Below are 115,343 nucleotides of genomic sequence, written 5' to 3' on the forward strand. Positions count from 1 at the left end.
TTGACGAGAGCAAGCTCCCATCAAGTCCGCTCGACTTGCATGTATTAGGCACGCCGCCAGCGTTCGTCCTGAGCCAGGATCAAACTCTCCATAAAAGAAAATTTGATAAAGCTCAAATTTTTGCTGGCATCAATTTTGATGTCCAAAATTTTTGTTTCCCTAACTTAATAGAAGAAACGATATTCATTAACGTTTTGTTGTTCAGTTTTCAAGGTTCATTTTGTTACATAACCGCGTTATCTAGCGGCGACTTTTCTATAATACACTGATTTATTCATGAAAGTCAACACTATTTCATAGATTTTTTATGAGGCTCTATTTTTCATTTTTAAAATTAGCTAATAAAAGGGGTAGATTCATGGTTCGCAAACTTTTGGCAACAGTGGTTTTAGTGGTGATTGTAACATTATTTGTTTATCCACAGAGAGATTCAATTATTTCTGTTTTTCGCATGACAGATGAACCACTAATAATTTCAAAAGGTAATTATGGACAATCTTTAATCGTTGAAATTTCTTTTTCCCACGAAGGACTGGAGGAATGGCTACAATCGTTAAAACAGCCTTATCCATTATTAATGTTAGACGCAGATTGGATTGCCCGTTCTCCTAAAATAGTAGAACAAATAAAAAAACAGAATATGCCCACTGGTCTTTTAGGAAAAAATGGTGCAGAAAACAGCTACAGTATCGAAGAATTCAACAGAGATTTAAAAATTTATGAGAAACATTTTAATAACAAGCCTCTTTGGTTTATGACTTCAGATTATGAATTTGAAACAAACCTTCAACAAACTGTTTTCGACGAAGAAATAAATTTACTGTCCCCTTCCATGATTTACTCGAAAGATAATTATCAAAAAACAGATGGTGCGATTCTTTCCCTAAAATTACATGAGAAAAGCAAACCTAACTTTGAAGAATATGCAAAGTTGGTTGAAACAGAGAAATTTGTTTCTATAGAAGAAAATGTATTTGGCTACACAATTAAAACAAAAAAAATTCCGGAATAAATAAAACAAAAGAGAAAAAGGCTAAACCATTTCACCTGGTTCCAGCCTTTTTTATTTATGCATTTGCATTTCTTGATTTGTTTTTTTGCTCCAGTTTACGTTCTTTTCTGCGTTCTTCCAATTTTTTTCGGTCTGCATCCGATTTTGAATTATATTTCGGCAATAATAATAATTGATATGCATTAACCGCAATTAATGGGAACAATAATAAAGCAACGTATGTATCGATATTACCCTGGCGTCCCATTAAGGCAATAATCCATTCAAGCGATGTTATCACGATCATGAAGAAAATTGCTGGAACCAAAACATGTTTCTTTCCAGTTAATTGAACTTTTTTTATAGCTGTAGCAATAGCCGCGGAAACCAAAAACACCAGCAAACCGATGTAAAATAACCAGTCTCTTGCTCCATGGGCACTTGGGGCAAAACGAAACACAACTAGATCTACAAGAAGGATTACCACTAGAAGCATTTGTACCCAATTCCATAAAGTCAACGTTCTGAAAATACCCACACCTACTTGGTGCAATGTTAAATAGGCAAAAAATCCGGCTTGAGCAATAACACTCATTGTACAACCCAACAATATCATCCAACCGAAGGCAGCAAAGAATTCACCCAATTGGCCGGCAGCTAAATAAGGTTGGAAGAAATTCCAGCGTACAAAAATTCCGGCTATCCCTGTTACGGCACCGCCAATTAGCATACACATTAAGAAAAATTTTACCCAATTTCGTATTGTCACGACTTAACGTCCTCCATTTTTATTACTTTTATCCACATTAACGCGAAAAACCCACATATAAGATAGATACATTTAACGTACATGGGTATTCAAAGGCTTTGCAACAGCCTAAATTTCTGATTACTTAAAGCTTCGTTAACAATGGATTTTTTAACGCTACTTACATTCCTTAGTGAAGGATATACACTAAATTATTACACTTTACTCCCCTAAAACCGCAACAAATTAAAGTTTCATTTTATATTTTAACAATGCAATCTTAAAAAAGCTATCGAAGTCACAAACTGATACATATTATGTACAGGGATTGTGAACAATAAATGAAAGAGGGAGCCTTTAAGAAAGGACTGAGAAAATTGTTTAATCGACTACTTTGCCTTTTATTCGTCGTTCTTATACTTGCGAGCTGTGCCGAGCCGGCCAATCAACCACTTTCCTATGATGAAGTGAAAAAAATGATGATGGACTCCATTCAAACGGAAGATGGAAAAAAGGCAATTCGTCAATTGCTCCAAGATCCGAGTTTCCGGGACCTCATTGTTCTTGAACACGAGGAAGTACAGACAGCTATTAACACTACGTTATTATCTGAGGAATCCAAGGAATTTTGGAAAAAACAATTTGACGATCCATCATTCCAGGAAAATATGGCAAAAAGCATGAAAGAGCAGCAAAAGGAAATTATGAAAGAATTAATAAAGGATTCATCCTATCAAGAAGATTTAATCGCATTTTTCGGACAGGCTGAGATGCAAAAAGAGCTTGAATCAGTATTAAAAAGTGCACCTCTCCGCAAACAAATGGAAGAAGTTGTAACACAGACGATTGAAAGTCCACTTTTACAGACAAAGTGGCAGCAGCTTATTAAAGAAAGCGGCGAAGGTACATCCGGCGGGAAGTCTGAGGAATCCGGCGGTGGCTCAGGTGGCGAAGGAGAAGGTGGCGGCGGCGGTTCTGAAGAAGAATCGGGCGGAGCCGGCGGCGGTTCATAACTAATAAAACGGATTATACCTTAAAGGTATAATCCGTTTACGCTTTATTTTGAAAGCTTATCGATGATTTTTTGCGCTGCTTCCAAATAAATTTTTCCAGTCGGATGGTCCTCTTCATATACGGACGGCGCAAAATCTTCATTTGTCCAATCTGGTTGTCCTAATGGGATTTGGCCTAATAATTCCGTACGTAGTTCATCTGCAAGCTTCGGACCGCCGCCTTGTCCAAATACGTATTCGCGGTCTCCTGATTTCGATTCGTACCATGCCATATTTTCAATGACACCAAGAATATCATGGTTTGTTTGTAATGCCATCGCTCCAGCACGAGCTGCAACAAAAGCAGCGGTTGGATGAGGCGTTGTAACAATGATCTCTTTTGACGAAGGCAGCATTTGATGAATATCTAGAGCGACGTCCCCTGTTCCTGGTGGCAGGTCTAATAGTAAGTAATCAATCTCTCCCCATTCTACATCGCGGAAGAATTGGTCCAGTACTTTTCCAAGCATTGGTCCACGCCATACAATAGGTGCGTTATTTTCCACAAAGAAGCCCATGGAAATCACTTTCACCCCTTTACGTTCAACAGGGTAAATTCGGTCTTCCTTCACAACAGGCATATCTTGAATTCCCATCATATCAGGTACACTAAATCCATAAATATCCGCATCGATCAACCCAACTTTTTTGCCAAGTCGTGCTAATGCAACAGCCAAGTTTACAGATACCGTTGATTTCCCAACGCCTCCTTTACCTGAAGCAATAGCCAGGAATTGCACAGTGGATAATGGAGACAGTAAATCATGGACTTCCGATTCAGTTGCTTTGCCTCGGAATTGCTCTAAGCTTTCAGGAGAGAGCTCCTCGAAACGAATCCCTACAGTGCTTGCCCCCGCTTCTTTCAGTGCGTCTACAATTTTCATTTGCAGCTGCATTTGTTCTGGTGTATTCGTTTTTGCAATCGCTACTTTCACACTGACATGATTTTTTTCTTCTTTAATGGATACGTTTATGATGCCATTTGTTTCAGCAAACGTTCTATGTAAAAAAGGATCTTGTAGTTGGCCTAAGACTTCACGGACCTGTTGTTCGTTTATCACTTGAAACACTCCCCTATTTTCTTGTTTCTGTTGTTAGTATAGCATAGTGTAATTCTACTACTTATTTGGATTGCACTCCACTATAACTACTCGCCAAGCAATCGCTTAGTAAAGGAGATGTTATCGGTAAAATATCCATCGATGTTTAATTCTTTCATTTTTTCTTGCTGTTCTTCCATCGTCTCTAAGTCATTGAAAAATACATGCACTTCTTTCCCTTGACTATGCAATGCATTAATAATTTTTACGTTTGCATCCGTAGATTCCATTCCAATAACAGGGAAGTCGACTTCTAATGCTTTTTCTAGATCGAATTCACCCTTTTTAAATAAGAGAGTCAGTCGTAAATCCGGTGCTAGAGTCTCCATTTTTTCCAAACTTCTTTCTGAGAAGGATTGAATAGCAACTTGCTCTTTGTTCAGTAAATGATAATCTGCCAATAATTTAACAAGTACTTCTTCCATGACTGTTTCGCCGTACACCAACCTGGTTTCAATATAATATTTCTGTTTGCTGCCAAAGGTTTGAAAAACTTCGGCCAAGGTCGGGATTTCCTCCATCGTAATTTCCCCGTTATATTGACCTAGAGTAAAATTCGATTTAATCTCCCTGATCGTTAAATCGCTCACTCTCCCTGTTCCGTTCGTGGTACGGTCAATTGTCTCATCATGCATAACAATCAACACATTATCCTTTGTCATACGCAAGTCCAATTCAAGGGCATCCACATTCTGCTTGCTGGCGATTTTGTATGATGTTATCGTACTTTCATTAAATTGATCAATTGCACCACGGTGGGCAAATATTTTTGGAGTTGCTACAATCCCTGGTTCTGCTACTGGCTTACTCTTTTCGAGAAATCCAAATACCCCAAGGAGTAACACGATTAAAATACCAAATAACATTATCTTCCTTTTCTTGAACATCGTGATTTACACTCCCTTTTCATTTCTTTTATTCTATGTATGGATTGTCTGGAATTTACTAGCCTATTAATATTATTTTACAGATAAAAGAAAGAGAATAAAACAGGGGTGCCCCGCTTTATTCTCTACTCTAATTGTTCCGCACTATATAAAATGTATTATTCCCCGCGGGCAGCATTGGCTTTTTCAATTGCCGCATTGAACTGGTCTACAGCAGTAGAATAGGCTTCATCTACATTTCCACCGTTATAAACAGATTCAAGTGCAGTTTCCATAATTTTACGTCCCTCTGGAAGCATATCCATTAATGCACCTTGAGTCGCAAAAGATGATTTTGTATCTTGTAATTGGTCAACTGTTACTTGTAATTGTGGTTTCTCTGCATACGCATCTTTTACAACCTGCTCATCATAGGCAGCAGGGTTGATTGCAAAATAACCTGTTCCAACATGCCACTGCGCTTGTACTTCAGGAGTTTGCAGGTATTTCATGAATTCCCAAGCTGCTTTTTGCTCTTCTTCAGGTTTACCATCAACCATCCAAAGGCTAGCTCCACCGATTACAACACCTTGACGTTCTTTCGCTTCTGGATGTGGCAAGTAGGCAATCCCTACTTCAAATGGAGCGTTGTCGATAACGTCTCTTGAACTAGCGGAAGATTGTAGGAACATCGCAACATCACCTGCCAAGAATCCTGCAACCATGTTATCGCCATTTGTACCATAGTTTGCAAATGTACCATCATCCACCATTTGTTTTACCCAATTGAAGATTGATTTTCCTTCTTCTTCAGTCCAACCAATTTCAGTTGGCGTATCCGAACGGCCATTATCATTATTCAATAATAGAGCTCCTTGGTTAGCTAAAAGCTGTTCCCATAACCATCCATAAGCTTGTAATGCAAAACCTTTCATTTCCGGATTAGCCTCGGCAATTGCTTTATTTGCTTCGATAATCTCTTCAAATGTTTCTGGTGCAGCTTCCGGATCAAGGCCAGCTGCTTCAAATGCATCTTTATTGTAATACATGACAGGTGTTGATGAGTTAAACGGCATTGAATAGAACGTACCATCTAATGAATAGTAATTTGTAATATTTTCTTCCAATCCACTCATATCATAGCCATCTGAATCGATTAACTCTTGGATTGGAAGGATTTGTCCACTGTTAATCATTGCTCTTGTTCCAATTTCGAACGTTTGGATCATTGTAGGTGCACTATCGCTCCCTGCAACCGCATTGAATTTTGTTAAAGATTCGTCATAAGTACCTTGATATTCTGCATTTACCTGAATTTCATCTTGTGAGCTATTGTATGATTCAACAATCGAGTTTAACGCTTCCTGACCTGCACCACCCATGGAGTGCCAGAATGTTACGACTTGTTTTTCTTTTGATTCATTATTTTCTGTTGTTTCGGTTTCACTACCAGAATTCGTTTCTGCTTCTACTTCTGTTTCTGATGAACTTTCGCCTGAACTACACGCTGCTAAGATGACAACGAGTAACACCATTAAAGATGTTAGTAAAAAATTTTTTTTCATTTCCCTACTCCTTCTAAGTTCATTTGATTATCTATATATTTATCCTTTTGAAGATCAAAAGGAATAAACCAAGTTCAAGTGCTTCTCTTGAGTGAAAACCAGCTGATTCCGGCTTACTTTATTGCCCCTTCGGTTAAACCCTTCTGTAATTGTTTTTGGCCCAGGAACAATAAAATCAATGTTGGAATAATGACGATAATGGCACCGGACATAATAACACCCCAGTCATTTAATTGTTCCTGGGTCTGTAATTGTTTTAATCCGATTTGCACTGTTCTGACTGTGTCATTTGTTGTTGAAAGCAATGGCCATAGATACATGTTCCACGAAGTCAGGAACCCATAGGCACCCAGTGTAACCAAACTTGTTTTGGCAACCGGCAGGACCACTTTCAAATAAAATTTAAAGTCACCCATTCCAACAATCTGGCTGGCTTCCCTTAACTCCCTTGGTATTTGCTTGAAATTTTGTCGAAGCAGGAATGTCCCAAAAGCAGTTGCAAAGAATGGAACAGTTAAACCCGGATATTGATCAATCCAATTCAAATCCCGGATAATATGGAAATTTGGGATAATCGATGCCTCAAAGGGAACCATCATTGTTGCTATAAATAGAAAGAACAGGATATCTCTCCCCTTGAATTCCAGGAACACAAAGGCATATGCAGCTAGACTGGATAAAACCAACTGCCCGATTGTAATAACAACCGAAACGACTAAACTATTAAATAAATATTTTAATAACGGGAATTGCTCGAAAGCTTTGAGATAATTATCAAATGATAGAGACTGCGGCAAGCTTCCCGTCATAATATCTTTGTTATCCATAAAGCTCATGACAAATGCCATCAATGCCGGAGCAAACACGACAAATGCCGAGATGGTAAGTAAAGAATAAAATACGATTTTTTTGCTGATTGGCATGGTCATTGATAATGAACCTTCCTTTCACCAAGTTTAAATTGGATAATCGTCATAATCAGAATGATGATGAATAGGACAATTGCCTGTGCACTTGCTGTACCAAACTGATAGTTCGTAAATGCTTCACGATAAATCGAATAAACAATTAGGTTCGTGGAATTTTGCGGGCCGCCTTGGGTTAGGATATCGATCTGCCCGAATGTTTGAAAAGCATTAATGATGGTTACTGTAATTACGAAAAACAATGTAGGAGAAATCATCGGAATCGTGATTCTTCTTAACTTGTAAAAATAACCCGCACCATCAATATCCGCACTTTCATATAAATAGGAATCTATTGATTGCAAGCCACCCAGCAATACCAGGAAAGTGAAGCCTAAATTCATCCAAATCGTCGTTACTGCAACAGCAATTAAAGCCCATTTGGGATCTGTCAGCCAACCAATCGACTCAACTCCAAGAAATCCCAGGATTTGATTTATAAAGCCGATGGATGGGTGGAACATATATAACCAAAAAACTGAAGCAGCTGCTACCGAAATTCCCATTGTTGATGAAAAAATTGTCCTAAAAAAGCCAATGCCCTTTAGCTTTTCATTTGCCAACACCGCTAATAATAGAGCAATGATAATTGTTGTCGGCACGGTGTAAAGAACAAATAAGAACGTTGACTTCATACTTTGATGAAAAATAGGCGAAGCGAACATATCAATATAATTTTGCAATCCGACAAAAACTGTTGTTTCACCTCGTGCATTTGTTAAGAAGAAGCTTAAGTACATCGTTTTGAACAAGGGATAGAATAGAAAAGCTCCAAATAACACGATGGATGGTAAAAGGAACAGCATTCCCTTTGTAAAGCTCATCACTTTTTGTTTCTTTTTCACATTCTCGAAATTGATCTCATTGAAATCCGTGGACGACGCAGGAACTGGATTACTCATGCTCATCTTTTCACAACCTCTTGTTTATGAGTGAATGTTGCTTCTTGGATTAGGTCTCCTGTCTCCTCATCAAAGAAACACATATTTTCTACAGATATATGTACGGGCACCCTATCCCCTACTTGAACCAACCATTGCCCCAGCCATTTTGCAGTCCATAATTCAGTCCCAACTTCAAAGGAAACCAATGTTTCGTTTCCTAAATGCTCAACATTAACGATCTCGACATTTTGAACCTGTTGATCTTCGTCCCCGTAAGGCATATGCTCGGCACGAATACCAATGACTAAATTTAGGTTTTCCAAGCTCTCAAGATTTACAAATTGTTCAAGTGGAATCGTCAGTTCGTTTTCAATAATAAGTTTTGAGTCTTGTAAAACCGCTTTTCCTAAATTCATTTTCGGGGAGCCGATAAAAGTAGCAACAAATAAATTAGACGGCTTATTATAAAGGTCAATTGGTTCACCGACTTGTTGGATGATTCCATCATTCAACACCATGATGCGGTCTCCCATTGTCATTGCTTCCACTTGGTCGTGTGTAACATACACCATAGTCAACCCTAAACGTTTCTGAAGGCGGCGGATTTCAATTCGCATATTTGCGCGAAGTTTAGCATCCAAATTGGATAAAGGCTCGTCCATCAAGCATAGCGGCGCTTCACTTACGACCGCCCGAGCCAGGGCCACCCGCTGTCTTTGCCCTCCAGACAGCTCTCTCGGCTTACGTTTTAGCAGCTCACTTAAACCCATCATCTGCGCAGTTTCTTCTAATCTCTTTTGTTGTATTTGTTTATCTGCTTTTTTGGCATTAAGGCCAAATAATATATTTTGTTCAACAGTTAAATGTGGATATAAGGCATAGTTTTGAAAGACCATCGATAAATTCCGATCCTTTGGAGGCAAATGATTCACAATCTTTTCACTTATCTTCAGTGTCCCGCCAGAAATTTCCTCAAGCCCTGCAATCATACGCAGCAAAGTACTTTTCCCCGAACCGGAAGGACCTACTAGAACGAAAAATTCACCCTTTTCTATTTGTAAATCTATTCCGTTTAACACGTTACTTTGCTTGTTGTATGACTTTGAAATGTCCATCATTTCGATGTATCCCATACACAAACCTCCTTCATAGAACTATATCTATTCAACCATATCCATCTGCCCAAAACGATGGGTTTGGTAACTTTTTACACTTATTATTGTTTAGTCAATAAAATTTACATTGAACCCGTTTTTTGTTAATAAAATTAAAAAACCATCCACATTTTAATGTGAATGGTTCAACATCTTTTGAAGCGATTTGATTAAATAAATACAATTTCCAAACGCATTATTATGTACTGTTCTTTGCAGATTGATGGTGGCAATTTGCACCTTCTTCATACATAACAATCGTGTTTCTTACTTAAACTCCAGATTTACATAACTCTCGATTCCACTAACAATTGCATCTGCCATCTTTTGTTGATATTCTTCACTTGATAATAATTCGCGTTCCTCATTATTGCTTAAGAAACCTGTTTCAACCAATACTGCCGGCACTTCCGCTTTCTTTAATAGGTACACTTGTTTGATAGCTAATGCTTCTCGCTCTGTATTCTGCAACGATTCTTTTATTGTTGATTGAATAGATTTTGCCAAAAGCTCGCTATTGGGATGTCCATCTTTGTGGTAGAAGACTTGTGCACCCCTCCACTTTTCTTCCGGTATAGCGTTGGCATGAACTGTTACGAAAATATCCGGTTCATTTTTTTGTACAAGGTTTGAGCGTAAAAAGATATCCTCCTTTTTCCGCTCCCTTAGTGTAGAAAATTCCTCACTAGGAGCGTGCTCTTCCAATACATCGCCATCTGTTGAACGAGTCATCACAACTGTTGCCCCTAAACGCTTTAATTGTTTTTCAACCTTTTGTGCAACAGCAAGAGTAACATCTTTTTCAATTACCTCACCGGATGAAGCGCCCCCATCCACCCCACCATGGCCAGCATCGACAACAATCTTAACGCCACCCAATGGTTCAGGCAAAAAGAAACTTCGATCGGATGCGCTTGTCTCATAAACAACAAGACCTAAACAACCTAACAGAATTACACCTAGAGCAATCCATCTTTTCAAACCATGACACCACCTTTTGCAACCTTTTGCACTACTATACGCAAAAATTGGGACGAGTATGCGTGAACTTCCTTACTTCCAAAAAGTGTTTCAAGTATAAAGAAATGAAAAAAGGACACGCTAAACAACTTATGTTCGGCATGTCCCAAATATTTACTTATTGAGCGATTATTTGAGGGTAATTTAGAATTTTCACCTACTGCTGCACTTGTAATTGATGCTGCAAAGAAGCGTATAAACCCTTTTGCTCCATTAAACCATCATGATTACCTTGCTCTAAAATTGCACCATCTTTGATGACAAGAATTTGATCAGCATTTTCGATTGTTTTTAAACGATGTGCAATAACAAAACTTGTACGCCCTTGCATCAAGTTATTTAATCCTTTTTGGATGTGTACTTCCGTCATCGTATCAACACTCGAAGTCGCTTCGTCCAGAATAAGAATATCCGGATCTTCCAAAATTGCCCGAGCAATCGCAATTAGCTGGCGTTGACCCTGGCTTAGATTCATTCCTCCCGAAACAAGCATCGTATCATAGCCTTGGGGCAGGTACTTTATAAAGTTATGGGCATAAGCTGTTTCCGCGGCACGCTCAACCTCTTCATCAGTCGCATCCAGCTTTCCATAACGGATATTTTCCCGGACACTCCCCGAGAACAAATACGTATCTTGCAGGACCACACCGATATGATTCCGAAGATTGGCCATTTTGTAACGCTTGATATCCTGGCCATCTATTAAGATTTCACCGCTTGCTGCATCATAGAATCGGTTAAGCAGCTGAATAATCGTTGTTTTCCCGGAACCAGTAGGACCTACAAATGCGATTGTTTCCCCAGCTTTTGCCCGGAATGATAATTTACGAAGCACTGGTTTATTCGGTTGGTAAGCAAATTCAACATTTCGGAACTCGACATCCCCTTCATAACGATTTTTCGTAATCGCCTCCGGAACATCTGCTGACTCATTTTGTTCATCCAGTATTTCAAATACGCGTTCTGCACCGGCAATTGCCGATTGGAAAGTATTGAAAAGATTCGATAATTGGTTGATCGGACGGAAAAATTGTCTTGTGTAGGTAACAAAGGAGGCAATAACCCCCACACTTACACCAAAGTTTACTATCACAAGCAACGCACCAACACCTATGACCAACCCAATCCCCAGGTTATTAATAAAATTATTGATTGGTCCGAGGAATCCCGATGTAATATCGGCTTTTAATGCGGATGCCCGCAGTTTTTCGTTGGCTTCTTTAAATTGAGCAACAGTCTGTTCTTCTTTTCCGAATAATGTGGTGATATGGGAATTAGAAATCGTCTCTTCTATAAATCCATTTAAATTACCCAAATCCCTTTGTCTTTGCGAAAAGTTTTTGCTGCTGCGTTTAATAATTTGCTTCGTAGACCAAATAATAATCGGAATCACGAGTAAAGTGACAACTGCTAAAACCCAATTTAAATAAAACATCGCAATTCCTGTTCCCACAACGGATAATACTGTTGAAACAATTTGAATAATGCTTTGAGATAATGCAGCATTCAGATTCTCGATATCATTTGTCATACGACTCATTAGGTCGCCCTGCTGCCGCTTGTCGTAAATGGCAATCGGCAGGGATTGAAACTTTTCAAACAATTGCTGCCGGAGCTCCCGGATTGTTTTTTGCGAAACTCGAATCATCATAAAGGTTTGCAGCCAAGTAAAGATGGCAGAGACGATATAGATACCGGCTAGTACCAGGATCATTCGAATGGCTCCTTCAATATTGAACCTCAAAATATAGTCATCAATAATGCGTCCAATCAATAATGGACCTAATAAACTTAACAACGTTGAAACAACGACAAAGAAAATAGAGCTCATGATCCCAACTCTTTGATTTTTTAAATAGGACCATATTCTTTTTAATGTTGCTTTTTGATCCTTTGCTTTTTCTGCAGGACCATTAAATCTTGGTCCTGGATGTCTGCCAATCGGAGGAGGTCCAGCTGGTCTTCCTTGTGGTTTATTCATTTAAAGTCCCCCCTCTTACCAACTGGGTCGACACAATTTCCTGATACGGTTTATTGTTTTCAAGCAGTTCTTTGTGCGTTCCTTGTCCAACCACCACGCCGTCATCCAATACCAGGATTTTGTCTGCATGACGTATTGAGGAAATTTTGGAAGAGACAATAAACTTTGTACTATCCTCGAAGTTTTCTTCAATCGCTTGTTGGATTCTTTTCTCCGAAATACTATCTACAGCAGATGTTGTATCATCCAGGATTAAAATAGCTGGTTTCCGGATAAAGGCACGCGCCATAGCGAGTCGTTGCTTTTGACCACCTGATAAATTTGTAGCACCCTGGGTAACCATATATTGTTCACGGAGTTCCAGTTTTTCTACAAACTCCAAGGCACAGGAGCATTCTAATGCTTCGATTAATTCTTCCAAGGATGCTTCTTCGTTGCCGTATTTTACATTCTCTTCGATCGTTCTAGAAAAAAGGGTTGCTTTTTGGGGTGTAAAACCGATTGCCCCACGGAGAGTTTGCAGATCATAGTCTTTTATTGGGCGACCATCTATCTTAATACTTCCTTGATCGGCATCAAACATACGGGGGATTAGTTTGACGATGGAAGACTTCCCACTCCCTGTCATCCCAATAATGCCGATTGTCTCCCCAGGTTCTGCTTTAAAAGAGATATTCTTTAACACCGGTTCGTTGTTTTTGTTATAGGCAAAACTAACACGGTCAAACTCAACACTACCTTTGATTGGGGTAGTCACTGGATGTTCCGCGCTGATTATTTCAGATTGTTCTCCAAGCACTGCTGCAATTCGGTTGGCACTTGGTACTGCACGGGCAATTTGCATCAGAACAGCAGAAGAACTCATAAGTCCACCCATAATCATCATTAGATAGTTTATGAACGCTAATATAACCCCTACTTCGATTGTGCTATTTTCCACTTTAATGGCACCCAGCCAAAGGGCTGCAATAATCCCCATATTCACCACAAAGGCAGTTAGCGGCATCAAGATACCGATGATTTGATCCGCTTGTATATTGCGCTTCATCAAGGTTTCATTTACGGTTGTAAATTGCTGAATTTGATGGCTTTTACGGTTATAAGCCTTAATAACACGAATACCGGCCAAATTTTCCTGCACTTTAGTGTTTACGGCATCAACGGCTTCTTGGACTTTTAAAAATAGATTTCCCGATAGCTTTGTAAAGAAGATAATAGAGAGCGCTAAAATGGGCACCACGACCAATAGAATCGGGAACAGTTCTCTGGCCGTCAGAAAAACAATAAGTATTGCCCCGATAAAAGTAAAAGGGCCACGGACAAATATCTTCAATAACATAGTCAGCGCTCTTTGCAACATCTCCACATCACTCGTAATGTTGGTGATGAGTTTCCCAAGCGTAAAATGATCTTTGTTGCTATTTGAAAAGTAAGTAATTGTTTCATATAAATCTTGGCGAATATCTGCAGCAAAATTAATAGCCGTCTTTGATGCATAAATGGAACAGCCGGCCCCACCTATCAATCCTATGACCGCGCATAAAATCATCAGTCCAAACATTTGCATGACATAAGGTGTATCCTTTTTTGCAATTCCATTGTCGATAATATGCTGCATAATTGTCGGTTGGACTAAATCCATTGCAACTTCCAGCACCATCATTAAAGGGGCAATGATGGCAAAGGGCATATAAGGCTTTAGGTATTTTTTCAAGGATAATACTGCTTGCATGAAGTACCTTCTTTCTCTTTCACTTCGACACTAGACTAAAATAAAATTAATCAGTGATTTTTTTATTTTCGTCCCCAGCTAGGGAGATCTCCTCCAACTCAAAGGCGGCCTTAAAATCATTCATAATCGATTCCGTTGCTTTTAGCTCACCTGCAATCACTTGTTGAATCGACTGCAATTCATGCGACTCTAGTTGTTGCTTTAAAGTATCTCTCTTTACAATCAACTTTTCATAGAAAGCCAGTGCTCTTCCACGTCTAAAGGTTTTGGCGCCTTGATGCCCTCTTCCGCCACGTCGGTCGCATCGTTCACCATGATTTTCTCGTTTTATTTCAGGGTTAAGACCTTTCATTTCATTTTCCATTGAAAATATCACCTCTCGTATACGATTGTATACAAAGGTATACACCTTTACAATAATTATTTTTTTAAATTTGCAGTGAAAAACCTTACTTACCAAAAACGTTTTGACATACAATTTAGGTAAAATTCTCTATAATAGAATTATCAAATAAACTTTAAAAGAGGGTTGTCCATGAAATTACGAGTTTCTGCAGTTCAATACCATCTTCACACTATCGAATCATTTGACGAATTTGCCCACCAAAGTGAGCACTATATCAGGGCCGCGATGGAGTTTGAGACGGAGTTTATATTATTCCCCGAGTTTTTTACAACTCAATTACTTTCCATTAAAGGGGAAAATGGGGCATCACTAACGATCAATGATCTCCCATCATTTACTGAACAGTACCTTGAATTATTCACGCAGCTTGCTAAAAAGTACAATATCCATATTATTGCTGGAACACATGTAGTAAATGTGGATGGAAAGCTGCGAAATACTGCCCATTTATTCTATCCGGATGGGCGAATCGCCTCCCAGGCAAAGCTCCATATTACGCCGACAGAAGTTCACGAATGGAACATGTCTGCTGGAGAAGGCTTAGAGGTGTTTGAAACAGAAAAAGGCACGATTGCGATTTTAACTTGTTATGATATCGAATTCCCTGAAATTGTCCGTATGGCAAAAGCCAAGGGAGCAGATGTGATTTTCTGTCCTTCTTGTACGGATGATCGTCACGGTTTCCATCGTGTCCGTTACACAAGCCACGCCCGGGCAATCGAAAACCAGGTTTATGTAGTTTTAACAGGTACAGTTGGGGCATTGCCAACCGTAGATTTTATGCGTGCAAACTTTGGTCAGGCTGCCATCATTACACCAAACGATGTACCATTCCCTCCAAAAGGCCTTTTAGCCGAAGGAGAACTAAACAACGATATGTTAGTGACAGCTGATCTTGATATTGAATTACTTGAAAAAGTGCGTGAAAAAGGTTCGGTTACTACATGGAGAGATCGACGGACGGATCTTTATACGGATTGGGAATAGAAGTCGCCTGCCTGCTTCCCACAGGAAATATTTGCTGAAAGCGTGGTGAATCGCTTGTATCGAAGTGAACAATTACTATTCGATAGTGGAAAACCCGTTCGTGTCATTGTGCGCAATTATACGAAAGAAGATTTTGATGAATTAATCGATATTCAGACGGAATGTTTTCCGCCCCCTTTCCCTTCAGATTTATGGTGGAATAGAGAGCAGTTAATGAGTCATGTCACTTTATTTCCCCAAGGGGCTCTATGTGTTGAAATTGACGGGAGGGTTGTAAGTTCATTAACGGGCGTTTGTACTTATTTTGATCCCGCTCATCCTAATCACACATGGGAAGAAGCCACGGATAGTGGATATATTAAAAATCATGATGCAAATGGCAATACACTATATATCGTGGATATTAGTGTTCGACCATCTTTTCGCTCCTTAGGGCTTGGTAAAATCATGATGCAGGCAATGTACCATGTTGTGGTTGAACTGAAATTGGAACGCCTTCTTGGCGGCGGAAGAATGCCTGGTTATCACAAGCAGGCAGAAAACATACCTGCCGAGGAATATGTAAATAAAGTGGTTCTTGGAGAATTATACGACCCCGTCATCACATTTTTGTTGAAATGCGGACGTTTACCAATTGCCGTTGTAGAAAATTATTTGGAGGATGAAGAATCATTAAATTACGGAGTTTTAATGGAATGGAAGAATCCATTTAAAATTTCATAACTATTTTGCAGAGGCTGTCAGTGCATCTTTTTACTAACGGTCTCTGTATTTTTTATATGCGGCAATATTATTTCCCGGGTTACTGTAAATGAGCAGATAAACATCTTCTAACTATTCCTTAAATAGCCCAAGTTCATAGTAAAAACCTCTCTCCACCAATATGGAGAGAGATCCATTATTTATTGTCTTTTATTTAAATTCTCTTGCGCCATTCTGACAAGCTCTTTTACCATGCTGCCGCCAAGTCTTCCTCCGACTTTCCCCGCTTCTTCAGAAGTGAGCTTCCCATTATAGCCCTCTTTTAATGGCACGCCTACTTCTTGGGCAATTTCAAATTTGGCTTGTTCCGGATCCGTTGTTCCAGCAACTTTCGCTTTTAATTGATCCAATCCTTGGCGAGCTTCAGGTACTAATATTTTATTTCTATTTCTTCTTGCCATAATTATTCCCCTCCTTTTGTATATATGATTTCCCAAAAGAAGCTTAAACATGTTCAAACATTTGATGAACCCAATTTATTAATGAAGATTCTCCTACTACCCCATAGGAAATAATATACATTTTTACTTGAAATTTGATAAGAAGAAGGAATACAAAATTTGTATGTTGAATTTATATAAACACGGAAGAAGTTACTTATTGGTATCTTCCTAATTTAATAAAAGGAGCGGATGAAAAATGATTGATAAACCGTTACAAGTCAGATTAATTCCTTACACTATTGAGTCGATTGTAGAAAACACAAGCGAAACACCAAGAGGGGTAGATTTAATTCAAGCACCTTCGATTTGGGAAGATAGTAATCAAGGTGAAGGCATTGTAATTGCAGTAATTGATACTGGTATCGAAACAGATCATCCCGACCTCCAAGATCAAATTATTGATGGAAAAAACTTCACTTCCGATTATGAGGGTGATCCAAATATTTTTGAGGATAATAATGGACATGGTACCCATGTATCAGGAACGGTTGCCGCTAGTTTAAATAATGAAGGCGTTGTTGGAGTAGCTCCCAAAGCTAAAATCCTGAGTTTAAAAGCATTAACTGGAGAAGGATCCGGAAATTATGAGTGGATCATCAATGCCATTAATTATGCAGTAGAGTGGCGTGGACCCGAGCAGGAACGAGTACGTGTCATTTCAATGTCACTTGGCGGTCCTGTAGATGTTCCAGAAATGCATAAAGCTATTCAAAACGCAGTTAGCCAAGATATTTCCGTTGTTGTCGCAGCCGGAAACGAAGGGGATAATAGTGAAGACACATTTGAGTATTCTTATCCCGGAAAATACAATGAAGTTATTCAAGTTGGAGCAGTTGATCATAATTTAAAGCTCGCTCCATTTACGAATACCAATGAAGAAATCGATTTGGTTGCTCCTGGAGTAGAGGTTGTTTCCACTTACCCAGGGAAGAAATACGCTTCTCTTTCCGGTACATCAATGGCTACTCCTCACATTGCCGGCGCTATAGCATTACTTATTATTTTAAGTGAAAAAGAGTTTGGTCGATCTCTTAGTGAGGTAGAAATTTATGCCCAGCTTATTAAACGAACTTTACCTTTAGGAAACCGTAAAAGTTCTGAGGGCAATGGTTTCCTCGAACTTAACTTAGTTGAAAGGATTCAAGACATTGTGACTGCAGCTCATATTTAGCAACGCGGAGATCAACTATTAAATAAACCCATACTTAGAGCACATTTCTTAGGAATGTGCTCTAGTTATTATATTTATTTATATTGGACATCCCTTAAATATACTGGTACCACATGTCCAATTGTTTGTAATTTGGCGTGTATTTAATTTCATACTCATGGGTTGGATCAAGACCTTCAAGTGCACCTTTATAAAAAAGCCTTTCCCCGTTTGGTAAGTAAAAATAAGTAATATGGCTTCTTCTAGACATAAAAGTATAATAAATATCTGCCTTTAATCCATTACAAGTCCGCCATCAACCACCAGATTTTGTCCCGTGATGGCTCTTCCCCAAGGCGATGCAAAAAATAGGGCTACATCTGCCAGCTCTCGGGGTGAGGTTACTTTTTGCAGCGGCGTAGAGGATTCAATAATCTGGAATACTTCCTCTGTTGTGACCTTACTTGCATCAGTCTGTTTTAAAAGCCCACCGGACATCATATTTACCGTAATGCCGTAAGCACCTAGCTCCTTTGCCATATTTCGGGTAAAGCCTACCAGTGCTGCTTTGGCTGTTGTATATTCATGGTAGGCCACCACAGGGTTCTGGAATAGATTGGTCCCAATATTTATAATTCGACCAAAGCCGAACTCCTTCATGTCGCCTAAACAAGCTTGAATACTATTAAGGGCCCCATGAATTGTTCCTTCAAATTGTTTAGTAAAATCATCCCAGCCAAGTTCAAAAGCATTTTTCTGTGTCAGCGGATTAAACTCGAAATCAATTAACGCATTATTAACAACCGTTGTAACAGGTGTTTTAAAATATAGTTTCGCTTCCTCAACGATTCGGAAAACCTCCTGTTGATTGCGAACATCCGCTTGTAAAGCGAGCGCTTTATCACCTAATTCATTCGCCAAGGCTTCCGCTTTCTCTTTACTCTTATAGTAATTAATAATGACATTTGCCCCTTCTTTTACAAAAGCCCGTGCAAGCTCTTCTCCAACTCCTCGGCTAGCGCCTGTGATTAACACAGTTTGTTCTCGTAAGTCCATGATTATTTCCCCCCACTTAGTTTCTGCATTGTTTTTTCATTACGCTTCATGAACAGCTACCTCACATTGCCCGCCAGCACGTTTATACGCAAAATGATTGGTCGGACCATGGCCATTTCCAATGGATAACGGGGTTGAAATAGCTAAATGGATGAATTTCTTGGCTTCAATAATAGCCTCTTCTATCGATAATCCTTTTGCTAAATGAGCCGTAATTGCTGCCGAAAATGTACAGCCCGTGCCATGCGTATCCTTTGTTTGCACACGTGGGGTTTTCATGAAGAAATAGCCGTCTTTCCAATAGACCGTGTCTATTGAAAATTCTCCGTGCAAATGGCCACCCTTCATCACCACGTACTTCACACCGAACTCCAGGATTTTCTTCGCTGCTTGTTCGACATCCTGTTCATCATGAATTGTCATTCCCGTAAGGACCTCTGCTTCAGGAATATTCGGTGTACAAATTGTTGTTAGTGGAAGGAGTTTTGTTTTTAATGTTGCTACCGCTTCTTCCTTCAACAAACTTTCACCGCCTTTCGCAATCATGACAGGATCCACAACAAGTGGGATGCTTTGCATTTTCATCACTCCTGCTATCACCTCAATGAGTTCTGCGGAAAAAAGCATACCTGTCTTAATGGCTTGTACATTAAAGTCGGACAATACAGCGTCAATTTGTTGTTTTAAAAATTCGGTGGTTACCTCAAAAATACCATGTACGCCAAGTGTATTTTGTGCTGTTAGAGAGGTAATGGCTGTTGTGCCAAATACACCTAGCTCCTGGAATGTTTTGAGATCGGCCTGAATTCCGGCGCCCCCTCCAGAATCCGAACCAGCTATAGTCAAAGCAATCATTAGTATCCCTCCCCAATTTTATTGGCTGTAAAATTCGATGCAACATGATTCGCTATACAGTGTATTAATGATTTTGCTTGATTAATCATTGCCAGCATATCGCTTTACCTCCGGGGATAGTTTGTCATTTTCGAAATTCATTACGAATAACATGGTTTCCTCCTTTTTATTGGAGAGCAAAAAAGCCTCTACTAAAGAAAGTAGAGGCCAAAAAAGGTAGACTGCACCCTTGATTGCTCCCTACGCCAGTCTTAACTGTCAGGTTCTAAGGGTCAGGTTTTAACCTTCTCAACACGAATGTGTCCCCCCGCAATTAAAGTAATTTTGCAAAAGAAAAGCCCTCCTTGACAAAAGGAGAGCATACAAACACAGATATTTTGTACGTTGCTCCCTACGCCCGTATTAACGGATCAGGTTCTAAGGGTCAGGTTTTAGCCTTCTCAACACAAATCGTGTCCCCCTGCAAAACATTTAATTAAATTCTATATTACATCAAATATGTAAAAAATCTACACCTATTTTGTATCACCTTTTTAAACGGAAGTTATTTGAACGATTCCCAGGTAAAAGTAACAGCGCTCTTTGGAGGAAGAGTATAACTTAAAAAAGCTCCTCCATCATTTAATTGGAATTGTTGCTCTTTTTCACTTGGATTGGTTGCAATCAAAACTGTAGATTGATCGGGGTTTTGAAAAGCGACGCTTTCAATGCTTCCTGGATAGGTAGTTGAGAAAATCCGAACTGCCCCAGATTCAACAAATTTACTGGCATGTCCAATAGCGTAGTATTCTGCATTCTTCTTCACTTCACCTGTTCCTTGATTAATTGTTACAACTCCCTGGCAGTTCTCACACCCGCCATTTGTAGGACCGCCATTTTCATCAAGAGTGATATTCCACATCAGTACATTTTTTGCCCAATTCCGAGGGGCGCCAATGATTAGATTGGACATTTGCCAGCTAAAATTATCCCTAAAATCTTTGCTCCATCCTCCGCTGCTGCATTCGGTAAAATAAATATTTTTATCGGGAAAGTTTGTATGGACTTGGTTCATGGCGTCTGGATTGCCTTTATAGCAGTGAAACGCTATACCATCTGTATATTTTTTTGCATCCTCATTTTGGAACAAAGCCGTAGTATAATCCAAGGCCCCCTCCCAGTTATGATCGTAGGAGATGATTTTCGTATCAATTCCGTTGGAGTCAAAAGCTGGGCCTAGATATTGTCCAATAAATTTCGCCTGTTCCTCCGGACTCATGCTCATCGATGGATAACTCGGTGAAGTAAAACCGGGCTCATTTTGAATGGTAATGCTATCAACAGGAATCCCTTTTTGTTGGTATGCTTGTACATAACGGACAAAATAATTCGCATAGGCTCGATATATTTCCTCATTCGTATAATCCAAGTACCCTCCATTCAATGCTTTCTCTCCATATTTCATCCAGGCTGGGGCTGTCCATGGAGTGCCAATAATCTTAAGATCTCGTTTCTTTTCCAAGGCTGCCTGTATGGCAGTTATTACATCTTGGTCTTTTTCGATGGTAAAGTGATTTAGTTCCAAATCGAGCTCACCATTTGTATCATTATATGAGTAGCTACTTGGATTCCCATTCTCATCTACAGAAAAATCGGAAGCGCCAATGGTATGGCGAATATAGCCAATATTAATTCCGTTTTCTGTGAACATGTCTTTTAACAGAGCCTCCCGGGCCGATTCATCTAACTTCTTTTGAATTAAATAGGCAGAGGAACCTGTAATAGCTGCTCCAAAACCCTCCATTGTTTGATAGGTTGTATGCCGATCAATGGTAAGGGTTTGGAGGGTTTTATTTTCCACATCTGAAAAAAGGAGAGGAGACTTACTTGTTAGTAAGTTTTGCTGATCACCCGTTGTAAGCCAAACAGAAGCCTTTCTGTACTGTGTAATCTCTTCCTCTTTTTCATAAAAAACATCTGCCCTATTTTGTGCTGGGGTAAAGCCGATCATAGCAATTACCGATAGCAGCAAGGCAAGAACAAGTAAAATTGTTGTCTTTTTGTTGATATTCATTTTTCCACCTCATGAAAAAATTCCCCACACGAAACGTAAATTCATGTGGGGAAAAGATCTAATTATCTTCTGGATCTCGAATTATTACTCTTTGCTTCTGCATTTGCAAAATTATTTTTTACTTGAGTTTCCATTCGTCCCTTTATTAAAGTTCTTACCGTTTTCATTGGAAACCGTGACAGTAGTTTTTAATCGAATATCAGAAGATGAACTTCCTACATAGACAGGCACTTGACCGGAAGGCATTACCCATTCATTTGACTCTTCATCATAATAAGAGAAGGCTTTGGCATCCAGCTGAATTGTTATCCTTTGTTGTTTGCCCGGCTGTAATTCAACTTTCTTGAAGCCAGCCAATTGTTTTGGAGCTGTCTCCACATTTGTTGGAAGTTCCCCGGAATACACTTGGACAACCTCTGAACCGGTTACGTCACCTGTATTTTTTAGATTTAAGGATACTTCAATAGTCGGTTCTCCTGATTTATTGGAAGTTACCTTTGTTTTTACATTTTTATAGTCAAATTTAGTGTAGGATAAGCCATGTCCAAAGGAGAAGGCAGGCTTAATGCCAGATTCTTCATAGCCTCGGTATCCAACAAAAATACCTTCTGTATATTTTGTCACTAGGTTGATACCTGGATATTGTTCTTCCGATGTAACTGGTGTTGAATCTTCATCAGTCGGGAAAGTAACTGGTAATTTACCTGATGGATTGACATCACCAAATAATACATCAGCAATGGCATTCCCTTGTTCTTGTCCTGGATACCAAGCTTGTACGATTGAAGCTACATCATCCTTCCAAGCTCCCATTTCAACAGCTGTGCCACTTTCATTGACAATCACAACATTCTTATTCACTTTTGAAACTTCACTAATCAGCTGTTCCTGATTATTCGGAAGTTCCATATCGAAACGGTCCACATACCCTTCGCTGTCATACGTTTTTGATACAATCACGGCAACATCTGATTTTTTCGCCAGTTCAACTGCTTTGGCGATGTTTTCATCTACCACACCGTCCGCAGTCTTCCAGCCAAATCGCATTTGGCCGCCATTATCATTGCCACCATTAGCAATGTAATCAGTTTTATATTCAATCTTTACATCGTAGTTCTTATTGGCTTCTAATGTTACTGTTTTTTCTACAGTGCCAAGTTTAGTACCAGCATTGTCAATAATTAGATTTCCATCAATATATAATTTACTAGAACCGTAGCTAGTAGTAGAAAGGGTATATTCACCAGACTTAGGTACATTAATTACCCCCGTAAATCTTGCTGACATCATCCCGTTTAAAGAACCAGGAAGCTTATCCAATTTAGGTGACTGGGCATTAAACCCTTCATAATTATAAAAACCAAGATTCAAATTAACCTGCTTTGCTGTATGTTCGAAGACAGGATTGCCTTCCATATTTTTATTTGACCAATATTCTGCTTTCAATCCATGTTCTGAAGAATCAGCAGTTGGCAGTAAAAATGAAGATGGTACAGCATCCGGTCCTGGAAGAATATCTCCTGCACTAATAGGATCTGTTCCAGCTGTATACTCTACCTTCACCTTATCTCCAGCGCGGTTTTTAATCCCTTCAAGCGGACTTACTGTATAAGTAGGGTTTACCAGGGAACTACCACCGCCTGCAGTAAAACCATTGTCTGCATCAGGTCCGATTACGGCGATAGAATCTATCTTTTCCGTATTCAGTGGCAACACATTATTGTTATTTTGAAGTAAAACCATTGCTTCGGCAGCGATTTCTCGAGCAATTGCCCCATGTGCTTTAGCATCGATTGGATTGTTTTGTGCAGGGTTATCAAATAATCCTTTATCAAACATTTGGTATAAAATACGGTAAGCACTTTGGTTTACTGTTTCTTCACTAACTTCCCCATTTTGGACTGCATCTATTAACTTTTTGCCCCAATATCCATAAGGGTCCCCAGGTGTTTCTAGATCCATACCAGCTTGAATTGACTTTGAAGTACTAACATTTGCACCATAATCACTCATTACAAAGCCTTCAAAATTAAGATTTCCTCTTAACAAGTTCGTTAGAAGATCTCCATAATCACAGGCAGATACACCGTTTACTTTGTTAAAGGAACACATAACACTTCCTAAATCAGCATCTTTGATAAGATCTGCATAAGGTCTTGCATAAATCTCATTTATCGCCCGTTCACTCGCTTGAGAATCAGCTGTAAAACGGTCCTTTTCTTGATTGTTTAATAAATAATGTTTGGCAGTAACCAATACATTGTTACTTTGAATAGCTTTCACGTAATTTGTGGCTATTTGTGTTTGCAAGTAAGGATCTTCTCCTAATGACTCAAAGTTTCTAGCACCAAACGCATTCCTTGCAATATCGAGTCCAGGTCCCAACAATACATTGTGCGTTGTATTGATTGCTTCATTTCCTAGCACTTCTCCATACTTTTTGGCAGCTTCTGTACTCCATGTTGCTGCCAATCCAATCGCGGCCGGCATTGCTGTCGATTGTTTATTTTGCACATCCGGATTTGCGATGCGTACACCGACTGGCCCATCTGCCATCGTTAACGCAGGAATGCCGTACTTCTCGACGCCCTCATTATAAAATCCATAATAATTATTAACATTACCGGTGATAAAATTCACTTTATCTTCCAGGGTCATTGCATCTACCAACAAATTCGCTCTTTCTTTGGCAGAAAGCTCCTTGTTCATCCATGGGAATGTATTTTCCGCAGCAGATGTATTTATTGGACCAATTACTATACTAAGAACTAAAGTAAGAATAAGGCTTAGTACAGCAAGTTTCCGTTTCTCTCCTAATATACCATTCATTGTTTCAGCTCCTTTGATGAGTTTAATCTTGTTGACCTCAAAATGTTACAACAACATCATTTAATAGATATGGTATTATTTTTAGGTTTTTGGCATAAATTCTAGAACAGGTATAAAGGTCCCGTGTATGAATTGATGATCTTTGATAGCTATAAAGTTTGGTCATAGCTTGAATGAAAAGGATTTAAATTCAGGAGAGAATGCTAAGTAAATAATTTGTTTATTTTATAAAACACGTCTAAAGTATCATTGGAAATTTATATAGTTTTGAGTCATTCCTTTATTAAATTAGAAATCTCCTGATATTTTCGCCTATAATTTAAACAAAGTAATTTACTCCATAGCTAAGGGAGCACCGATAAGGTAAAAGGGATGGTTGATAGAGGCAGAAAATGAAAGTAAATATAAAAAAGCGAGAAAAATGCATTCTCTCGCTTTTTACCATTCAGTTTTTTCCACTAAAAATGGGATATTTAGTTTAATCCATAATCCGAATCAATGAATTTATCTAATGGGTGTCCAGCTTCTGTTATATTTTCAATGACAGATCCTAGATAAATATCCGTTTGCCAGTCCCCGATTGGCAAGTCCACTTGAACTGTATAAGTTCCAGGAGGATAGACATCGGTCTTATTATCAAAGCTAATTTGATTTCCGTCACCGATTTTACTATAGCTTGTAAAACTAATTTCTACTGGTTTCGTACCCTCTGGTACTATAAATGTAGCTGTTCCTTTATCTATATGAGAGTTAAAAAATTCATCGTACGGAGCTTCAGGTTCAGTGTAGGTATAATCATCGTTCACTTTTGTTACGGAAACTGTTTCACTCCATAATACTCCTTTTCCCGGATGATTGGGACGTTGGTAAGCTTTAAACATATAATTTCCTTCTTTATTTGGTTTATATGTTAATAGTTGCGATTCCCCGGAAGCTAACTTATCAACAACTCCTTTGTAAACTATTTCTCCGTTTTGGGGTTGCCTGTCGGCGCCCAATAAACTTCATAAGCTACAGTACCCTCCATATCGCGAGAGTCTTCGCCATTCTCTATGGTAGCTGAAATATAATCTGGTGTACTATTTTGCTTAGTAAACATTAAGGAGCTCTTATCCCAATTAGTTTGTTCAGCTACTGAATATATTTTTTCCTTATGGGCATTCACACCTTTGGATGAATCCGCAAATGCTAAATGGCCACTTTGTACAAAAGAAACACCTAATATCGAAGCTGCAAGGACTACCTTGGAGATTTTCGTTAACTTTTTCATTTTTTCCACTCTCACTCTATTTAATTTTATGAAAGCTCCCCCGGGTAGAGCAATAACTTGTTAGGTACCAACATTTACAAGCTTAGCGAAAAATGAAAAATTGTCAATTAAGATTTTCTTACTGAAATGAAGCATGATTTTGTGCTTAGCAGCTTTGAAAAACACGGATAGAAAACGCAAACATTTTGCCAGAAAGCATTTTAAGGGTATTGAAAATCAGTCCAAAAAACCCAATCTCCATCCTACTTCTCACAGATAATACAACTCAGTAATATGGTATTTTTTGGATCGGCCTTTTGAAGATTTGATTAAAAAAACAAAAATAAAAAAAGCGGAAAATATTATATTTTACTGTTAAGCAACGGAAAAATATTATATATAAATGAAGTCTTTTTCGTTTTGATGATAATTAGAGCCCAAATAATACAGTACTATTACAATTCAATATTATTTTGTATTTCTTAAACCCTTCGCTTTGTTTATCTATTATAATCAATAATCTATAAATTAGACTTAGCAACGAATGAAGGGTAGGAAAAGATGAACAGCAAAGATATTCCTTATATTTGTGACCTTCTCTTCAAATCATTTGAAATACCTGTTTTCTATTTAAATGATATGGAAGAAGTGGCAATCAAGCTGCCTGAAACCTTTAAATCTAATGCATTATTCGATGGGATTGAAGATTGTCTTCGTGCAATTACTTATTCCTATGGAGAAACAAAGGTACCGGTTATACATATGACCAATTTTTTAGAGTGCTTTATTATTTTTCGCCTGCCAGCATCTTCGGGGACCATTGTAATTGGCCCATCCATCTATGAACAATTAAACAAACAAACCAAAATAAACCTCATGATCGATAACAATGTATCAGATACCCAACAAGATAAGTGGTTTCAATATTACGAGAACTTACCGGTAGCAAGCAAAACGAGGTTTGCTTATATCGGAACACTCCTCTATTATCTTACTAGTGGAAAAACCCTTGAGGTGAATGAATTATTAAAACAGTCATATCGCTATCAGTCCAAAGTAGCTCCGAACGCCCAACTCGACGTCTTAGTTTCGAAACAGCGAGAAAGCACTTTTTTTCATCATGATCCAAGCCTTGAGAAAAATGTGTACTATCTTGTTAAGATTGGAAAGAAGGATGAAGCGTTAAAGGCCTATATGTCTTTACCCAAGGAGTCTATTGGAAATCTATCAAAGCGGAGCTATTTAAGAAGCAGGAAAAATTTTGCTATTTCCGCTGTTACACTTTGGACACGTGCAGCAATAGATGGAGGTTTATATTACGAAACTGCCTATACATTGAGCGATATCCATATTCAGTATATTGAAGAGTTGGAACAAATCTCCGAGGTTGAGAATGCCATTATTAATGCACTTCTTGATTTTGCTGATTTTGAGCGAAGAGAAAAAGACAAGTTTATATCTAAAATGGTATTGTCCTGCCAGGATTATATTTTTAAGCATTTATATACAAAGATAACCTTGGAAAAGCTCGGTAAGCATACTGGAGTAAATCCTAGCTATTTGTCACATTCATTCATGAAGGAAATGGGTATTCCGGTGAGTGAATATATTCAGGTGCAGCGAATTGAAGAGGCAAAAAAGCTCCTACTGCATGCCACTTACACTGTTTCGGAGATTAGTTCTTTACTTAATTTTAACGACCAGAGCTACTTTACAAAAATATTCAAAAAACATACAGGTATGACGCCAAGACAGTTTAGCCAAAGCCAAGAGTTTAAAATCTTGAGTTAGCATTTCTTCATATTAAATTAGCCCAGCCGATCTTTTCCATGAAAGGTCGGGTTTTAATATTACCCACACTCGTTAAAAGTTGTTCACCAAATAGGTTTATGATATGTACTTCACGTTCCGTCAGTCCTGCCCGGGTAAGCCCATATACTTTCAATTCATCTATCCGCCTCATCTGTTTTATTCAACAGCCTTATCCAGTCTAACTAGGCTAGTATAAGATCATATTCCCTGGACTGGTATTTTGCTTCCTGCTCCTTCGGATTCCACCTATCACTGGCTATCTCTATTTCTGTCTAAAGAGGTTCGGGACTTACACCCTGTAGTTTTTTTACATTCCGGGTGCACAAAAAAAGCCCTCTCCCAAATTTGGGAGAAGGGCTTTGAAATGCTGATATAGCACCAAAATTAACGTTTTGAGAACTGAGGCGCACGACGAGCACCTTTAAGACCGTATTTTTTACGTTCTTTCATACGTGGGTCACGAGTTAGTAAACCTGCAGATTTAAGTGCTGGACGGAAATCTGGGTCAACTGATAGTAACGCACGAGCGATACCGTGACGGATTGCTCCAGCTTGACCTGTGAATCCACCACCGTTTACGTTTACAAATACATCATAGCTACCTTTAGTTTGAGTTGCTTCTAATGGTTGGTTGATGATTAAGTGTAAAGTTTCGAATGGTAAGTACTCTTCGATGCTACGGTTGTTGATAACAATTTTACCTTCGCCTGGTACTAAACGTACGCGAGCTACTGAGCTTTTACGGCGACCTGTGCCGATATATTGAACTTGTGCCAAGGGTGTATCCTCCTCTTATTAATTATCCGCGAAGCGTATAGCTTTCTGGTTTTTGTGCTGCATGTGGGTGTTCTGCTCCAGCATAAACGTTAAGTTTGCCGAACATTTTACGTCCTAAAGAGTTTTTAGGAAGCATCCCTTTAACTGCTAATTCGATCATTTGTGTTGGGTATTTTTCTTTCATTTCGCCAGCTGTACGTTGTTTTAAACCACCAGCGAATTGAGTGTGACGGTAATAGATTTTACCTTCTAATTTGTTACCTGTTAAATGAATTTTGTCAGCGTTGATGACAATTACAAAGTCACCAGTGTCAACGTTTGGTGTGAATGTTGGTTTATGTTTACCGCGTAAGATAGCAGCTACTTCAGAAGCTAAACGTCCAAGCGTTTGTCCTTCTGCGTCAACTACTAACCATTTACGATCTACTTCGTGACCTTTAGCCATGAATGTTGTACGCATTTATATATCCTCCTAATCGATTCGATTACCGTTATTTTTCATTAGTATACACTTATAAGTTTCGGGGCTTATTTGTGGTGGTAATGAAAATACCATATGTCATCTTATAATATATTTACTCATAAGTCAAGAAAAAAAGCAACACACCTGGACGTGTTGCTTATTTATTTTAGCACACACATCGCTGTGCGTGTAGCACCAGATTTTGGACACGGTTTACTGCTTCAATAGAACACTTTTTCAAGGTACAGGCCGTGTGCAGGTGCAGTTTTGCCCGCTCTTCCACGATCCAATGAAGCCACAATTCCCTCTAGGTCTTGTACCTCTCTTTTGCCTATGCCAACTTCCCATAACGTCCCTGCGATAATACGTACCATGTTATATAAAAAGCCATTGCCCTCTATGACCATATGCAGTTCTTCTCCTTGCCAGGAGATGTCTAATGAATGAACAGTACGGACTTTATCTACTACACTTGTATTGGCCGCGCAGAAGCAAGAGAAATCATGGGTACCGATAATATACCGTGCGGCAGCCTGCATGTTCTGGATATTGGGCTTCATACCATTGGTTTCAACGGTATAATGTCTGCGAAAAGGACTTTCTACCTCTTCGCAGTTCCAAATATAGCGATACTGCTTACCTGATACGCTATATCTGGCATGAAAGTCAGCAGCAACTTCTTCCACTGCCAGTACACGGATATCCCTGGGCAATTGGACGTTCAAGGCTTTTTGATAACGATCTACCGGAATTGAAAGCGATGTATCAAAATGAATAACCTGTCCTGTTGCATGAACACGGGCATCCGTACGACCACTTGCCGTAATTTTGACCTTTTCCCCTTTATGCATTTTGGTTAGTACATTTTCGATTTCAAGCTGCACAGTACGTTCCCCAGGCTGAACCTGGTACCCGGCAAAGAGAGTACCATCGTAGCTGATGGTTGCTTTTAAACGTCTCAATGAGCTTCACCTCACTTACCTTAACTAATTACGGTAGAACACTAATAATGCGGTCATGACTACTAATGCAACTAAACTGATAGTATCTCGCCAATCCCACTTCAACTGGCGATATCGGGTACGGCCTTCTCCACCGCGATACCCTCGAACCTCCATCGCAGTTGCTAAATCCTCTGCTCGTTTAAACGCACTAACAAAAAGCGGTACTAAAAGTGGAACAACTGCCTTCACACGTTCTTTAATCGGCCCTGCACTTAAATCAGAGCCACGGGCCATTTGCGCCTTCATGATTTTGTCCGTTTCATCCATTAGTGTTGGAATAAAGCGAAGGGCAATGGACATCATTAAAGCTAATTCATGAACAGGCATCTTCACCTTTTTTAAAGGGTTTAACAGAACTTCAATCCCGTCCGTAATGGAGATGGGTGAAGTCGTCAACGTCAAGATGGATGTCATGAATACAAGCACCAAGAATCGTATGGAGATGAAAATCCCCTGTCTCAGCCCCTCCTCATACACTTTAAAGAACCCAAGTTCAAAGACAATGTCCCCTTCTCTAGTAAATAAAATATGAATCAAGAACGTAAATACTAAAAGAATCATCACCGGCTTTAATCCATTGATTAAAAAGTACAGGCGAATACGAGACATTAAGATAACAAGCAAGGTAAAGGCTAATAGAAAAGCATAAGTGACAATATTATTCGCCAAGAAAACAACTAAGATAAAGGCAAATACAAAAACAAGCTTTGAACGGGGATCTAGACGATGTACAAATGAATCACCGGGAATATAGCGACCGAATATCATCTTTTCCATCATTGTGCATCACGCCCCTCTCGCAATGCCTGTGCAACTTCTGCTGCAAGCTCCTCTTCGGTTAAACAGATCTTGGATAGCGACTTATTCATCAGCTTCTCTATCTTTCTTTGGAATCGGACAATATGCGGGAGTTCTAGACGATATTTCTCGAGTGTTTCCGCATCGGCGAATACCTCAAGCGGTGTTCCGTTCAGTACACAGCGACCTTCATGCATGATCGCGATTTTGTCTGCGTACCGCGCTGCATCTTCCATACTATGGGTTACAAGAATCGTTGTTAAGCCGCGTTCTTTATGGAGGGCATGAAACATGTCCATAATCTCCTTTTGTCCGCGTGGATCAAGACCAGCAGTCGGCTCATCTAGTACAATTACTTCAGGATCCATTGCAAGCACCCCAGCAATCGCCACACGGCGCATTTGCCCTCCTGATAGATCAAAGGGTGATTTGTTTAGTGTGTCCTCTGGTAAGCCTACTAGGTGTATTAGCTCGCGTGCCCGTTGTTCAGCTTCTTGTTCGGATACACCAAAGTTCATTGGTCCAAACATGATGTCCTTTAAAACGGTCTCTTCGAACAATTGATGTTCGGGAAACTGAAAAACAATCCCTACCTTTTGGCGAACCGGTTTTAGCTCCTTCGCTTTTTTTCCAGCTGCAATTACTCGATCTCCGATATGTACTTGTCCCTTGGATGGCTTTAAAAGACCATTAAAGTGCTGAAGGATCGTAGATTTACCCGATCCTGTATGCCCTATAATCGCCTGATAGGTCCCATGAGGAATTGTTAAATCAACATCAAATAATGCGTATTTCTCAAAGGGAGTCCCCATGGAATACGCGTAACTTACTTGTTGAAGTTTGATGCCCATAAATCATTCACCAACTCTTCTTCTGTCATATGTTGTCCTGCCAATAATACACCGTTTTCCTGGAAAAGCTTCGTCATCCGCATAGCAAAAGGCAGCTCCAGACCAAACTCCACCAACTTATCGCCAAGGGCAAAAATTTCGGAAGGGGTCCCTTCGGCATATTTTTTCCCATCATTCATGAATAGCACACGATCCGCAAATAGTGCTTCTTCTACATCATGTGTGATCGAGAGAACGGTTAAGCCGGTTTCTTCACGTAAGGCACGAACCGTTTTTAATACTTCCTCACGTCCTTGGGGATCGAGCATGGATGTGGCTTCATCCAAAATCAAAAGCTTCGGTCGCATAGCTAGCGCACCGGCAATTGCGACACGCTGTTTTTGCCCGCCGGACAGATGGTGAGGTTCATGGTTTAAAAATTTGTCCATCTTCACTTGTGCCAGTGATGCATGAACACGCTCCACCATCTCTTTATAAGGTACTCCACTATTTTCTAACGCAAATGCTACATCGTCTTGTACCGTAGCACCAACAAATTGGTTATCGGGATTTTGGAAAACCATACCGATATTCGAACGGGTTTCCCATAAATTTTCTTCTGTTAAAACATTTCTCATCACTCGAATTTCTCCTTCTTGTGGAAAGAGTAATCCGCTTACTAGCTTGACCATCGTCGATTTTCCAGAACCGTTATGTCCCACTATGGCAATCCATTCACCTTCGTTGATTGAAAACGAAACATTCTGAACAGCTTTTCGGTGTTCCGGGCTGTCTGGTGTATAAGAAAAACTTACCTGATTAAACGATAAAATCTCGGTCACTGATCTTGGCTCCTCTCTATCTCTACTAACTAAATTACACTGTTTTATACGGCAATGCTACCTTTTCGTATAGGTGTCATATATAAAAATAAGGTACGTTTGCATATCAATAAAAAACCACTTGATCGAAACGTACTTTATTTTTGTATATGTAATTTCAAAATGCACATTTGCATCTTTTTAAGGAAATAAAAAAGCGCGCACCTCATTCGAAATGCGCTTACTACTACATTTGTTAACAAGAACACGGCTGCTCAATTCCGTGCTCCTTATGAATGAGGTGCGGAGAGCTAGACGAGACGCCATCAACAAGTGATTCGCTCATTATAACGCTCAAGCCATTTTATTGTCGTATAAATCATTGTTATGATTAGAAAAATACGATTCCCGCTAGCGAAAATCGATGTTTTCATTCACTGAGTACCGATAAAATCGAGTATCACTCAGTGAAAAAATAGAGGGTGTCCGGGTTCAACCGGTGAACCGGGCACCCTCATACCTGTTTGTTAAGAATCAGATATTACACTAATTCAATAACTACTACAGGTGCACCGTCACCACGGCGAGGTCCTACTTTAAGGATACGAGTGTAACCACCTTGACGATCAACATAACGTGGTGCAACATCATTAAATAACTTTTGAAGTGCAAATGAAGTTGTTTCGTTACCTTCAGCATCAGTAGTTGTAACTAGTTCACGACGGATGAATGCAGCCGCTTGACGACGAGCATGTAAATCTCCACGCTTACCTAAAGTAATCATTTTATCTACTACAGAACGTAATTCTTTCGCACGTGCTTCAGTAGTTTCGATGCGTTCGTTAATGATTAAGTCAGTAGCTAAATCACGTAATAACGCTTTACGTTGAGAACTTGTACGACCAAGTTTTCTGTAACCCATGGATGTTCCCTCCTTTAATCTAGACTGCTATAAGTAAGTTTACTTGATTAGTCTTCCTTACGTAATCCTAAACCAAGCTCTTCTAATTTAGCTTTTACTTCTTCTAGTGATTTTCGACCAAGATTACGTACTTTCATCATGTCGTCTTCTGATTTATTCGCAAGTTCCAATACCGTATTGATACCAGCGCGTTTTAAACAGTTGTACGAACGAACTGAAAGATCTAACTCCTCAATCGTCATCTCTAAAACTTTTTCTTTTTGATCCTCTTCTTTTTCGACCATGATTTCAGCAGTTTGTGCCTCATTCGTTAAGCCTACAAAGATATTAAGGTGCTCAGTTAAAATTTTCGCCCCGAGCGATATCGCCTCTTTTGGACCGATGCTACCATCTGTCCACACATCAAGTGATAACTTGTCGAAATCGGAATTCTGTCCAACACGAGTGTTCTCCACTTGAAAATTAACGCGTGAAACTGGAGTGTAAATAGAGTCGATCGGGATCACGCCAATAGGAAGATCCTCACGTTTGTTTTGATCAGCAGGAGTATATCCACGGCCACGGCGAGCATACATACGCATACGCAGATGACCATTTTTAGCGATTGTTGCAATATACAAATCTGGATTTAATATTTCAACGTCACTGTCATGTGTGATATCAGCAGCTGTAACCGTTCCATCACCTTTCACGTCAATCTCAATAACTTTTTCTTCGTCAGAGTAGATTTTAAGTGCAAGTTTTTTGATATTCAAAATAATTGAAGCAACATCTTCTACTACGCCTTCTACAGTTGAGAATTCGTGTAATACACCATCAATTTGAATAGATGTAACAGCAGCTCCTGGTAATGAAGACAGAAGGATACGACGTAAAGAATTACCCAAAGTGTTTCCGTACCCGCGTTCAAGCGGTTCTACAACAAACTTGCCAAATTTGGAATCTTCGCTGATCTCAACAGTTTCAATCTTTGGTTTTTCAATTTCGATCATTCAATTTACCCTCCTTCAAAACATCGAATGTATAGGTTCATAACATCATAATAGTCAAAAACTATTGACTTTATAAGATTTGCACAAGATTTTGTTTTGTACAAGCAATGATGAACTCAATTTATTGAGATGCACCCATTACACACGACGACGTTTTGGCGGACGGCAACCGTTATGTGGTACTGGAGTAACATCTTTGATTGCAGTTACTTCTAAACCAGCAGCTTGAAGTGCACGAATAGCAGCTTCACGACCAGCACCAGGACCTTTAACAGTTACTTCCAACGTCTTCAGACCATGTTCAACGGACGCTTTTGCAGCAGCTTCAGCAGCCATTTGAGCAGCATAAGGAGTAGATTTACGTGAGCCTCTGAATCCAAGCGCACCAGCACTAGACCAAGATACTGCGTTACCTTGCATATCTGTAATCGTTACGATTGTATTGTTAAATGTAGAACGGATGTGTGCAATACCAGATTCGATATTCTTTTTCACACGACGTTTACGAGTTTGTTGTTTACGAGCCATGTTAAGAAGGAACCCCCTTTACTTATTATTTTTTCTTGTTCGCTACAGTTTTACGAGGACCTTTACGCGTACGCGCATTGTTTTTCGTATTTTGACCACGAACAGGTAAACCACGACGGTGACGGATACCACGGTTAGAACCGATTTCCATCAGACGTTTAATGTTAAGTGAAATTTCGCGACGTAAGTCACCTTCCACTTTATAAGTATCTAATTGTTCACGGATTTTGTTTAACTCATCTTCAGTAAGATCGCGTACGCGAGTATCTCCGTTGACACCAGCAGCAGCTAATACTTTTTGAGATGTAGTTTTACCAATTCCGTAAATGTAAGTTAATGAAATTACCACGCGTTTGTCGCGAGGAATGTCAACTCCAGCAATACGTGCCATGTACGTTGTGCACCTCCTTATAATTATCCTTGTTTTTGTTTGTGTTTAGGATTTTCACAGATTACCATTACTTTACCGCGTCGGCGAATTACTTTACATTTTTCGCAGATCGGTTTCACAGATGGTCTCACTTTCATCTAACCCAACCTCCTTAATAGTCCGGAGTGCAAAAGATTATTTAAAACGGTATGTGATACGACCGCGAGTTAAATCGTATGGAGATAACTCAATAGTAACCTTATCTCCAGGTAAAATACGGATAAAGTGCATACGAATCTTTCCAGAAACGTGCGCAAGCACCGTGTGCCCATTTTCTAATTCTACCTTAAACATCGCGTTTGGCAAAGTCTCAACAACTGTTCCTTCGACTTCAATTACATCGTCTTTCGCCATCAACCCTGTCTCCCTTCTATATGCGTTTTTCGATTCTCTAACATACACGATAAAGAGAATCTATGCAACTGTTTTTATTCAATAGAAGCAACTTCACCAACATATGCTTGGATTGTATGAGAGATGTTCGAAAGACGCTCGTCTGGTTTCGCTTCACACAATCCAGGGAATGACTACTTCCGATAAAGAAATGGAGTCACTTCTTTACTCGTATCCCGGAATGTCTTGGATGAGAGATTCATACCCGTTACAAAGATGCTTCCACGAAACCCATAACACTTACCACAAAATAGATTCTATCACATTTGTGTCTCGTGTATACCGGGCACAATATGCTTTTGCAACTCTCAATAAAGTTTATTTTGTTGCACCCGCAAAGTCTCCCGCGAAAAGCAGTTTGACTCTCGTCTAATGCCGGGTATCAGCTGCGGCTGCCCTGTAGTAATAGAGCGTCAAGATCAGCAAACACTTTTACGATATCTTGCTGTCCATCGATATTTGTTAAAACACCTTTAGATTCATAGAAATCAAGTAAAGGTTGTGCTTGATTCATATTTACTTCCAGACGGTTTGCTACCGTATCAGGATTATCGTCCGCACGTGTGTATAATTCGCCGCCATCTTTGTCACATTTGCCTTCCACTGCCGGAGGATTGAAAATGACATGGTAAGATGTACCACAAGTTTTACAAATACGACGACCGCTAAGACGTGCTACTAGTTCATCTTTTTCAACTTGGATATTGATTGTATGATCAATTTTCTTCCCAAGTTCATCTAGGATGCTATCTAAAGCCTCGGCTTGTGGAACTGTACGTGGGAACCCGTCTAATAAGAAACCTTTTTCACAATCTTTTTGTGCCAGTCGTTCACGAACGATGCCAATCGTAACTTCATCAGGTACTAAAGCACCTTGATCCATATACGATTTAGCTTCTAAACCTAATTCTGTGCCCGCGCCAATAGCAGCACGGAACATGTCGCCTGTAGAAATATGAGGGATTTCGTACTTCTCAACAATTTTGTCTGCTTGTGTACCTTTACCGGCACCAGGTAGACCCATTAAAACGATATTCATACGTTTCACTCCCCCTAAAGCTTGCTGGCTTAGGAAACATGGACGTTTCCTAAAACCTGCATTTTATTTCATAAAGCCTTTATAATGACGTTTTACAAGTTGAGCTTCTAATTGCTTCATTGTTTCCAAAGCAACACCAACTACGATAATTACACTAGTACCGCCGATTTGTGCCGAGGCAGGCAGGTTCATGAAATTAATGAATAGGATTGGTAAAACTGAAATAACAATCAAGAATAGAGCACCAACGAATGTTAAACGGTATAGAACTTTTGTTAAGTAACTTTGCGTATCGTTACCAGGGCGGATGCCAGGAATGTACGCACCTTGTTTTTTCAAGTTGTCGGACAAATTTTCTGGATTCACTTGAATAAATGCATAGAAGTACGTAAACGCAACAATCAATGCAATATAGATAATCATCCCGACAGGTTTGTTATAATCAAACGTGTTCATGATGAAGGTAGTGAAGCCATTTTGACCGAAGAACGTTGCTAAAGTCTGAGGCGTAACAATAAACGCAACTGCAAAGATTACCGGAATAACACCTGCAGCATTTACTTTTAAAGGTAAATGTGTTTGTTGTCCACCAGCTTGTGGCGCACGTCCCGCAACTCGTTTTGCATATTGAATTGGAATCTTACGCAACGCTTGTTGAATATAGATAACTCCAACTACAACTGCAAGCATAACTAAAGCAAGTAATACTAGAATAGCGATTTTAATAAACAGCTGATCTCCAGCATCCTCGATTTGTTGTGCATAGATTTGGTTCACTGTTGTAGGAATAGCAGCCACAATACCCGCAAAGATAATGATAGAAATACCATTTCCAACACCATGTGAAGTAATTTGTTCACCTAACCACAGTAGGAAAGAAGTACCCGCAGTTAACACGACCGCGATCGTTAGGTATGATAATACACTTGTATCAGTGATTAGCGTACCACCGTACATTTGGTTGAACCCAAATGACATAGCGAACGCTTGAATGAAAGCCAAAACAACTGTTAAGTAACGAGTGAATTGTGCCAACTTGCGTCGACCAACATCACCTTGTTTAGCCCATTCCGCAAACTTCGGAACTACATCCATTTGCAGCAATTGAACGATAATGGAAGCTGTAATGTATGGCATAATCCCCAATGCAAAGATTGAGAAGTTAGACAATGCACCACCGCCGAAAGTATTAAGGAAACCAATTAAGTTAAACTCATCGGCCACCTTTAATACTTGAGAGTCGACGTTTGGTACTGGAATGAATGTTCCAATACGGAAAACGATCAACATTAATAATGTAAAGATGATTTTATTTCGTATATCTCGAACGCGCATAAAGTTTGAGATCATTTGAAACATTAGATCACCTCTGTTGTTCCGCCAGCGTTCTCAATAGCTTCTTTAGCACTGCCTGAGAACTTGTGAGCTTTTACTGTAAGCTTTTTGTTAAGAGTTCCATTACCTAGAATCTTAATTCCAGCTTTTTCATTACTCACAATACCAGTTTCTAGTAATAATGCAGGTGTTACTTCTGCACCATCTTCGAAACGGTTTAATGCATCAAGGTTAACGATTGCGAATTCTTTACGGTTGATGTTCGTAAAGCCGCGTTTTGGTAAACGACGGAATAGTGGGTTTTGACCCCCCTCAAATCCAGGACGAACGCCGCCGCCAGAACGAGCGTTTTGACCTTTATGACCTTTACCTGCAGTTTTACCGTTACCAGAACCGATACCACGACCAACACGGTTACGCTCTTTACGTGATCCTTCTGCTGGTTTTAACTCATGAAGTTTCATATGGGTGGCACCTCCTTGTTCAATGTTTGAAAATTAATTTCCTTTTACAGTAACTAAGTGAGCTACTTTATCTAACATACCGCGAATAGCTGCGTTGTCAGCTTGTTCAACAGTTTGGTTCATTTTACGTAAACCTAGAGCTTCAACAATTTTGCGTTGTTGAGGCTTAGTACCGATTAAAGATTTAGTAAGGGTAATTTCTAATTTGTTTGTCATTATAATTCCCCCCCTTATCCTAATAGTTCTTCCACTGATTTACCGCGTAGTTTTGCAACGTCCTCTGCGCGTTTCAGTTCATTTAGACCAGCAACAGTAGCACGTACCATGTTGATTGGTGTGTTTGAACCTAGAGATTTTGAAAGAATATCAGTAATACCAGCAAGTTCAAGTACGGCACGTACAGGACCACCAGCGATAACTCCAGTACCTGGAGCTGCAGGTTTGATTAAGATTTGACCTGCTCCGAAGCGACCAACAACATCATGTGGAGTTGTTCCACCAACACGTGGCACTTCGATTAAGTTTTTCTTCGCGTCTTCAACAGCTTTACGGATTGCGTCTGGAACCTCTTGAGCTTTACCAGTACCGAAACCTACATGACCGTTTTTATCACCTACAACAACTAGTGCTGTAAAGCGGAAGCGACGTCCACCTTTAACAACTTTAGCAACGCGGTTGATAGTAACTACGCGTTCTTCAAGTTCAAGTTTGTTTGCGTCAATGCGACTCATGAAGTATGTCCCTCCTTCTTATTAAAATTCTAAGCCGTTTTCACGTGCAGCTTCAGCTAAAGCTTTTACACGTCCATGATATAAGTAACCACCACGGTCAAATACAACAGCAGTAATATTTTTTTCCGCAGCGCGTTTAGCGATTGTTTCACCGATTTTTGCTGCAGCTTCTACATTGCTACCTACACCCTCAAAACCGTTTTCTTGAGAAGATGCACTAACAAGTGTTACACCAGCAACATCGTCAATAAGTTGCGCATAAATGTTCTTGTTTGAACGGAATACATTTAAACGTGGACGTTCAGCAGTACCCGAGATCTTTGTACGAACACGCGCATGACGTTTTTTACGAACTTGATTTTTATCTTGTTTCGTAATCACAGAGGTCACTCCTTTCTAATGCTTAGGCAGCATTATTTACCTGTTTTACCTTCTTTACGACGTACAAATTCGCCTTCATAACGAATACCTTTACCTTTATAAGGCTCTGGTGGGCGAACATCACGAATGTTTGATGCTAATGCACCAACACGTTCTTTGCTAATACCTTTTACGATCACTTTTGTATTTGAAGGAACTTCGATTTCTAGACCTTCTTCAGGTGTAAACTCAACTGGGTGAGAGTAACCAACGTTAAGTACAAGTTTTGTACCTTGTAATTGCGCACGGTAACCTACACCGATAAGTTCTAGAGAACGAGAAAATCCTTCAGAAACACCAGTAACCATGTTTGCTAATAGCGCACGAGTTGTACCATGAATAGTACGGTGTTGTTTTGACTCAGAAGGGCGAACAACATTGATGATGTTTCCTTCTAATTCAATTTTCATATCTTGGTTGAATTGACGAGTTAATTCGCCTTTAGGTCCTTTAACTGTAACTGTGTTATCGTCAGCGATAGTTAATGTTACGTTAGCAGGAACCTCGATTGGTTTTTTACCTACACGAGACATTTAGTTGCACCTCCATTCTTTTATTGCTAATTACCAAATGTAAGCTAAGATTTCTCCGCCAACTTTTTTAGCACGTGCTTCTTTATCAGTTAATAAACCTTGAGAAGTTGATACTAAAGCGATACCTAAACCGTTAAGTACACGAGGTACTTCGTCAGTTTTAGCATATACACGTAAGCCAGGTTTTGAAATACGTTTTAAGCCAGTGATAACACGCTCGTTTTCTTTTCCATATTTTAAGAAGATACGGATGATACCTTGCTTATTATCTTCAACATACTCTACATCACGAACGAAACCTTCACGCTTTAAAATTTCAGCGATTTCTTTCTTTAAGTTTGAAGCTGGTACTTCTAACTTCTCGTGACGAACCATGTTAGCATTACGAATGCGTGTTAACATATCTGCGATCGGATCTGTCATTGTCATAAATTTTACCTCCTTCCCAATTTAGGGGATTACCAGCTAGCTTTTTTAACGCCAGGAATTTGTCCCTTATATGCAAGTTCACGGAAACAAATACGGCAAAGTTTAAATTTACGATATACAGAATGTGGACGACCACAGCGTTCACAACGTGTATATTCTTGAACTTTAAACTTTTGCTTACGTTGTTGTTTAACGATCATTGATTTTTTAGCCACGTTTTCGCCCTCCTTATTTTATTACTTTTGGAACGGCATACCGAATTGTGTCAATAACTCGCGAGCTTCTTCATCAGAATTCGCAGTTGTTACGATCACGATGTCCATACCGCGTACTTTTGAAACTTTATCGTAATCGATCTCTGGGAAAATTAATTGTTCTTTAACACCTAGTGTGTAGTTTCCACGACCATCAAATGATTTTTTAGAAACACCGCGGAAGTCGCGTACACGTGGAAGTGCGATAGCGATTAATTTGTCCAAGAATTCATACATACGTTCACCACGTAATGTAACTTTTGCACCGATAGGCATTCCTTCACGTAGACGGAAACCAGCGATAGATTTTTTCGCTTTAGTTACAACTGGTTTTTGTCCAGTGATGATTGTTAATTCTTCTACAGCAGCGTCTAGTGCTTTAGAGTTTTGTACAGCGTCACCAACACCCATGTTGATTACGATTTTGTCTACTTTAGGCACTTGCATTACTGATTTATATTCAAACTTGCTCATAAGAGCTGGAGAAACTTCATTTAAATATTTTTCTTTTAGGCGGCTCATGTTCGTACCTCCCTTCTCAAATTTCTTATTAGTCGATTACTGCACCTGATTTTTTTGCAACACGAACTTTTTTGCCATCTTCGATTTTGTAACCTACACGAGTCGGCTCGCCAGATTTCGGATCGATTAGCATTACGTTCGATACGTGGATTGCTGCTTCTTGGCTTACAATACCACCTTGTGGGTTTAACTGGTTAGGTTTAACGTGTTTTTTAACAATGTTAATACCTTCAACAAGAACTCGGTCTTGTTTTGGGAAAGCAGCTAAAACTACGCCTTCTTTACCTTTATCTTTACCAGTGATAACTTTTACTTTGTCGCCCTTTTTTACATGCATTAGTGTCGCACCTCCTTGATTGGTACTATCATGAAATTAAAGAACTTCTGGAGCTAATGAAACGATTTTCATGAAGTTGCTATCACGTAATTCACGTGCAACAGGTCCGAAAATACGAGTTCCGCGTGGTGACTTATCGTCTTTGATGATTACGCAAGCATTTTCGTCAAATTTAATATAAGTACCATCTTTACGGCGTACACCAGATTTTGTGCGAACGACAACAGCCTTAACAACGTCACCTTTCTTGACAACGCCCCCTGGTGTTGCTTTCTTAACTGTTACAACAACGATATCACCGATGTTAGCAGTTTTACGGCCAGAACCACCAAGTACTTTAATTGTTAACACTTCGCGTGCACCTGAGTTGTCAGCAACTTTCATACGACTTTCTTGTTGGATCACTTAGGTTACCTCCCTTCGGAATTCGAATGTTTCCGAAATGTTATTAAATAATAACAGCTTTTTCTACGACTTCCACTAGGCGGAAACGTTTTGTAGCTGATAACGGACGAGTTTCCATGATACGTACGATATCACCGATTTTCGCTTCGTTCAACTCATCATGAGCCTTGAATTTTTTAGAGTACTTTACACGTTTACCATATAATTTATGTTTCTTATAAGTTTCAACAAGAACAGTAACTGTTTTGTCCATTTTATCAGAAACTACACGGCCCGTGTAAACTTTGCGTTGATTACGCTCAGTCATACTAAAGAACCTCCTTTATCAGTTATTTGCACTGATTTCTCTTTCACGAATCACAGTTTTCATGCGCGCAATCGCTTTACGAACTTCGCGGATGCGAGCTGTGTTTTCTAATTGACCAGTCGCCAATTGGAAGCGAAGGTTGAAAAGCTCTTCTTTCAGTGATTTCACTTGTAATTCAATTTCAGAAGTGGCAAGGTCACGGATTTCATTAGCTTTCATTAGATTCACCACCAGTTTCTTGACGTTTAACGATCTTACATTTAACAGGAAGTTTGTGTGATGCTAAACGAAGTGCTTCGCGTGCGATCTCTTCAGATACACCAGCAACCTCAAACATTACTTTTCCTGGTTTTACTACTGCTACCCAGCCTTCTGGAGAACCTTTACCGGAACCCATTCGAACCTCTAGAGGCTTTTTAGTGTAAGGCTTGTGTGGGAAAATTTTAATCCAAACTTTACCGCCACGTTTCATGTAACGTGTCATTGCAATACGGGCAGATTCGATTTGACGGTTAGTGATCCAGCTTGCAGTTGTTGCTTGTAAGCCCCATTCACCGAAAGAAACTTCTTTACCGCCTTTCGCTTCTCCACGCATGTTACCACGGTGTTCACGACGATATTTTACGCGTTTTGGTAATAACATTATTATTTGCCTCCTTCCACAGAGCTCTTCTTCGTTGGAAGGACTTCACCACGATAGATCCATACTTTAACACCTAGTTTACCATAAGTAGTGTCAGCTTCTGCGTGAGCATAATCGATGTCAGCACGAAGAGTATGAAGTGGAACAGTTCCTTCACTGTAATGTTCAGCACGCGCGATATCAGCGCCACCTAAACGACCAGATACTTGTGTTTTAATTCCTTTTGCACCAGCACGGATTGTGCGTTGGATTGCTTGTTTTTGAGCACGACGGAATGATACGCGGTTCTCAAGTTGACGAGCGATGTTTTCAGCTACTAAACGAGCATCAAGATCAGCTCTTTTGATTTCTACGATGTTAATGTGTACACGTTTACCAGTTAAATCGTTAAGGTATTTACGTAAGTTTTCAACTTCCGTACCGCCTTTACCGATTACCATACCTGGTTTCGCTGTGTGAATTGTAATGTTTACGCGGTTTGCAGCGCGTTCGATTTCTACTTTAGAAACAGATGCTTCTTTTAATGCAGATTCGATATATTTACGAACTTTGATATCTTCGTGTAATAAAGTCGCATAGTCTTTCTCAGCGTACCATTTTGACTCCCAATCACGAATAATACCAACTCGTAGTCCTATTGGATGTACTTTTTGACCCACGGATTAACCCTCCTTCTTCTCAGATACCACTAGAGTAATGTGGCTTGTGCGTTTGTTAATTGCGCTTGCACGTCCTTGTGCACGTGGACGGAAACGTTTTAATGTTGGACCTTCGTCAACAAAAACTTCAGAAACAACTAGGTTGTTTACATCTAAATCATAGTTATGCTCAGCGTTTGCAACTGCAGATTTTAATACTTTTTCAACGACTGGAGACGCCGCTTTTGGAGTATGACGTAAAATTGCAACTGCTTCACCAATTTGCTTGCCTCGGATTAAGTCTACTACTAGACGTACTTTACGAGGAGCGATGCGCACTGTGCGAGCGATAGCTTTAGCTTGTGTCATTAGGATTTACCTCCTCTCAAAATTAGCGTCTTGTTTTCTTGTCATCTGCACCGTGACCTTTGTAAGTACGTGTCGGTGCGAATTCGCCTAGTTTGTGACCTACCATATCTTCTGTCACGTATACAGGAACGTGTTTACGTCCATCATATACAGCGATTGTTAAACCGATGAAGTTCGGGAAGATAGTAGAACGGCGTGACCAAGTTTTGATAACTTGTTTTTTCTCTGAACCTTCTTGTGCTTCAACTTTTTTCATTAAGTGATCATCCACAAAAGGTCCTTTTTTCAAGCTGCGACCCATTTAGGAACCTCCCTCCGTGACTCCACCACGGCCCTATATGCGAACCGTAGTACAATCACATTATTTTTTACGAGAACGAATGATTAACTTATTAGTTTTGTTTTTCTTCTTACGCGTTTTGTAACCAAGAGCTGGTTTACCCCATGGTGTCATTGGAGATTTACGTCCGATTGGAGAACGTCCTTCACCACCACCGTGTGGGTGATCGTTAGGGTTCATTACAGAACCACGAACAGTTGGGCGTTTACCTAACCAACGAGAACGACCCGCTTTACCAATGTGGATAAGTTCGTGTTGCTCGTTACCTACTTGACCGATTGTTGCACGGCAAGTTGCTAATACTAAGCGAACTTCACCAGATTGTAAACGAACAATTACATATTTACCTTCACGACCAAGTACTTGTGCAGAAGTACCAGCAGAACGTACTAATTGTCCGCCTTTACCAGGTTTTAACTCGATGTTGTGGATAGTTGTACCCATTGGAATGTTTGCTAATGGTAAAGCGTTACCTACTTTAATATCAGCATCTGGACCAGATACGATTGTTTGACCAACTTCTAATCCTTTAGGTGCTAAGATGTAACGTTTTTCACCGTCAGCGTAGTTGATTAATGCGATATTCGCAGAGCGGTTTGGATCATATTCAATAGTAGCAACGCGTGCAGGAATTCCGTCTTTTGTACGTTTGAAGTCGATTACGCGGTATTGCTTCTTATGACCACCACCATGATGACGAACAGTAATTTTACCTTGGTTATTACGACCAGCTTTGCGTTTAATTGGTTCTAATAATGACTTTTCAGGCTTATTAGTTGTGATTTCCGCAAAGTCAGATGACGTCATATTACGACGACCATTTGAGGTTGGTTTATACTTTTTAATCGCCATGTGTTTTCCCTCCTTCTTGAATGTTCGATTCTTTCCTTATCGGAAATTAAATATCAAAAATTTCGATTTCTTTGCTATCAGCAGTTAATTTAACGATTGCTTTACGACGTTTGTTTGTGTATCCGCCGAATTTACCAACACGTTTAAATTTACCTTTGTAGTTCATGATGTTAACTTTTTCAACTGTTACGCCAAAGATCTCTTGTACAGCATCTTTAACTTGAGTTTTGTTTGCGCGAACATCAACTTCAAAAGTGTATTTTTTCTCAGCCATAAGCTCAGAAGAACGCTCAGTAATGACCGGACGTTTTAAGATATCACGTGCTTCCATTATCCAAGCACCTCCTCAACTTTTTCTACAGCAGCTTTAGTGAATACAACTTTTTCGTGACCTAATAGATCAAGAACGTTGATTCCAGAAGCCGTTAAAACAGTTACACCAGGGATGTTACGAGCAGATAATGCTACGTTTTCATCTAATTCAGCTGTAACGAATAAAGCTTTCTTTTCGATTTTAAGGTTACCTAAAATCGCTTTGAAATCTTTTGTTTTTGGTGCAGCTAATTGCAATGCATCAAGAACTAAGAAGTTTTGTTCTCCAACCTTAGCTGATAAAGCAGATTTAAGAGCTAAGCGACGAACTTTCTTCGGTAATTTGTAGCTGTAGCTACGTGGAGTTGGACCGAATACAGTACCACCACCGCGCCATTGTGGAGAGCGGATAGAACCTTGACGAGCACGACCAGTTCCTTTTTGACGCCATGGTTTACGTCCACCACCAGCAACTTCAGAACGGTTTTTAACTTTATGATTACCTTGACGTAGAGAAGCGCGTTGTGCAACTACTGCGTCGAATAATACTGCTTCATTTGGCTCAATTCCGAAAACTAAGTCGTTTAACTCGATTTCACCTACAGAAGCGCCTGTTTGACTAAGTACAGATACTTTTGTCATTCCTGTTTCCTCCTTTCTTCGAGAAATTATTTAGATTTTACAGCAGTTTTCACTGTAACTAATGCTTTACGAGAACCAGGAACATTACCTTTAACAAGTAGTAAGTTACGCTCAACATCAACCTTAACGATTTCGATGTTTTGGATTGTAACTACATTACCACCCATTTGACCAGGTAAATTCTTTTGTTTGAATACGCGGTTCGGAGCAACTGGACCCATTGAACCAGGACGACGGTGGTAACGAGAACCGTGGGCCATAGGACCACGAGATTGACCATGGCGTTTGATAACACCTTGGAAACCTTTACCTTTAGTAACACCTGTTACATCTACTACATCGCCTTCTGCGAAAATTTCTACTTTGACTTCTTGACCAACCTCGTACTCTTCCACACTAACGTTGCGGAATTCACGAATGAAGCGCTTAGGAGCAGTATTCGCTTTTGCTACGTGACCTTGTTCTGGTTTGTTAGAAAGCTTAACGCGCTTATCTTCGAAACCAACTTGAATTGCTTCGTAACCGTCTGTTTCAACAGTTTTCTTTTGAAGAACTACGTTTGGAGTAGCTTCGATAACTGTTACAGGGATTAAATCACCATTCTCAGCGAAAACTTGTGTCATACCAACTTTTCTACCTAAGATTCCTTTAGCCATTTGTCACACCTCCTGTGATTATTAAAAAGTTCTATTTGTTTTTACCATTAAAGTTTGATTTCGATATCAACGCCAGATGGTAAATCAAGTTTCATTAACGCATCAACAGTTTGTGGTGTTGGGTTAATGATGTCGATTAAACGTTTATGCGTACGCATTTCGAATTGTTCACGAGAATCTTTGTACTTGTGAACCGCACGAAGAATTGTGTACACAGATTTTTCAGTTGGTAACGGAATCGGACCTGATACACTAGCACCTGAACGTTTAGCAGTTTCCACAATTTTCTCAGCAGATTGATCTAAAACACGGTGATCATACGCTTTTAAACGGATACGAATCTTTTGTTTTGCCATAATTTTCCCTCCTTTTTTTCGCCTAATTACTAGACATTCTCCACGGAAATTTCCCACACACTCGCCATGGCAAAGCGGCCGGGTGTGTCGGCAACCTCCCGCTTCATCGCAGTCAAAGACCAACATTCAACATTATATACAATAAAAAAAGAATAATCAAGTGTTTTTGCTAAATTCTTTTCTATTGTCGTCTTTTATACATCGCTTTTCTACATAATGTTTCAAAGCCTTTATCAGTATATAAGAAATCCTATACTATATCAAACATTTATTCATGTATATTTAGTGGTAATTTGCGTTTTGATTCCTTTAAAATGTAAAACCGCCTCCCATTCACTCAGGAGGCAATTTATTATACTATTCAAACAATTATAATAGGTTCTTCTTTAAAACCAAATTTGAGTTCTTACTATTATAATGATTCTCTTACTACTTTCTTATAATACTGTATAGACAGTATCGCAAACACACCATACATGATGACATATAAAGTCATTGTTATAACTAATGGAGCCGCTAATTCCGACCCAAATAAAAACCAGCCCGATTTAACTGCAAAGTAACTGTGCAATAGACCAATAGCCAATGGTACTCCAAAGTTAAATGCTTGTTTCGCGTAGATTCCCTTCATAAGATCATTTGTCGAGAAACCAATCTTGCGGAGAATCTTGTAGGATTCCCTTTCATCTTCTGCTTCTGCCATTTGTTTAAAGTAGAGAATGCTCCCCGTTGTAAGCAGAAAGGCAAGTCCTAAAAAGGCCGTTACAAAGATGGTTAATCCTAATGAGGTAATATTCGCCTTTCTTACCTCTTCATATGAGCGCTGAATGAAGCTCTGGTCGTTTTCCTCCATTAATATGGATCTTTCATCTGCCAAGCTCTTGTAAATCTCTTCCGCTTTCTCTGTATCCTGCTTATCTACAAGATCAATGCCAATCTGAGAGGTAAATTCAGGTTCCTCATTCTTCTCCAATTGGATTTTCTCAAACATTTCATCAGTTACTATCAAAATGGGACTGCCATATGCTACACGACTAGATAATAGATTATCTTCTCGAATATCTTTAATATATAAAGATACTTCCGTTTCTCCAGCATTTACTATAATGTCACGCCCCGCCTGGATAGGTAATACCTCTGCAAGGACATTGACATAACTTGTAATTATGGCATCACCATTTTCCAGCTTCACGTTAGGCTCTATTTGTTGAAAATCACTTAAGGGTACAACGGTAGTTTCCGACTCTGCGGCATTTAAGGTGAATTCTTGTAATTGACCCGATACTAATTCACTGATATCTAGCATGACATTTGAAATTTGGTAGGTATCTTGTTCGAATTCTATCCCGGCATGCTGCAATTCTTCGATAAACTCTGTTCCTTGATTATTTAATAGAATATAGTCATATGGCGAAACCTGTCTTGCACTTGTTCCTGAGGAATAATAGGAGATATATGATAAACTCATGATTCCTACTGCCAAACCTGTAAGCAATGTAATGAGCGTCAATGACTTGGAATTGCCTTTCATCCGATGCATAATCGGTGTTACAGCCATTACATCCGTTACCTTTAAATGACCACTTTTCTTTGCACGTATCATATTCATGATAAGCGAAACGGAGTAACGGAAGAAAAGGAATGTGCCTAGCATAGTTGAGCCAAGTATGACAATCATGTGCAAAAATAAACTTTTAAATAAACTTGATTTTTCTACATTAAATAATTCTGTAGATTGATAATATCCAAAAGCTATTAACAAGAGTCCCACTAACCCCATTACTGACTGGAAGATGCTAAAACGCTTCACACGTTCATCAGCTTGTTTTGTCGCACTGAACAAAGATAATAACGAAACTCGGCGTACCATCCAGCCTAGCTGCAGTATAATGACTACCAGGAGAATTGCAAAGATAATAACCGATTGTTTAAATGCTTCCTGGGAAAATGATAGGCGGATCACTAAATCAATCTCCAGCATTTTCATTAAAACCATGGCAAATAAACGAGAACTTAGAAATCCGAGAATCATCCCAATACCAACCGCTAATATAAATAAAACAATATTTTCTAGGGCGATCAATCGGACAACTAACCCTTTCGTCATTCCGATGAGTTGATACAAACCGATTTCCTTACTTCTTCTTTTCATAAAGAGCTGGCTGGCATAAAGCACAAATAGAGTAATAATGACATACAAAATATAGCTAGCTGCACTGAAACCTGCAGAAGCTGTACCACTTAGCTTAAGAGCTTCAACTACACTGGGATTATACTGGAGTGTGGTAAATGAAAAACAAAGTGTCACACTAAAAATAAGCGCAAAGAAATAGAGATAGTATTGCTTGACGTTTTTTCGCATACTGCGAAAGACTAATCGACTAAGCGTCATAACCATCACCACCTAGTACGCTTTGAGTACTCATAATTTGCTGGAAAAATTGCTGCCTCGTTTTATCCCCTTTATATAGTTCCGTATAGATTGCTCCATCTTTTAGAAATAAAACTCGTGAGCAAAAGCTTGCTGCAACCGAGTCGTGGGTAACCATCATGATGGTTGCAGATTTCTGTTGATTTATTTTCTCTAAATTTGTCAACAATGCTGTTGCTGATTTGGAATCAAGTGCACCGGTAGGCTCATCTGCAAACACTAATGCCGGATTTGTTATTAATGCACGTGCAGCAGAAGTTCTTTGCTTCTGACCTCCTGATATTTCATTTGGATACTTATTCAAGATATCTGAAATGCCCAGCAAGGCAACCAGCTCTTTTAATCGACTTTCTGCAACAGCTCTTGGTTGTTTACTAATAGAGAATGGAAGCAGAATGTTTTCTTTCACTGTTAGCGTATCTAGCAGGTTATAATCCTGGAATATGAATCCGAGCTGTTCCCTTCGAAATTTAGCCAGCTCCTTTTCTTTCATGCCTCTTAGACTCTGGCCATTTATTTCTATAACTCCTTCAGTAGGGTGATCAATCGAACACAAAACATTTAATAGTGTCGTTTTACCAGAACCGGATGGTCCCATGATTCCGACAAATTCTCCTTTGCCAACTTCTATATCAATACCTTTCAACACTTCCTGTGCTGTAGACTTTTTCCCATATACTTTTCTAATCTTTCTACCAACTAAAACCGACAATTTATAACGCCCCTTCCTTTTATACTTTTAATTCTACAACTGCGGGAAATTTCGTACCTCCGATTTACATGACAAAAATAAATGGTAGGTGACAATTTTGTCATCTACCAAAACTTTTGTGATATTCATTTTGTAATGGGAATTGTAATGTGAATTTTGACCCCTGATCCAGGATTGAACTCACATATATAGCGATTCCAAGACTTTCAGCAGCATTTTGTGCTAAATAAAGTCCCATTCCAGTTGATTGTACAGATTCACGACCGATTGTTCCTGTATATGACTTTTGAAAGATCCGGGGTAAATCTTCGGGACGGATGCCGATTCCACAGTCCTCGATATGCAATAGCAAGTGCCCTGAATCGTCTACTTCTGTATGTATGGTAATTTCACTATTATCGCGACTATACTTGATTGCATTTGATATGATTTGACGCACGATAAAGGACAACCATTTTTTATCGGATATGACTTCCCGTTCTAATCCCTCTGTTTGAAAACCAATTCCCTTTTCCATACACCATGTTTGAAACTCCCGTATCTCTTTGAAAACTACTGATTTTAATATCAACTTCTCTAAACGATTATCCTTTTCTATAGATGATAGTCTTGTATGATGGAGTTGTTGGTCAAGTAATAAATGTGTTCTCATCCACTCATTCTCAAGTCTATGCCGCAGTTTTATGTCATCAACCTGTTCAATCATTAACTTTAGTGCCGTGAGAGGTGTTTTCATTTCATGTACCCAGGCGAGTAGGGCTTCCGTATCTTCCAGAAGCTTGACATTCGATTGATTTAATAAGATTTCTTTTTCTTCAATAACAGTTTGAAACTCTTCAAAGTACTTTCTTTGAAATGGCGATAAAGATGTATCCTCCGAGTTTAAAAACTCTCTAGGGTTCGACAAATTTCCCAGGAAATGAGCCAACCCTTGAGTTTCCTTGAAGTAGCGCCAAATTAGAAAAAATACAACCAATATTATTGTGACGATATTAAAGTAGCCAGTTGATATTCCTGAAAATCCTGCGTCCAGAAAGAATACTATATTAATAAACGAAATCAGCAGGAAAATGAAAAATATCCAAGCCCAACGCTCTTTTAAAAATAATAAAAAAACCATTTGTCACCTCTATACAGTAGTTGCCATATAACCGAGTCCCTTTTTAGTAACAATAACATCCTTGAGACCAATCTCTTCCAGCTTTAATCTTAAACGATTTATATTAACAGTTAATGTATTATCGTTAACAAATCGCTCATCATCCCAAAGTTTACGCATCAGTTCATCTCGTGAAACCACTTTATCCAATTGCTGCAGTAGTAATCTTAATATAAACAACTCGTTCTTCGTCAACTCACAGGATTTATCGCCCAATAGAACTGTGCCTTTGCTATAGTCTACCATCGCATTATTCCAACGCATCAGTTCTGCTTGTTCTTCAGTATAGTCATATGTACGCCGTAGGATAGCTTGTACCTTTGCTAATAAAACATCCATATGAAATGGTTTCTGTATAAAGTCATCTGCGCCCATCTGCATCGCCATGACCATATCCATTGGATGATCACGAGAAGATAGAAAGATAATAGGCACTTTTGAAATCGTACGAATTTCCCTACACCAGTGGAAACCATCAAAAGCAGGTAATTGTATATCGATAATCACTAACTGTGGTTTTTCTTCGATAAAATAATCCATCACCTTTTGAAAGTCAGGAGGCCCGATGATTTGCATGTCCCAGCTGATAAATCGTTCCTGTATCATTCCAAAAATTGATTGATCATCTTCAATTAATAGTAATTTCGTTACCATATCACCACTCCTCATTCTTATTGTAACACTGGGAGAAGAAATTAAGGGAATATTTTACAACGTATTTTGCATTAGTCATTTTGAAATAAAAAAAACCAATTCGCGGGCGTCCCCACGAATTGGTCGGAAAGTTTAATAATAAACTTAATTATTTTTGGATTGAAGCTACTACTCCAGCTCCAACAGTACGGCCACCCTCACGGATAGAGAATTTAGTACCTTCTTCAAGAGCGATTGGAGAGATTAACTCAACGTTCATTTCGATGTTGTCACCAGGCATTACCATTTCAACGCCTTCTGGTAAGTTGATAACACCAGTTACGTCAGTTGTACGGAAGTAGAACTGAGGACGGTAGTTAGAGAAGAATGGAGTATGACGTCCACCTTCTTCTTTTGATAAAACGTAAACTTCTGCTTTAAAAGTAGTGTGTGGAGTGATTGATCCTGGTTTAGATAATACTTGTCCACGTTGGATGTCTTCACGAGCAACCCCACGAAGTAGAGCACCGATGTTGTCACCAGCTTCAGCATAGTCTAATAATTTACGGAACATTTCTACACCAGTTACAGTTGTAGATTTAGCTTCTTCGTCGATACCAACGATTTCTACTACGTCACCAACTTTAACTTGACCACGTTCTACACGACCAGTAGCAACTGTACCACGACCAGTGATAGAGAATACGTCCTCTACTGGCATCATGAATGGTTTGTCAGTTTGACGTTCTGGAGTTGGGATATATTCGTCAACAGCGTTCATTAATTCAACGATTTTTTCTTCCCATTCTGGTTCACCTTCAAGAGCTTTAAGAGCAGAACCTTTGATTACTGGTAGATCGTCACCAGGGAATTCGTATTCAGAAAGTAAATCACGTACTTCCATTTCTACTAATTCTAATAACTCTTCGTCATCAACCATATCACATTTGTTTAAGAATACTACTAAGTAAGGTACACCTACTTGACGTGATAAAAGGATGTGCTCACGAGTTTGTGGCATTGGGCCGTCAGCAGCAGATACTACTAAGATACCGCCGTCCATTTGAGCAGCACCAGTGATCATGTTTTTAACATAGTCAGCATGTCCTGGGCAGTCAACGTGTGCATAGTGACGAGATTCAGTTTCATATTCTACGTGAGAAGTGTTGATTGTGATACCACGCTCTTTTTCTTCTGGAGCGTTATCGATATCAGCGTATGATTTAGCTTCTCCACCCATTTTTTTTGAAAGAACTGTAGCGATTGCAGCAGTTAATGTAGTTTTACCATGGTCAACGTGTCCGATTGTACCAATGTTAGCATGCGTTTTCGAACGGTCAAATTTTTCTTTAGCCATTAGAGTTAGCCTCCTAAATATGAGTTTATTATTTTTTTATGTTATAACTGCTGGCTGAGAAGGGCCCTTAACAGCCAGTCAATCATAGCTTACAAATTATTTATACTTGATACAAGATGAAATTTCAATTATTCACCTTTATTTTTTTTGATGATATCTTCTGAAATTGATTTTGGTACTTCTTCATAGTGATCGAATACCATTGAGAATACACCACGACCTTGAGTTGCAGAACGTAATGTAGTCGCATAACCAAACATTTCAGCAAGTGGTACCATTGCACGAACAACTTGAGCGTTACCGCGAGCTTCCATACCTTCTACACGTCCACGGCGAGAAGTGATGTTACCCATGATATCACCAAGGTATTCTTCAGGAATTACTACTTCAACTTTCATAACTGGTTCTAAAAGAACTGGGTTACATTTTGAAGCTGCAGCTTTAAGAGCCATAGATGCTGCGATTTTGAAGGCCATTTCGTTTGAATCGACATCATGGTAAGAACCATCATATAATTTCGCTTTAATGTCGATTAATGGGAAGCCAGCGATAACACCGCGGTCAAGAGAGTCACGAAGACCTGCTTCAACAGCTGGAATGTATTCACGTGGTACTACCCCACCAACGATTGCGTTTTCGAATTCGAAACCTTTACCTTCTTCGTTTGGCGAGAATTCAATCCAAACGTCTCCGTATTGTCCACGACCACCAGATTGGCGTGTGAATTTACCTTGTACTTGAGCTGAACCACGGAAAGTTTCGCGGTAAGAAACTTGTGGTGCACCCACGTTAGCTTCTACTTTGAACTCACGTTTCATACGGTCAACTAAGATATCAAGGTGAAGCTCACCCATACCAGAGATGATTGTTTGACCAGTTTCTTGGTCAGTATGTGCACGGAAAGTTGGATCTTCTTCTTGAAGTTTTTGTAAAGCTTGACCCATTTTATCTTGGTCAGCTTTTGATTTTGGTTCTACAGATAAAGAGATAACTGGCTCTGGGAATTCCATAGACTCTAAGATAACAAGATTTTTCTCGTCACAAAGAGTGTCACCAGTAGTAGTATCTTTTAGACCTACTGCTGCAGCGATATCTCCAGCGAATACTTTCGAAATTTCTTCACGAGAGTTAGCGTGCATTTGCAGGATACGACCTACACGTTCACGTTTACCTTTTGTAGAGTTTTGTACGTATGAACCTGAATCTAGGATACCAGAGTACACACGGAAGAAAGTTAATTTACCAACATAAGGGTCAGTCATTACTTTGAACGCTAATGCTGAGAATGGTTCTTCATCGCTGGAATGACGTACCATTTCATCACCAGTGTCAGGATCGATACCTTTAATTGCTTCTACATCAGTTGGAGCTGGTAGATAGTCAATTACAGCATCAAGCATTAATTGAACACCTTTGTTTTTGAATGCTGTACCACAAATTACTGGGTAGAATTGTACAGATAATGTAGCTTTACGGATACCAGCTTTAAGCTCTTCAAGAGTGATTTCTTCACCAGCGAAGTATTTCTCCATTAAATCTTCATCAAGTTCTGCAACAGCTTCTACTAATTTTTCACGGTATTCTTCAGCTTGCTCTTTATATTCTTCTGGGATTTCACGTACTTGGATATCAGTACCAAGGTCGTTACCATAGAAGATTGCTTTCATTTCAACTAGATCGATAATTGCTTCAAACTCATCCTCAGCACCGATTGGTAATTGAATTGGGTGAGCGTTAGCTTGTAGACGATCTTTAAGAGTTCCTACAGAATATAGGAAGTCTGCACCGATTTTATCCATTTTGTTAACGAATACGATACGTGGAACTCCATAAGTTGTAGCTTGACGCCATACAGTTTCAGTTTGTGGCTCAACACCTGATTGAGCATCAAGTACTGTTACCGCACCATCAAGTACACGTAAAGAACGTTCAACTTCTACAGTGAAGTCTACGTGTCCTGGTGTGTCGATAATGTTAACGCGGTGACCATTCCATGCAGCTGTTGTTGCAGCAGAAGTGATTGTAATACCACGTTCTTGCTCTTGCTCCATCCAGTCCATTTGAGAAGCACCTTCGTGAGTTTCACCGATTTTGTGGATCTTACCAGTGTAATAAAGGATACGCTCAGTTGTTGTTGTTTTACCAGCATCAATGTGAGCCATGATCCCAATATTACGTGTATTCTCTAGTGAGAATTCGCGTTTCATAGGAAATTTCTCCTTCCATATTGGGTGTAACTATTGTTTGAATATATATTTAAATCTACGTACTAGCAAGCAGCTAGCACGTAGTTTAAATTACTACCAACGATAGTGTGCGAATGCTTTGTTTGCTTCTGCCATTTTGTGCATATCTTCACGTTTTTTAACTGAAGCACCTGTGTTGTTAGATGCATCAAGGATTTCGTTAGCTAAACGCTCTTCCATAGTTTTTTCACCACGAAGACGAGAATAGTTAACTAAATAACGAAGACCTAAAGTTACACGACGTTCTGGACGAACTTCAACTGGTACTTGGTAGTTAGAACCACCAACACGGCGAGCACGTACTTCAAGAACTGGCATAATGTTGTTTAAAGCAGCTTCGAATACTTCAATAGGATCGTTACCAGAACGTTCTTTAACTAATTCGAACGCACCGTATAAAATCTTTTCAGAAGTACCTCTTTTACCATCAATCATCATTTTGTTGATTAAACGAGTTACTAGTTTTGAATTATAAATTGGATCTGGTAACACGTCACGTTTGGAAACAGGACCTTTACGAGGCATGTGTTTTCCTCCTTTCGAAAATTATCTCTTTTATATAATCAAGTTGCCATTTCTAATTGCTGTTGTTCTGAATCGTGCGCACGTTTCATATGAATTCAAAACACATACAAATTATATAGGCTTTGTATTATTTTAGGGAACTAAATTATTTTTTCTCTTTTGGACGTTTTGTACCGTATAGAGAACGTGATTGCATACGGCCGTTTACACCAGCAGTATCAAGAGCACCACGTACGATATGGTAACGTACCCCTGGTAAGTCTTTTACTCGTCCACCGCGGATTAATACTACGCTGTGTTCTTGTAAGTTATGACCTTCACCAGGAATGTAAGCTGTAACTTCAATTTGGTTAGTTAAGCGTACACGAGCATATTTACGTAACGCTGAGTTAGGTTTTTTAGGTGTCATAGTACCAACACGAGTACAAACACCACGTTTTTGTGGAGAGTTAACATCTGTTAAAGATTTTTTAAAGCTGTTATATCCCTTGTTTAACGCTGGTGAATTTGATTTCGTAGTTTTGGATTTACGAGGCTTACGTACCAATTGGTTAATTGTAGGCATCGGTTTTTCCTCCCTTCATTTATTCCTTTTTAATACCACACATCCAGGTGGTTCATTTTTAGGGTAAAAACAAAGTCTTTGTGTTCTATACACAAAAACTAACTTGCAGCGATTGCAACAACCGCAGCTCCAACGTGAATACCACAAGCTTTGCCAAGTTCTTTTTTCGACTCAACGAGACTCACTGGTACGCCGACTTCTTTTGCAAGAATAACCACTGGATCGGTTACCCAATTGTCTGCATCGAGTGCAACAAAGAGTTCTGTAACTTGACCAGCCCGGATTGCTTTCACTGCTTGCTTTGTACCTATGATTGTTTGACTAGCCTGTTTCACTCTTTCATAAGACATTTTCATATCCTCCAAAGTACAGACAGTTAACTATCAACCTTAAGTATATTAACATTATCAATTTAAACTGTCAAATATTTTTATTAAAATTCTCTTGGGAGATAAATAATCTCCCAAGGAATTTTTAATTTTCATTCATGCAATATGAATAATTATTCTGCTGAAGTAAGTTCTTCCAGCTCTTCTGTTTCTTCGATCCGAATTTGGCGGTAACGCTGCATACCAGTACCAGCTGGAACAAGTTTACCGATAATTACGTTCTCTTTCAGACCTAGAAGTTCATCACGCTTACCTTTAATTGCAGCATCCGTTAACACACGAGTTGTTTCTTGGAATGATGCAGCAGATAAGAATGATTCCGTTTCAAGGGAAGCTTTTGTAATACCCAGGATAACAGGGCGACATGTTGCCGGTGCTTTACCGCTCAGGATTACATCTCTGTTCGCCTCGGAGAATTGGTGAATATCCAGTAATGAGCCAGGTAATAACTCTGTATCGCCCGCTTCGATTACACGAACTTTACGAAGCATTTGGCGTACCATTACTTCGATATGTTTATCTCCAATTTCTACCCCTTGCATACGGTATACTTTTTGTACTTCTTTTAGTAAGTATTCTTGTACAGTGGCAACGTCCTTAACTTTTAATAATTGTTTTGGATCGATTGAACCCTCTGTCAGAATTTGTCCAGGTTTGATGAAATCGTCTAGTTGTACTTTCAAGCGAGCATTATAAGGCGCTTGGTACTTACGAGTTTCGATTTCCCCTTGGATGGTAATTTCTTTTAAGCCTTCACGAATTTCTTCAATCTCAGATACCTTACCTGTAATTTCAGAGATTACCGCTTGCCCTTTAGGGTTACGTGATTCAAAAATCTCTTGGATACGTGGAAGACCTTGAGTGATATCGTTTCCGGCTACCCCACCAGTATGGAATGTACGCATTGTTAACTGTGTACCAGGCTCACCGATGGATTGAGCAGCGATAATACCAACTGCTTCACCAACTTCAACCTCTTCCCCTGTTGCCAGGTTAATACCATAACATTTTTTACATACACCATGTTTTGTATTACATGTGAATGCAGAACGGATTGTCACTTCAGTGATACCCGCATCTTCAATAACGCGAGCAATATCTTGAGTGATCAATTCATCACGCTCTAGAATGACAGCATTAGTTTCCGGATGGTAAATGGTTTTCTTCGTATGACGACCGATAATACGCTCATCTAATGTTTCAATCACTTCCGTACCTTCCATTAAGGCACCGATAGTTAAACCGCGGTCAGTTCCACAATCGTCTTCGCGTACGATAACATCCTGTGCAACGTCAACTAAACGACGAGTCAAGTAACCTGAATCGGCAGTTTTTAATGCTGTATCGGCCAGACCTTTACGAGCACCGTGAGTAGAGATGAAGTATTCCAATACCGTTAAACCTTCACGGAATGAAGATTTGATTGGAAGTTCGATAATACGACCAGCCGGGTTGGCCATTAATCCACGCATACCTGCAAGCTGCGTAAAGTTGGATGCATTACCACGGGCACCAGAGTCACTCATCATGAAGATTGGGTTTGTATCTGGCAGAGAGTCCATCAGTTTAGATTGGATCTCATCTTTAGCGGCAGACCAGCTTGAAATGACACGGTCATAGCGTTCTTCTTCCGTAATTAAACCACGGCGGAATTGAACCATTACTTTGTCAACTTTTTTCTGCGCTTCTTCTAGAATTTCATTTTTCTCCGGTAAAACCACGATATCAGAGATTGCAACTGTAATACCAGCTTTAGTTGAATATTTAAATCCTAGGTCTTTCATGCGGTCAAGCATTTTAGACGTTTCCGTAATATGGAATCGTTTAAATACTTCTGCGATGATATTTCCTAAGAACTTCTTACGGAATGGGCTAATTGTTTTAACAGAAGCAAAATGTTTTACTAACACTGCTCGACGCTCAGCCTCAACTTTTTCGCTTTCTGAAAGCTCATTGAATCCTTCAGTTGCTTGAAGTTGCTGTAATGTTTCTTCATCAATCGTTAAAGAGGTAAAGTATTGTTCTGGTGTTTTTTGCTCTAGGTTTACATCAGTTGGTTCATTAATATAAGGGAATGATTCAGGAAGAATTTCATTGAATATTACCTTACCAACAGTCGTTAACAGGAACTGATTATTTTGTTCTGCTGTAAATGTTGGGTTGTTTAATGAACTTGCTTTGATTGCAATACGTGTGTGCAAATGCACATTACCTGTTTGGTAAGCAATAAGCACTTCATCTGAACCATAGAAAACAGAACCTTCACCGCGTGCTCCTTCACGCTCAAGAGTTAAGTAATAGTTTCCTAATACCATATCCTGAGATGGAGTAACAACCGGTTTACCATCTTTAGGGTTTAAGATGTTTTGAGCAGCTAACATAAGTAGGCGAGCTTCTGCTTGTGCTTCGGCTGATAATGGAACGTGTACCGCCATTTGGTCACCATCGAAGTCAGCGTTATAAGCTGTACATACTAATGGGTGCAGACGAATCGCACGGCCTTCTACTAATGTTGGCTCGAATGCTTGGATACCAAGTCTGTGAAGCGTCGGTGCACGGTTAAGCAACACTGGATGCTCACGGATAACATCTTCTAAAACATCCCAAACTTCATTGTGCAAACGTTCAATTTTACGTTTTGCACTCTTGATGTTATGGGCAAGGCCACGCTCAACAAGCTCTTTCATTACGAAAGGCTTGAATAACTCGATCGCCATTTCTTTTGGAAGACCACATTGGTACATTTTTAAGTTTGGACCTACTACGATAACCGAACGACCTGAATAGTCTACACGTTTACCAAGTAAGTTTTGGCGGAAACGACCTTGTTTCCCTTTTAGCATATGTGAAAGGGATTTTAAAGGACGGTTACCAGGACCCGTAACAGGACGACCACGACGACCATTATCGATCAGTGCATCGACCGCTTCTTGCAGCATACGTTTTTCATTTTGTACGATGATGCTTGGCGCACCAAGGTCCAGAAGACGTTTTAAACGGTTGTTGCGGTTAATAACACGACGATATAAATCGTTTAAGTCAGAAGTTGCAAAACGACCGCCATCTAATTGCACCATAGGACGAAGCTCAGGTGGAATTACTGGTAGTACATCTAAAATCATCCATTCTGGTCTGTTGCCGGAATTACGGAATGACTCGATTACTTCAAGGCGTTTGATCGCACGAGTACGACGTTGACCTTGAGCCGATTTCAATTCTTCTTTTAGAGTGTTCGTTTCACCTTCTAGATCAATTTGTTCCAGAAGTTTTTTAATTGCCTCTGCGCCCATTGCTGCTTCGAAAGTAGCACCGAATTTTTCTCGGTATGCACGATACTCTTTTTCTGATAAAAGTTGTTTTTTATCTAGACTTGTATCGCCAGCTTCGATTACAACATATGAAGCGAAGTAGATTACTTCTTCCAATGCACGAGGTGACATATCAAGAATAAGTCCCATACGGCTTGGAATACCTTTGAAATACCAGATATGTGAAACAGGTGCTGCAAGTTCAATATGTCCCATACGTTCACGACGAACTTTTGCACGAGTTACTTCAACACCACAGCGGTCACAAACTACACCTTTATAGCGAACTCGTTTGTATTTACCACAGTGACATTCCCAGTCTTTAGTAGGTCCGAAAATTCGTTCACAGAACAGACCATCTTTTTCTGGTTTTAACGTACGGTAGTTGATTGTTTCAGGTTTTTTTACTTCTCCATAAGACCAAGAACGAATCTTGTCTGGTGAAGCCAAACCAATTTTCATATATTCAAATTCATTAACGTCTATCAAGGAGCCTACCTCCCTTTAGTATAAGTCCTCTAACGACTTTTCGAAGCTCAACAATTAATTCATTTATTTAAAGTTAAAAATCGGGCAGGCAGAATATTCTTCCTCCTGCCCGATGCATAAAGACTATTCTACAGACTCTACAGCATCTTCTTTTTCACTAGCAGGTAAAATATTTAGTGCATCAGTTGGTTGAAGCTCATCTTCGTCGTCCAAGTCGCGCAGTTCAACTTCTTCGTCATTGATTGTTAACATTTTTACATCTAAGCCTAGTGATTGAAGCTCTTTGATTAATACTTTGAAAGACTCTGGAACGCCTGGTTCCGGAACGCTTTCACCTTTAACAATTGCTTCATAAGTTTTTACGCGTCCAACAACATCGTCTGATTTGATTGTCAAGATTTCTTGAAGAGTATATGCAGCACCGTATGCTTCAAGTGCCCATACCTCCATCTCACCAAAACGTTGTCCACCAAACTGCGCTTTACCACCTAGTGGTTGTTGTGTAACAAGTGAGTAAGGACCAGTTGAACGAGCGTGAAGTTTATCATCAACCATGTGGGCTAATTTAATCATATACATGATTCCAACAGATACACGGTTGTCTAATGGTTCACCTGAGCGACCATCATAAAGGATCGTTTTACCATCACGGTTCATACCTGCTTCTTCCATCGTTTCCCAAACATCTTGCTCATTGGCTCCATCAAATACTGGTGTAGCCATATGAAGACCTAAGTAACGAGCAGCCATACCTAAATGAAGCTCCAATACTTGTCCGATGTTCATACGAGAAGGTACCCCAAGTGGGTTTAACATGATATCAACAGGTGTTCCATCTGGCATAAACGGCATATCCTCTTCAGGTAAGATACGAGAGATTACCCCTTTGTTACCGTGACGTCCGGCCATTTTGTCCCCAACGCGGATTTTACGTTTTTGAACAATATAAGCACGCACTAATTGGTTAACACCTGGTGGCAATTCATCGCCATCTTCACGATTGAAGACTTTAACATCTAGTACAATACCGCCTGCTCCATGAGGTACGCGTAGAGATGTATCGCGAACTTCACGAGCTTTCTCACCAAAGATAGCATGTAGTAAACGTTCTTCAGCCGTTAACTCAGTTACTCCCTTAGGTGTTACTTTACCTACCAAAATGTCGCCGTCTCGAACTTCCGCACCAATACGGATAATTCCACGATCATCTAGGTTGCGAAGAGCGTCTTCACCTACGTTTGGAATATCGCGAGTGATTTCTTCCGGTCCTAGTTTTGTATCACGGGATTCTGATTCATATTCTTCAATATGAACTGAAGTATAAACGTCGTCTTTAACAAGACGTTCGTTCATGATGACAGCATCTTCATAGTTGAAACCTTCCCAAGTCATGAAGGCAACTAATACGTTACGGCCAAGTGCAAGTTCACCAAGTTCCATGGAAGGACCATCAGCTAAAATGTCTTTTGGTTTCACGCGATCGCCAACTTTAACAATCGGGCGTTGGTTAATTGAAGTACCGTGGTTTGAACGAGTGAATTTTTGAAGTTTGTATTTCGTTAATTCACCTTTAACTTCTTTACCATCAATTTCTTCAATACGACGAACGTGGATCGAGCGAGCTTCAACATGTTCAACAATTCCGTGGAATTTATTGACAACAGCGGCTCCTGAGTCACGAGCATCAACATGTTCCATACCAGTACCAACGAATGGAGCTTCCGGATTTAATAATGGAACTGCTTGACGTTGCATGTTCGCACCCATTAATGCACGGTTAGAGTCATCGTTTTCCAAGAATGGGATACAAGCTGTCGCAGCAGAAACTACTTGTTTAGGTGATACATCCATGTAGTCAACACGGTCTCTTTTGAAAACAGTGTTATCCCCACGGAAACGCCCTAAAACTTCTTCATTTACAAATGAACCATCAGGATTTAATGGTGAGTTTGCTTGCCCAACGATATAGTTATCTTCTTCATCAGCAGTTAAGTAATCGATATGTTCCGTTACTTTACCTGTTTCAGGATCCACACGACGGTATGGAGTTTCAATGAAACCAAACTTATTCACTTTTGCGAATGAAGATAGCGAGTTGATTAACCCAATGTTTGGACCCTCCGGCGTCTCGATCGGACACATACGACCATAGTGGGAGTAGTGAACGTCACGTACTTCCATACCAGCACGCTCACGCGTTAAACCACCAGGCCCTAATGCAGAAAGACGACGTTTGTGCGTTAACTCTGCCAACGGGTTTGTTTGGTCCATGAATTGCGATAATTGAGAGCTTCCGAAGAACTCTTTAATTGAAGCAATAACAGGACGAATATTGATTAATTGTTGAGGTACGATAGACGCTGTGTCGTTAATAGACATACGTTCACGTACAACACGCTCCATACGGGATAAACCGATACGGAATTGGTTTTGTAACAGCTCACCTACAGAGCGCAAGCGACGGTTACCTAAATGGTCGATATCATCTGTATTTCCTACGCCATATAATAAGTTGAAGAAATAAGACATTGAAGCAATTACATCAGCAGGTGTAATATTCTTCACTTCTTCATCAATATAAGCGTTTGAAATAATATTGATTTCTTTTTGTGCTTCATCATTCGGCGCGAAGATTTTAATTGACTGGATTGTTACGTCTTCTTCTAATACACCACCAACTTGGGACAGTGTACGGAAGCCGATTCCATTTTCTAAATAAGGAATGATGCGATCCAGATTACGGCGGTCTAATGTAGTACCCGCTTCAACTAAAATTTCTCCTGTTTCAGGATCCACAAGAGTTTCTGCAATCGTTTGGTTGAATAAACGATTTTTGATGTGAAGCTTTTTGTTCATTTTATAGCGTCCAACGTTTGCTAAATCATAACGTTTAGCATCGAAGAAACGAGAATATAATAAGCTTTTTGCACTTTCAACCGTTGGTGGTTCACCAGGACGAAGACGCTCATAGATTTCTAAAAGCGCTTTTTCAGTGCTGTCAGTATTATCTTTTTCAAGCGTATTTCTCAGGAATTCGTTGTCACCAAGAATATCAATGATTTCTTGATCGGAACCGAATCCTAAAGCACGCAATAATACTGTAACCGGCAATTTACGTGTACGATCAATTCGTACATAAACTACATCTTTCGCATCTGTTTCATACTCTAACCAAGCACCACGGTTTGGAATTACAGTAGCACCAAAGCCTTTTTTACCGTTCTTATCAGTTTTATCATGGAAGTAAACGCTTGGAGAACGAACTAATTGTGAAACAATTACGCGTTCGGCACCGTTAATTACAAATGTGCCTGTTTCAGTCATTAATGGGAAATCCCCCATGAAAACATCTTGCTCTTTCACTTCATCTGTTTCTTTGTTGTGGAGACGTACCTTTACACGCAATGGAGCTGCATAAGTTACGTCGCGTTCTTTACACTCATCCACATCATATTTAGGTTCACCTAAACTATAATCGATGAATTCAAGTGAAAGATTGCCTGTAAAATCTTCGATTGGAGAAATGTCGCGGAACATCTCACGCAACCCTTCTTCAAGGAACCACTCGTAAGATGCTGTCTGAATCTCAATTAAATTCGGAAGCTCCAGCACCTCTTTAATACGCGCAAAGCTTCTACGCTGGCGGTGTTGTCCGTACTGAACTAGTTGACCTGTCAACTCATTCACCCCTCATTAAAGCGATAATAGGTCTTTGCAAAATCATCTAAATGGTGTATGATTTCGAAAGACAAAAAGAAAACGAGTCTTTTCTCAAGAATCATTTTCGGTTAAACTAAACTTATTCGTGGTAAGTATACCCATATAAATTGCATTGCATACAAAAGGGCAAACTCCCACAAAATAATAATTTTGCATTTTATTATGTTATCATAGGCGTTTTGTCAAGTCAATATTTTATACTCTGGGAACTTTGTTTCCATCTACTTTTTAACATTGATAAAAAAGAATTATTTTTTTGCTCGTATAATCCAATAACCCTTCTTCTTCTCGACTACTTCAACTTCTGCAAACTTTTCTTCCAAATAATTCATCGTAGATGGCGCACCTTGTTTCTTTTGGATAACAATCCACAATTCCCCGCCAATCGCCAGCTTCTCATAAGCACCGTCATAAAATCTAAAAACAGTTTCCTTGCCTGCACGAATTGGTGGATTTGTTAAAATTGCGGCCACTTGTAATCCTTCTTCTACAGAAGCAAGACCATCACTTTCAAAAATTCGTACATTTTGAACTCCGTTTATTTGCGCATTTTTCTTCGATAGCGCAACCGCTCTTTCATTGATATCCATCATATGGACGATACGGTCTTGGTACTGTTTTGCAATTGACAGTCCGATCGGCCCATAACCGCAGCCAACATCCAAGATTGCACCTTCCATTTCAGGAGCTTGAAACGTTTCAATTAAAACACGGGATCCAAAATCTACTTCGCTTTTACTAAAAACTCCCGAATCCGTTTCAAATACAAACGTATTTCCGAGTAACGTAAATTTCCATTGGCGTGGTTTACTTTCAGTTTGAGGCTTATTTGAATAATAGTGTTCAGACATCTGCACGTGCCCTCCTCAAAGAAAATGAAGAAAGCCCGTCAAAAAGACGAGCTTTCTTTATTTATTGAAAATAAGGTAATAAGAAATTATTTAACTTCGATTGAAGCGCCAACTTCTTCAAGTTTAGCTTTCATTTCTTCTGCTTCTTCTTTAGATACGCCTTCTTTTAATGCTTTAGGAGCGTTATCTACTACTTCTTTAGCTTCTTTTAAGCCAAGACCAGTGATTTCACGTACCACTTTGATTACTTTGATTTTTTGGTCACCAGCAGATGCTAGTACTACGTCAAATTCAGTTTTTTCTTCAGCAGCAGCTGCACCAGCGCCACCTACTACTGCTACAGGAGCAGCAGCTGTTACACCGAATTCTTCTTCGATTGCTTTTACTAAATCGTTTAACTCAAGAACTGTCATAGCTTTGATAGCTTCTAAGATTTGATCTTTGTTCATTTTATTTTCCTCCTATATGGATGTTGTAATTTTATTAGGCGATTTGCCCTAGGTTTGTTGTTTTGAAGTTTAGGCTGCTATTAAGCACCTTGTTCTTCTTTTTGCTCTGCAACAGCTTTTGTTGCAAGGGCGAAATTGCGCATTGGCGCTTGAAGTACAGATAAAAGCATAGATAGTAAACCTTCGCGTGATGGAAGTTCAGCAAGAGCTTTCACATCATCAGCTGAAGATACGTTACCTTCGATGATACCTGCTTTGATTTCAAGAGCTTCGTTCTTTTTAGCGAACTCGTTGATGATTTTCGCTGGAGCTACTACGTCTTCGTTAGAGAACGCAACAGCGTTTGGACCAGTTAGGAATTCGTTGATTCCTTCAACACCAGCGATTTCAGATGCACGACGAGTTAAAGTGTTTTTGTATACTTTGAACTCAACACCCGCTTCGCGAAGTTGTTTACGAAGTTCTGTAACTTGACCAACAGTTAAACCACGGTAATCCACTACAACTACAGAAGCTGCAGCTTGGAATTTATCAGCGATTTCTTGTACAACTGCTTTTTTTGTTTCGATTACATTGCTCATGATTGACACCTCCTATTAGAATGGGTCATTTATACCGACAAAAGAAAAGCCTCTAGCCATACAAAGTAGACTAGAGGCGGAAAATTCATCATCTTAAAAGAATCCGATTTCTGTGTCCTCGGTAGGGAAATTTAAGTGCATAGCACCCCTACTGTCTACGGTACAAATGGATATTCACAACGTCATCCATCTTATCAAGAAAGATAATTGTTGTCAACATTATTTATAAATTACTTTATATTATTATTTTACAACTACGCTAGCAGCATCAATTTTCACTGATGGTCCCATTGTTGATGTAACATTTACAGATTTCATGTAAGTACCTTTAGCTGCTGCAGGTTTTGCTTTTTGAACTACGTCAAATACAGCCAAGAAGTTTTCAACTAATTTTTCAGTTTCGAATGAAACTTTACCGATAGGAGCGTGGATGATACCAGCTTTGTCAGCGCGGTATTCTACTTTACCAGCTTTAATTTCGTTGATTGCTTTAGTTACGTCAAAAGTAACTGTACCAGTTTTAGGGTTTGGCATTAAACCTTTAGGTCCTAATACACGACCAAGTTTACCAACTTCACCCATCATGTCAGGAGTTGCAACGATTACATCAAACTCGAACCAACCTTGTTGGATTTTGCTGATGTATTCTGCATCGCCTACATAGTCAGCACCAGCTGCTTCAGCTTCTTTAAGCTTGTCGCCTTTAGCGAATACTAATACGCGTTGAGTTTTACCAGTACCGTTTGGAAGCACTACTGCTCCACGGATTTGTTGGTCATTTTTACGAGTATCGATACCAAGTCTGAAAGCAACTTCAACTGTCGCATCAAATTTTACTGTGCTTGTTTGTTTTGCTAAAGCGATTGCTTCTTCAGCAGTATATAAAGTTGAACGATCAACTAATTTAGCTGCTTCTTGCAGTCTTTTACCTTTTTTTACCATTATAATTTCCTCCTTGATTGTGGTTATAGCGGATATTCCTCCCACGAATAGAGGTTGCGCTTGTTCCCAAAGAACTTACCGCAACCTCCAAAAAACAAAAGCCTTCTAATCATCAAGTAAACCAGATATTCGTTACGAATTAGTCTTCGATAACGATACCCATGCTGCGTGCTGTACCTTCAACCATCGCCATAGCTGATTCAACTGAAGCAGCGTTTAGGTCTGGCATTTTTTGTTCAGCGATTTCGCGCACTTTATCACGTTTAACCGTTGCAACTTTTTTACGGTTAGGTTCACCTGATCCAGATTGGATACCTGCTGCTACTTTAAGTAACACTGCTGCAGGTGGAGTTTTTGTAATGAAAGTGAAAGAACGGTCTTCGAAAACTGTGATTTCAACTGGGATAATTAAACCAGCTTGATCAGCAGTACGAGCATTGAACTCCTTACAGAATCCCATGATATTAACACCTGCTTGACCTAATGCAGGACCAACCGGTGGAGCTGGATTAGCTTTACCAGCAGGGATTTGAAGTTTTACAATTTTAATAACTTTTTTAGCCACGAGACACACCTCCTTAAGTCCGTGATGTGGTAATTGGGTTGCCCCTCCCACTCAATATCTGTCTGTCAGCTAATTGCCGATAACATTAAAAGATTAATTTTCATTGACAAACTATCCTTGGACAGTCTGACCTATGAAATGATACCACTTTTAATTTATATAAGCAAGTATAATCTTATTGAAAATTACTTAACGTGCACAAGCACTATAATTTTTGAATTTGTTCAAAGTCAAGTTCCATCTTTGTTTCGCGGCCGAACATATCGACACTAACTTTAACTTTTCCTTTGTCTACATCGATTTCTTCTACTTTACCTTGGAAATGAGCAAACGGTCCTTCCAGTACTTCGACTACTTCGCCGACAGTTATATCCAATTCGCCAACTGTTTTTTTCGAAATACCCATTTGACGCAGCAAACGATCCACCTCTTCAGGTAATAGAGGTGTTGGTTTTGCCCCACCGCCCGAAGAACCGATAAATCCTGTCACACCCGGCGTGTTACGCACAACATACCACGACTCATCAGTCAAGATCATTTCCACTAAAACGTAACCAGGGAAAACTTTACGCATTACCGTTTTCTTTTTACCGTCTTTTAGATCTGTTTCTTCGTGTTCTGGAACAATTACGCGGAAGATATTATCCTGCATCCCCATTGTTTCAACACGTTTTTCAAGATTTGCTTTCACACGATTTTCATAACCTGAATAAGTATGAACTACATACCATCTTTTTTCCATATCGTTTGCCGGACTAAATGTCCGTCCCTCCTTTATCATCACATACGTCCTAGTGAGCTTTTATATAAATACTAAAGAAATTTAGTTGAATCATTATATAATATATCCCTCATGCTTTTGGCGGTAGAGCGTATTTTTTGTTTAATATAAACCTAAAACAAATGAAAAAAACCCGTTAACATTCAAAGACGGGCCATTTTCAAAATATTAACAATTCAATTTATAAATCGATATACCAGCGGAATAGTTCCGAAACACCTAAGTCAACCAGCACAAAAAAGATAGCCATAACAATTACTGTTGAAACTACGACAACTGTATATTTTGTAAGCTCTTTACTTTTTGGCCAGCTTGTCTTCCTCATTTCAGACATTACATCTGATAGAAACTGTTTAATCTTGCCCATTCTAGCTTAACCTCCGAACAAATCATCTATTCTATGTTTCAATCTAATTTACTAAATCAAATGCGAAATGGCGGTAATTGTTCGCCGAAAATTTTTGAATACATTCGATAAACTTCGCAACATCCACGTATAACTTCAATTTTGCAGTTTGAATACGTATAGAGTTATAGAACGATTCGTATTCATTGGAAGTAGCATTATCGAGTTTGCTTATGCACCGTATGTTCATTGCAATGTGAACAAAACTTTTTCAATTCGAGGCGTTCATTTGCACTGGCTCTTTCAGGAACTGAATAGTTTCGGGAACCACATTTTTCACAACATAAAACAATTTTTTTTGGCATTTTTGAGAATTCACCTATTTTTTGCATTTTGTCTTTTAAAGACTAACACCTAAACCTATTGCTGTCAATAAGGGCATAGTTTTGCTCTAGCTCTGCTCACCTATTTCCAGGTGACGCTCAAGCTTCCGTTTTACACGTTGGAGAGCATTATCAATCGACTTGACGTGACGATTCAATTCTTCGGAAATCTCATTATAGGATTGTCCATCTAAGTATAAGGCTAGAACTTGTTGTTCCAGCTCACTCAAAATTTCGCCTATTTTTTCTTCGAGATGAGAATATTCCTCCCGATTGATCATTAAATGTACCGGGTCCTCCGACTCTGAACTAATGATGACATCCATTAATGTTCTATCAGATTCTTCATCATAGATTGGTTTATCAAGAGAAACATAGGAATTAAGCGGGATATGCTTTTGACGCGTCGCTGTTTTAATTGCAGTAATAATTTGACGTGTAATACAAAGCTCCGCAAACGCTCTGAAAGAGGACAGCTTGTCCCCCTTAAAATCTCTTATCGATTTATATAAACCTATCATTCCTTCTTGAATGATATCTTCCTTATCTGCTCCAATCAAAAAATAGGAGCGCGCCTTCGCTTTGACAAACAGTCGATATTTCGTAATTAAGTAATCTAACGCCTCTGTATTCCCATGATGTACTTCTTCAATAAGCTGTTCATCTGAAAGGTCTTCAAATCGTTGCAACACTTGTGTTTGACTCTCTTTTAGCATCGGCATCACCCCAGAACGTTCGTATAGTGTTAGGAATAGTATAACGGAACTGGAAAATATAGGTCAACCTAGTTATTTTAAACCTCTTCTCCATTTCTCAAAAGCTAGCTCTACTTCTTTCGATAATTGAATCCTAGATTTCGGTTTTTCTTCATGGGTTGTTTTAACTGTTTGCGTGATATTCGATTTAATAATTTCCATTTCGATTTCTAGTTCCCTCGCCGACTTGCGAAGGGCACCATTTCCGAAAATGACGTTTTGCTCTGTCATATCGGAAGTAGCTACATAGATTTGTATTTTGCGTCCCTTTAACTCATTTGTCAGTTTTTCGATTCGTTCATCGGCTGTTTCGTTTTTTCTAGTATAAATGATTTCAACCGCGCTTTGTACATAGGTTTGTTGCACTCCAGGAACCAGGTGGGCATCAAACACAACAATCACTCGCCCCCCCATGGCAGCTTTGTATTCTGCCATGAGTTCCAGCAAGCGATTGCGTGCTTCTTCAAAATTTGTATCTCGGAGAGGGCGCAATTCCTTCCATGCCCCAATCATATTGTAGCCGTCAACAATTAAAATTGTTTGCATGATACAACTTAACCATTCTTCTCTTGGCGTTTGCGGTAAACTTCATACATTAAAAGGGCAGCAGCTACTGAGGCATTTAATGAATTTACATGTCCAATCATTGGCAAGTGATACAAAAAGTCGCATTTATCTTTTAATAATCTACTCATACCGCGGCCCTCACTGCCGATAATTACTGCCAATGGCAAGGTTGCATCCATTTTACGATAATCGGCTGAGCCTTTTGCGTCGGTCCCGGCAATCCACACACCGTTGTCTTTCAATTCATCGACCGTTTGCGCCAGATTTGTTACTCGAACAACCGGCACATGTTCGATTGCACCTGTAGAGGCTTTTGCAACAACCGCTGTTAATCCCACCGCACGTCTTTTCGGAATAATGATGCCATGAACACCAATTGCATCCGCTGTTCGCATAATAGAACCTAGGTTATGGGGATCTTCAAGTTCATCAAGGATAAGGAAAAATGGATCTTCGTTTTTTGCCTTCGCCGCCTCAAATAAATCAGCCAACTCTGCGTACTTATATGCTGCAACTGAAGCGACAATCCCTTGATGGTTTTCGCTAGATAATTGATCTACCTTTTTTTTAGGAACAAACTGCACAAGTATTCCCCGCTCACGGGCTAAGTCCAATAACTCGTTAACGCCGGTCTTCTTTACGCCTTCAGCTATCCAAAGCTTATTGATTTCCCTTCCGGAACGCAGTGCTTCAAGCACCGGGTTTTTTCCAGCAATCATTTCATTATTGTGTTCAGTCATTACGAAGCCCCCTTTGATTGCTCAACTATTATTATTGCATATTCGATTATTTCATTGACTCGTTCATATTGCTTTGTAAGATAGAGACTACCTAAAACCGCTTCAAATCCAGAACTGTTTCGATAGGTTTGTACATCTGTATTTTTTGGAACCGAACCCGATTTTGCATTGCGTCCTCTTTTGAAGACTGCAACCTCTTCTTCTGTTAAATAATCTTCATCCATTAAGCGATGGATAATCATAGATTGAGCTTTGGCTGATACATAATTTGTCGCTTCTTTATGTAGCCGATTCGGCTTTGCTCGTCCATTTAAGAGGAGATGCTCCCGAACCTTTTGTTCGAGAACAGCATCTCCCATATAAGCCAACGCTAGCGCGTTTAGTTGTTTTACATCTTCTATACGGAGTTGCATCATCTTATAAACCCCGTTTCCAACGTGTACCTTGACGTGTATCTTCCAAAATAATATTCATATTCAAAAGTTGGTCACGAATTTCATCTGAACGAGCAAAATCGCGATTTTTGCGCGCCATGTTGCGTTCTTCGATTAATACTTCAATTTCCTCGTCCAGCAATTCATTTTCCACTACGAATTTAATGCCCAGGACGTCACCAAGTGCATCGAACGTTTCTATAAACTCTTTCAATACATGCTCTTCTGTATTTGCTTCATTTAGGTAAGTATTTGCAATACGCGCCAGTTCAAACAAAGTAGAGATTGAATTGGCCGTATTGAAATCGTCGTCCATCGTAATTTCAAATTCCTTTTTCACTTCAAGGATTTTATTCAAATATTCTTCACCGTTACTAGATAGGTTCGTCGAAGCTGTTAATCGGTACTGAATATTAGAATAAGCAGTACGCAGTCTTTCTAATCCTGCCTGAGCAGACTCGACTAAATCTTGCGCAAAGTTAATCGGATGACGATAATGTACAGATAGCATAAAGAATCGCAATACTTGCGGGTCGATCTGTTGGCGGATATCGTTTACTAACACGAAGTTCCCAAGTGATTTCGACATCTTCTCATTATCAATATTAATATACCCATTGTGCATCCAGTAACGCGCAAATTCTTTTCCTGTATAGGCTTCCGATTGGGCAATTTCATTTTCGTGGTGAGGGAACGTTAAATCCTGCCCTCCAGCATGGATATCGATTGTATCACCCAAATGTTCTCGTGCCATTACCGAGCATTCAATATGCCATCCTGGGCGTCCTTCACCGAAAGGACTTTCCCACTTGATCTCGCCTGGTTTTGCAGCTTTCCAAAGAGCGAAATCCAGGGGATCCTCTTTTTTCTCACCAGCTTCAATACGGGCACCCACTTTTAAGTCATCAATCGGCTGATGCGATAATTTCCCATATCCATCAAATTTACGAGTGCGGTAATACACATCTCCCTGTGATTCGTACGCATATCCTTTTTCGATTAATACACCGATAAAATCAATAATATCTTGCATATGGTTTGTTACACGGGGATGTACGTCTGCCTTTTTGCAGCCAAGAGCGGTAATATCCTCAAAATACGCGTCGATAAACCGATTTGTTAGCTCGAAAACATCCTCACCCAATTCATTTGCCGCTTTGATGATTTTGTCGTCCACATCTGTAAAGTTTGAAACGTATTTTACATCATAGCCTTTATATTGGAAGTAGCGGCGAACTGTATCATAGACAATAACCGGGCGTGCATTCCCGATATGGATAAAGTTATATACAGTCGGGCCGCATACATACATTTTTACTTTTCCTTCTTCAAGCGGGACAAATGGTTCCTTTTGTCTCGTCAAGGAATTAAATATTTGAATTGCCATTTTACTCTCTCCTTTTGATAGCTTCTTAAAGCCTTTTTAGATTGTTTTTACTAAAATAAATTCGAAGCAAATTTAAATAAAAAAACGCCCCTATCTTTTCATATGAAAAGACAGAGACGCTATTATACGTGGTTCCACTCTGATTGAAAGCATTGAATACTTAAATAAAATGCTTTCCGCTCGAAAGTCCGTTAACGCCGGACGACTCGACTCGCTTACTGAAGTTTCGGCTGAGTGCTCAAAGGTGCATTTCCATAAATCAGTGGCCCAGGTCACTTTCAGCCGATGATGACCCTCTCTTTTGCAGCATGAGTTATGTACTTCTCCTTATCAACGCTTTTAATTATGAATTCATACAATTACGACTTAAAGTAATTTCATTTTACAATAGGTTTACCAAAAGTCAATTAATTGAGATGCCTACTTTACGTATTTTTCAATACGGGCAACCGCTTTTTCTTTCCCGATCAAGGCAATGGCTTCGGGTAGTTCCGGTCCATGTGTTTGACCTGTTGTTACAACACGGATTGGCATGAACAGGTTTTTCCCCTTGTGCCCTGTCTCTTTTTGAACCGCTTTAATAGCAGCTTTAATGGAAGGTGCATCAAAGCTTTCAAGTGCTTCCAGCTGTCCTTTGAAGGAAGTCATTACTTCTGGAATTTGTTCACCAGCCAGTACTTCTTTCGCCTCTTCATCATATTCGATTTCTTCCGTAAAGAATAAGCTTGATAGCTCCACGATTTCTGCACCAAAGCTCATTTGGTTATGATAAAGGCCAACTAAAGCTGTTGCCCATGCTTGTTGCTCTTCGTTTAGTTCCTCTGGAAGTAAACCGGCCTTCTGCAAGTGAGGTAAAGTTAATTCAACCACTTTTTCTAAAGGCAGCTTTTTAATATATTGATTGTTCATCCATGTTAGTTTATTTTTATCAAACATGGATGGTGACTTCGAAAGACGCTTTTCATCAAAGATTTCGATGAATTGTTCTTTCGTGAAGATTTCCTCTTCTCCTTCCGGCGACCAACCTAAAAGGGCAAAGAAGTTAAACATTGCTTCCGGCAAGTAGCCAAGCTCTTTATATTGTGTAACGAATTGAATGATTGACTCATCACGTTTTGATAACTTTTTGTGGTCCTCATTCACGATCAATGTCATATGACCGTATTGTGGATACTCCCAATCAAAGGCATCAAAAATCATCATTTGTTTTGGTGTATTCGATAAATGTTCTTCTCCACGGAATACATGAGTAATGTCCATAAAATGATCATCTAAAACAACGGCATAATTATATGTCGGGATTCCGTTCGCTTTTACAAGTACCCAGTCACCAATATCCTTTGATTCGAATGTTACATCACCACGCACTAGATCCGTAAAGCGGTAAGTTGTGTTTTCCGGTACACGCATACGAATTGTGTATGGAATACCTTCAGCTTCTTTTGCAGCAACTTCTTCTTTTGTTAAGTGACGGCATTTTCCATCATAAGTAGGTGCCGCTACACCTTTTGCTCTTTGAGCTTCACGTGAAGCTTCCAGCTCTTCAGATGTACAGAAACATTTATAAGCAATTCCACGCTCCAATAATTCTTCAGCATGTTTCGTATAAACATCCAAACGTTCCATTTGGCGGTACGGTGCGTACGGTCCACCGATATCAATCGACTCATCAGGAGTAATGCCTAACCAACGCAGGTTATCAAGCTGAGACGCTTCTCCACCCTCTACATTACGTTCAATATCTGTATCCTCAATACGAACGATAAATTTACCGTTGTGATGTTTTGCAAATAAATAGTTAAATAATGCCGTACGTGCTCCACCAATGTGTAAAAATCCTGTTGGACTTGGCGCATAACGAACGCGAACTTCCTTCGTCATAATAATTGCCTCCTACTATTAGTTCAAAAAGTTTGTTATATATATTGAGAAATCGGAATCTAAAACTCTTCCCATGTTAACCTTGTACATTTTACCACTCAAGGATAAGAATGAAAAGTGAGACACGAAATGTGAAGAAGGCTCGCCCAGCCGTGAAAGAAACTGGAGGGGCTGACAAAAGGACGCTCTTTGTCCTTGCAGGCAGCACCAAAGTTTCCGAGCGGTTAGCCCGCGCAACTAGACATAACGAAATGTGGAGAACGCTCGCCCAGCTCTGACAACAACTGGCCGACAACAACGCCACGTCGTGTGGCATTGTCGGCACTTGCACATCCGTGTGCGGCGGCGGAGTTGACAAAAGGACGCTCTCTGTCCTTGAAGACTGCACCGAAGTTTCCGAGCGGCTAACTTGCACATTCAGAGAATGGCCGATAACCATATGCTTTGAAGCCTATTCAGTCTCCTTATCCTCAAAAATCTCTAAAATATAATTTATTTCTTAATTAGTAAAATCGTCGCCATTGCTGCAATTCCTTCTTCACGACCTGTGAAGCCCAACTTCTCGGTTGTCGTTGCTTTCACATTTACTTGAGATGGATCAGCTTTCAGAAGCTCGGCAATTCGATTACGCATAGGTTCAATATATGGGGCCATCTTAGGGCGCTGTGCCATAATCGTACAATCCACATTTCCTAGTACGTAGCCCTTTTCCTCAACGATCTTCCAAATATACTCCAGCAACTTTGCGCTATCTGCATCTTTGAATGCCGGGTCTGTATCAGGGAAATGATGACCGATATCCCCCTCACCAATTGCTCCCAATGCTGCATCTGTTACTGTATGCAATAGCACGTCTGCATCCGAATGTCCCAGAAGCCCCTTATCATGGGGAATTTCAATCCCACCAATAATCAGTGGTCGATCCTCCGCGAATGCATGTACGTCAAAACCTTGTCCTACTCGAAACATAATACTCCTCCTAGTTGTTGCGTTGCCTTAGTATTGCTTCCCCAAATATCAAATCTTCTTTTGTTGTCATTTTTACATTTTCATAAGTACTTTCCACAATATGAACCTGATGTCCCAAGCGTTCAACAAGCATTGCTTCATCTGTTCCCAGGAAACCTTGCTCTTCCGCATGGTTCTCTGCCTGCTGCAGCAATTTAAAACGAAAGGCTTGCGGTGTTTGGATCATCCATAAACTCTCCCGGTCAACCGTTTCGACGATTACACCATCTCGTACTTTTTTCATTGTATCTTTTGCTCTAACGCCTGCAATGGCAGCCCCCTTTTCCTGGGCTGCTCCTACCAAACGTGAAATGATTGGTTTTGTTATAAATGGCCTTGCCGCATCATGCACTAACACAATTTCAACCTGCTGCATTGCTTTCATGCATGATTGGACTGAATGCTGACGTTCTTGACCGCCATTTGGCAGGCCCTTCACTTTCGTAATGTGATAACGCTCAAGCAAACCTTGAATGTATTCACGCTCTTCAGGCTTTACGGCAAGCCAAATCCCTGTACAATCTTCATCGCTTTGAAAAACTTCTAATGTATGGATTAGAATCGGCTTTTCATTAAGCTGTAAAAATAATTTATTTTGACCAGCTCCCATTCGTTTTCCGCTTCCTGCTGCCGGGAGCACTACTTCATATTGCACAAATTCACTTCCCACTCTTTAAAAACCGCATTTTGTTCATAATAGGCAGCTTTAATCCTTCATTTTTTTAACCTCAAAAATGAGCGCAAGCTTTGGTGTTTCCCTATCCTTTTATGCTGCCTGCTCATCTTTGGGTTTGGCAAATATCATGCGACCGGCCGATGTTTGCAGAACACTTGTCACCGTTACGGTAATCGCTTGCCCAATAAAGCTCCGGCCGCCCTCTACAACAATCATCGTGCCGTCATCCAAATAGGCGACACCCTGATTTTGTTCTTTTCCATCTTTTATAACAACTACCTGCATATCTTCACCAGGGATGACAACTGGCTTCACGGCATTTGCCAAATCGTTGATATTCAATACTTGGACATGATGGAGATCACAAACCTTATTCAAATTAAAATCGTTCGTTAAAATTTGGGCACCCATTTTCTTCGCAAGGCGTACTAGCTTTAGATCAACCTCTTGTACATCCTCAAAATCCTCTTCCGAAATTTGTACAGTAGTGACACGTTCGTCCTGCAGTTTTTTCAACATATCCAACCCTCGACGCCCACGAGTACGCTTTAACGTATCCGAGGAATCGGCGATATGCTGAAGCTCCGTTAGAACAAACTGGGGAACAATCAGCACCCCTTCAATAAACCCTGTAGATGAAATATCAGCAATTCGCCCGTCAATAATGACGCTCGTATCCAACAACTTGTAAAGTTGCTTCTCCTCTGTTTGAGAAGGTGCCGAATCGATTGACTTCTTCTTTTGCGATGTTTGGGATTTTGAAAACATTTGACCTAGTTCCTCGCGCTTTGTAAAGCCTACACGGAAACCTAGATATCCAAGTAAAATGGATAGCATCATTGGTAGAAACTCAGTAATGATGGGGATTTGAATTCGTTCGATGGCAAATCCGATTAGAAAAGCAACCATTAAACCTACAATTAGCCCAAGAGATCCAAATAACAGGTCTGCTGCCGGAATTTTAAATAATATACCTTCCATCCAGACAATTAGCTTTACAAAATAATCTGATAAAGCAAATGATAAAACAAATAACAAAATTGCACCTAATGCTACCGATACATACGGATTGTTAAGCCAGGGATTAGATGATAAATTAATAAACTCGTATAATGGCGGTAAGAAAACAAAACCTAACGCTCCTCCGATAAATAAGAAAGCAATTTGTATTACTCTTTTCAACATACTTCCCACCTCCTTTTCTTATTAACAATTATACATAGTTCACCTACTGTTTTCGCTAAAAAACACTTCATTAATTTTAAAATTAAGGGAAATTATTCTTTGGCGTATAAAATAACATATGTTCTATTTCTACCCAAAATTAAAAGGAAAAATGCCCATACAACAAAAATGATTGTATAGGCACTGTTCTTGGATACTTTTTAGGCAATATCCCTCATTATAAATCGTTAAAGCAAGCTCTTAATGCCTCATTTATCGTTTCAATGCCAACCACTTGAATACCGCTTGGATAATCCCATCCACCTTGATTCGAAGCAGGGATAAAGGCACGTTTAAATCCTAGTCGCGCCGCCTCCTGAACTCGCTGCTCAATTCTTGATACTCGACGAACTTCCCCTGTTAAACCGACTTCCCCTATAAAGCAATCCGTCGATTTGACTGCCTGATCCTTAAAACTGGACACAATGGAAGTCAAAACCGCCAAGTCAATGGCAGGCTCATCAAGCTTTACACCACCAGCTACTTTGATATAGGCATCCTGGGCTTGCAGCAGCAGTCCCATCCGTTTTTCCAACACAGCCATTAAAAGCTGAACGCGATTTTGGTCTACTCCTGTAGACATTCGTTTCGGATAATTAAAACTTGTTGGAGTTACCAATGATTGAATTTCAACCAGTATAGGTCTTGTTCCTTCCATCGAGGCTACAATGGTAGAGCCTGCTGCATCATAGGAACGCTCCTCTAAAAATAATTCAGATGGATTGGATACTTCTTTTAAACCAGCCTGTACCATTTCGAAAATGGCAATTTCATTTGTTGAACCAAAACGGTTTTTTACACTTCGTAAAATTCGGTACGTATGATGGCGTTCTCCTTCGAAATACAGAACAGTATCCACCATATGTTCCAATAAACGAGGACCAGCGATCTGCCCCTCTTTTGTCACGTGGCCGACCAGGAAAATAGCGATACCTTTTGTTTTCGCAATCCGCATTAACTCTGCCGTACATTCACGAACTTGAGAAACACTTCCTGGAGCACTTGTCACTTCCGGGTGGTGGATTGTTTGTATCGAGTCGATAATAACAAATTTCGGTGCGACTTCTTCGATTGTTTGGTTAATCAATTCCAGATTTGTTTCGGAATAAATATAGAGTTCCGGTGATTGCACGCCTAAACGGGAAGCTCGAAGTTTCGTTTGGCGCATCGATTCTTCTCCGGATATGTACAACATGCGATGTCCTTTATTGGACAAAAGGGCGGATACTTGCATGAGTAAAGTCGATTTACCAATCCCGGGATCTCCCCCAATTAAAACGAGCGAACCCGGAACGATTCCTCCCCCTAGCACGCGGTTAAGTTCATCCATTTCTGTTGGAATTCGCGGTTCATCCGAGGTTTCGATATTAATAATAGGCGTTGCTTTTTGTGAGATCGTATTGGAATGCTGGAAAGCACCGCGGGGCCCCTTTGAGATGACTTCCACTTCTTCCACCATGGTATTCCAGCCCCCGCAACCCGGGCAGCGTCCCATCCATTTTGGAGATTCATAGCCACATGAATTACAACAAAACTTTGATTTCTTTTTTGCCATCCTGACTCTCCTTTGATTTCTATTCTTTAGTTAATTGTACATGACAACCCTGTGAACCTCCTAATATAAGTAGCAGTCGATTAATTTTAAAAAACTTGTAAAGTAATTATAATTTGACTATAGGGATAACTATTTTAAATGCAGAATCATTGGCCAATTTAGTAAACGCAGCCTACTAAGCAAGCAGCAAAATAGTCCAGAATTTTCAGAAGGGTTTACTATTATGAGTGGGGCCTTAACATAACCCCGGAAAAAAACTTAGGCGTCCTGTTGCAAGTCCCATGACCAACGTTGTGTTGCCCCCCTAAACCGTTCATCATGGGATATCTATTAGAATTCTTTATCAGAAATTTATATGTACTATTTAACTCGCTGCAATCCACATTATAAAAACAAAGCGGCTGACCGACAAATCAGCCAACCGCTTTATATGATTATTTAGTTAGCACTGTACTTTTAGGCAGTACAATGAATTCATTGTCCACATAGTCGATAACGACACTTTGACCTGTGCTGATTGTCCCTTTTAGAACTTCCTCGGATAGACGGTCCTCAACATGTTTTTGCAGAGAACGGCGTAATGGACGTGCACCATATTGCGGATCGTATCCTTCGTCGGCAATTTTCTCAAGCGCAGCTTCTGTAAGCTCCAGCTCGATGTTTTGCTCTCTTAGACGGTTTGTTAAAGATTTGGCCATCAATGCGATGATTTGTTTTAAATCATCTTTTTCAAGTGAATGGAACACGATCATTTCATCGATTCGGTTTAAGAACTCCGGACGGAATGCCTTTTTCAACTCTTCAAGCATTGTGCCCTTCATATCTTTGTACTTCGACGATGCTGTATTCGCTACACCAAATCCTAGGGATTTTTGGTATTTCAGTGCATCTGCCCCAACGTTTGAAGTCATGATTACGACTGTATTACGGAAATCTACAGTACGGCCTTTGGAATCTGTTAAACGGCCATCATCCAATACCTGCAGCAAAATATTGAACACATCTGGATGTGCTTTTTCGATTTCATCGAGTAATACAACAGAGTATGGTTTGCGACGAACTTTTTCAGTTAATTGGCCGCCTTCATCAAACCCTACATATCCCGGTGGTGAACCCACTAAACGCGAAGTTGAGTGTTTTTCCATGTACTCGGACATATCGATACGAATCATTGCGTCCTCATCACCGAACATTACCTCAGCAAGTGCACGGGCAAGTTCTGTTTTACCAACCCCGGTTGGCCCCAGGAAGATGAATGAACCGATTGGGCGTTTTGGATCTTTTAGGCCAGCACGAGCACGGCGGATCGCACGGGAAATCGCTTCTACTGCTTCACCTTGACCAACTACGCGTTTGTGCAATTCCTCTTCAAGGTTAAGAAGTTTAGCTGATTCTTCTTGCGCGATTTTTGAAACAGGAATTCCAGTCCACATTGAAACTACCATTGCGATGTCTTCAACAGTCACTTCAGACTCTTCTTTTCCTTGTTTCTCTTTCCACGTTTTCTTTGTTGACTCTAATTCATCTTTTATTTTTTGTTCCGTATCTCTTAATGCTGCCGCTTTTTCAAACTCTTGGCTTGAGACAGCCGCATTTTTCTCGGAGCGAACACCTTCCAATTTATCTTCTAACGCTTTTAGATTTGGTGGAACCGTGAATGAACGCAAGCGTACTTTTGAGCCTGCTTCGTCAATCAAGTCAATCGCTTTATCCGGTAGGAAACGATCGGAAATGTAGCGATCCGATAATTTCGCTGCCGCTTCAACCGCTTCATCCGTAATTTTCACACGATGATGCGCCTCATATCGGTCACGTAAACCATTAATGATCTGGATTGTTTCATCAACAGATGGTTCATCTACTTGAATTGGTTGGAAACGACGCTCTAAAGCAGCATCTTTTTCAATGTATTTACGATACTCATCTAATGTTGTTGCACCAATACATTGGAGTTCTCCACGAGCTAATGATGGTTTTAGGATGTTGGAAGCATCAATTGCTCCTTCTGCACCACCTGCACCGATTAATGTGTGAAGTTCGTCAATGAATAGAATAACATTACCAGCCTGGCGAATTTCATCCATCACTTTCTTCAAGCGATCTTCAAACTCACCACGGTATTTTGTTCCTGCAACAACTGTACCCATATCCAAAGTCATAACGCGTTTATCACGCAGAGTTTCAGGTACTTCATTGTTTACGATTTGCTGTGCTAATCCTTCTGCAATTGCCGTTTTACCAACACCTGGCTCACCAATCAAGACAGGGTTGTTTTTTGTACGGCGTGAAAGCACCTCGATTACACGAGTAATTTCTTTACTGCGTCCAATTACAGGGTCTAAGGAACCTTCACGAGCAATCGCTGTTAGGTCACGAGCCAAGCCATCCAATGTTGGCGTGTTAACAGATTGAGTAGGGTTGCTCGCATTTTGAGCCGCATCATTGTTCCCAAGCAATAAAAGAACTTGTTGGCGCGCCTTGTTTAAGCTTACACCCGCGTTTGCTAATACACGAGCTGCAACTCCTTCACCTTCACGGATTAAAGCAAGTAAGATATGCTCTGTGCCGATATAGGCATGGCCAAGCTTTCTGGATTCGTCCACTGATAATTCAATGACTTTTTTCGCTCTTGGAGTATAGTGAACAATCGGACCAACATCCTTTGCACCTTTTCCAACCAGCTCTTCAATTCCAGATTCGATAATTTGTGGGCTCACATCGATTGCTTCCAAGGCTTTCGCTGCAATTCCACCGCCTTCGCGAATAAGGCCAAGTAAAATATGCTCTGTCCCAATGGACTCGTGTTTCCAGCGAATTGCTTCTTCTTGTGCTAATTGCAGTACTTTTTGTGCACGTTGAGTAAAACGGTTAAACATCATATCTTTCCTCTCCTTTATCATTTAACTTGTGATTATTCAAATTTAGCTTTTCACGCAGCAGTTTTGCTCTATACATATCTCGTTCGCCGGCTTGAAGGGTTGTACCTGCATATTGCTGTACAAATCCCGGTTGAATTAGAATCATGCATTCATTCAAGACATTTAGCGGAACTTCTCTAATGATGCCCATATCCACTCCAAGCCGAACATTGGATAGACAAGCAGCAGCTTCTTCGCTCGTCATGATCCGCGCATATTTCAGCGTGCCTAACGAACGATTAAAGCGGTCTTCTAATATTATTCGAGAATTTTTTAATAATGCCTCCCGAGCACCGCGTTCGTTTTTGATAATTTGCAGCGCGACCTCTTGCAAATCCTTTAAAATCTCCTCTTCCGACTTGCCTAAAGTTACTTGATTGGAGATTTGATAAATATTTCCTAAATTTTCACTGCCTTCTCCGTATATACCCCTTACCACCATTCCTAATCGCGCAAGCATCTGGGTAACAATTTTTATCTGCTTAGACATCGTCAGGGCCGGTAAATGCATCATCACTGATGCGCGGAGTCCTGTTCCAACATTCGTTGGGCAGCTTGTTAGGTAACCAAATGACTCATTAAATGCATAAGGTAAATGTTCTTCTAACTTGCTATCCAGTTTAAAGGCATTGGCATAGGTTTCTGCAAGCTGGAGCCCCGGTGCCAGGCACTGAATCCTTAGGTGATCTTCTTCGTTAACCATTATGCTTATTGTTTCATCATTCGATAAATGAACGGAAGCAGATTTCTCCTTTTTGGCTAAAAGCGGACTGATCAAATGTTTTTCAACGAGCACTTGCCGTTGCAGAGCAGGCATTTCCTTTACGGTGAAATGTGAAAACTTTAGAGCATCACTCTCAATGGACTGTAATGCTTCCTCAATCATTCCATCAACTTGATGTGCCTCATTTTCTGTAAAGCTCAGAGGGAATCGATATCCCTTCAAGTTTCTGGCCAATCGAATGCGCGTACTCAAGACAATATCTGTCTCAAGTCCTTTTACATCCATCCAGCCTGGTGCCTCACTTTTCAAGAAATGTTCTAGATTCATGGCGCATCCACACCCCCACGTTCCAGCTTACGCTCCATCTCCCGAATCTCGTCACGCAATTCTGCGGCATCTTCAAATCGTTCCTCATGAATGGCTAGTTGCAGTTGTTCACGAGTAGACTCGATTTGCTTTTTGATCCACTCGTTATTAGATTTCAGTTTACCGGGGGCTTTCCCACTATGTGTTGTCCCTGCTTGTATTTTTGAGAGAACTAGTGGCAGTTGTTTTCCAAAGGTTTCATAACATTGTGGACAGCCAAGTTTCCCTTCATTCAAGAATTTACGAAACGTGAATCCACAAGTCGGACATTCAGCACTTTTTTTAGTTGTTGATGGTGCCTTTTCCTGTGTCCCGCTATTCCAAACGGGTAATCCAAATAAGTTAGAAACAAGTTGATGAATGGGAATCTGTTCTTCTTTATGAAAATCTAAATTAAAAGGATGAAAATTTTGTGCACATACCTCACAGTAATGTTTTTCGCTTTTTTGGCCATTAACTACTTGTGTAACTGTTACGGTTGCTTGCCGCTCTTGACAGTGTTCACAAATCATGACCTCACCCCTTTTTTAAAAATGTATTAATAAATATAAAATTATCGTGAGCTTTAAAGGTAAGCTCTGTAGTTATTTATCATATTTCAATGTGGTTAGCATCGAATTTAGTATATAGGCCCTTAACTCATCTCTTATCGGTAATTCTAATCGGAGTGTGGACCTATCGATTGCAGCAAGCATCAGTTTCGCTTCACGTTTTGAAATAACTTGTTCATCGATTAAACGATAAATAATATCTTCTGCCATTGCCTGTGTTGCACCCTGGTGAATTTGACTAATCATATCCTCTAGCAAATCAAGTTTTGAGTGTGCTTTAACACGCAAGATCCGGATATATCCACCGCCTCCCCGCTTACTTTCAACAAGATAACCTCTTTCAACAGTGAACCTTGTATTGATTACATAATTGATTTGGGAAGGGACGCACTGGAACTTATCTGCCAACTCACTTCGTTTGATTTCAATATGTCCTTGACCACCTAATTCGATAACTTGTTTCAAATAACCTTCAATGATGTCCGATATATTTTTCATTTTTATTCCTCACCCCAATCGCTTACTGACTTTGACTATCTTTGACTATATTATATAAACATCAAACCCAAATTGCAAATCAAATGCCCAGGTTAATTTTAAATAAAAAGAGGCAGCCTCACTTTAAATTGAGACCACCTCTTTTACATACCCATTAAAAAAACTTTGTATTAAGAAATAGCCCAAAAAGCATGAAATAATTACTTTTGGTTCATTTCTTAGTATGATGTTACTTTACTTAATCTAAACCCTAATTTTTTACAAATTCCTTATACCCATCGACCAACGATCGGATAATTCCATTTTTCATTGACTAAAGCCTTTACAATACCGATAATTGGCACAACAACTGTCATAATCGCGAAAACAATCAAGAACGGAATACCAATTAAAAATGCGCTAAAGAAGCTTGAAATTACAATTAATACCCACATCACGGCTTGGAACAATAACGCTTGAATCGATAGCCGTTTAATTTCCTCTTCACTACTTAATAAAAAGAACAAAATTGGTACTAGAACGGGTAGAAAAAATGCACTTGCATGAATAATTACCTTTCCCCATTTCGTTTCCATCTATCTATCAACCTTTCTTTTAACATACTATTTTTTTGTATAATACGTTTACGGTTAAAACCAAAAATGGTTTCAAATTTCCCTTTTTAGTTCAATTAAATGAAGGCAAAAGAAAAACCCGTACTAAAATGACGGGCTTAATTACTTAAAAGATTTTTTCTTCGGTTCCACTGGCTTCGGATCGGGCTTTTCTTCATTGTCATGCGGGAATAGAATATAAGCAATGAAGCCTGAGAAAATAGTGGCAATAACTACGAGCAATACACCATCCCTTGTTGAAACCTCCGGAAAATAATTTCTTAACATTAATATCGCTCCCACAGCTACTATCACCATTGAGGGAATAACAAATTTAAATCTGCGTTTCTCCATTCTTTAACTTCCTTTACTTTATATTAATCTATTTTCACAGTATTCTTTCCTTGTTATCTGAACACCTCGTATTTTACAGGGGTTAAACCTAAAATACAAATTGAGGTAGACGGAATAATTGCAGCATCCTATTTTCTAAAGTAGTCTCACATCTTTTTTGACATATATATATATGTTTAATGTATCATATATGTAAAATAGTATTCCATATAATAGTAGAACGGAGAATATAATGTCCATTTTCAAAAAAAGCCCACAAAGGCGAAATATGCAGTATTTCGAAATAGAAAAATACATAGATGATGTTCAATTAAATTTATCGAATCACCCAGTGTTGCAAAATCAAATTCAGCTAATCAATTTAACAAAGGAAGACTTGGCGATATTAAAACAGTTGAAGCCATTAACGGAACAATTTATTCCTGAAATGGTCAATCAATTTTATGATGTCCTGATGAAGAGCCATCACCTAATGGGCATTATTAATCAGCATTCGAAAATTGAACGACTAAAGGCTACGTTGACAAGACATTTATCCGAAATTTTCGAAAGCAAGATCAACGATGATTATATTAAACAGAGAAATACAATCGCAGCCACTCATGTCCGCATTGGTTTGGAGTCGGAGTGGTATTTAAGCTCGTTCCAATCCTTAACAACCGCATTTAATCATTATATTAATGAGCTGGATATTTCAAAAAGCGATTCACTAAAGGCCATCAATGCTTTCTCTAAAATTATTAATCTTGAACAACAGCTAGTTATCCAGGCCTACGAAGCTGAACAGCAACGCATTCGTATGGAAGATGAAGCAGTCAAAAATGCAATCACTTCCACGGTTCAAAATACTGCAGAGGAATTGAACGCGATTAGTCAAGAAACGACTGCCTCTTTATACGGGATTTCTTCTCAATCCGGAAATATTGCATCTGCCACAAAACAAGGATTGGATTTTGTAGCTGATACAGAAGATAAATCAAAGCTCGGAAAAACTCAATTGGAGACCCAAACTCAATTAATGCACGTCATCCTGGAAAGTGTGAATATGCTCGAAAATTCTATGGGCAACTTGCGTATATCTTCCCAAAAAATTTCCGAAATTGTCGCACTCGTTACCGGTATTGCGGATCAAACAAATTTATTGGCATTGAATGCATCAATCGAAGCAGCACGTGCCGGAGAGCATGGGAAGGGCTTTGCGGTAGTGGCAGAGGAAGTACGTAAATTAGCCGAAGAAACGAAAAGTGCAGTTCAAAACGTCTCTCATTTAATCCATGAAACAGAGTCAAATATTGAAAGTATGACTGCCTCGGTCAATAACGTAGATATGCAAGTACAGAGAAGTGTACAAACGCAAAAGAGTTTGGAAGAATCCTTTAACTCTATTGCAAAAGCAGTCTCCGGCATCAAGGAACAATATACCAGTACATCAACAGACATCACAGAAATCTCCAAATTGATAACTGAATTAACGGATAGCGCCTCACAAGTATCATCTTCTTCAGACTCATTGCTTCATGTCATTCATGAGTTAACTGAATAGAAACTTTCTAAGCCAGAATAAAAAACCAATTAAAAAGAACCTTCTTTATTTCAAAACGAAATCTAGGAAGGTTCTCTCTTTTATTCGAGGTTTTCTAATAGTCTCCTACGTACCTGTGTACTTTCCCTTTTGGCTCTACGCAATTCCCTTCGTGTTGACCCGGTTTCAAAAAGCTGACGCTCCCGCTCTGTTTCAGGATAGACTTTTGGCACTTCAATCGGCCTTCCGGATTCATCAACGGCCACCATTGTCACAAATGATTCCGTAGTAAGTTTTAGTTCACCCGTCTTAATGTTGCGCGCCATCACACGGACGTAGACCTCCATTGAAGAGTGGCCCGTCGATGTAACTAGGGCCTCTAATTCCAGGATATCCCCTTCGTAAGCAGGAGATATGAAATCAACGGAATCAAATGAAGCAGTAACTACCTCTGATTTGGCATGCTTCATAGAGGTAACAGCTGCAATCTCATCAATATAAGCTAATACTTTTCCGCCGAAAATGGAGTGATGGTGATTGGTATCCGGCGGTAATACAAGGTGTGTCTGAAAAGAACGAGAATAACTTATCGGCACTGCATTTGTCATTTAGATCCTCCACTACTTCCCTGGTGATACGAAAATTATAATATCTGACTTAAAGCTATTGTATCACTGTTATGTAGTTCTCACTCTTATTAATTAAAAAAATCGAATACATCTGAAATTCCCGATGGAAAAAAGGGACCAATATCAAAAACAAATTCCACAAGATCAAACAGTCCAACTATATTGGTTAGCGAAGTAATATCAATTAGATCTTGAACTTTAAGTACATCTTGGACAACTTTTTGAATTGCCACAATTAACGTATAGTCCTTTGCATTTCTGAAAATCTTCTCTTTCATCAAATGATTATATAAAGAAATGATATCATCCATTTTCGACTCATCCGTTGCGGCTAAAGCCAGTACCCCCAAGTATGGATAATGGAGTTTTTTAACTTTTACTCCCCGTTCTATTAGTTCCTCCCTTAGCTTCACCACATACTCCAGCAATAACTTATTATAATTTGAACTATAGAGCGTCAAGATTTGAGCCAACGCTTGAAGGTGGTTGCCCATTGTAAGGTGGTTTTTCCTCAAGGTGCTATAGTAAAGCATAATGGTATCCGCTTGATTCTTTGGCTGCTCATTCGGATTCCTAGTTAAAAAAACAACATAGGGAAGATCTTCTTTGGTTGTTAAGATGCGTTGATTACGGTTCATTTCATCAAACAAGCTTCTCGCTCTTTGTGCATGTTCTAAATCATTTTGTTGTAAAAACAGTGCACCGATTATACGATGTGCCGACTTTTTGAACTTAACCGTTCCTAATGTGGCATCATTCGCTATAATTCTTTGAACCTCCTTGTTCATATCCTCCTGTCCAAGGAGATGATAGGCAAGTTTATAACTTGTTTTGGATTCTAATTGTACCGGCAAAGCTTTTTCTCCATTGCTTTGAATCTGTTCCAGTACTTTTTCCAAAGCAACACCACTGAATTGCCGTTTAGCCAATGTATATTTACATGCCAGTGAAAGCATTAACTGGAGATCATGGCCACCGGTGTAATTAAAGATTCGGTTATAATTATCCAGGAATTTCTCTATAAATTGTTCATCGTTCATAAAATTCACTCCCTTAGTTTTCTACGCTCTCCGGAGTAAATAGTTTCAAAAAGAAAAGCCTTTCGCCAGAATACCTGGCAAAAAGCTTTTCACTGTACCTGAAGATTCGATTATTCAGTCGCTATCTAAGCTAATGGTAGACTGCTTCCGTTTTCAACTACCTCATAAAGCTGCCATCCTTCAGCTAGCTTAAGGATGCTAGTTCTTCATGGGTAAATGCTCGGGAGCGCGTAAGGAAACGCTTGCCTTCCACTCCCTCTAACGAAAACATTCCCCCACGGCCTTCTACTACATCAATAATTAGCTGTGTATGCTTCCAGTACTCAAACTGGCTTTTGTGCATATAGAACTTAGCACCGCCGATTTCACCAAGTAAGAAATCTGCATTCCCAAGGATTAAGTCTCCCTCTGGGTAACACATAGGCGAAGATCCATCACAACAGCCACCAGATTGATGAAACATAATCGGGCCGTGTTTCTCCTTTAACCTATCGATCAACTCAAGCGCGTCATTAGTAGCAGTTACACGTTCAACCACATGATTCCCCCTATACTAACTTATTAGAAGAATCCAAGTTTGCTAGGATTGTAGCTTACAAGCAGGTTTTTCGTTTGTTGATAGTGTTCCAGCATCATTTTGTGATTTTCACGTCCTACACCAGACATCTTGTATCCACCAAATGCTGCATGTGCCGGGTATGCGTGGTAGCAGTTCGTCCATACACGTCCAGCCTCAATCCCGCGACCAAAGCGGTAAGCCGTGTTCATGTCACGTGTCCAAACGCCCGCACCTAATCCGTAAAGTGTATCATTGGCAATTTCCAATGCTTCTTCTTTTGTTTTGAATGTTGTTACCGCCAGTACCGGACCAAAGATCTCTTCTTGGAAGATCCGCATGCTGTTGTCACCTTTAAATACAGTTGGCTGAATATAATAACCATCCGAAAGGTCACCTTCTAAAGCATTACGGTCCCCACCAGCCAGTACCTCTGCTCCTTCTTGTTTACCAATATCTAGATAAGACAGGATCTTCTCCATTTGCTCCGAAGAAACTTGTGCCCCCATCATTGTAGTAGGATCTAGTGGATTTCCAGTTTTAATCGCTTCTACACGCTTTAATGCACGCTCCATAAATCGATCGTAAATCGATTCTTGAATTAATGCACGTGATGGGCAAGTACATACTTCTCCTTGATTAAGAGCAAATAATACAAAGCCTTCAATTGCTTTATCCAAAAACTCATCGTCTGCATCCATCACATCTTCAAAGAAGATATTTGGTGATTTCCCACCTAATTCAAGTGTTACAGGGATAATATTTTGGGATGCATATTGCATAATTAAGCGACCCGTTGTTGTTTCACCTGTAAAGGCAATTTTGCCGATGCGTGGATTGGAAGCAAGCGGTTTTCCAGCCTCTAAACCAAACCCATTTACAATATTAAGTACACCTGGTGGCAGTAAATCTTCAATCAACTCCATAAGTACCATAATGGAAGTTGGTGTTTGCTCTGCCGGCTTTAACACAACACAGTTTCCAGCTGCCAGTGCTGGCGCTAGTTTCCACACTGCCATCAGTAAAGGGAAATTCCAAGGAATGATTTGTCCCACTACACCGATCGGCTCGTGGAAATGGTAGGCAACCGTGTCATTATCAATTTGGCTGAGTCCACCTTCTTGTGCGCGGATTGCTCCTGCAAAATATCGGAAGTGATCAATAGCAAGTGGTAAGTCAGCATTTAAGGTTTCGCGAACCGCTTTCCCATTTTCCCAAGTTTCAGCAACTGCTAACTTCTCCAAATTTTCTTCGATTCGATCAGCAATTTTATTTAAAATGATGGCACGTTCTGCAACAGATGTTTTACCCCAAGCCTCTTTTGCTTCATGTGCGGCGTCCAAAGCCAATTCAATATCTTCTTCAGTTGAACGAGCAACTTCTGTAAATACCTTTCCAGTAACAGGTGTCACATTTTCAAAGTATTGACCTCTAACAGGTGGTGTCCATTTACCGCCAATATAATTGTCATACTTATCTTTGAAATTAATTACTGCGCCTTCTGTGTTTGGAAATGCATAAGCCATAGTTAATACTGACATAATGATAGTCTCCCCTTTTCAACTATTAATCTTCCAATACCTTTTCACACCGAACTACCCCAATTTAAAAGGTATTTAGTAATATATATTCTTTTAGATTCGAGAATATATCTAAAATTCATGAGTTTTTGAAGAAAACTTTTCGACAAATACGATAACCTAGTAGAAACTCAAATAAGGCTTGAAAGAGAATCCGCTAGGAATGTTTCTGCCGAATGTCGTTAACAATAGTAGAGCCAATGAAAATAGATATTGTATACTTGACTTACTACAAAGTTATAGGAGAATTTATGCGAATTAATAAATTTTTAAGTGAGACGGGTGTTACTTCCCGCCGTGGTGCGGATAAATGGATTGAAGCAGGTCGAATTACGATTAATGGCGAGCTTGCTTCCATCGGGAGCCAAGTGAATGAAGGGGATGTGGTTTGTGTAGATGGCAAACCAGTACAAAAAGAAGAAGAGCTGGTCTATATTGCTCTAAATAAACCAGTTGGCATAACAAGTACGACGGAACAGCATGTGAAAGGGAATGTTGTTGATTTTGTTGGGCATTCCAAAAGAATCTTTCATATCGGGCGCCTCGATAAAGAGTCAGAAGGGCTGCTGCTTTTGACAAACGATGGGGATATCGTAAATGAAATCCTGCGTGCCGAAAACCACCATGAAAAAGAATACGTGGTCCAGGTGGATCGCCCAATTACGGATCAATTTTTGAAGAAAATGGCTTCGGGTGTGGAGATACTGGATACAAAAACCCTGCCTTGCAAGGTGGAAAAAGTATCCTCCCATGTATTTAAAATTATTCTGGAGCAAGGATTGAACCGTCAAATCCGACGCATGTGTTCAGCTCTTGACTACTCTGTAAAAAGATTGCAGCGCATTCGAATTATGAATATCCACCTTGGGAATCTAAAAGTAGGTCAGTGGCGAGACTTAACCGACAAAGAGAAAAAAGAATTATTTACACTATTGAATTATCAGCCAAAGAACTGATTTAAACTTAGTCCAATTCATTAATATAGTCTTACTAATAAAGATTCTAATATAGTTTTTCTTATGTGAGCGCTCTAAGCACACAAGCCGCAGAGCCACCTTGCAGTGTCTCTACTACTTGTCTTTGAGGCCAACACGAAGTTGGTCATGGGGACAATGCAACAGGACGTTGCGCTTTTGTCCCCGGCTTATGATAAGGCCCGCTCACAAAAGCATTTGTTTCTAGAAGGTTCCTTATAGAGTGCGCAGCTTATATAGTAGGCTGCGGGTTCTATAACTGAATAACTTTCTGGATATAACTGAAGAAAGTTCTTCATTGTTCATTATCTACAATCTAAAAGGTAAGCACAAAAAAGGAAGCCATTATAGCTTCCCTTTTTTTATAAGCCTCCGAGGTAGGCTGCTTTCACTTGTTCACTTTCCTGCAGTTCTTTCGCTGTACCGGAAAGTACAATCTTGCCGGTTTCGATTACATAAGCACGATTCGCGATCGACAGTGCCATATTGGCATTCTGCTCGACAAGCAACACGGTCGTTCCTTGTTCATTTACCATTTTTATAATCTCAAAGATTTTCTTTACGATTAATGGAGCCAACCCCATGGATGGTTCGTCCAATAATAGCAGCTTGGGTTTTGCCATAAGCGCGCGACCCATCGCCAACATTTGCTGCTCCCCGCCTGACAATGTTCCTGATGGCTGTTTACGTCGTTCCCCTAATATCGGGAACAACTCATAGACATTTGCCATATCCTTTTTGATTCCCTCGCGATCATTACGTAAATACGCCCCTAGTTCCAGGTTTTCCTCAACAGACATAGTCGAAAATACGCGTCTACCTTCTGGTACGTGCGAAATACCATTTTTCACGATCGCCTGTGCAGGTTTTCCGCCAATTTGTTGTGATTGATACAAAACGACACCTTTTTTAGGCTTTAATAAACCGGATAATGTTTTTAAAAGTGTTGATTTCCCAGCTCCATTTGCCCCGATTAATGTAACAATTTCACCTTCATTCACTTCCAGGGAGACATCTTTTAATGCATGAATGTTTCCGTAAAATACATCGATGTTATCTACTTTTAGCATTAATCAACAACCTCCTCACCAAGGTAGGCTTCAATTACCTTTGGATTGTTTCGAATTTCTTCCGGCGTCCCATCAGCAATTAATTGGCCGTGGTCGAGTACATAGATACGTTCACAGATTCCCATAACCAGATGCATATCATGCTCGATCAATAAAATCGTTAAATTAAATTCCTTACGAATAAAGGCAATTAACTCCATTAAATCATGTGTCTCTTGTGGATTCATACCAGCAGCAGGTTCATCAAGCAACAATAACTGTGGTTTCGCTGCAAGAGCACGTGCAATTTCCAAGCGTCTTTGCATCCCGTATGGTAGATTTTTTGCTAATTCATCTTTATAAACATCTAGTCCAAAGATCTTTAAGAATTCTATTGATTCCTGTTCCATTTTGGCTTCACCGCTAAAATGACTTGGCAATCTGAAAATGGAGGAAATAATCGAATGTTTTGCGATATTGTGGTTGGCTACCTTAACATTATCCAATACCGATAGATCCTTGAATAAACGAATATTCTGGAATGTACGACTCATTCCAAGCTTTGTCACTTGATACGGCTTTAGACCTTTCAAATTTTTGCCATCGAAGGTAATTGTCCCAAAAGTTGGTTGGTAAACACCCGTCAACATATTGAATGTTGTTGTCTTACCCGCTCCGTTTGGACCGATTAACCCTACTAGTTCCCCTTGATTCAAGAACATGTTTACATTTTGAACCGCTTTTAAGCCCCCGAACTGGATGCCGACATTTTCTACATTAATAAGAAGGTTACCTGTCATTTTTGACTACCTCCTTTTTTTCCAAATTTAAATAATGACGTAATTTCCTTTGTGCCCATTAAACCTGATGGACGATAAAGCATCACGATGATTAATACCAGTGAGTAGATAATCATACGAGTTTCAGGATACTCTGCCAGATAGGAAGAGACAATCGTTAAAAAGATTGCGGCAATAGCAGCTCCCGAAAGGCTTCCTAAACCACCTAGAACAACATAGATTAAAATATCAAAAGACTTCAAGAAGCCAAAAGTTGTCGGTTGAATAATGAAGAAGTTGTGTGCGAAAATTCCGCCCGCAAGTCCTGCAAATAATGAACCGATAGCAAAAGCTACAACTTTATAATAAGTCGTATTAATACCCATCGCATCAGACGCGATTTCATCTTCACGTATGGAAATCGCTGCACGGCCATGTCTTGAATTTGTAAAATTGGCGATTACAAGGATTGTTATCACAACACTTACGAATGCATAAGTCCATGTCGTCATATTGGTGATGACCATACCCGCTGCTCCACCAACATAATCTACATTTAGGAAGATTATACGGATGATCTCAGCAAACCCAAGAGTTGCAATCGCTAGGTAGTCCCCTTTAAGACGTAATGTCGGAATTCCTACCAGTAAACCAGCTAAAGCTGCTACCCCTGCGCCTATTAATAATCCAACAGGAAGCGGCAAACCTAATTTCATAGTCGCAATTGCACTGAAATAGGCACCAACTGCCATAAAACCAGCATGTCCTATCGAGAATTGCCCCGTAATTCCGATAATTATATGTAAACTGACAGCAAGCATAATGTTAATACACATTTGCACCAAAATATTTTGATAATATAAATCTAGTATTCCAACTGAAATTAACCCTTGAACAACCGCATAGATTACTAGCGCTAAAACAGAAAATACCCAAAAGGCTTTAGACTTTTTCATTTATCACCTCACCTACACTTTCTCTCGAGTATTTTTCCCGAATATACCCGATGGTTTCAAGATTAAGATTAAAATTAAAATAACGAATGCAGCAGCATCTCTCCATAAAGAGAAACCTAGTGCACTTACAACGGTTTCAACGACACCTAATGATAGGCCTCCAACCATCGCTCCCGGAATACTGCCAATACCGCCAAACACCGCTGCGATAAATGCCTTTAACCCAGGTAGAACCCCCATTAATGGTTCTATTCTCGTATAATAAACACCGAAGATTACACCGGCAGCTCCTGCCAAGGCAGAACCAATTGCAAATGTTGCAGAAATGGTATTATCTACATTGATCCCCATTAAACGGGCTGCATCCGGATCAAGTGATACTGCACGCATCGCTTTTCCGATTTTTGTTTTATGAACAATAAATTGCAAAAGAATCATCAGAACAATCGTTACAGCTAAAATTAAAATCGATATCGAGCTAATATTGACACCCAAAATGTTGATTGATGTTTCTGGTAGAACTTCAGGATATGCTTCGGGTGAAGCACCTCGGAAGTAGATCACTACATTTTCGATTAATAATGAAACCCCAATCGCAGTAATCAGAGCTGCGATACGTGTTGCATTTCGCAATCTTTTATAAGCCACACGTTCAATTACTACTCCAATAATGGCACAAAGCGCCATGGCAATAATAAGTGCCGGGAAGAATCCAATTTCCCATCTTGCAATCGCGTAAAACCCAATAAATGCTCCTAACATAAATACGTCACCATGGGCAAAGTTAATCAACTTAATGATTCCGTATACCATTGTATATCCCAATGCAATTAATGCGTAGATACTTCCAAGAGATATACCGTTGACTAGTTGTTGTATCCATTCCATGAGCTCTCACTCCTTTTCTCTTAATTTTATTAATCAAATCATTAAAATATTAAAATTGTAAAAAGGGAGGCTAGACTCGCCCCCCTCATTTGTTCAATTCGCTTAAATGATAATCTTATGGATTAACCTTAGAGTTGAACTCTTGAACACCGTCTACATATTCTAGAACTGTTGCGGATTTAACTGGGTTGTGTTTTTCGTCAACTGAGAATGTACCTGTAATTAAACTTAAGTTTTCTGTTTCTGCTAGAGCTTTTTGAATTGCTTCGCCATCTGTAGAACCTGCACGTTCAATCGCATCTTTGATGAAGAATACTGTGTCATAGCCAAGTGCGTGGAAAGCATTTGGTGACTCGCTGAATTTTGCGTTGAATGCTTCAACGAAACCTTGAATTGTTTCTTCTGGATCTTCAGAAGAATAGTGATTTGTGATGAATGTGTTATTAAGTGCTTCTGCACCTGCAAGTTCTACTAGAGTTGGAGAATCCCAACCATCAGCACCCATTAGAGGTGCTTCAATGCCTAATTCACGTGCTTGTTTTACAATTAACCCTACTTCTTCATAGTATCCAGGAATGAAGATGAAATCTGGATTTGCTGATTTGATACGAGTTAAAGTTGATTTAAAGTCTGTATCATCCGCTACATAAGCCTCTTCAGCTACTACCGTTCCACCATTTGCCTCAATTTGTTCTTTAAATGAAGCCGCTAATCCTTTTGCATAGTCAGAAGCATTATCTGCATAGATTGCTACATTTTTCGCTTCAAGTTCGTTTGATGCAAAGTTTGCTGCAACAATCCCTTGGAATGGATCAATGAAACAAGTACGGAATACAAAATCATTGATTGTCCCATCTTCATTTTCTGTTACGTTTGGAGCTGTTCCAGAAGCTGTAACCGTCGGGATTTTATATTGATTTGCAATTTGGGCTGTTGCAATTGCGTTACCAGATGTCGCTGGTGCGATCATCGCCGTAACTTTATCCTGGGTTGCAAGCTTGATCGCCGCATTCGTTGCTTCTGCACTTTCTGATTTATTATCAACTGGAACAAATTCGATTTGTTTTCCATCGATTCCGCCAGCAGCGTTAATTTCCTCAATAGCTAATTCTGCACCGTCTTTAATTGATGAACCGTATGATGCAACTGCACCTGAAAGTTCTAAGTTTGCACCGATTTTAATAACATCGCTGCTTTCACCGGCTGAGGAAGAACTGCCGCCAGTTGAAGACGTTCCTTCATTGGAACTACAACCTGCTAAAGCTCCTACGATTAATGATGATGCTAAAAATACTGATGCAAATCTCTTCAATGTTTTTTTCTCTGTCATTTTTGTTTCCCCCCAAAATTTGTTGCCTAGAATCATAAGTTTTAATAATTATAATATTCAGACTAATGAACATCAATAGGTAATCTAAATATTCTGAAATTAAAATCTATAAAAATAGCTCTTTTGTATTAATTGACTTTATGATTGTAAAACATTCTCTCTATTTAGTCTAGTGTGATTTTTTAGTAAATTTAGATTTTTTATAAAAAAGTCTTAAAAGTGATTAGAAAGGTTATTGATTATTCATAGTTTTTTCAAAGAAAAAACTGACTTGAAATGGTATAATCTCAAGTCAGTTTCACTGTTTTACTTTTTTTGAAGGTATAAATCGCGGTTTTTATATCCTTGGCTCAGGATGTTTTTCATTTCTTTTCGACGTTTTTCTTTTGTTGCTTCTTGTTTTGCACTATAAACATAACGGGCCCAATCTTTTCGATATCCTGGAGTCAACGATTGATAAAACGCTAAAATATCCGGAGCATCCTGTAAGTCACTCTCAATTTCAGGAATCATCCCTATATAGTCATCTACACATTGACTGGCTTTTGCGGATTTGGTATTTTTCGATTTAGACTCTTCCTTCAGCCCTACTACAGTGAACACATCATCCAAGGCAACCATGCGAGCAAACTTAATCGTGCTTCCACTGATATAACCATCCTCTTTTGCATCTAGCCCCGCAAGTAAATCATCACGGTGAATATACGATGAATACACTTTATTTCCTTTTTTGGGGTAAGCTAAATAGATGTAGCCTTTCGTTTTCAAATAATTCCCCTCAATAATTTTTCGAATGATTGACTGCAAAGACTCCATATTCAATACAAAAGCAAAGATTAAATCATAGGATTTTGAGTCAACCAGCGAGGTATCATAATCCGTTAATTCTTCAAAATAATTCGGGCTGTCTGGAAGTTCAAGCAAGGCAACTTCTTTATATTTGTGCAATTTGAGCTTTTCTGCAATACTAGGCAAATTTTTCGTCCTCCTATAAGCTTCTATCCCTCGATTTCACGGATGGAAATCGAACCGCTACGGTAGTTCCTTTTCCTTTTAAACTCGTATACTGAATTGATCCATTATACTTTTCTACTATATTATTACAGATCATCACACCTAAACCAGTACCTTTACTTTTCAAGGAATAAAAAGGCTTCCCAATTAGCTCCAGTTCCTCTTCCGACATTCCGATTCCACTATCCTGCACCTTTATTTCAACATACTCTTCTTTAGTTTTTTTGGCTGTGATAATTATTTTGCCTCCAGCACTTGAAGCTTCTATCGCATTTTTCACTATGTTCACCAGTAATTGATGCAGCTCCATTTTGTTTATTTCAATATAACTACCAGCTTCAATAGCCACTTCAATTTTATTGTTATTTAAGAGCCCATAGGATTGCAGCAATTCTGCCACACTGTTTATCGATTTCTGCAGATCTACTCGCTCTGTTTTGAGATTTTTTGTTGGTTGCGATAATGATAGTAACTCAGAAATTACCTGCTCCGCGCTATCGAGTTCTTCTATTAATAGAGGCAGACTTTGCTTCATAGAATTACTTACTGATTTATCTTGCTCATAAAGCTGTAAGTATCCCTTAACTACCGTTAAAGGATTACGGATTTCATGCGCTACCGCAGCCGCCAGCTCTCCTGTTGTTTTCAATCGTTCTGCATGCTTTACTTGTTCATAATAAAGTTTCATTTTCGCTATACGCTCGGATGTATAGTAAAAAATGAAATATAGGAATATCTGGCTTCCGATAAAAGTGATTATATTCCCTGTAGTATCGCTTGTTACATTAGGATAAAGACTTTCTTTACCGCTGCTAATAATGTAAGCAATTGTTCCTATTATTAGTACCTGATTTAAAATAATAGAGGTATAGAATAACTTTTTATCAAAGAATATAATGGATATAGTCGGTATAAAATAGATCAATAAAATGGTCGACCCGGTTTCTGGATATACTAGAAATAATGTATAAAAAAGCAAAGTAGCTATGAAGACAATAAACCATCGCAGAATACCCGATCGATATTTGGGATAGATCAGTAAGCAAGCAGCAAATAAAACTACAAACAAAATATGGAGATAGTATCCAATATGTCCTTCTCCGTGAAGTGGATTCTTATAAAATAATCCCGAAACCATAATGACAATCAATAGATAGATAATCATGTAATATCTTTTTGCATATAATTTTGTTACAATATTTTCCATAAGCAACCCATTCTAACCCTTCTTTTATCCTAACTAATTAACTCTCTTATTACCCATTAATTGTACCTTTTAACAATATTTACTACAAACACCTTTTACCAATCATCATGATGCATCTTGCTTCATATCATTAAATTCATTAGTGAAAATGATTTAGGGAGGTATGGTACGGTGAATAAAGCCCAGTGGAAAATAGCCATAAAGTTTTTCCCCACTGCGTTGCAATGGTTTTTGAACAGTTGTTTGATTATGTTGGCTTTCATTCTATCGTTCCTTCTGCTGAAAGAAATACTCGAATTCTTCAAGATACTTCTAACAGGGAGTAGTAACGATTATACGCTTATTCTTGCTAATATACTTCTCTTTTTTTTATACTTCGAATTTATAACGATGATTGTAAAATACTTTAAAGACGACTATCATTTCCCTCTCAGATACTTTCTCTATATCGGCATCACTGCCATGGTACGATTGATTATCGTGGAACATGAGCATCCCCTGGACACATTAATTTTTACACTTGTTATATTAATTTTAATCATTTGTTATTTTATTATTAATATTACTCCCCTTGAAAGACCAAAACGTTCCCAGCTTTTTAGTAAAAATCACGAAAATTAAGATTTGTATGTGGTCCCTCTCCCAATGCATTCAATGTCACCAATCATAATATTTTCCAAAAGTCCCTGTTCCCACATTTTTCCCTCGGTGCATACACTATTGGAAAAAACGGAGGATTTTAAGTCCCATGTATAATGGCTATCCCTATTATTACGTGCAGTATGTGCCTGTGAATACGTATGCACCTTATAGTCCAGCAGAACTGCAATACGTTCAGCGAAATCCGCAACAAAAGCCAAGCGTTCAATCGCTTATGCAAACGATACGCAGACAGCACAGCAATCTGTACACTCAGCTGGAACAAGCCGGATTAAACCGGCAACTGATCGAATCACTCTTTTTTTATGTCGTGAACTTCACTAGAAATCAAGCGAATCTTAACAGGCCTGCCGGTCAGATCTATTCACAGTTTCAGAGGGAAACACCATGGTTTAACCTTTTCGTTCGCTCTTTAAATGTTCCATTAAATACGATTGATCGAGTCTTAACCAGAGTTATTGAGATTACTCTAAACCTGCTTCGAGGTAGTCAACCGGGACCAGGCCCAGCTCCAAGCCCTGGTCAGGGGTGGGCTGATTGGGAAAGTCTTGGTGGCGCACTTATTGGGGCACCCACTGTTTCATCCTGGAGTACAAATCGCTTAGATGTCTTTGCCAGAGGAACGGATAATGCACTATACCATATTTGGTGGGATGGTAGCCGCTGGAGCAACTGGGAAAACCTTGGAGGCGTTTTAACTTCCCCGCCTGGGGCTGTTTCTTGGGGGCCTAATCGCATCGATGTTTTTGTCCGCGGAACCGATAATGCCCTTTACCATAAATGGTGGGACGGTAGTCGCTGGAGCGATTGGGAAAGTCTCGGTGGCACATTAACAAGCGGCCCTGGTGTTTCTTCACGTCGCTCTAACCAATTGGATGTCTTTGTTAGAGGATCAGGAAATCGACTTTATAAGAGAACATGGAACGGAACTAGTTGGGAAGAGTGGGAAGATCTTGGCGGCAACCTGAACTCCGAACCTGCAGCGATTTCGTGGGGTCCTAACCGAATTGATGTTTTTGCTAGGGGGCAAAACAACGATTTAATACACAAATGGTGGAGCGGGGGCAACTGGAGTGATTGGGAAAGCCTGGGCGGTACCCTAACAAGTGCTCCGACAGCTTCATCCCGTCGCCCAAATCAGCTTGACGTCTTTGTAAGAGGAACTGGAAACCGTCTGTATAAACGCTCTTGGAATGGATCTAGATGGGACAGCTGGGAATCAATAGGAGGCAATTTAACAAGTGCTCCCGCAGCAGTTTCTTGGGGTCCTAATCGTACAGATGTCTTTGCCAGAGGACAAAATAATGATTTAGTTCATACGTATCAAGGACGATAATATTAAAAAACGTGTAGCCAAGAAGGATTGGCTGCACGTTTCTTATCAAATTTAAATTTATTTAATTTAATCTACCCAACTTTAGTAATATAATAAAACAGGAAGTACTTTTCTAAATTTTCCATCAATATGATTTGTTATCTTGGAACTGAGAATTTTGACTTCTGTTTATTTGCTAAGCATTCAAACCCTTTAAAAAGGAGAAATCTTAATGGAAAAAGAAAATCTACAATTAGTTACCGACTTACGACACGAATTACATACACATCCAGAACTATCCTATGAAGAGGTTTGGACGAGACAACGATTAATCAACTTCCTGAAAGAACATACAAACAACCTTGAAATAGTTGATGAAGGGAAAAAATATTTTTATGCAGCTTACCGAGGAGCTGGAGAGGGAAAAAAGAATATCGCCTTTCGTGCGGATTTTGATGCACTGCCCATCCCGGAGACAATTGACCTACCATGGGGTTCAACCATTCCTGGTGTTGCCCATAAGTGCGGGCATGACGGCCATTCCTCCTCATTGGTTGGTTTTGCCCTGGAGGTAGACCAAAAAGGGGCAGACCAGAATATCTTCTTTCTTTTCCAGCACGCGGAAGAAACAGCTCAGGGCGCTATTGAGGCAAGAGAAATTCTTCAAAAGGAAAAAATTGATGAAATATACGGCTTCCACAATATGCCCGGTATCCCATTAAAAACAGTAAGCGTAATTGATGGTACTGCTCATTTTGCATCCCGCGGGATGTCCATTGAGATGATTGGTTTCCCTTCTCATGCCAGTGAACCGGAAAAAGGTATTAATCCTTCATATGCCATTGCAAAAATTATAGACGCCATACCCGAATTTACTTCCTCAAGAACAAATGAAGGCCTTGTCCTTTGCACAGTTATCCAAATTGATGTGGGTTCTGAAAACTATGGTATTGCTGCTCACAGGGGGGCTTTGAAAATGACGATTCGCGCGGAAAAGGAAACAGAGTTGGATCAGCTGCAAAAAAACCTGGAAAACTTGGCAAAGCAGCTAAGTGAGCAACAAGGCATTCAAGTAAGCTTCAAATACAATGATATTTTCCCGGAAACTGTTAACACGAAGGAATGCTCGGATGTTGTAAGAAAAGTTTGCGAAGATAAAGGGTTGCCATGGCAGGAGCTCCCAGAACCGTACCGGGCTTCAGAAGATTTTGGTGAATATTTAAAACAAGTACAGGGTTCCTTTTTCTATGTAGGAAGTGGAGAGGATCATCCGGGAATTCACACACTCTATTATGACTTCCCCGATGAAATAATCGAAACCGTCGTTGAAGTATATAAAGGCATTGCCGGTACTAAATAAATAAAAAGTAAAAGTCCGTTTCTAAAGGGAAACTTCCCCTTGAAACGGACTTTCTTATAATAACGTTATCAGGGTTCCACCAACAACCCCCGTAATTACGACAATCAACGGACTCATCTTCCAATACGTCAGCATACTAAATAGAATAACGGCAAATACAAAATCAATTGGTTCTATTATAGCGGAGGTAAAGATGGGATCATAAAGAGCCGAAATTAAAATTCCTACTACAGCTGCATTCATACCCATGAATGCACCTTTCATCTTGCCATTTCGTCTTAGAGCATTCCAAAACGGCAATGTCCCGAAAACAAGGAGAAATGCCGGTAAAAAGATGGCCACTGTTGCTAGAAACCCACCTAGCCATCCATCCATCACAGCCCCGAGATACGCTGCAAAGGTAAACATTGGACCCGGTACTGCCTGTGTTGCTCCGTACCCAGCCAAAAATGCTTCTTCACTAATTAGCCTTGTCGGTACAAACTCACGCTCAAGTAATGGCAACACTACATGTCCTCCCCCGAATACAAGGGAACCGGCTCGATAAAAACTATCAAACATCGCCACTAAATGGGAAGATGTAAGCTCCCTTAACATTGGAAGAAGAAGTAATAGACCGAAAAATAACGCAATGCAAAGGACGCCCATTTTCTTTGTAATGGGAAATGAGAAGCTGGAATTTTCCCCTTCATTGTTTTGTTTAAAAAGGAAATACCCTACTAAACCAGCCAATAAAATGATCGCTATTTGTGCAAATGAGGTTTGCCATAAAAGAACGACGGCTATCGCTAAGATAGCAATAGCTTTTCGCGGTAAATCCGGTGTTAAATTTTTGGCCATTCCTAAAATGGCATGGGCTACTACCGCAACGGCCACAATTTTTAGTCCATGAATCCAGCCAGCATCACTTACGTCCAAACCTTGTACCAGCAATGCAAAGATAATTAATGCAATGACAGATGGCATGGTAAATCCTAAAAACGAAATGATGCCACCTAAAATACCACCCCTCATTACCCCGATGCCAATCCCCACCTGACTACTGGCTGGACCAGGCAAGAATTGGCATAACGCCACTAACTCTGCATAGGTCTTTTCATCCAGCCACTTCTTCCGGCGAATATACTCTTCATGGAAATAGCCTAAATGTGCTGTTGGCCCTCCAAAGGAAGTAAGGCCCAATTTGGTTGATACTTTAAAAATTTCAATTAAAGTTTTTAGCGAAGTTACCCTTTTGTTTGACTTCATATTTGAAATTTTCTTGCTCCTCTTTTTTCATAAATCTTATCAAAAGAGTGATCAATTTAGAGCCACCGGGGGTAATTCTTTACAAAACTTTAATATAGATCCAATTTGTATAATTAATAAAGAAGAAGCATTACGACTCATTTCTCTTCCTTCTTTTACGGGATTATACTTTTTTAATCTTATCTGTTTCTGTTACTTCTTCTATATTTAAATCCTCTGCTACATCATCCATTACACCTTTTGTGGATGTTTTAAATTCTCTTAATGTATCGCCAACCGCTCTGCCTAATTGCGGTAATTTTGATGGTCCGAAAATAATCAATGCCAAGACAAGAATAATTATTAAACCCGGTACACCAATACTTGCCATGATATGCCCTCCTCTTTTTTTCTTTATAAGTTTTCTTAAGTTAATTCTCCATTATCAGAGTACGATAGCTCCCTTTCCTTCCTCTTCTTCTGTGCCCAACTGGAAACGCCAATACTAATTTCAAATAGCAGCAATAGCGGAACAATGATCACAAAATCTGAAATAAAATCCGGCGGTGAAATGGAAACACCCACAATGATCAAGATAAAATAGGCTACTTTCCGCATTTTGCGCAACTTATCTGGTGTGACAATGCCCACATTTGTTAAAAATAGAATAACAACCGGCAGCTCAAAAACCAGCCCTACTGGAATCGTCAGGTTAAAGAGCAATGAAAAATATTGCTGAATTCCATAGGTTTCGGTTGCACCAATTGAAAGGTTTACGTTTGATAGGAAATTAAGCATCAAAGGAAACAGAATAAAATAACTAAAACTAATTCCAACTAAAAATAAGAAGAAAGATATAGGAATATAAAATATTGTTCCCTTTGCCTCTCTTTCATTTAGCCCCGGCTTCACAAATAACCAAATCTGCCATAATGCAATGGGAAGTGTAATCAAAATCGCTAAAATAAGTGCACATTTTACATAGATCATTAATCCATCTGTGTACCCAAATAGATTCCAGTCAACTCCTTGTGCCGAAGGTTGATCTTTAATAAGATTTAGCGTCTTTGGTGCAAACCAAAATCCCACAATGAGCGAGAGCACTAACGTTATAGCCACTAGAATGACCCTTTTCCTTAATTCTTCCAAATGCTCAACCAGCGTTAATTCATTCTCTTCTTTCACTTTTATCACCTTAGTTTCTGAAAAGCCCAATTATTTTTTTATATTGTCTGCAGAAAACCAAAAGTTATTCTAAATTTAAATGTTATAAAATATATATATTTTCGAGCAAATTCGTCAAAATATTTAATAAAGATTTGACCGAACTATCGAATCATAGTAATATTTCTCACATAATTCAAAAAGAATAGGTGTTTAATTTGTCGAATATTTTTAGAAAAAAACAGATTGGCGATTTATTAAAAAGAAAGGAAGGCATTCAGCTTAAACAAACATTAGGGGCGTTTGATTTAATCATGCTTGGTGTAGGTGCGATTGTTGGGACAGGGATTTTCATTCTTCCAGGAACGGTCTCTGCAACTCATTCCGGGCCAGCTATTGTCATTTCTTTTATAATTGCGGCATTTGTTTGTGCTTTAGCTGGCATGTGTTATTCTGAGTTCTCTTCAGCCATCCCGGTTACGGGAAGTGCCTATACATATGGATACATTGTATTTGGTGAAATCATTGCATGGCTGGTAGGTTGGGCACTTGTACTGGAATATGGTTTAGCTGCTGCCTCAGTTGCGACGGGTTGGTCATCTTATTTAGTTTCATTATTAGAGGGGCTTAATATCACGATACCACAAAGTTTGTCGGGGCCATTTAATCCTTCCGGCGGAACCTACATTAACTTGCCTGCCATATTGATTGTTTTAGCTATATCTTATTTACTCTCCCGCGGAATGCAAGAATCTGCGAAAATCAATAAAATAATGGTTTTTGTTAAAGTCGGAGTGATTGTTCTCTTTATCGTCGTAGGGGTATTTTATGTAAAACCCGACAATTGGCAGCCATTTATGCCTTTTGGCTTTGATGGAGTACTAGCTGGTGCTGCATTGGTATTCTTTGCTTTCCTAGGCTTTGATGCCGTCTCTTCTGCCGCGGAAGAAGTGAAAAATCCTCAAAGAAACTTACCTATCGGGATTATTGGCTCATTACTTGTCTGTACATTGCTTTATATCATCGTCTCTCTAGTCATGACGGGTATTGCTCCTTATACCGATTTAAATGTGAGCAACCCAGTGAGCTTTGTTATTCAACTGGTTGGCCAGGACTGGATTGCGGGAGTGATTTCATTAGGGGCAGTAACAGGAATGATGACCGTAATTCTTGTCATGTTATATGGTGGATCCCGTCTTCTGTTTGCGATTGCTCGGGATGGACTACTTCCAAAAATTTTATATAAAGTAAATCCCAAGTATCAAACGCCAGTATTAAATACTTGGATTTTCGGGATTGCTGTAGCCTTTTTTGCCGGAATTATTCCATTAAACAAGCTCGCTGAGTTGGTAAATATGGGAACATTGCTTGCCTTTATGATTGTTTCCATTGGCGTAATCTTTTTGAGAAAAAACAAAGAAATACCTGCTGGCGGTTTTAAGGTGCCTTTATTCCCGGTGCTTCCAATCGTCTCGTTTTTTGCTTGTCTGTTTTTGATTAGCCAATTATCAATTCATACGTGGATTGCTTGCGGTATTTGGTTCCTGGTCGGAATCATTCTCTACCTCATCTATGGACGAGGCCATAGTAAATTGAATCATTAAAAAAGAGTGAGTCCCATTTAATATGGACTCACTCTTTCTTTATTCATTATTCTGCAAGTATTTTTGGTAAAGATAAGCACACCACTTACAATGTTCGTTCTCTTTTATATTCTTCAATAATCCTTCTATAAGTGCCCTGCTTAGCTTTGGTCCTTGTAAATGGTCTTTTAACAATTGTAAAGATTCCCCAATTAATTCATCATAACCAATTTCCTGCTGTATAGTAGTTATTAGTTCAATTAATTGTTCTTTCGAATAATTGGGCGTTTGATTTATATACGTCAAATACTCTGGCGTGACGAATTGAATTGTTGCCCCCTCAGCAATAAGCGTAACTTTTTCAACAATTGATCTACATAATAGATTTAGATCTACTTTATAATTATCAATCAAGAACAATTCCGAATAGCTTTTTATCAATCCGTTTATCGTAAACACGATATCAAGATACATATTAGGATTTGTTTGGTCAAACTGCCTTTTAACAATCGATAAAATAATCTTATTGAACATGTTCATGTAATTCTGCATTCTTTCAAAAAAGTCTTTGTTGTAGGTTAAAACCTGTTCCATCATAAAAAACTTAGCAACGTTCGATTGTTGATGCAACCCGCCCAGCGAAATATAGATAAAGTTGTACAACAGCTCTTCACGCGGTTTCTCCCCACTGACCGCATGTTCAAGATCATTGAGAATACTAGTCATAAACTGGTCAATCAAACTATTGATCAGTTCATCCTTTGACTTGAAATGTAAATAAAAAGCTCCCTTTGATATACCACACAGCTCTGTTATTTGTTGCACTGATGTGGCTTCGAATCCGTTTTCAGCGAATAATTCCAATGATTTCTCCATTATGAGTTGCCTCTTAACCAATTAAAACACCCCTACTCTTTCATTTGACAACTGACCAATTAGTCATTAGTATAAATAAATGTAAAATAGGAGTCAAATTTTTAAGGGCAGGTGTAAAAGTGAAAGGTTTAGTAAATTTTGTACTGAAAAATAAACTGGCTGTATGGTTGCTAACAATCATTATTACTGTATCAGGTATTTATTCTGCTGCAAGAATGAAGATGGAATCCATTCCTGACATTTCAATTCCTTACTTAATCGTTATGGGCGTCTACCCAGGCGCTACTCCCGAACAGGTAATGAACGAATTATCCATGCCTATGGAAAAAGCGGTCGAGGGATTAGAAGACGTAAATGCCGTTTACTCAAGTTCCTCATCAAACGTCTCTCAAATTCAGGTTGAGTATGAGTATGGCGTTGATATGGATGAGAAAAAAAGACAACTAGAATCCGCGCTTGATGGCGTTACATTACCAGAAGAAGTAGAAACACCTACAATTATGGCAATCAGCATGAATATGATGCCGGTTGTTGCACTATCAGTTAGTAGTACTGAAGAAGATATTGTTGATTTAACATCAACAGTTGAAGATATCCTGCTTCCAAAAATCGAGAAAATTGATGGTGTTGCCTCTGCTACCATTACGGGCCAACACATTGAAGAAGTAGAATTCACATTTGATGATGCAAAAATGGCATCGCTTGGCCTAACAGAAGATACTGTGAAGCAAATGGTTCAAGCTAGTGATATGGCTTTATCATTAGGTCTTTATGAGTTTGTTGAAGGAGAAGAAGCGGTATCGGTCGATGGAGACATCAAGACAGTGGATCAGTTAAAAGAAATGCTAATCCCTGTAACACCAACTGCCGAAAACCCATCACCATTTGTTAAACTTGGTGATATTGCCACAATCGAAACTGTTGGCAAGGTTCAATCCGTTTCACGTACCAACGGAAAAGATGCAATCGCAATTCAAATTGTAAAAGGTCAAGAAGCAAACACTGTAACTGTCGTAAATGCAGTGAAAGACTTAGTTATAGAAGAACAAGAAAATATCGATGGCTTAGTTGTCGATATCTCGCTGGACCAAGGTAAACCAATCGAGGATTCGGTTTTCTCCATGGTTGAAAAAGCAGTATTTGGCGGGTTAATCGCGGTATTGATCATTCTATTATTCTTACGCGACTTTAAATCTACTATTATCTCAATCATCTCTATTCCAGTTTCAATCTTTATGGCGTTATTGCTATTAAACTGGTTAGATATTACGTTAAATATTATGACATTGGGTGCCATTACGGTTGCGATTGGGCGTGTTATCGATGACTCGATCGTAGTAGTAGAAAACATCTATCGCCGTATGCACTTAAAAGAAGAGAAACTTCGCGGTCGCGCGTTGATTCGTGAAGCTACAATCGAAATGTTTAAACCAATCCTATCTTCTACATTAGTAACAGTTGCTGTATTTGCACCGCTTCTATTCGTAGGTGGTATGGTTGGTGAGCTATTCATGCCGTTTGCTTTAACAATGGCCTTTGCATTAGGTGCGTCATTACTTGTTGCGATCACGATCGTACCAGCACTTTCTCACTTCTTGTTCCGTAAAAAGCTTTATGGCGAGAAAACAGGAAAAGTCCATAAAGAAGTTGGCAAACTAGCATTATGGTATAAAGGTGTACTGGAAAAATCGTTAAATCATAAGTGGATTACATCAATCATTGCCATTGTAATCTTAGCTGGTTCACTTGCCCTGACTCCTTTAATTGGATTTAGTTTCATGGGTTCTGCAGAAGAGAAGGTTATGTATCTTACTTATACTCCCAAAGCAGGTGAGTTGGCGGAAGACACGGAAGCAAATATTGAAGAAGTAGAAAAAGAGTTAATGAAACGTAAAGACATTGATGTTCTTCAATTATCCATCACGGATGAATCCAACGCAGATCCATCAGCAATGATGATGGGTGGCGGCGGAGGCGGTGCTTTAATGTACCTAATCTTTGACCCGGATATGAAGAATTTCCCTGAAGTACGAGAAGAAATTGAAGAGTATGTCTTCAACAGCGGTCAATCTGGCGAATGGAAATCACAAAACTTTAGTTCGATGTCAATGTCATCAAATGAAGTAAGTTATACACTTTACAGTGAAGACCTGGATGATTTAATGACAGCTGTTGATCAAGTGGAAACGGCTCTAAGCGAAGTTGAGGGTCTCGAAGATATTACATCCGATGCAGAAGATCCATACATTGAGAATGTCTTTAAAGTATCCCAGGAACACGTCCTTCAATATGGCTTAACAACTGGCCAAATTGTAATGGCTCTATCAAGTACAGGGTCTGATGAAGTATTGACTACTGTTGAAAATGATGGAGATGAACTGGAAGTCATTATTCAGCGTGAAGCAAAAGCTGCTCCTGAATCATTAGATGATTTATTGGATACCGAGATTCCTACAGCAGTTGGTACTAGTATGCCACTGTCGGAATTAGTAGAAGTAGAAGAAGGAACAACATTAAATACTCTATCTCGTTCTGCCGGCGAATACTACGCTACAGTTTCAGGAACAATCATTGGTGACGATATTTCTGTTGCGACTGGAGAAGCAGATGAAAAAATCGAGGATCTAGACTTACCAAAAGGTGTAACAAGCGGAGTTGCAGGTGTTGCAGCAGATATGACTGAGACATTTACTCAACTGGGTGTTGCAATGGTTGCCGCAATCCTGATTGTATACTTCATCCTTGTTGTTACATTTGGTGAAGGGTTAGCGCCATTTGCTATTCTATTCTCATTACCGTTCACAGTAATCGGTGCGTTTGTCGGTTTATTCGTTACAAACCATACAATTTCTGTTCAAGTAATGATGGGACTATTAATGTTAATAGGTATCGTTGTCACGAATGCAATTGTATTGGTAGACCGCATTATTCATATGGAACGTGATGGAATGGCGATGCGTGAAGCGATCCTGGAAGCTGGTGCTACTCGTTTACGTCCAATCTTGATGACTGCCATTGCAACAATCGGTGCAATGATGCCAATGGCTCTTGGTGTTGGCGGAGGTGGCGGATTAATGTCCGCTGACCTGGCTATCACAGTTATTGGTGGTCTATTAAGTTCTACACTTTTAACATTAGTAATAGTACCAATTGTTTACGAACTACTTTCTAAAATGTTAAAGAAAAATCGTAAAGATATAGAAGAAAACTAACACCAAAAGCGTAAGCGCCCTGCTTAGCCTCGACAGATGCTTTCGGTACCTGACGAATGTGCTTGCATCTGCCGCTTCACTTTCGATGCAGATAAATTGCACACGTGGGAAGGGGCAGACCGCAACCTCGAGGGGCTGGGCGCTGAAGCTAGATGTAAAATACAATTTCAGAGAGTTATCTACACAGCAATATTTCTTAATTTCCTGGACAATAAGAAATGCGGAGGGTGTCTCATTATGAGGCACCTTTTTTTGATTACTTTATATTTATGTATTCATTGTATCCGAATACGGGTAATATGCAGTAACTTATTTACTTACGAAGACACAGCCTACCACGTAAGCTGCGTAATATCCAAGAACCTTTAAGAAAGCATGAATAACTGTGAGCTGGCCTTCACAAAAGCACTAAGACAAGTCGTTGAGACAACAAGTTGGCTCTGCGGCTTGTGTTTTAGACAGCTCACTAAAAGAACATAAATTGGAATCTATATAACTTTTTAATTGATTGGTATACTTTAATAAGTATGTTTATAGATAGCTAGAAATGCAAAAACCTCTACACAACTCTACTGTTTCACATGAAACATTTTGCTAAAATAGTATTCTGTTTTTTTGATTTAAATGAACGATGTATACTATGATGAATATGGGGTGATGGAATGAGCATGAATATCTATTTAGACAATGATCAGTTTATTGCCGGGACAACACTAAAGGATAACGGAAATCCCGAGCAAAATAATATGGCGCTTCATGTATGTGAAGACCCACTGAGTATACTTGCAAATCGTCAAAGACTTGCTTCCTCTTTAAATTGCGGTATTCAAGATTTTGTTTGTGCAAATCAAACTCATAGTGCCAACGTACATCAAGTGACTTTGGCCGATAAAGGTCGAGGCGCCCAAACCACGGATGATGCTATTGCAGATACAGATGCACTTTATACATTTGAAGCCAATACATTGCTTTCTACGTTTACTGCAGATTGTGTTCCCGTCATTTTTTATAATGAAACGAATGGTCTAACAGGAGTCATTCATTCGGGGTGGCAAGGGACCGTAAAAGAAATTACATTAAAGGTATTTCAGCAAATTCTAGAAGAAAATCAAAGTGATCCAAAGGATATTCAAGTAATTCTTGGGCCTGCGCTTAGCCAAGAGAAATTTGAAGTAGATGCAGATGTTTACGAAAAATTTGCTGCACTTGGATATGCCGATGATTTTATGTACTTTAACAAAGAAACAAATAAATACCATATCGATAATCAACTTACAGTGAAGAAACAATGCGAGTTGGCAGGTATTCCATCTGAGAATATATTGATTGACCAAACGTGCACTTTTAAAAGCGAAGAAGGATTCTCTTATCGACAAGATAAAAAAAGCGGCAGACATTTAAGCTTTATCATGAGAAAAGGGAAATAAAAAAAGACATGAATTCGATTTTTTTCGAGTTCATGTTTTTATTTAGACATATAAATTTATAATTTTCCTAGCATGCAGTTCATATAGTACTTTAGTGAACCTATATGGAGGAGGCTTATGTATTGCTTATACATGTGGTCGACCGTGGCGACACACTTTGGCGAATTGCAAGTCGATATAATATGAGCATGGATGCCATCCAACAAGTTAACCAGTTACCTAATATAAATCAATTATTACCCGGGCAGGCCCTTGTCATCCCATCAGCAGGCATTACGCACTCTGTTCAGGCTGGTGAAACTCTTTGGTCGATAGCGAGGAATTATGGTGTTTCCATAAATGCAATTGTAAATGCAAATTCAATTACGAATCCCAACCTTTTATATCCAGGCGCCATACTCTATATACCGCCAATTATACACATCGTTCAACCAGACCAAAACTTATGGCAAATCGCATCTCTATACGGCACTACGATCGGAGCGATCCTCACTGAAAATCAGCTCTCAAACCCAAATCTTATCTATGCTGGCACTCCCTTAACTATTCCTAGAAGAAAGCCAATAATCGAAGTAAATGCTTATACGTATCAAAAAGATGAAGACGCTGCTGCAACTGTAAATGAAATTGGCCGTTCACTAACTTTTTTAAGTCCCTTTGCCTATTTAATTAGAGAAGATGGATCCCTTGAGCCATTTGCGGATGAATCAATGCTTGCTGCGGCACGCGACAAAAATGTAATCCCAATGTTGGCTATTACAAATTTATCGGTTACCTCGACAGGAACAAATCTTGCACACGCTGTTTTATCTAGCTCTCAAATTAGAGAAACATTACTTACAAATATACTTCAACTTATGAAGGAAAAGGGTTATAAGGGATTGAATATTGATTTTGAATATGTTCAACCCGGGGATCGTGAAAATTATAATCAGTTTCTCCAGTTGGCTGTAGATCGGCTCCATCCACAAGGGTATTTTGTTTCTACTGCTGTAGCTCCCAAAACAAGTGGCGCACAACAAGGATTATTATATACTGCCCATGACTACGCTGCTCATGGCAGGATTGCTGATTTTGTTGTGCTTATGACATATGAATGGGGATGGAGGGGTGCATCACCGCAAGCCATTTCACCAATAAATCAAATGCGCCGTGTAGTAGAATATGCTCTTTCTGTTATGCCTGCGAACAAAATCTATTTAGGATTCCAAATCTATGCGCGAGATTGGAAGATTCCACATATTGAAGGGGCTACGGCAGAAACCTTCAGCCCTCAAGAGGCTGTTCGCCGTGCAGCAAAATATAATGCGGCCATCCTATACGATGAAGTTGCCCAGTCACCTTATTTCCGTTATGTTGATGAGCAAGGCCAAGGTCACGAGGTTTGGTTTGAAGATGCACGCAGCGCACAGGCCAAGTTCAAACTAGTCAAACAGTACAAACTCAGAGGCATCAGTTATTGGGCTTTAGGCTATCCATATCCTCAAAATTGGGCACTATTAAATTCAAATTTCGAGATTCAAAAGAACTTCACAACGGAAGGCTTATAAACAAAAAAAATTCTGCCTAGTAGCTTCTTAAGCTAAAAGGCAGAGTTTATTTTCTTAATTTGGCTAAAACTTTTTTTGCATTCTTTGCAGTATACATTTGATGATCAGCTTCACTATATAAGCATTCCATATTTCGAATTGAGGAATGTATATAGGAATACCCAATGGACATATGGATTTGAAGAGATTCGTTAAAGCTATTGTGATAATTTAAACCTTGAATGACCCTGTTGATGAACGCCTCTACTTCTTCTTCTGTTGAATTAGGCAGAAGTACTGCAAATTCATCCCCTCCCAATCGGGCGATAATGGTCTCTTCATTTGCACAGTTCGTTAAAATATTGGCTGCTTCAATAATCAAACGATCTCCTGTTTGATGTCCATAATGATCATTTATATATTTTAGTTGATCCAAGTCACAAATAATAACACCCATTGGAACATCTTTCACCCTATTAAAGATCCCCATTTTCGTTTGAAAAAAAGTACGATTATAGACATTTGTCAATCCATCATGGGATACCTCATATTCCAATTGCTGCTGCAGTTTCATCTTATCATCAATATTTCGGAAGATGCCTTGAAGCGCCACTAGCTTTCCTTCTTTATAGACTGGCGTTGCATACTCTTCAAACCAGACATAATTCCCCTTTTCATCTAAAAGACGAATGGTTAATGGTTTGCTAAAGTCCATCTTTCCTAATGCTTTATTTTCTAGTTTTTCATAATCCTCCGGATGGACCATTTCAAAAATTTTATAAGGATCTTTCATATGTTCTTCATGAATGTTTGGTCCAAACTGATTTACTGCAGGGCTTAAATAGCGATATTTTAACTGGGGTGTTTCGCAATAGTAAACAATATCTTTCACATTTTCGACTGTATCAAGCAGTGGTTTTAAGTAGTCAACTTGCTGTCTGATTTGAGCCAATTGAGTATATTGTTTCATACACACTGCTATCAGTATGACGATGACTCCTAGAATAACAAACCACATAAATCACACCACTTTTCTGCTAGTTATAAAAAACTCTAAAGGTGTCTTCCTTTATCTTCCTTCTATTATAGTATTATATTAGCACTGTTGTAATAGGAAAAAAGGTAAAATTATACGTTCTTTTGTACCAATTCCTTTCGACACAAAGAGGAATTGCAAACTTCGATATTCTTCAAAATTATCTCAAACATAAACAAGTTAATTAGTCATATAATTTTATAAGCACATTTACGGATAATTAATAAGGAGGAGTACGTTGGACGTTTATGTAAGGCCTGGCACTTCTTTTTGGTATTTAAGTCAACTGTTTTCAATACCGCTTCGATTAATTATCGATTCCAACCGAAATATAGACCCGCAATTTTTGTCTATAGGTCAAAGATTAAGAGTACCCGGCTATATCACTGCGAATTATCAAGTCCAGAGCGGCGACTCATTATGGTTGATTGCTCGAAGAAACAATTTACCTGTAGAAAGCCTCTTCCTGGTTAACCCAAATGTGAACGCCAATTTCTTGCAAGTCGGGCAAAACATTCGGATTCCGCGAAGAGTAACTGCACGTTTAGTCAATGGGAAACAAAAC

General features: G+C 39.5%; 121 protein-coding genes, 1 rRNA gene, 2 riboswitches and 2 other annotated features (1 of these 126 running past the window's edge). Of the genes, 16 read left to right on the forward strand and 106 right to left on the reverse strand.

Annotated features, from left to right (window positions below; translation table 11 throughout):
* Positions 1 to 95: ribosomal RNA gene (locus QYB95_RS10475) — 16S ribosomal RNA — on the reverse strand; the annotation flags it as partial.
* 263 nt (positions 96 to 358) lie between these two features.
* Between QYB95_RS10475 and QYB95_RS10480 the strand changes: the two genes are divergently transcribed.
* Entirely contained in the window at positions 359 to 1,012 is a 654-nt protein-coding gene (locus tag QYB95_RS10480; protein WP_301138298.1) for a hypothetical protein, read from the forward strand.
* 55 nt (positions 1,013 to 1,067) lie between these two features.
* Here QYB95_RS10480 and QYB95_RS10485 read toward each other — a convergent pair whose 3' ends face one another.
* Entirely contained in the window at positions 1,068 to 1,760 is a 693-nt protein-coding gene (locus QYB95_RS10485; RefSeq protein ID WP_301138299.1) for a KinB-signaling pathway activation protein, read from the reverse strand.
* 356 nt (positions 1,761 to 2,116) lie between these two features.
* Here QYB95_RS10485 and gerD point away from each other — a divergent pair, with 356 nt between their 5' ends.
* The gene (gene gerD / locus QYB95_RS10490) at positions 2,117 to 2,752 is read left to right on the forward strand and encodes a spore germination lipoprotein GerD (protein ID WP_301138300.1); all 636 of its coding nucleotides are present in this window, start codon (positions 2,117 to 2,119) and stop codon (positions 2,750 to 2,752) included.
* A 44-nt stretch (positions 2,753 to 2,796) separates the two neighbouring features.
* Here gerD and QYB95_RS10495 read toward each other — a convergent pair whose 3' ends face one another.
* The 10 genes from QYB95_RS10495 to QYB95_RS10540 all read right to left on the reverse strand — a co-directional run bounded on the left by QYB95_RS10495 (position 2,797) and on the right by QYB95_RS10540 (position 14,422).
* On the reverse strand, positions 2,797 to 3,852 hold the full coding sequence (locus QYB95_RS10495) for an Mrp/NBP35 family ATP-binding protein (protein WP_301138301.1): 1,056 nt from the start codon (positions 3,850 to 3,852) through the stop codon (positions 2,797 to 2,799).
* Positions 3,853 to 3,938: 86 nt separating this feature from the next.
* Complete coding sequence (locus QYB95_RS10500; protein ID WP_301138302.1) at positions 3,939 to 4,778, reverse strand: glycerophosphodiester phosphodiesterase; 840 nt, start codon at positions 4,776 to 4,778, stop codon at positions 3,939 to 3,941.
* A gap of 158 nt (positions 4,779 to 4,936) precedes the next feature.
* Positions 4,937 to 6,322, reverse strand: coding sequence for an ABC transporter substrate-binding protein (locus QYB95_RS10505; protein ID WP_301138303.1), 1,386 nt, complete (start codon positions 6,320 to 6,322; stop codon positions 4,937 to 4,939).
* A gap of 113 nt (positions 6,323 to 6,435) precedes the next feature.
* Positions 6,436 to 7,245, reverse strand: a complete 810-nt coding sequence (locus QYB95_RS10510; protein WP_425609200.1) for a carbohydrate ABC transporter permease — start codon at positions 7,243 to 7,245, stop codon at positions 6,436 to 6,438.
* A 2-nt stretch (positions 7,246 to 7,247) separates the two neighbouring features.
* Positions 7,248 to 8,111, reverse strand: a complete 864-nt coding sequence (locus QYB95_RS10515; protein ID WP_301138466.1) for a carbohydrate ABC transporter permease — start codon at positions 8,109 to 8,111, stop codon at positions 7,248 to 7,250.
* Positions 8,112 to 8,191: 80 nt separating this feature from the next.
* Complete coding sequence (locus QYB95_RS10520; protein ID WP_301138305.1) at positions 8,192 to 9,304, reverse strand: ABC transporter ATP-binding protein; 1,113 nt, start codon at positions 9,302 to 9,304, stop codon at positions 8,192 to 8,194.
* A 288-nt stretch (positions 9,305 to 9,592) separates the two neighbouring features.
* Positions 9,593 to 10,306 (reverse strand): N-acetylmuramoyl-L-alanine amidase, encoded by a 714-nt coding sequence (locus tag QYB95_RS10525; RefSeq protein ID WP_301138306.1) that lies wholly within the window; start codon positions 10,304 to 10,306, stop codon positions 9,593 to 9,595.
* A 196-nt stretch (positions 10,307 to 10,502) separates the two neighbouring features.
* A complete protein-coding gene (locus QYB95_RS10530; protein WP_301138307.1) occupies positions 10,503 to 12,326 on the reverse strand; it encodes an ABC transporter ATP-binding protein in 1,824 nt (607 codons plus the stop codon).
* The gene (locus QYB95_RS10535) at positions 12,319 to 14,058 is read right to left on the reverse strand and encodes an ABC transporter ATP-binding protein (protein WP_301138308.1); all 1,740 of its coding nucleotides are present in this window, start codon (positions 14,056 to 14,058) and stop codon (positions 12,319 to 12,321) included. Before QYB95_RS10535 ends, QYB95_RS10530 begins: the two co-directional genes overlap by 8 nt.
* 46 nt (positions 14,059 to 14,104) lie before the next feature.
* Positions 14,105 to 14,422 (reverse strand): 2-keto-3-deoxygluconate kinase, encoded by a 318-nt coding sequence (locus tag QYB95_RS10540; RefSeq protein ID WP_301138309.1) that lies wholly within the window; start codon positions 14,420 to 14,422, stop codon positions 14,105 to 14,107.
* A gap of 171 nt (positions 14,423 to 14,593) precedes the next feature.
* On the opposite strand from QYB95_RS10540, the gene QYB95_RS10545 reads away from it, so the two are divergent.
* Together QYB95_RS10545 and QYB95_RS10550 are read left to right on the forward strand one after the other, a co-directional pair.
* Positions 14,594 to 15,451: a carbon-nitrogen hydrolase family protein gene (locus tag QYB95_RS10545; protein ID WP_301138310.1), complete on the forward strand. Its 858-nt coding sequence runs from the start codon at positions 14,594 to 14,596 to the stop codon at positions 15,449 to 15,451.
* 54 nt (positions 15,452 to 15,505) lie between these two features.
* The gene (locus QYB95_RS10550) at positions 15,506 to 16,174 is read left to right on the forward strand and encodes a GNAT family N-acetyltransferase (protein ID WP_301138311.1); all 669 of its coding nucleotides are present in this window, start codon (positions 15,506 to 15,508) and stop codon (positions 16,172 to 16,174) included.
* A gap of 179 nt (positions 16,175 to 16,353) precedes the next feature.
* On the opposite strand, the gene QYB95_RS10555 is transcribed toward QYB95_RS10550, so the two are convergent.
* Positions 16,354 to 16,614, reverse strand: coding sequence for an alpha/beta-type small acid-soluble spore protein (locus QYB95_RS10555; protein ID WP_301138312.1), 261 nt, complete (start codon positions 16,612 to 16,614; stop codon positions 16,354 to 16,356).
* A 238-nt stretch (positions 16,615 to 16,852) separates the two neighbouring features.
* Here QYB95_RS10555 and QYB95_RS10560 point away from each other — a divergent pair, with 238 nt between their 5' ends.
* The gene (locus QYB95_RS10560; protein WP_301138313.1) at positions 16,853 to 17,827 is read left to right on the forward strand and encodes a S8 family peptidase; all 975 of its coding nucleotides are present in this window, start codon (positions 16,853 to 16,855) and stop codon (positions 17,825 to 17,827) included.
* Positions 17,828 to 18,100: 273 nt separating this feature from the next.
* Here the strand turns inward: QYB95_RS10560 and QYB95_RS10565 are convergent, their stop codons facing one another.
* The 7 genes from QYB95_RS10565 to QYB95_RS10595 all read right to left on the reverse strand — a co-directional run bounded on the left by QYB95_RS10565 (position 18,101) and on the right by QYB95_RS10595 (position 25,869).
* Positions 18,101 to 18,862, reverse strand: a complete 762-nt coding sequence (locus tag QYB95_RS10565; RefSeq protein WP_301138314.1) for a 3-oxoacyl-ACP reductase — start codon at positions 18,860 to 18,862, stop codon at positions 18,101 to 18,103.
* Positions 18,863 to 18,901: 39 nt separating this feature from the next.
* Positions 18,902 to 19,717, reverse strand: coding sequence for a bifunctional hydroxymethylpyrimidine kinase/phosphomethylpyrimidine kinase (gene thiD, locus QYB95_RS10570; RefSeq protein ID WP_301138315.1), 816 nt, complete (start codon positions 19,715 to 19,717; stop codon positions 18,902 to 18,904).
* On the reverse strand, positions 19,717 to 19,815 hold the full coding sequence (locus QYB95_RS10575) for a hydroxyethylthiazole kinase (protein ID WP_301138316.1): 99 nt from the start codon (positions 19,813 to 19,815) through the stop codon (positions 19,717 to 19,719). The genes thiD and QYB95_RS10575 overlap by 1 nt, the downstream gene beginning before the upstream one ends.
* Before the next feature lie 122 nt (positions 19,816 to 19,937).
* Positions 19,938 to 20,036, reverse strand: a riboswitch (TPP riboswitch).
* A 52-nt stretch (positions 20,037 to 20,088) separates the two neighbouring features.
* A riboswitch (TPP riboswitch) is annotated at positions 20,089 to 20,189 on the reverse strand.
* A 72-nt stretch (positions 20,190 to 20,261) separates the two neighbouring features.
* Complete coding sequence (locus QYB95_RS10580) at positions 20,262 to 21,770, reverse strand: glycoside hydrolase family 30 protein (RefSeq protein WP_301138317.1); 1,509 nt, start codon at positions 21,768 to 21,770, stop codon at positions 20,262 to 20,264.
* Between the two features lie 111 nt (positions 21,771 to 21,881).
* Positions 21,882 to 24,599, reverse strand: a complete 2,718-nt coding sequence (locus QYB95_RS10585; protein ID WP_301138318.1) for a beta-glucosidase — start codon at positions 24,597 to 24,599, stop codon at positions 21,882 to 21,884.
* 473 nt (positions 24,600 to 25,072) lie between these two features.
* The gene (locus tag QYB95_RS10590) at positions 25,073 to 25,480 is read right to left on the reverse strand and encodes a hypothetical protein (protein ID WP_301138319.1); all 408 of its coding nucleotides are present in this window, start codon (positions 25,478 to 25,480) and stop codon (positions 25,073 to 25,075) included.
* A gap of 80 nt (positions 25,481 to 25,560) precedes the next feature.
* Positions 25,561 to 25,869, reverse strand: a complete 309-nt coding sequence (locus tag QYB95_RS10595; RefSeq protein ID WP_301138320.1) for a hypothetical protein — start codon at positions 25,867 to 25,869, stop codon at positions 25,561 to 25,563.
* Positions 25,870 to 26,409: 540 nt separating this feature from the next.
* On the opposite strand from QYB95_RS10595, the gene QYB95_RS10600 reads away from it, so the two are divergent.
* On the forward strand, positions 26,410 to 27,639 hold the full coding sequence (locus QYB95_RS10600; protein WP_301138321.1) for a helix-turn-helix domain-containing protein: 1,230 nt from the start codon (positions 26,410 to 26,412) through the stop codon (positions 27,637 to 27,639).
* A gap of 405 nt (positions 27,640 to 28,044) precedes the next feature.
* On the opposite strand, the gene rpsI is transcribed toward QYB95_RS10600, so the two are convergent.
* The 70 genes from rpsI to QYB95_RS10950 all read right to left on the reverse strand — a co-directional run bounded on the left by rpsI (position 28,045) and on the right by QYB95_RS10950 (position 85,865).
* Positions 28,045 to 28,437 carry a 30S ribosomal protein S9 gene (gene rpsI, locus QYB95_RS10605; protein ID WP_036200707.1) on the reverse strand — a complete coding sequence of 131 codons (393 nt, stop codon included), beginning with the start codon at positions 28,435 to 28,437 and terminating at the stop codon, positions 28,045 to 28,047.
* A gap of 22 nt (positions 28,438 to 28,459) precedes the next feature.
* Positions 28,460 to 28,897 (reverse strand): 50S ribosomal protein L13, encoded by a 438-nt coding sequence (gene rplM, locus QYB95_RS10610; protein WP_301138322.1) that lies wholly within the window; start codon positions 28,895 to 28,897, stop codon positions 28,460 to 28,462.
* Between the two features lie 224 nt (positions 28,898 to 29,121).
* A complete protein-coding gene (gene truA / locus QYB95_RS10615) occupies positions 29,122 to 29,862 on the reverse strand; it encodes a tRNA pseudouridine(38-40) synthase TruA (RefSeq protein WP_301138323.1) in 741 nt (246 codons plus the stop codon).
* Between the two features lie 24 nt (positions 29,863 to 29,886).
* Positions 29,887 to 30,684: an energy-coupling factor transporter transmembrane component T family protein gene (locus QYB95_RS10620; RefSeq protein WP_301138324.1), complete on the reverse strand. Its 798-nt coding sequence runs from the start codon at positions 30,682 to 30,684 to the stop codon at positions 29,887 to 29,889.
* Positions 30,681 to 31,553: an energy-coupling factor ABC transporter ATP-binding protein gene (locus QYB95_RS10625; protein WP_301138325.1), complete on the reverse strand. Its 873-nt coding sequence runs from the start codon at positions 31,551 to 31,553 to the stop codon at positions 30,681 to 30,683. Before QYB95_RS10625 ends, QYB95_RS10620 begins: the two co-directional genes overlap by 4 nt.
* Positions 31,529 to 32,374 carry an energy-coupling factor ABC transporter ATP-binding protein gene (locus QYB95_RS10630; RefSeq protein WP_301138326.1) on the reverse strand — a complete coding sequence of 282 codons (846 nt, stop codon included), beginning with the start codon at positions 32,372 to 32,374 and terminating at the stop codon, positions 31,529 to 31,531. The genes QYB95_RS10625 and QYB95_RS10630 overlap by 25 nt, the downstream gene beginning before the upstream one ends.
* Positions 32,375 to 32,894: 520 nt before the next feature.
* The gene (rplQ, locus tag QYB95_RS10635; protein ID WP_301138327.1) at positions 32,895 to 33,275 is read right to left on the reverse strand and encodes a 50S ribosomal protein L17; all 381 of its coding nucleotides are present in this window, start codon (positions 33,273 to 33,275) and stop codon (positions 32,895 to 32,897) included.
* Between the two features lie 47 nt (positions 33,276 to 33,322).
* Positions 33,323 to 34,267 carry a DNA-directed RNA polymerase subunit alpha gene (locus QYB95_RS10640; RefSeq protein ID WP_301138328.1) on the reverse strand — a complete coding sequence of 315 codons (945 nt, stop codon included), beginning with the start codon at positions 34,265 to 34,267 and terminating at the stop codon, positions 33,323 to 33,325.
* A gap of 138 nt (positions 34,268 to 34,405) precedes the next feature.
* The gene (rpsK, locus tag QYB95_RS10645; protein ID WP_036200722.1) at positions 34,406 to 34,795 is read right to left on the reverse strand and encodes a 30S ribosomal protein S11; all 390 of its coding nucleotides are present in this window, start codon (positions 34,793 to 34,795) and stop codon (positions 34,406 to 34,408) included.
* 25 nt (positions 34,796 to 34,820) lie between these two features.
* Positions 34,821 to 35,186, reverse strand: a complete 366-nt coding sequence (gene rpsM, locus QYB95_RS10650; protein WP_036200723.1) for a 30S ribosomal protein S13 — start codon at positions 35,184 to 35,186, stop codon at positions 34,821 to 34,823.
* A 23-nt stretch (positions 35,187 to 35,209) separates the two neighbouring features.
* Positions 35,210 to 35,323 carry a 50S ribosomal protein L36 gene (gene rpmJ, locus QYB95_RS10655; protein ID WP_000868344.1) on the reverse strand — a complete coding sequence of 38 codons (114 nt, stop codon included), beginning with the start codon at positions 35,321 to 35,323 and terminating at the stop codon, positions 35,210 to 35,212.
* A gap of 37 nt (positions 35,324 to 35,360) precedes the next feature.
* Positions 35,361 to 35,579 (reverse strand): translation initiation factor IF-1, encoded by a 219-nt coding sequence (gene infA, locus QYB95_RS10660; RefSeq protein ID WP_016839390.1) that lies wholly within the window; start codon positions 35,577 to 35,579, stop codon positions 35,361 to 35,363.
* A gap of 421 nt (positions 35,580 to 36,000) precedes the next feature.
* Positions 36,001 to 36,657: an adenylate kinase gene (locus QYB95_RS10665; RefSeq protein ID WP_301138329.1), complete on the reverse strand. Its 657-nt coding sequence runs from the start codon at positions 36,655 to 36,657 to the stop codon at positions 36,001 to 36,003.
* Positions 36,658 to 36,720: 63 nt separating this feature from the next.
* On the reverse strand, positions 36,721 to 38,016 hold the full coding sequence (gene secY / locus QYB95_RS10670) for a preprotein translocase subunit SecY (protein WP_301138330.1): 1,296 nt from the start codon (positions 38,014 to 38,016) through the stop codon (positions 36,721 to 36,723).
* Positions 38,016 to 38,456, reverse strand: coding sequence for a 50S ribosomal protein L15 (gene rplO / locus QYB95_RS10675; protein WP_301138331.1), 441 nt, complete (start codon positions 38,454 to 38,456; stop codon positions 38,016 to 38,018). Before rplO ends, secY begins: the two co-directional genes overlap by 1 nt.
* Positions 38,457 to 38,489: 33 nt before the next feature.
* A complete protein-coding gene (gene rpmD / locus QYB95_RS10680; protein ID WP_107932326.1) occupies positions 38,490 to 38,672 on the reverse strand; it encodes a 50S ribosomal protein L30 in 183 nt (60 codons plus the stop codon).
* A gap of 14 nt (positions 38,673 to 38,686) precedes the next feature.
* Positions 38,687 to 39,187, reverse strand: a complete 501-nt coding sequence (rpsE, locus tag QYB95_RS10685) for a 30S ribosomal protein S5 (RefSeq protein WP_301138332.1) — start codon at positions 39,185 to 39,187, stop codon at positions 38,687 to 38,689.
* Between the two features lie 21 nt (positions 39,188 to 39,208).
* Entirely contained in the window at positions 39,209 to 39,568 is a 360-nt protein-coding gene (gene rplR / locus QYB95_RS10690) for a 50S ribosomal protein L18 (RefSeq protein ID WP_301138333.1), read from the reverse strand.
* A gap of 32 nt (positions 39,569 to 39,600) precedes the next feature.
* On the reverse strand, positions 39,601 to 40,140 hold the full coding sequence (gene rplF, locus QYB95_RS10695) for a 50S ribosomal protein L6 (RefSeq protein ID WP_301138334.1): 540 nt from the start codon (positions 40,138 to 40,140) through the stop codon (positions 39,601 to 39,603).
* Between the two features lie 30 nt (positions 40,141 to 40,170).
* Positions 40,171 to 40,569, reverse strand: coding sequence for a 30S ribosomal protein S8 (gene rpsH / locus QYB95_RS10700; RefSeq protein WP_107932318.1), 399 nt, complete (start codon positions 40,567 to 40,569; stop codon positions 40,171 to 40,173).
* Between the two features lie 29 nt (positions 40,570 to 40,598).
* A complete protein-coding gene (locus QYB95_RS10705) occupies positions 40,599 to 40,784 on the reverse strand; it encodes a type Z 30S ribosomal protein S14 (RefSeq protein WP_004233656.1) in 186 nt (61 codons plus the stop codon).
* 21 nt (positions 40,785 to 40,805) lie between these two features.
* Complete coding sequence (gene rplE / locus QYB95_RS10710) at positions 40,806 to 41,345, reverse strand: 50S ribosomal protein L5 (RefSeq protein ID WP_036200734.1); 540 nt, start codon at positions 41,343 to 41,345, stop codon at positions 40,806 to 40,808.
* Positions 41,346 to 41,373: 28 nt separating this feature from the next.
* The gene (gene rplX / locus QYB95_RS10715) at positions 41,374 to 41,682 is read right to left on the reverse strand and encodes a 50S ribosomal protein L24 (RefSeq protein ID WP_036200735.1); all 309 of its coding nucleotides are present in this window, start codon (positions 41,680 to 41,682) and stop codon (positions 41,374 to 41,376) included.
* Positions 41,683 to 41,718: 36 nt separating this feature from the next.
* Positions 41,719 to 42,087 (reverse strand): 50S ribosomal protein L14, encoded by a 369-nt coding sequence (rplN, locus tag QYB95_RS10720; protein WP_036200739.1) that lies wholly within the window; start codon positions 42,085 to 42,087, stop codon positions 41,719 to 41,721.
* Between the two features lie 43 nt (positions 42,088 to 42,130).
* Positions 42,131 to 42,394 (reverse strand): 30S ribosomal protein S17, encoded by a 264-nt coding sequence (gene rpsQ, locus QYB95_RS10725; protein ID WP_036200740.1) that lies wholly within the window; start codon positions 42,392 to 42,394, stop codon positions 42,131 to 42,133.
* Positions 42,395 to 42,412: 18 nt separating this feature from the next.
* The gene (gene rpmC, locus QYB95_RS10730; RefSeq protein WP_036200742.1) at positions 42,413 to 42,613 is read right to left on the reverse strand and encodes a 50S ribosomal protein L29; all 201 of its coding nucleotides are present in this window, start codon (positions 42,611 to 42,613) and stop codon (positions 42,413 to 42,415) included.
* The gene (gene rplP / locus QYB95_RS10735; protein WP_107932312.1) at positions 42,603 to 43,037 is read right to left on the reverse strand and encodes a 50S ribosomal protein L16; all 435 of its coding nucleotides are present in this window, start codon (positions 43,035 to 43,037) and stop codon (positions 42,603 to 42,605) included. The genes rpmC and rplP overlap by 11 nt, the downstream gene beginning before the upstream one ends.
* A 2-nt stretch (positions 43,038 to 43,039) precedes the next feature.
* Positions 43,040 to 43,696, reverse strand: coding sequence for a 30S ribosomal protein S3 (gene rpsC, locus QYB95_RS10740; RefSeq protein ID WP_301138335.1), 657 nt, complete (start codon positions 43,694 to 43,696; stop codon positions 43,040 to 43,042).
* Between the two features lie 3 nt (positions 43,697 to 43,699).
* A complete protein-coding gene (rplV, locus tag QYB95_RS10745; protein WP_036200749.1) occupies positions 43,700 to 44,044 on the reverse strand; it encodes a 50S ribosomal protein L22 in 345 nt (114 codons plus the stop codon).
* 22 nt (positions 44,045 to 44,066) lie between these two features.
* The gene (rpsS, locus tag QYB95_RS10750) at positions 44,067 to 44,345 is read right to left on the reverse strand and encodes a 30S ribosomal protein S19 (RefSeq protein ID WP_036183148.1); all 279 of its coding nucleotides are present in this window, start codon (positions 44,343 to 44,345) and stop codon (positions 44,067 to 44,069) included.
* Positions 44,346 to 44,405: 60 nt separating this feature from the next.
* Entirely contained in the window at positions 44,406 to 45,236 is an 831-nt protein-coding gene (gene rplB / locus QYB95_RS10755; RefSeq protein ID WP_301138336.1) for a 50S ribosomal protein L2, read from the reverse strand.
* Between the two features lie 46 nt (positions 45,237 to 45,282).
* The gene (gene rplW / locus QYB95_RS10760; protein ID WP_301138337.1) at positions 45,283 to 45,567 is read right to left on the reverse strand and encodes a 50S ribosomal protein L23; all 285 of its coding nucleotides are present in this window, start codon (positions 45,565 to 45,567) and stop codon (positions 45,283 to 45,285) included.
* A complete protein-coding gene (gene rplD, locus QYB95_RS10765; protein ID WP_301138338.1) occupies positions 45,567 to 46,190 on the reverse strand; it encodes a 50S ribosomal protein L4 in 624 nt (207 codons plus the stop codon). The genes rplW and rplD overlap by 1 nt, the downstream gene beginning before the upstream one ends.
* A 26-nt stretch (positions 46,191 to 46,216) precedes the next feature.
* Positions 46,217 to 46,846 (reverse strand): 50S ribosomal protein L3, encoded by a 630-nt coding sequence (rplC, locus tag QYB95_RS10770; RefSeq protein ID WP_301138339.1) that lies wholly within the window; start codon positions 46,844 to 46,846, stop codon positions 46,217 to 46,219.
* A gap of 47 nt (positions 46,847 to 46,893) precedes the next feature.
* Positions 46,894 to 47,202, reverse strand: a complete 309-nt coding sequence (gene rpsJ / locus QYB95_RS10775) for a 30S ribosomal protein S10 (RefSeq protein WP_036172433.1) — start codon at positions 47,200 to 47,202, stop codon at positions 46,894 to 46,896.
* Positions 47,203 to 47,614: 412 nt separating this feature from the next.
* On the reverse strand, positions 47,615 to 49,594 hold the full coding sequence (locus QYB95_RS10780; RefSeq protein WP_301138340.1) for an FtsX-like permease family protein: 1,980 nt from the start codon (positions 49,592 to 49,594) through the stop codon (positions 47,615 to 47,617).
* Positions 49,584 to 50,345 carry an ABC transporter ATP-binding protein gene (locus tag QYB95_RS10785; RefSeq protein ID WP_301138341.1) on the reverse strand — a complete coding sequence of 254 codons (762 nt, stop codon included), beginning with the start codon at positions 50,343 to 50,345 and terminating at the stop codon, positions 49,584 to 49,586. Before QYB95_RS10785 ends, QYB95_RS10780 begins: the two co-directional genes overlap by 11 nt.
* Positions 50,346 to 50,445: 100 nt before the next feature.
* Positions 50,446 to 51,465: a sensor histidine kinase gene (locus tag QYB95_RS10790; RefSeq protein WP_301138342.1), complete on the reverse strand. Its 1,020-nt coding sequence runs from the start codon at positions 51,463 to 51,465 to the stop codon at positions 50,446 to 50,448.
* Between the two features lie 9 nt (positions 51,466 to 51,474).
* Positions 51,475 to 52,158, reverse strand: a complete 684-nt coding sequence (locus tag QYB95_RS10795; RefSeq protein WP_301138343.1) for a response regulator transcription factor — start codon at positions 52,156 to 52,158, stop codon at positions 51,475 to 51,477.
* A gap of 148 nt (positions 52,159 to 52,306) precedes the next feature.
* A complete protein-coding gene (gene tuf / locus QYB95_RS10800) occupies positions 52,307 to 53,494 on the reverse strand; it encodes an elongation factor Tu (RefSeq protein ID WP_301138344.1) in 1,188 nt (395 codons plus the stop codon).
* 128 nt (positions 53,495 to 53,622) lie between these two features.
* Positions 53,623 to 55,701: an elongation factor G gene (gene fusA / locus QYB95_RS10805; RefSeq protein ID WP_301138345.1), complete on the reverse strand. Its 2,079-nt coding sequence runs from the start codon at positions 55,699 to 55,701 to the stop codon at positions 53,623 to 53,625.
* 93 nt (positions 55,702 to 55,794) lie between these two features.
* Entirely contained in the window at positions 55,795 to 56,265 is a 471-nt protein-coding gene (gene rpsG / locus QYB95_RS10810) for a 30S ribosomal protein S7 (protein WP_036200764.1), read from the reverse strand.
* Between the two features lie 145 nt (positions 56,266 to 56,410).
* Positions 56,411 to 56,830 carry a 30S ribosomal protein S12 gene (gene rpsL / locus QYB95_RS10815; RefSeq protein WP_036200765.1) on the reverse strand — a complete coding sequence of 140 codons (420 nt, stop codon included), beginning with the start codon at positions 56,828 to 56,830 and terminating at the stop codon, positions 56,411 to 56,413.
* Positions 56,831 to 56,928: 98 nt separating this feature from the next.
* Positions 56,929 to 57,180 (reverse strand): ribosomal L7Ae/L30e/S12e/Gadd45 family protein, encoded by a 252-nt coding sequence (locus tag QYB95_RS10820; protein ID WP_036200766.1) that lies wholly within the window; start codon positions 57,178 to 57,180, stop codon positions 56,929 to 56,931.
* Positions 57,181 to 57,332: 152 nt separating this feature from the next.
* On the reverse strand, positions 57,333 to 61,016 hold the full coding sequence (rpoC, locus tag QYB95_RS10825; RefSeq protein WP_301138346.1) for a DNA-directed RNA polymerase subunit beta': 3,684 nt from the start codon (positions 61,014 to 61,016) through the stop codon (positions 57,333 to 57,335).
* Positions 61,017 to 61,139: 123 nt separating this feature from the next.
* Entirely contained in the window at positions 61,140 to 64,703 is a 3,564-nt protein-coding gene (rpoB, locus tag QYB95_RS10830; protein WP_301138347.1) for a DNA-directed RNA polymerase subunit beta, read from the reverse strand.
* A gap of 281 nt (positions 64,704 to 64,984) precedes the next feature.
* Complete coding sequence (locus QYB95_RS10835) at positions 64,985 to 65,587, reverse strand: class I SAM-dependent methyltransferase (RefSeq protein WP_301138348.1); 603 nt, start codon at positions 65,585 to 65,587, stop codon at positions 64,985 to 64,987.
* Between the two features lie 86 nt (positions 65,588 to 65,673).
* Entirely contained in the window at positions 65,674 to 66,036 is a 363-nt protein-coding gene (gene rplL / locus QYB95_RS10840; RefSeq protein WP_036200771.1) for a 50S ribosomal protein L7/L12, read from the reverse strand.
* A gap of 80 nt (positions 66,037 to 66,116) precedes the next feature.
* On the reverse strand, positions 66,117 to 66,617 hold the full coding sequence (rplJ, locus tag QYB95_RS10845; RefSeq protein ID WP_301138349.1) for a 50S ribosomal protein L10: 501 nt from the start codon (positions 66,615 to 66,617) through the stop codon (positions 66,117 to 66,119).
* 33 nt (positions 66,618 to 66,650) lie between these two features.
* Positions 66,651 to 66,796, reverse strand: a sequence feature (ribosomal protein L10 leader region).
* Between the two features lie 64 nt (positions 66,797 to 66,860).
* Positions 66,861 to 67,559: a 50S ribosomal protein L1 gene (rplA, locus tag QYB95_RS10850; protein ID WP_301138350.1), complete on the reverse strand. Its 699-nt coding sequence runs from the start codon at positions 67,557 to 67,559 to the stop codon at positions 66,861 to 66,863.
* A 139-nt stretch (positions 67,560 to 67,698) separates the two neighbouring features.
* Positions 67,699 to 68,124, reverse strand: coding sequence for a 50S ribosomal protein L11 (rplK, locus tag QYB95_RS10855; RefSeq protein WP_137730352.1), 426 nt, complete (start codon positions 68,122 to 68,124; stop codon positions 67,699 to 67,701).
* Between the two features lie 205 nt (positions 68,125 to 68,329).
* Positions 68,330 to 68,866: a transcription termination/antitermination protein NusG gene (nusG, locus tag QYB95_RS10860; RefSeq protein WP_301138467.1), complete on the reverse strand. Its 537-nt coding sequence runs from the start codon at positions 68,864 to 68,866 to the stop codon at positions 68,330 to 68,332.
* 220 nt (positions 68,867 to 69,086) lie between these two features.
* The gene (secE, locus tag QYB95_RS10865; RefSeq protein WP_301138351.1) at positions 69,087 to 69,272 is read right to left on the reverse strand and encodes a preprotein translocase subunit SecE; all 186 of its coding nucleotides are present in this window, start codon (positions 69,270 to 69,272) and stop codon (positions 69,087 to 69,089) included.
* Between the two features lie 197 nt (positions 69,273 to 69,469).
* Positions 69,470 to 69,616 carry a 50S ribosomal protein L33 gene (gene rpmG / locus QYB95_RS10870; protein WP_301138352.1) on the reverse strand — a complete coding sequence of 49 codons (147 nt, stop codon included), beginning with the start codon at positions 69,614 to 69,616 and terminating at the stop codon, positions 69,470 to 69,472.
* Between the two features lie 86 nt (positions 69,617 to 69,702).
* On the reverse strand, positions 69,703 to 70,350 hold the full coding sequence (gene sigH, locus QYB95_RS10875; RefSeq protein WP_036200780.1) for an RNA polymerase sporulation sigma factor SigH: 648 nt from the start codon (positions 70,348 to 70,350) through the stop codon (positions 69,703 to 69,705).
* Positions 70,351 to 70,422: 72 nt separating this feature from the next.
* On the reverse strand, positions 70,423 to 70,935 hold the full coding sequence (locus QYB95_RS10880) for an NYN domain-containing protein (protein WP_301138353.1): 513 nt from the start codon (positions 70,933 to 70,935) through the stop codon (positions 70,423 to 70,425).
* 8 nt (positions 70,936 to 70,943) lie between these two features.
* On the reverse strand, positions 70,944 to 71,696 hold the full coding sequence (rlmB, locus tag QYB95_RS10885) for a 23S rRNA (guanosine(2251)-2'-O)-methyltransferase RlmB (RefSeq protein ID WP_301138354.1): 753 nt from the start codon (positions 71,694 to 71,696) through the stop codon (positions 70,944 to 70,946).
* A complete protein-coding gene (locus QYB95_RS10890) occupies positions 71,696 to 72,112 on the reverse strand; it encodes a Mini-ribonuclease 3 (RefSeq protein WP_301138355.1) in 417 nt (138 codons plus the stop codon). Before QYB95_RS10890 ends, rlmB begins: the two co-directional genes overlap by 1 nt.
* A gap of 1 nt (position 72,113) precedes the next feature.
* The gene (gene cysS / locus QYB95_RS10895) at positions 72,114 to 73,517 is read right to left on the reverse strand and encodes a cysteine--tRNA ligase (RefSeq protein ID WP_301138356.1); all 1,404 of its coding nucleotides are present in this window, start codon (positions 73,515 to 73,517) and stop codon (positions 72,114 to 72,116) included.
* Positions 73,518 to 73,626: 109 nt separating this feature from the next.
* Positions 73,627 to 73,860: a binding site (T-box leader), on the reverse strand.
* Positions 73,861 to 73,937: 77 nt separating this feature from the next.
* Complete coding sequence (gltX, locus tag QYB95_RS10900) at positions 73,938 to 75,398, reverse strand: glutamate--tRNA ligase (RefSeq protein WP_301138357.1); 1,461 nt, start codon at positions 75,396 to 75,398, stop codon at positions 73,938 to 73,940.
* A 492-nt stretch (positions 75,399 to 75,890) separates the two neighbouring features.
* Positions 75,891 to 76,367, reverse strand: coding sequence for a 2-C-methyl-D-erythritol 2,4-cyclodiphosphate synthase (ispF, locus tag QYB95_RS10905; protein WP_301138358.1), 477 nt, complete (start codon positions 76,365 to 76,367; stop codon positions 75,891 to 75,893).
* A gap of 10 nt (positions 76,368 to 76,377) precedes the next feature.
* Entirely contained in the window at positions 76,378 to 77,061 is a 684-nt protein-coding gene (gene ispD / locus QYB95_RS10910) for a 2-C-methyl-D-erythritol 4-phosphate cytidylyltransferase (RefSeq protein WP_301138359.1), read from the reverse strand.
* A gap of 111 nt (positions 77,062 to 77,172) precedes the next feature.
* Positions 77,173 to 78,267, reverse strand: a complete 1,095-nt coding sequence (locus QYB95_RS10915; RefSeq protein WP_301138360.1) for a PIN/TRAM domain-containing protein — start codon at positions 78,265 to 78,267, stop codon at positions 77,173 to 77,175.
* A gap of 217 nt (positions 78,268 to 78,484) precedes the next feature.
* On the reverse strand, positions 78,485 to 79,861 hold the full coding sequence (radA, locus tag QYB95_RS10920; RefSeq protein ID WP_301138361.1) for a DNA repair protein RadA: 1,377 nt from the start codon (positions 79,859 to 79,861) through the stop codon (positions 78,485 to 78,487).
* Positions 79,862 to 80,295: 434 nt separating this feature from the next.
* Positions 80,296 to 82,740 carry an ATP-dependent Clp protease ATP-binding subunit gene (locus QYB95_RS10925; protein WP_301138362.1) on the reverse strand — a complete coding sequence of 815 codons (2,445 nt, stop codon included), beginning with the start codon at positions 82,738 to 82,740 and terminating at the stop codon, positions 80,296 to 80,298.
* Positions 82,730 to 83,830 (reverse strand): protein-arginine kinase McsB, encoded by a 1,101-nt coding sequence (gene mcsB, locus QYB95_RS10930; protein WP_301138363.1) that lies wholly within the window; start codon positions 83,828 to 83,830, stop codon positions 82,730 to 82,732. Before mcsB ends, QYB95_RS10925 begins: the two co-directional genes overlap by 11 nt.
* Positions 83,827 to 84,381, reverse strand: coding sequence for a UvrB/UvrC motif-containing protein (locus QYB95_RS10935; RefSeq protein WP_301138364.1), 555 nt, complete (start codon positions 84,379 to 84,381; stop codon positions 83,827 to 83,829). Before QYB95_RS10935 ends, mcsB begins: the two co-directional genes overlap by 4 nt.
* 72 nt (positions 84,382 to 84,453) lie before the next feature.
* Complete coding sequence (locus QYB95_RS10940) at positions 84,454 to 84,918, reverse strand: CtsR family transcriptional regulator (protein WP_301138365.1); 465 nt, start codon at positions 84,916 to 84,918, stop codon at positions 84,454 to 84,456.
* A gap of 269 nt (positions 84,919 to 85,187) precedes the next feature.
* Positions 85,188 to 85,493 carry a DUF4870 domain-containing protein gene (locus tag QYB95_RS10945; protein ID WP_301138366.1) on the reverse strand — a complete coding sequence of 102 codons (306 nt, stop codon included), beginning with the start codon at positions 85,491 to 85,493 and terminating at the stop codon, positions 85,188 to 85,190.
* Positions 85,494 to 85,634: 141 nt separating this feature from the next.
* Entirely contained in the window at positions 85,635 to 85,865 is a 231-nt protein-coding gene (locus QYB95_RS10950; protein ID WP_301138367.1) for a hypothetical protein, read from the reverse strand.
* A gap of 232 nt (positions 85,866 to 86,097) precedes the next feature.
* On the opposite strand from QYB95_RS10950, the gene QYB95_RS10955 reads away from it, so the two are divergent.
* Complete coding sequence (locus QYB95_RS10955; protein WP_301138368.1) at positions 86,098 to 87,408, forward strand: globin-coupled sensor protein; 1,311 nt, start codon at positions 86,098 to 86,100, stop codon at positions 87,406 to 87,408.
* Between the two features lie 80 nt (positions 87,409 to 87,488).
* Here the strand turns inward: QYB95_RS10955 and QYB95_RS10960 are convergent, their stop codons facing one another.
* The 4 genes from QYB95_RS10960 to adh form a co-directional block, all read right to left on the reverse strand.
* Positions 87,489 to 87,995, reverse strand: a complete 507-nt coding sequence (locus tag QYB95_RS10960) for an acyl-CoA thioesterase (RefSeq protein ID WP_301138369.1) — start codon at positions 87,993 to 87,995, stop codon at positions 87,489 to 87,491.
* Positions 87,996 to 88,084: 89 nt separating this feature from the next.
* Positions 88,085 to 89,056: a DUF4003 family protein gene (locus QYB95_RS10965; protein WP_301138370.1), complete on the reverse strand. Its 972-nt coding sequence runs from the start codon at positions 89,054 to 89,056 to the stop codon at positions 88,085 to 88,087.
* A 184-nt stretch (positions 89,057 to 89,240) separates the two neighbouring features.
* Positions 89,241 to 89,594 carry a DUF779 domain-containing protein gene (locus QYB95_RS10970; protein WP_301138371.1) on the reverse strand — a complete coding sequence of 118 codons (354 nt, stop codon included), beginning with the start codon at positions 89,592 to 89,594 and terminating at the stop codon, positions 89,241 to 89,243.
* Positions 89,595 to 89,617: 23 nt separating this feature from the next.
* On the reverse strand, positions 89,618 to 91,138 hold the full coding sequence (gene adh, locus QYB95_RS10975) for an aldehyde dehydrogenase (RefSeq protein ID WP_301138468.1): 1,521 nt from the start codon (positions 91,136 to 91,138) through the stop codon (positions 89,618 to 89,620).
* Between the two features lie 305 nt (positions 91,139 to 91,443).
* Between adh and rluF the strand changes: the two genes are divergently transcribed.
* Positions 91,444 to 92,148, forward strand: a complete 705-nt coding sequence (gene rluF / locus QYB95_RS10980; protein ID WP_301138372.1) for a 23S rRNA pseudouridine(2604) synthase RluF — start codon at positions 91,444 to 91,446, stop codon at positions 92,146 to 92,148.
* A gap of 380 nt (positions 92,149 to 92,528) precedes the next feature.
* Here rluF and QYB95_RS10985 read toward each other — a convergent pair whose 3' ends face one another.
* The 7 genes from QYB95_RS10985 to QYB95_RS11015 form a co-directional block, all read right to left on the reverse strand.
* A complete protein-coding gene (locus QYB95_RS10985; protein ID WP_301138373.1) occupies positions 92,529 to 93,236 on the reverse strand; it encodes an ABC transporter ATP-binding protein in 708 nt (235 codons plus the stop codon).
* On the reverse strand, positions 93,236 to 94,015 hold the full coding sequence (locus QYB95_RS10990; protein WP_301138374.1) for an ABC transporter ATP-binding protein: 780 nt from the start codon (positions 94,013 to 94,015) through the stop codon (positions 93,236 to 93,238). The genes QYB95_RS10985 and QYB95_RS10990 overlap by 1 nt, the downstream gene beginning before the upstream one ends.
* Positions 94,012 to 94,950 (reverse strand): branched-chain amino acid ABC transporter permease, encoded by a 939-nt coding sequence (locus QYB95_RS10995; protein WP_301138375.1) that lies wholly within the window; start codon positions 94,948 to 94,950, stop codon positions 94,012 to 94,014. Before QYB95_RS10995 ends, QYB95_RS10990 begins: the two co-directional genes overlap by 4 nt.
* A gap of 12 nt (positions 94,951 to 94,962) precedes the next feature.
* Positions 94,963 to 95,838 (reverse strand): branched-chain amino acid ABC transporter permease, encoded by an 876-nt coding sequence (locus QYB95_RS11000; RefSeq protein ID WP_301138376.1) that lies wholly within the window; start codon positions 95,836 to 95,838, stop codon positions 94,963 to 94,965.
* A 115-nt stretch (positions 95,839 to 95,953) separates the two neighbouring features.
* Positions 95,954 to 97,168 (reverse strand): ABC transporter substrate-binding protein, encoded by a 1,215-nt coding sequence (locus QYB95_RS11005; protein WP_301138377.1) that lies wholly within the window; start codon positions 97,166 to 97,168, stop codon positions 95,954 to 95,956.
* A gap of 306 nt (positions 97,169 to 97,474) precedes the next feature.
* On the reverse strand, positions 97,475 to 98,143 hold the full coding sequence (locus tag QYB95_RS11010; protein ID WP_301138378.1) for a YdeI/OmpD-associated family protein: 669 nt from the start codon (positions 98,141 to 98,143) through the stop codon (positions 97,475 to 97,477).
* Between the two features lie 13 nt (positions 98,144 to 98,156).
* Positions 98,157 to 99,389 carry an ATP-binding protein gene (locus QYB95_RS11015; protein ID WP_301138379.1) on the reverse strand — a complete coding sequence of 411 codons (1,233 nt, stop codon included), beginning with the start codon at positions 99,387 to 99,389 and terminating at the stop codon, positions 98,157 to 98,159.
* Between the two features lie 171 nt (positions 99,390 to 99,560).
* Here QYB95_RS11015 and psiE point away from each other — a divergent pair, with 171 nt between their 5' ends.
* The 3 genes from psiE (at position 99,561) to QYB95_RS11030 (ending at position 102,724) form a co-directional block, all read left to right on the forward strand.
* Entirely contained in the window at positions 99,561 to 100,010 is a 450-nt protein-coding gene (psiE, locus tag QYB95_RS11020) for a phosphate-starvation-inducible protein PsiE (protein ID WP_301138380.1), read from the forward strand.
* Positions 100,011 to 100,137: 127 nt separating this feature from the next.
* Positions 100,138 to 101,385, forward strand: coding sequence for a PLL family lectin (locus QYB95_RS11025; protein ID WP_301138381.1), 1,248 nt, complete (start codon positions 100,138 to 100,140; stop codon positions 101,383 to 101,385).
* A gap of 211 nt (positions 101,386 to 101,596) precedes the next feature.
* Positions 101,597 to 102,724, forward strand: coding sequence for a M20 metallopeptidase family protein (locus tag QYB95_RS11030; RefSeq protein WP_301138382.1), 1,128 nt, complete (start codon positions 101,597 to 101,599; stop codon positions 102,722 to 102,724).
* 54 nt (positions 102,725 to 102,778) lie between these two features.
* Here the strand turns inward: QYB95_RS11030 and chrA are convergent, their stop codons facing one another.
* The 3 genes from chrA to tatC form a co-directional block, all read right to left on the reverse strand.
* Positions 102,779 to 103,972 carry a chromate efflux transporter gene (gene chrA, locus QYB95_RS11035; protein WP_301138383.1) on the reverse strand — a complete coding sequence of 398 codons (1,194 nt, stop codon included), beginning with the start codon at positions 103,970 to 103,972 and terminating at the stop codon, positions 102,779 to 102,781.
* A 163-nt stretch (positions 103,973 to 104,135) separates the two neighbouring features.
* Positions 104,136 to 104,342: a twin-arginine translocase TatA/TatE family subunit gene (gene tatA, locus QYB95_RS11040; protein ID WP_425609196.1), complete on the reverse strand. Its 207-nt coding sequence runs from the start codon at positions 104,340 to 104,342 to the stop codon at positions 104,136 to 104,138.
* A 35-nt stretch (positions 104,343 to 104,377) separates the two neighbouring features.
* Positions 104,378 to 105,136 (reverse strand): twin-arginine translocase subunit TatC, encoded by a 759-nt coding sequence (gene tatC, locus QYB95_RS11045; RefSeq protein WP_301138384.1) that lies wholly within the window; start codon positions 105,134 to 105,136, stop codon positions 104,378 to 104,380.
* A gap of 197 nt (positions 105,137 to 105,333) precedes the next feature.
* Here tatC and bcaP point away from each other — a divergent pair, with 197 nt between their 5' ends.
* Positions 105,334 to 106,719, forward strand: a complete 1,386-nt coding sequence (gene bcaP / locus QYB95_RS11050) for a branched-chain amino acid transporter BcaP (protein ID WP_301138385.1) — start codon at positions 105,334 to 105,336, stop codon at positions 106,717 to 106,719.
* Between the two features lie 39 nt (positions 106,720 to 106,758).
* Here the strand turns inward: bcaP and QYB95_RS11055 are convergent, their stop codons facing one another.
* Complete coding sequence (locus QYB95_RS11055; protein ID WP_301138386.1) at positions 106,759 to 107,574, reverse strand: TetR/AcrR family transcriptional regulator; 816 nt, start codon at positions 107,572 to 107,574, stop codon at positions 106,759 to 106,761.
* Between the two features lie 119 nt (positions 107,575 to 107,693).
* On the opposite strand from QYB95_RS11055, the gene QYB95_RS11060 reads away from it, so the two are divergent.
* The 3 genes from QYB95_RS11060 (at position 107,694) to QYB95_RS11070 (ending at position 113,763) form a co-directional block, all read left to right on the forward strand.
* Positions 107,694 to 110,786 (forward strand): efflux RND transporter permease subunit, encoded by a 3,093-nt coding sequence (locus QYB95_RS11060; RefSeq protein ID WP_301138387.1) that lies wholly within the window; start codon positions 107,694 to 107,696, stop codon positions 110,784 to 110,786.
* Between the two features lie 662 nt (positions 110,787 to 111,448).
* Positions 111,449 to 112,213 carry a peptidoglycan editing factor PgeF gene (pgeF, locus tag QYB95_RS11065; protein ID WP_301138388.1) on the forward strand — a complete coding sequence of 255 codons (765 nt, stop codon included), beginning with the start codon at positions 111,449 to 111,451 and terminating at the stop codon, positions 112,211 to 112,213.
* Between the two features lie 122 nt (positions 112,214 to 112,335).
* The gene (locus QYB95_RS11070) at positions 112,336 to 113,763 is read left to right on the forward strand and encodes a LysM peptidoglycan-binding domain-containing protein (RefSeq protein ID WP_301138389.1); all 1,428 of its coding nucleotides are present in this window, start codon (positions 112,336 to 112,338) and stop codon (positions 113,761 to 113,763) included.
* A 46-nt stretch (positions 113,764 to 113,809) separates the two neighbouring features.
* On the opposite strand, the gene QYB95_RS11075 is transcribed toward QYB95_RS11070, so the two are convergent.
* Complete coding sequence (locus QYB95_RS11075) at positions 113,810 to 114,760, reverse strand: sensor domain-containing diguanylate cyclase (protein ID WP_301138390.1); 951 nt, start codon at positions 114,758 to 114,760, stop codon at positions 113,810 to 113,812.
* Between the two features lie 256 nt (positions 114,761 to 115,016).
* On the opposite strand from QYB95_RS11075, the gene QYB95_RS11080 reads away from it, so the two are divergent.
* A protein-coding gene (locus QYB95_RS11080) for a M14 family metallopeptidase (protein ID WP_301138391.1) crosses the window boundary here: on the forward strand, positions 115,017 to 115,343 show its beginning. Its footprint extends 864 nt past the window's final position; only the first 327 of its 1,191 coding nucleotides appear in the window; the start codon lies at positions 115,017 to 115,019; its stop codon lies beyond the right edge, outside the window.

Origin of the sequence: Ureibacillus aquaedulcis (assembly GCF_030418165.1) — a bacterium.
GTDB classification, from domain to species: domain Bacteria; phylum Bacillota; class Bacilli; order Bacillales_A; family Planococcaceae; genus Ureibacillus; species Ureibacillus aquaedulcis.

Coding starts and splice junctions, on each gene's coding strand:
- QYB95_RS10555 (WP_301138312.1), bottom strand. CDS start 16,614: ATGGCAAGAAGAAATAGAAATAAAATATTAGTACCTGAAGCTCGCCAA.
- rluF (WP_301138372.1), top strand. CDS start 91,444: ATGCGAATTAATAAATTTTTAAGTGAGACGGGTGTTACTTCCCGCCGT.
- QYB95_RS10535 (WP_301138308.1), bottom strand. CDS start 14,058: ATGCAAGCAGTATTATCCTTGAAAAAATACCTAAAGCCTTATATGCCC.
- QYB95_RS10620 (WP_301138324.1), bottom strand. CDS start 30,684: ATGATGGAAAAGATGATATTCGGTCGCTATATTCCCGGTGATTCATTT.
- QYB95_RS10600 (WP_301138321.1), top strand. CDS start 26,410: ATGAACAGCAAAGATATTCCTTATATTTGTGACCTTCTCTTCAAATCA.
- QYB95_RS11030 (WP_301138382.1), top strand. CDS start 101,597: ATGGAAAAAGAAAATCTACAATTAGTTACCGACTTACGACACGAATTA.
- QYB95_RS10985 (WP_301138373.1), bottom strand. CDS start 93,236: ATGCTAAAAGTAGATAACATCGATGTATTTTACGGAAACATTCATGCA.
- QYB95_RS10585 (WP_301138318.1), bottom strand. CDS start 24,599: ATGAATGGTATATTAGGAGAGAAACGGAAACTTGCTGTACTAAGCCTT.
- QYB95_RS10790 (WP_301138342.1), bottom strand. CDS start 51,465: ATGGTTTTTTTATTATTTTTAAAAGAGCGTTGGGCTTGGATATTTTTC.
- QYB95_RS10580 (WP_301138317.1), bottom strand. CDS start 21,770: ATGAATATCAACAAAAAGACAACAATTTTACTTGTTCTTGCCTTGCTG.
- nusG (WP_301138467.1), bottom strand. CDS start 68,866: ATGGAAAAAAGATGGTATGTAGTTCATACTTATTCAGGTTATGAAAAT.
- gltX (WP_301138357.1), bottom strand. CDS start 75,398: ATGACGAAGGAAGTTCGCGTTCGTTATGCGCCAAGTCCAACAGGATTT.
- mcsB (WP_301138363.1), bottom strand. CDS start 83,830: ATGAATCTAGAACATTTCTTGAAAAGTGAGGCACCAGGCTGGATGGAT.
- QYB95_RS10505 (WP_301138303.1), bottom strand. CDS start 6,322: ATGAAAAAAAATTTTTTACTAACATCTTTAATGGTGTTACTCGTTGTC.
- rplM (WP_301138322.1), bottom strand. CDS start 28,897: ATGCGTACAACATTCATGGCTAAAGGTCACGAAGTAGATCGTAAATGG.
- QYB95_RS10480 (WP_301138298.1), top strand. CDS start 359: ATGGTTCGCAAACTTTTGGCAACAGTGGTTTTAGTGGTGATTGTAACA.
- QYB95_RS10540 (WP_301138309.1), bottom strand. CDS start 14,422: ATGGAAAATGAAATGAAAGGTCTTAACCCTGAAATAAAACGAGAAAAT.
- rpsH (WP_107932318.1), bottom strand. CDS start 40,569: ATGACAATGACAGATCCGATCGCAGATATGTTAACACGCATTCGTAAT.
- rpsJ (WP_036172433.1), bottom strand. CDS start 47,202: ATGGCAAAACAAAAGATTCGTATCCGTTTAAAAGCGTATGATCACCGT.
- QYB95_RS10795 (WP_301138343.1), bottom strand. CDS start 52,158: ATGGTAACGAAATTACTATTAATTGAAGATGATCAATCAATTTTTGGA.
- fusA (WP_301138345.1), bottom strand. CDS start 55,701: ATGAAACGCGAATTCTCACTAGAGAATACACGTAATATTGGGATCATG.
- infA (WP_016839390.1), bottom strand. CDS start 35,579: ATGGCGAAAGACGATGTAATTGAAGTCGAAGGAACAGTTGTTGAGACT.
- QYB95_RS10590 (WP_301138319.1), bottom strand. CDS start 25,480: ATGTTTAAAGCTTACCAACGTCCCAATCATCCGGGAAAAGGAGTATTA.
- rpsG (WP_036200764.1), bottom strand. CDS start 56,265: ATGCCTCGTAAAGGTCCTGTTTCCAAACGTGACGTGTTACCAGATCCA.
- rplW (WP_301138337.1), bottom strand. CDS start 45,567: ATGGAAGCACGTGATATCTTAAAACGTCCGGTCATTACTGAGCGTTCT.
- QYB95_RS10925 (WP_301138362.1), bottom strand. CDS start 82,740: ATGATGTTTAACCGTTTTACTCAACGTGCACAAAAAGTACTGCAATTA.
- QYB95_RS10500 (WP_301138302.1), bottom strand. CDS start 4,778: ATGTTCAAGAAAAGGAAGATAATGTTATTTGGTATTTTAATCGTGTTA.
- QYB95_RS10575 (WP_301138316.1), bottom strand. CDS start 19,815: ATGCTGGCAATGATTAATCAAGCAAAATCATTAATACACTGTATAGCG.
- rplL (WP_036200771.1), bottom strand. CDS start 66,036: ATGAACAAAGATCAAATCTTAGAAGCTATCAAAGCTATGACAGTTCTT.
- QYB95_RS10960 (WP_301138369.1), bottom strand. CDS start 87,995: ATGACAAATGCAGTGCCGATAAGTTATTCTCGTTCTTTTCAGACACAC.
- rplE (WP_036200734.1), bottom strand. CDS start 41,345: ATGAGCCGCCTAAAAGAAAAATATTTAAATGAAGTTTCTCCAGCTCTT.
- QYB95_RS10890 (WP_301138355.1), bottom strand. CDS start 72,112: ATGATGCAACTCCGTATAGAAGATGTAAAACAACTAAACGCGCTAGCG.
- QYB95_RS10915 (WP_301138360.1), bottom strand. CDS start 78,267: ATGTTGAAAAGAGTAATACAAATTGCTTTCTTATTTATCGGAGGAGCG.
- QYB95_RS10820 (WP_036200766.1), bottom strand. CDS start 57,180: ATGTCTTATGAAAGAGTGAAACAGGCTAGTCAAACAATCATAGGTACA.
- rplJ (WP_301138349.1), bottom strand. CDS start 66,617: ATGAGCAATGTAATCGAAACAAAAAAAGCAGTTGTACAAGAAATCGCT.
- rpsQ (WP_036200740.1), bottom strand. CDS start 42,394: ATGACTGAGCGTAATCAACGCAAAGTTTACACGGGCCGTGTAGTTTCT.
- rpsE (WP_301138332.1), bottom strand. CDS start 39,187: ATGAGTCGCATTGACGCAAACAAACTTGAACTTGAAGAACGCGTAGTT.
- rplX (WP_036200735.1), bottom strand. CDS start 41,682: ATGCATGTAAAAAAGGGCGACAAAGTAAAAGTTATCACTGGTAAAGAT.
- QYB95_RS10665 (WP_301138329.1), bottom strand. CDS start 36,657: ATGAATATCGTTTTAATGGGTCTACCTGGTGCCGGTAAAGGTACACAA.
- rplV (WP_036200749.1), bottom strand. CDS start 44,044: ATGACACAAGCTAAAGCTATCGCTCGCACAGTGCGCATCGCTCCTCGT.
- rlmB (WP_301138354.1), bottom strand. CDS start 71,696: ATGACTGAACACAATAATGAAATGATTGCTGGAAAAAACCCGGTGCTT.
- QYB95_RS10935 (WP_301138364.1), bottom strand. CDS start 84,381: ATGATTTGTGAACACTGTCAAGAGCGGCAAGCAACCGTAACAGTTACA.
- QYB95_RS10995 (WP_301138375.1), bottom strand. CDS start 94,950: ATGAAAAAGTCTAAAGCCTTTTGGGTATTTTCTGTTTTAGCGCTAGTA.
- rpsK (WP_036200722.1), bottom strand. CDS start 34,795: ATGGCTCGTAAACAACAAACTCGTAAACGTCGTGTGAAAAAGAATATC.
- QYB95_RS11055 (WP_301138386.1), bottom strand. CDS start 107,574: ATGGAGAAATCATTGGAATTATTCGCTGAAAACGGATTCGAAGCCACA.
- rplQ (WP_301138327.1), bottom strand. CDS start 33,275: ATGGGTTACAGAAAACTTGGTCGTACAAGTTCTCAACGTAAAGCGTTA.
- rplO (WP_301138331.1), bottom strand. CDS start 38,456: ATGAAACTTCATGAGTTAAAACCAGCAGAAGGATCACGTAAAGAGCGT.
- QYB95_RS11000 (WP_301138376.1), bottom strand. CDS start 95,838: ATGGAATGGATACAACAACTAGTCAACGGTATATCTCTTGGAAGTATC.
- QYB95_RS10640 (WP_301138328.1), bottom strand. CDS start 34,267: ATGATCGAAATTGAAAAACCAAAGATTGAAACTGTTGAGATCAGCGAA.
- rplA (WP_301138350.1), bottom strand. CDS start 67,559: ATGGTAAAAAAAGGTAAAAGACTGCAAGAAGCAGCTAAATTAGTTGAT.
- QYB95_RS10545 (WP_301138310.1), top strand. CDS start 14,594: ATGAAATTACGAGTTTCTGCAGTTCAATACCATCTTCACACTATCGAA.
- QYB95_RS10595 (WP_301138320.1), bottom strand. CDS start 25,869: ATGAAAAAGTTAACGAAAATCTCCAAGGTAGTCCTTGCAGCTTCGATA.
- rpsL (WP_036200765.1), bottom strand. CDS start 56,830: ATGCCTACAATTAACCAATTGGTACGTAAGCCTCGTAAATCCAAAACT.
- ispF (WP_301138358.1), bottom strand. CDS start 76,367: ATGTTTCGAGTAGGACAAGGTTTTGACGTACATGCATTCGCGGAGGAT.
- QYB95_RS11025 (WP_301138381.1), top strand. CDS start 100,138: ATGTATAATGGCTATCCCTATTATTACGTGCAGTATGTGCCTGTGAAT.
- rpmC (WP_036200742.1), bottom strand. CDS start 42,613: ATGAAAGCTAATGAAATCCGTGACCTTGCCACTTCTGAAATTGAATTA.
- QYB95_RS10955 (WP_301138368.1), top strand. CDS start 86,098: ATGTCCATTTTCAAAAAAAGCCCACAAAGGCGAAATATGCAGTATTTC.
- secY (WP_301138330.1), bottom strand. CDS start 38,016: ATGTTTCAAATGATCTCAAACTTTATGCGCGTTCGAGATATACGAAAT.
- QYB95_RS10965 (WP_301138370.1), bottom strand. CDS start 89,056: ATGAACGATGAACAATTTATAGAGAAATTCCTGGATAATTATAACCGA.
- QYB95_RS10625 (WP_301138325.1), bottom strand. CDS start 31,553: ATGGGCATCAAACTTCAACAAGTAAGTTACGCGTATTCCATGGGGACT.
- QYB95_RS10835 (WP_301138348.1), bottom strand. CDS start 65,587: ATGTCTGAACACTATTATTCAAATAAGCCTCAAACTGAAAGTAAACCA.
- tatA (WP_425609196.1), bottom strand. CDS start 104,342: ATGGCAAGTATTGGTGTACCGGGTTTAATAATTATTCTTGTCTTGGCA.
- rplD (WP_301138338.1), bottom strand. CDS start 46,190: ATGACAAAAGTATCTGTACTTAGTCAAACAGGCGCTTCTGTAGGTGAA.
- sigH (WP_036200780.1), bottom strand. CDS start 70,350: ATGCTAAAAGAGAGTCAAACACAAGTGTTGCAACGATTTGAAGACCTT.
- cysS (WP_301138356.1), bottom strand. CDS start 73,517: ATGGCAATTCAAATATTTAATTCCTTGACGAGACAAAAGGAACCATTT.
- adh (WP_301138468.1), bottom strand. CDS start 91,138: ATGGCTTATGCATTTCCAAACACAGAAGGCGCAGTAATTAATTTCAAA.
- rplC (WP_301138339.1), bottom strand. CDS start 46,846: ATGGCTAAAGGAATCTTAGGTAGAAAAGTTGGTATGACACAAGTTTTC.
- rpsM (WP_036200723.1), bottom strand. CDS start 35,186: ATGGCACGTATTGCTGGAGTTGACATTCCTCGCGACAAACGCGTGGTA.
- QYB95_RS10510 (WP_425609200.1), bottom strand. CDS start 7,245: ATGCCAATCAGCAAAAAAATCGTATTTTATTCTTTACTTACCATCTCG.
- pgeF (WP_301138388.1), top strand. CDS start 111,449: ATGAGCATGAATATCTATTTAGACAATGATCAGTTTATTGCCGGGACA.
- rpsS (WP_036183148.1), bottom strand. CDS start 44,345: ATGGGTCGCAGCTTGAAAAAAGGACCTTTTGTGGATGATCACTTAATG.
- QYB95_RS10560 (WP_301138313.1), top strand. CDS start 16,853: ATGATTGATAAACCGTTACAAGTCAGATTAATTCCTTACACTATTGAG.
- QYB95_RS10565 (WP_301138314.1), bottom strand. CDS start 18,862: ATGGACTTACGAGAACAAACTGTGTTAATCACAGGCGCTAGCCGAGGA.
- rplP (WP_107932312.1), bottom strand. CDS start 43,037: ATGTTATTACCAAAACGCGTAAAATATCGTCGTGAACACCGTGGTAAC.
- QYB95_RS11075 (WP_301138390.1), bottom strand. CDS start 114,760: ATGTGGTTTGTTATTCTAGGAGTCATCGTCATACTGATAGCAGTGTGT.
- QYB95_RS10950 (WP_301138367.1), bottom strand. CDS start 85,865: ATGGAGAAACGCAGATTTAAATTTGTTATTCCCTCAATGGTGATAGTA.
- rpmG (WP_301138352.1), bottom strand. CDS start 69,616: ATGCCAAAAAAAATTGTTTTATGTTGTGAAAAATGTGGTTCCCGAAAC.
- secE (WP_301138351.1), bottom strand. CDS start 69,272: ATGGGCAAGATTAAACAGTTTCTATCAGATGTAATGTCTGAAATGAGG.
- QYB95_RS10945 (WP_301138366.1), bottom strand. CDS start 85,493: ATGGAAACGAAATGGGGAAAGGTAATTATTCATGCAAGTGCATTTTTT.
- rpmD (WP_107932326.1), bottom strand. CDS start 38,672: ATGACAAACAAATTAGAAATTACCCTTACTAAATCTTTAATCGGTACT.
- QYB95_RS11015 (WP_301138379.1), bottom strand. CDS start 99,389: ATGGAAAATATTGTAACAAAATTATATGCAAAAAGATATTACATGATT.
- radA (WP_301138361.1), bottom strand. CDS start 79,861: ATGGCAAAAAAGAAATCAAAGTTTTGTTGTAATTCATGTGGCTATGAA.
- QYB95_RS10530 (WP_301138307.1), bottom strand. CDS start 12,326: ATGAATAAACCACAAGGAAGACCAGCTGGACCTCCTCCGATTGGCAGA.
- QYB95_RS10520 (WP_301138305.1), bottom strand. CDS start 9,304: ATGGGATACATCGAAATGATGGACATTTCAAAGTCATACAACAAGCAA.
- thiD (WP_301138315.1), bottom strand. CDS start 19,717: ATGATTGCTTTGACTATAGCTGGTTCGGATTCTGGAGGGGGCGCCGGA.
- rplF (WP_301138334.1), bottom strand. CDS start 40,140: ATGTCTCGTGTAGGTAAAAAACCAATCGAGGTTCCTGCTAACGTAACA.
- rplB (WP_301138336.1), bottom strand. CDS start 45,236: ATGGCGATTAAAAAGTATAAACCAACCTCAAATGGTCGTCGTAATATG.
- QYB95_RS10940 (WP_301138365.1), bottom strand. CDS start 84,918: ATGAAAAATATATCGGACATCATTGAAGGTTATTTGAAACAAGTTATC.
- QYB95_RS11005 (WP_301138377.1), bottom strand. CDS start 97,168: ATGACAGAGAAAAAAACATTGAAGAGATTTGCATCAGTATTTTTAGCA.
- QYB95_RS10780 (WP_301138340.1), bottom strand. CDS start 49,594: ATGACGCTTAGTCGATTAGTCTTTCGCAGTATGCGAAAAAACGTCAAG.
- QYB95_RS10990 (WP_301138374.1), bottom strand. CDS start 94,015: ATGACAGGTAACCTTCTTATTAATGTAGAAAATGTCGGCATCCAGTTC.
- tuf (WP_301138344.1), bottom strand. CDS start 53,494: ATGGCTAAAGAAAAATTTGACCGTTCGAAAACGCATGCTAACATTGGT.
- rpmJ (WP_000868344.1), bottom strand. CDS start 35,323: ATGAAAGTGAGACCATCTGTGAAACCGATCTGCGAAAAATGTAAAGTA.
- chrA (WP_301138383.1), bottom strand. CDS start 103,972: ATGAAGTCAAACAAAAGGGTAACTTCGCTAAAAACTTTAATTGAAATT.
- QYB95_RS10515 (WP_301138466.1), bottom strand. CDS start 8,111: ATGAGCTTTACAAAGGGAATGCTGTTCCTTTTACCATCCATCGTGTTA.
- QYB95_RS10880 (WP_301138353.1), bottom strand. CDS start 70,935: ATGCAAACAATTTTAATTGTTGACGGCTACAATATGATTGGGGCATGG.